This window comes from Streptococcus sp. 517s (assembly GCF_054445985.1).
Window position 1 is genome coordinate 1761649 of record NZ_CM136847.1, and the last position, 115343, is coordinate 1876991.

The 115343-nt window shown below is 39.8% G+C and carries 105 protein-coding genes, 6 tRNA genes, 3 rRNA genes, 1 other RNA gene and 2 pseudogenes (2 of these 117 only partly in view); 51 read left to right on the forward strand and 66 right to left on the reverse strand.

The features are described from left to right. Positions 1-953, reverse strand: the 5' portion of a protein-coding gene (locus ACVX3R_RS08785; protein ID WP_458794910.1) for a glycoside hydrolase family 125 protein. 328 nt of this gene lie to the left of the window's left edge; the window shows 953 of its 1281 coding nt (coding positions 1-953); it begins with the start codon at positions 951-953; its stop codon lies off the left edge, out of view. Positions 954-1123: 170 nt separating this feature from the next. Here ACVX3R_RS08785 and ACVX3R_RS08790 point away from each other — a divergent pair, with 170 nt between their 5' ends. Further along, complete coding sequence (locus tag ACVX3R_RS08790) at positions 1124-3211, forward strand: GH92 family glycosyl hydrolase (protein ID WP_458794911.1); 2088 nt, start codon at positions 1124-1126, stop codon at positions 3209-3211. A 36-nt stretch (positions 3212-3247) separates the two neighbouring features. Here the strand turns inward: ACVX3R_RS08790 and ACVX3R_RS08795 are convergent. The 11 genes and pseudogenes from ACVX3R_RS08795 to ACVX3R_RS08845 all read right to left on the reverse strand — a co-directional run bounded on the left by ACVX3R_RS08795 (position 3248) and on the right by ACVX3R_RS08845 (position 15710). Further along, positions 3248-4922: pseudogene (locus ACVX3R_RS08795) on the reverse strand (alpha-L-fucosidase). Between the two features lie 513 nt (positions 4923-5435). After that, a complete protein-coding gene (adcA, locus tag ACVX3R_RS08800) occupies positions 5436-6938 on the reverse strand; it encodes a zinc ABC transporter substrate-binding lipoprotein AdcA (protein ID WP_458794912.1) in 1503 nt (500 codons plus the stop codon). Between the two features lie 9 nt (positions 6939-6947). After that, entirely contained in the window at positions 6948-7754 is an 807-nt protein-coding gene (locus ACVX3R_RS08805; protein ID WP_000950023.1) for a metal ABC transporter permease, read from the reverse strand. Continuing rightward, positions 7747-8451, reverse strand: a complete 705-nt coding sequence (locus tag ACVX3R_RS08810; RefSeq protein ID WP_001269482.1) for a metal ABC transporter ATP-binding protein — start codon at positions 8449-8451, stop codon at positions 7747-7749. Before ACVX3R_RS08810 ends, ACVX3R_RS08805 begins: the two co-directional genes overlap by 8 nt. Next, positions 8451-8891, reverse strand: coding sequence for a zinc-dependent transcriptional regulator AdcR (gene adcR / locus ACVX3R_RS08815; protein ID WP_001249328.1), 441 nt, complete (start codon positions 8889-8891; stop codon positions 8451-8453). The genes ACVX3R_RS08810 and adcR overlap by 1 nt, the downstream gene beginning before the upstream one ends. A gap of 148 nt (positions 8892-9039) precedes the next feature. After that, positions 9040-11109 carry a cell surface ecto-5'-nucleotidase Nt5e gene (nt5e, locus tag ACVX3R_RS08820; protein ID WP_458794913.1) on the reverse strand — a complete coding sequence of 690 codons (2070 nt, stop codon included), beginning with the start codon at positions 11107-11109 and terminating at the stop codon, positions 9040-9042. Positions 11110-11252: 143 nt separating this feature from the next. After that, a complete protein-coding gene (gene dltD, locus ACVX3R_RS08825) occupies positions 11253-12521 on the reverse strand; it encodes a D-alanyl-lipoteichoic acid biosynthesis protein DltD (protein WP_458794914.1) in 1269 nt (422 codons plus the stop codon). Next, positions 12514-12753: a D-alanine--poly(phosphoribitol) ligase subunit DltC gene (dltC, locus tag ACVX3R_RS08830; protein WP_458794915.1), complete on the reverse strand. Its 240-nt coding sequence runs from the start codon at positions 12751-12753 to the stop codon at positions 12514-12516. The genes dltD and dltC overlap by 8 nt, the downstream gene beginning before the upstream one ends. A 13-nt stretch (positions 12754-12766) precedes the next feature. Beyond that, entirely contained in the window at positions 12767-14011 is a 1245-nt protein-coding gene (dltB, locus tag ACVX3R_RS08835) for a D-alanyl-lipoteichoic acid biosynthesis protein DltB (RefSeq protein WP_458794916.1), read from the reverse strand. Next, positions 14008-15558, reverse strand: coding sequence for a D-alanine--poly(phosphoribitol) ligase subunit DltA (dltA, locus tag ACVX3R_RS08840; RefSeq protein WP_458794917.1), 1551 nt, complete (start codon positions 15556-15558; stop codon positions 14008-14010). The genes dltB and dltA overlap by 4 nt, the downstream gene beginning before the upstream one ends. Positions 15559-15578: 20 nt before the next feature. After that, entirely contained in the window at positions 15579-15710 is a 132-nt protein-coding gene (locus ACVX3R_RS08845) for a teichoic acid D-Ala incorporation-associated protein DltX (protein ID WP_008276434.1), read from the reverse strand. Positions 15711-15996: 286 nt separating this feature from the next. On the opposite strand from ACVX3R_RS08845, the gene hslO reads away from it, so the two are divergent. Next, positions 15997-16869, forward strand: coding sequence for an Hsp33 family molecular chaperone HslO (gene hslO, locus ACVX3R_RS08850; protein WP_458794918.1), 873 nt, complete (start codon positions 15997-15999; stop codon positions 16867-16869). Further along, a complete protein-coding gene (gene dusB, locus ACVX3R_RS08855) occupies positions 16856-17836 on the forward strand; it encodes a tRNA dihydrouridine synthase DusB (RefSeq protein ID WP_162279321.1) in 981 nt (326 codons plus the stop codon). Before hslO ends, dusB begins: the two co-directional genes overlap by 14 nt. Before the next feature lie 55 nt (positions 17837-17891). On the opposite strand, the gene ACVX3R_RS08860 is transcribed toward dusB, so the two are convergent. The 30 genes from ACVX3R_RS08860 to ACVX3R_RS09005 all read right to left on the reverse strand — a co-directional run bounded on the left by ACVX3R_RS08860 (position 17892) and on the right by ACVX3R_RS09005 (position 49378). Further along, positions 17892-18578 (reverse strand): YoaK family protein, encoded by a 687-nt coding sequence (locus tag ACVX3R_RS08860; protein WP_268713748.1) that lies wholly within the window; start codon positions 18576-18578, stop codon positions 17892-17894. 126 nt (positions 18579-18704) lie between these two features. Continuing rightward, positions 18705-19388: a hypothetical protein gene (locus ACVX3R_RS08865; RefSeq protein ID WP_458794919.1), complete on the reverse strand. Its 684-nt coding sequence runs from the start codon at positions 19386-19388 to the stop codon at positions 18705-18707. A 272-nt stretch (positions 19389-19660) separates the two neighbouring features. Beyond that, a complete protein-coding gene (locus ACVX3R_RS08870; protein WP_458794920.1) occupies positions 19661-20434 on the reverse strand; it encodes an NUDIX domain-containing protein in 774 nt (257 codons plus the stop codon). Between the two features lies 1 nt (position 20435). After that, complete coding sequence (pnuC, locus tag ACVX3R_RS08875) at positions 20436-21215, reverse strand: nicotinamide riboside transporter PnuC (RefSeq protein WP_458794921.1); 780 nt, start codon at positions 21213-21215, stop codon at positions 20436-20438. A gap of 9 nt (positions 21216-21224) precedes the next feature. Beyond that, on the reverse strand, positions 21225-22283 hold the full coding sequence (locus ACVX3R_RS08880; protein WP_458794922.1) for an AAA family ATPase: 1059 nt from the start codon (positions 22281-22283) through the stop codon (positions 21225-21227). A gap of 332 nt (positions 22284-22615) precedes the next feature. After that, positions 22616-25780 carry a GAG-binding domain-containing protein gene (locus ACVX3R_RS08885; protein WP_458794923.1) on the reverse strand — a complete coding sequence of 1055 codons (3165 nt, stop codon included), beginning with the start codon at positions 25778-25780 and terminating at the stop codon, positions 22616-22618. An 82-nt stretch (positions 25781-25862) separates the two neighbouring features. Then, on the reverse strand, positions 25863-26390 hold the full coding sequence (locus ACVX3R_RS08890) for an isoprenylcysteine carboxyl methyltransferase family protein (protein WP_458794924.1): 528 nt from the start codon (positions 26388-26390) through the stop codon (positions 25863-25865). A 108-nt stretch (positions 26391-26498) separates the two neighbouring features. Further along, positions 26499-27839 carry a sensor histidine kinase BgrS gene (gene bgrS, locus ACVX3R_RS08895; RefSeq protein ID WP_458794925.1) on the reverse strand — a complete coding sequence of 447 codons (1341 nt, stop codon included), beginning with the start codon at positions 27837-27839 and terminating at the stop codon, positions 26499-26501. Beyond that, positions 27836-28489 (reverse strand): response regulator transcription factor BgrR, encoded by a 654-nt coding sequence (gene bgrR, locus ACVX3R_RS08900; RefSeq protein WP_458794926.1) that lies wholly within the window; start codon positions 28487-28489, stop codon positions 27836-27838. The genes bgrS and bgrR overlap by 4 nt, the downstream gene beginning before the upstream one ends. Positions 28490-28740: 251 nt before the next feature. Beyond that, positions 28741-31173, reverse strand: a complete 2433-nt coding sequence (locus ACVX3R_RS08905; RefSeq protein ID WP_458794927.1) for an ATP-dependent Clp protease ATP-binding subunit — start codon at positions 31171-31173, stop codon at positions 28741-28743. A 1-nt stretch (position 31174) separates the two neighbouring features. Further along, entirely contained in the window at positions 31175-31633 is a 459-nt protein-coding gene (locus ACVX3R_RS08910; protein WP_001211263.1) for a CtsR family transcriptional regulator, read from the reverse strand. 407 nt (positions 31634-32040) lie between these two features. Continuing rightward, on the reverse strand, positions 32041-32631 hold the full coding sequence (locus ACVX3R_RS08915) for a hypothetical protein (protein WP_458794928.1): 591 nt from the start codon (positions 32629-32631) through the stop codon (positions 32041-32043). After that, positions 32600-33088: a Panacea domain-containing protein gene (locus ACVX3R_RS08920; RefSeq protein ID WP_061865414.1), complete on the reverse strand. Its 489-nt coding sequence runs from the start codon at positions 33086-33088 to the stop codon at positions 32600-32602. The genes ACVX3R_RS08915 and ACVX3R_RS08920 overlap by 32 nt, the downstream gene beginning before the upstream one ends. 265 nt (positions 33089-33353) lie before the next feature. Next, a complete protein-coding gene (locus ACVX3R_RS08925; RefSeq protein WP_458794929.1) occupies positions 33354-33704 on the reverse strand; it encodes an ArpU family phage packaging/lysis transcriptional regulator in 351 nt (116 codons plus the stop codon). Positions 33705-33719: 15 nt separating this feature from the next. Next, positions 33720-33938, reverse strand: coding sequence for a DUF7675 family protein (locus ACVX3R_RS08930; protein ID WP_458794930.1), 219 nt, complete (start codon positions 33936-33938; stop codon positions 33720-33722). 49 nt (positions 33939-33987) lie between these two features. Continuing rightward, complete coding sequence (locus ACVX3R_RS08935; RefSeq protein ID WP_458794931.1) at positions 33988-34200, reverse strand: hypothetical protein; 213 nt, start codon at positions 34198-34200, stop codon at positions 33988-33990. A gap of 104 nt (positions 34201-34304) precedes the next feature. Next, entirely contained in the window at positions 34305-35033 is a 729-nt protein-coding gene (locus ACVX3R_RS08940) for an ABC transporter ATP-binding protein (RefSeq protein WP_458794932.1), read from the reverse strand. Continuing rightward, positions 35033-36040: an ABC transporter substrate-binding protein gene (locus tag ACVX3R_RS08945; protein ID WP_000754537.1), complete on the reverse strand. Its 1008-nt coding sequence runs from the start codon at positions 36038-36040 to the stop codon at positions 35033-35035. Before ACVX3R_RS08945 ends, ACVX3R_RS08940 begins: the two co-directional genes overlap by 1 nt. Before the next feature lie 36 nt (positions 36041-36076). After that, positions 36077-36835, reverse strand: a complete 759-nt coding sequence (locus ACVX3R_RS08950) for an ABC transporter permease (RefSeq protein WP_458794933.1) — start codon at positions 36833-36835, stop codon at positions 36077-36079. Beyond that, positions 36798-37088, reverse strand: a complete 291-nt coding sequence (locus ACVX3R_RS08955; RefSeq protein WP_458794934.1) for a thiamine-binding protein — start codon at positions 37086-37088, stop codon at positions 36798-36800. Before ACVX3R_RS08955 ends, ACVX3R_RS08950 begins: the two co-directional genes overlap by 38 nt. A 277-nt stretch (positions 37089-37365) precedes the next feature. Further along, entirely contained in the window at positions 37366-39999 is a 2634-nt protein-coding gene (polA, locus tag ACVX3R_RS08960; protein ID WP_458794935.1) for a DNA polymerase I, read from the reverse strand. Between the two features lie 92 nt (positions 40000-40091). Continuing rightward, complete coding sequence (locus ACVX3R_RS08965; RefSeq protein WP_458794936.1) at positions 40092-41201, reverse strand: SH3 domain-containing protein; 1110 nt, start codon at positions 41199-41201, stop codon at positions 40092-40094. Positions 41202-41300: 99 nt separating this feature from the next. Continuing rightward, positions 41301-41567, reverse strand: a complete 267-nt coding sequence (locus ACVX3R_RS08970) for a Veg family protein (protein ID WP_001278165.1) — start codon at positions 41565-41567, stop codon at positions 41301-41303. Between the two features lies 1 nt (position 41568). Beyond that, positions 41569-42921 (reverse strand): replicative DNA helicase, encoded by a 1353-nt coding sequence (gene dnaB / locus ACVX3R_RS08975; protein ID WP_458794937.1) that lies wholly within the window; start codon positions 42919-42921, stop codon positions 41569-41571. A gap of 43 nt (positions 42922-42964) precedes the next feature. Beyond that, positions 42965-43417, reverse strand: a complete 453-nt coding sequence (gene rplI, locus ACVX3R_RS08980) for a 50S ribosomal protein L9 (RefSeq protein ID WP_084931938.1) — start codon at positions 43415-43417, stop codon at positions 42965-42967. Further along, positions 43414-45387, reverse strand: coding sequence for a GGDEF domain-containing protein (locus tag ACVX3R_RS08985; protein ID WP_458794938.1), 1974 nt, complete (start codon positions 45385-45387; stop codon positions 43414-43416). The genes rplI and ACVX3R_RS08985 overlap by 4 nt, the downstream gene beginning before the upstream one ends. Before the next feature lie 145 nt (positions 45388-45532). Then, positions 45533-46711, reverse strand: a complete 1179-nt coding sequence (locus tag ACVX3R_RS08990; RefSeq protein ID WP_458795689.1) for an acetyl-CoA C-acetyltransferase — start codon at positions 46709-46711, stop codon at positions 45533-45535. Positions 46712-46792: 81 nt separating this feature from the next. Further along, positions 46793-47341, reverse strand: coding sequence for a ribosome hibernation-promoting factor, HPF/YfiA family (gene hpf, locus ACVX3R_RS08995; protein ID WP_000599116.1), 549 nt, complete (start codon positions 47339-47341; stop codon positions 46793-46795). Between the two features lie 79 nt (positions 47342-47420). Beyond that, positions 47421-48083: a ComF family protein gene (locus tag ACVX3R_RS09000; RefSeq protein WP_458794939.1), complete on the reverse strand. Its 663-nt coding sequence runs from the start codon at positions 48081-48083 to the stop codon at positions 47421-47423. After that, the gene (locus tag ACVX3R_RS09005; RefSeq protein ID WP_458794940.1) at positions 48080-49378 is read right to left on the reverse strand and encodes a DEAD/DEAH box helicase; all 1299 of its coding nucleotides are present in this window, start codon (positions 49376-49378) and stop codon (positions 48080-48082) included. Before ACVX3R_RS09005 ends, ACVX3R_RS09000 begins: the two co-directional genes overlap by 4 nt. Before the next feature lie 56 nt (positions 49379-49434). Between ACVX3R_RS09005 and ACVX3R_RS09010 the strand changes: the two genes are divergently transcribed. From ACVX3R_RS09010 to cysK, 3 genes and pseudogenes are all read left to right on the forward strand, one after another. Then, positions 49435-50070: a YigZ family protein gene (locus tag ACVX3R_RS09010; protein WP_458794941.1), complete on the forward strand. Its 636-nt coding sequence runs from the start codon at positions 49435-49437 to the stop codon at positions 50068-50070. Positions 50071-50084: 14 nt separating this feature from the next. Next, positions 50085-50528, forward strand: a pseudogene (locus ACVX3R_RS09015) (PH domain-containing protein). A gap of 96 nt (positions 50529-50624) precedes the next feature. Continuing rightward, positions 50625-51551 carry a cysteine synthase A gene (gene cysK, locus ACVX3R_RS09020; protein WP_458794942.1) on the forward strand — a complete coding sequence of 309 codons (927 nt, stop codon included), beginning with the start codon at positions 50625-50627 and terminating at the stop codon, positions 51549-51551. 279 nt (positions 51552-51830) lie between these two features. Here cysK and tsf read toward each other — a convergent pair whose 3' ends face one another. The 12 genes from tsf to yfmF all read right to left on the reverse strand — a co-directional run bounded on the left by tsf (position 51831) and on the right by yfmF (position 63034). Continuing rightward, positions 51831-52871 carry a translation elongation factor Ts gene (gene tsf / locus ACVX3R_RS09025; RefSeq protein ID WP_458794943.1) on the reverse strand — a complete coding sequence of 347 codons (1041 nt, stop codon included), beginning with the start codon at positions 52869-52871 and terminating at the stop codon, positions 51831-51833. Between the two features lie 78 nt (positions 52872-52949). Beyond that, positions 52950-53729, reverse strand: coding sequence for a 30S ribosomal protein S2 (gene rpsB / locus ACVX3R_RS09030; RefSeq protein WP_458794944.1), 780 nt, complete (start codon positions 53727-53729; stop codon positions 52950-52952). Positions 53730-53953: 224 nt separating this feature from the next. Further along, on the reverse strand, positions 53954-55189 hold the full coding sequence (gene pcsB, locus ACVX3R_RS09035; protein ID WP_000726999.1) for a peptidoglycan hydrolase PcsB: 1236 nt from the start codon (positions 55187-55189) through the stop codon (positions 53954-53956). A 93-nt stretch (positions 55190-55282) separates the two neighbouring features. Then, positions 55283-55777 carry a rod shape-determining protein MreD gene (gene mreD / locus ACVX3R_RS09040; protein WP_001237923.1) on the reverse strand — a complete coding sequence of 165 codons (495 nt, stop codon included), beginning with the start codon at positions 55775-55777 and terminating at the stop codon, positions 55283-55285. 2 nt (positions 55778-55779) lie between these two features. Continuing rightward, the gene (gene mreC, locus ACVX3R_RS09045; protein ID WP_458794945.1) at positions 55780-56595 is read right to left on the reverse strand and encodes a rod shape-determining protein MreC; all 816 of its coding nucleotides are present in this window, start codon (positions 56593-56595) and stop codon (positions 55780-55782) included. A 60-nt stretch (positions 56596-56655) separates the two neighbouring features. After that, on the reverse strand, positions 56656-57450 hold the full coding sequence (locus ACVX3R_RS09050) for an energy-coupling factor transporter transmembrane component T family protein (protein WP_033584631.1): 795 nt from the start codon (positions 57448-57450) through the stop codon (positions 56656-56658). Continuing rightward, complete coding sequence (locus ACVX3R_RS09055; RefSeq protein ID WP_458794946.1) at positions 57443-58282, reverse strand: energy-coupling factor transporter ATPase; 840 nt, start codon at positions 58280-58282, stop codon at positions 57443-57445. The genes ACVX3R_RS09050 and ACVX3R_RS09055 overlap by 8 nt, the downstream gene beginning before the upstream one ends. Further along, positions 58267-59094, reverse strand: coding sequence for an energy-coupling factor ABC transporter ATP-binding protein (locus ACVX3R_RS09060; protein ID WP_458794947.1), 828 nt, complete (start codon positions 59092-59094; stop codon positions 58267-58269). The genes ACVX3R_RS09055 and ACVX3R_RS09060 overlap by 16 nt, the downstream gene beginning before the upstream one ends. Beyond that, entirely contained in the window at positions 59091-59636 is a 546-nt protein-coding gene (gene pgsA / locus ACVX3R_RS09065) for a CDP-diacylglycerol--glycerol-3-phosphate 3-phosphatidyltransferase (protein ID WP_458794948.1), read from the reverse strand. The genes ACVX3R_RS09060 and pgsA overlap by 4 nt, the downstream gene beginning before the upstream one ends. 10 nt (positions 59637-59646) lie before the next feature. Beyond that, positions 59647-60468, reverse strand: a complete 822-nt coding sequence (rodZ, locus tag ACVX3R_RS09070) for a cytoskeleton protein RodZ (protein ID WP_458794949.1) — start codon at positions 60466-60468, stop codon at positions 59647-59649. Between the two features lie 35 nt (positions 60469-60503). Beyond that, a complete protein-coding gene (yfmH, locus tag ACVX3R_RS09075) occupies positions 60504-61787 on the reverse strand; it encodes an EF-P 5-aminopentanol modification-associated protein YfmH (RefSeq protein WP_458794950.1) in 1284 nt (427 codons plus the stop codon). Then, positions 61784-63034: an EF-P 5-aminopentanol modification-associated protein YfmF gene (gene yfmF, locus ACVX3R_RS09080; protein WP_458794951.1), complete on the reverse strand. Its 1251-nt coding sequence runs from the start codon at positions 63032-63034 to the stop codon at positions 61784-61786. Before yfmF ends, yfmH begins: the two co-directional genes overlap by 4 nt. Positions 63035-63194: 160 nt before the next feature. Between yfmF and yaaA the strand changes: the two genes are divergently transcribed. Then, positions 63195-63563, forward strand: coding sequence for a S4 domain-containing protein YaaA (gene yaaA, locus ACVX3R_RS09085; protein WP_458794952.1), 369 nt, complete (start codon positions 63195-63197; stop codon positions 63561-63563). Between the two features lie 2 nt (positions 63564-63565). Beyond that, the gene (recF, locus tag ACVX3R_RS09090; RefSeq protein WP_458794953.1) at positions 63566-64690 is read left to right on the forward strand and encodes a DNA replication/repair protein RecF; all 1125 of its coding nucleotides are present in this window, start codon (positions 63566-63568) and stop codon (positions 64688-64690) included. A gap of 20 nt (positions 64691-64710) precedes the next feature. Here recF and guaB read toward each other — a convergent pair whose 3' ends face one another. Next, on the reverse strand, positions 64711-66189 hold the full coding sequence (gene guaB / locus ACVX3R_RS09095; RefSeq protein ID WP_458794954.1) for an IMP dehydrogenase: 1479 nt from the start codon (positions 66187-66189) through the stop codon (positions 64711-64713). Positions 66190-66350: 161 nt separating this feature from the next. Next, positions 66351-67376: a tryptophan--tRNA ligase gene (gene trpS, locus ACVX3R_RS09100; RefSeq protein WP_458794955.1), complete on the reverse strand. Its 1026-nt coding sequence runs from the start codon at positions 67374-67376 to the stop codon at positions 66351-66353. Between the two features lie 195 nt (positions 67377-67571). Between trpS and ACVX3R_RS09105 the strand changes: the two genes are divergently transcribed. Both ACVX3R_RS09105 and ACVX3R_RS09110 read left to right on the forward strand, forming a co-directional pair. Further along, positions 67572-69194, forward strand: coding sequence for an ATP-binding cassette domain-containing protein (locus ACVX3R_RS09105; RefSeq protein WP_458794956.1), 1623 nt, complete (start codon positions 67572-67574; stop codon positions 69192-69194). A gap of 61 nt (positions 69195-69255) precedes the next feature. Next, positions 69256-71799 (forward strand): YfhO family protein, encoded by a 2544-nt coding sequence (locus ACVX3R_RS09110; protein ID WP_458794957.1) that lies wholly within the window; start codon positions 69256-69258, stop codon positions 71797-71799. A 30-nt stretch (positions 71800-71829) separates the two neighbouring features. Here ACVX3R_RS09110 and ACVX3R_RS09115 read toward each other — a convergent pair whose 3' ends face one another. Then, entirely contained in the window at positions 71830-74484 is a 2655-nt protein-coding gene (locus ACVX3R_RS09115) for a YhgE/Pip family protein (RefSeq protein WP_458794958.1), read from the reverse strand. Between the two features lie 128 nt (positions 74485-74612). Between ACVX3R_RS09115 and ACVX3R_RS09120 the strand changes: the two genes are divergently transcribed. Continuing rightward, the gene (locus tag ACVX3R_RS09120) at positions 74613-75155 is read left to right on the forward strand and encodes a TetR/AcrR family transcriptional regulator (protein WP_458794959.1); all 543 of its coding nucleotides are present in this window, start codon (positions 74613-74615) and stop codon (positions 75153-75155) included. 39 nt (positions 75156-75194) lie between these two features. Here the strand turns inward: ACVX3R_RS09120 and ACVX3R_RS09125 are convergent. The 7 genes from ACVX3R_RS09125 to rlmH form a co-directional block, all read right to left on the reverse strand. Continuing rightward, a tRNA-Asn gene (locus ACVX3R_RS09125) sits at positions 75195-75268 on the reverse strand. A gap of 5 nt (positions 75269-75273) precedes the next feature. Then, positions 75274-75345, reverse strand: a tRNA-Glu gene (locus ACVX3R_RS09130). A 51-nt stretch (positions 75346-75396) separates the two neighbouring features. Continuing rightward, positions 75397-76149 carry a competence system response regulator transcription factor ComE gene (gene comE / locus ACVX3R_RS09135; protein WP_458794960.1) on the reverse strand — a complete coding sequence of 251 codons (753 nt, stop codon included), beginning with the start codon at positions 76147-76149 and terminating at the stop codon, positions 75397-75399. Further along, a complete protein-coding gene (gene comD / locus ACVX3R_RS09140) occupies positions 76146-77465 on the reverse strand; it encodes a competence system sensor histidine kinase ComD (RefSeq protein ID WP_458794961.1) in 1320 nt (439 codons plus the stop codon). Before comD ends, comE begins: the two co-directional genes overlap by 4 nt. Positions 77466-77485: 20 nt before the next feature. Beyond that, positions 77486-77611 carry a competence-stimulating peptide ComC gene (gene comC, locus ACVX3R_RS09145; RefSeq protein WP_000799678.1) on the reverse strand — a complete coding sequence of 42 codons (126 nt, stop codon included), beginning with the start codon at positions 77609-77611 and terminating at the stop codon, positions 77486-77488. A 167-nt stretch (positions 77612-77778) separates the two neighbouring features. Beyond that, positions 77779-77852: transfer RNA gene (locus tag ACVX3R_RS09150), tRNA-Arg, on the reverse strand. Between the two features lie 43 nt (positions 77853-77895). Then, positions 77896-78375, reverse strand: a complete 480-nt coding sequence (rlmH, locus tag ACVX3R_RS09155) for a 23S rRNA (pseudouridine(1915)-N(3))-methyltransferase RlmH (RefSeq protein ID WP_458794962.1) — start codon at positions 78373-78375, stop codon at positions 77896-77898. A gap of 177 nt (positions 78376-78552) precedes the next feature. On the opposite strand from rlmH, the gene ACVX3R_RS09160 reads away from it, so the two are divergent. The 24 genes from ACVX3R_RS09160 (at position 78553) to ACVX3R_RS09275 (ending at position 102929) form a co-directional block, all read left to right on the forward strand. Then, the gene (locus ACVX3R_RS09160; RefSeq protein ID WP_458794963.1) at positions 78553-79743 is read left to right on the forward strand and encodes a S1C family serine protease; all 1191 of its coding nucleotides are present in this window, start codon (positions 78553-78555) and stop codon (positions 79741-79743) included. Between the two features lie 57 nt (positions 79744-79800). Further along, entirely contained in the window at positions 79801-80559 is a 759-nt protein-coding gene (locus ACVX3R_RS09165) for a ParB/RepB/Spo0J family partition protein (RefSeq protein ID WP_458794964.1), read from the forward strand. Between the two features lie 279 nt (positions 80560-80838). After that, positions 80839-82137: a chromosomal replication initiator protein DnaA gene (gene dnaA / locus ACVX3R_RS09170; protein ID WP_458795690.1), complete on the forward strand. Its 1299-nt coding sequence runs from the start codon at positions 80839-80841 to the stop codon at positions 82135-82137. Positions 82138-82295: 158 nt separating this feature from the next. Next, complete coding sequence (dnaN, locus tag ACVX3R_RS09175; protein WP_458794965.1) at positions 82296-83432, forward strand: DNA polymerase III subunit beta; 1137 nt, start codon at positions 82296-82298, stop codon at positions 83430-83432. A 64-nt stretch (positions 83433-83496) separates the two neighbouring features. Further along, entirely contained in the window at positions 83497-83691 is a 195-nt protein-coding gene (locus ACVX3R_RS09180) for a DUF951 domain-containing protein (RefSeq protein ID WP_000285184.1), read from the forward strand. A gap of 84 nt (positions 83692-83775) precedes the next feature. After that, positions 83776-84891, forward strand: coding sequence for a redox-regulated ATPase YchF (gene ychF / locus ACVX3R_RS09185; protein ID WP_001218702.1), 1116 nt, complete (start codon positions 83776-83778; stop codon positions 84889-84891). 73 nt (positions 84892-84964) lie between these two features. Then, complete coding sequence (pth, locus tag ACVX3R_RS09190; RefSeq protein ID WP_458794966.1) at positions 84965-85534, forward strand: aminoacyl-tRNA hydrolase; 570 nt, start codon at positions 84965-84967, stop codon at positions 85532-85534. Beyond that, positions 85535-89038 carry a transcription-repair coupling factor gene (gene mfd, locus ACVX3R_RS09195; RefSeq protein WP_458794967.1) on the forward strand — a complete coding sequence of 1168 codons (3504 nt, stop codon included), beginning with the start codon at positions 85535-85537 and terminating at the stop codon, positions 89036-89038. It abuts the gene before it with no gap. Positions 89039-89095: 57 nt separating this feature from the next. After that, the gene (locus ACVX3R_RS09200) at positions 89096-89362 is read left to right on the forward strand and encodes an RNA-binding S4 domain-containing protein (RefSeq protein WP_001234975.1); all 267 of its coding nucleotides are present in this window, start codon (positions 89096-89098) and stop codon (positions 89360-89362) included. Further along, on the forward strand, positions 89355-89723 hold the full coding sequence (locus tag ACVX3R_RS09205) for a septum formation initiator family protein (protein ID WP_268713780.1): 369 nt from the start codon (positions 89355-89357) through the stop codon (positions 89721-89723). The genes ACVX3R_RS09200 and ACVX3R_RS09205 overlap by 8 nt, the downstream gene beginning before the upstream one ends. 4 nt (positions 89724-89727) lie before the next feature. Continuing rightward, positions 89728-89850, forward strand: a complete 123-nt coding sequence (locus tag ACVX3R_RS09210) for an SP_0009 family protein (RefSeq protein WP_000429343.1) — start codon at positions 89728-89730, stop codon at positions 89848-89850. After that, on the forward strand, positions 89843-91111 hold the full coding sequence (locus ACVX3R_RS09215; RefSeq protein ID WP_033605780.1) for a serine hydrolase: 1269 nt from the start codon (positions 89843-89845) through the stop codon (positions 91109-91111). Before ACVX3R_RS09210 ends, ACVX3R_RS09215 begins: the two co-directional genes overlap by 8 nt. Beyond that, complete coding sequence (gene tilS, locus ACVX3R_RS09220) at positions 91108-92385, forward strand: tRNA lysidine(34) synthetase TilS (RefSeq protein WP_458794968.1); 1278 nt, start codon at positions 91108-91110, stop codon at positions 92383-92385. The genes ACVX3R_RS09215 and tilS overlap by 4 nt, the downstream gene beginning before the upstream one ends. Before the next feature lie 4 nt (positions 92386-92389). After that, positions 92390-92932: a hypoxanthine phosphoribosyltransferase gene (gene hpt, locus ACVX3R_RS09225; protein ID WP_000889402.1), complete on the forward strand. Its 543-nt coding sequence runs from the start codon at positions 92390-92392 to the stop codon at positions 92930-92932. 15 nt (positions 92933-92947) lie between these two features. Continuing rightward, positions 92948-94906, forward strand: a complete 1959-nt coding sequence (gene ftsH, locus ACVX3R_RS09230; RefSeq protein WP_458794969.1) for an ATP-dependent zinc metalloprotease FtsH — start codon at positions 92948-92950, stop codon at positions 94904-94906. A gap of 203 nt (positions 94907-95109) precedes the next feature. Then, positions 95110-95181: transfer RNA gene (locus tag ACVX3R_RS09235), tRNA-Glu, on the forward strand. Between the two features lie 233 nt (positions 95182-95414). After that, a 16S ribosomal RNA gene (locus ACVX3R_RS09240) occupies positions 95415-96962 on the forward strand. A 51-nt stretch (positions 96963-97013) separates the two neighbouring features. After that, a tRNA-Ala gene (locus ACVX3R_RS09245) sits at positions 97014-97086 on the forward strand. 123 nt (positions 97087-97209) lie between these two features. Continuing rightward, positions 97210-100111 (forward strand): 23S ribosomal RNA (locus ACVX3R_RS09250). Positions 100112-100187: 76 nt separating this feature from the next. Beyond that, positions 100188-100303: ribosomal RNA gene (rrf, locus tag ACVX3R_RS09255) — 5S ribosomal RNA — on the forward strand. Together the 16S, 23S and 5S rRNA genes with 3 tRNA genes alongside form the textbook arrangement of a ribosomal RNA operon. Positions 100304-100308: 5 nt before the next feature. Next, positions 100309-100382: transfer RNA gene (locus ACVX3R_RS09260), tRNA-Asn, on the forward strand. Positions 100383-100566: 184 nt separating this feature from the next. Continuing rightward, complete coding sequence (locus ACVX3R_RS09265; RefSeq protein ID WP_458794970.1) at positions 100567-100848, forward strand: transposase; 282 nt, start codon at positions 100567-100569, stop codon at positions 100846-100848. Between the two features lie 315 nt (positions 100849-101163). Then, positions 101164-101400 carry a sigma(X)-activator ComW gene (gene comW / locus ACVX3R_RS09270; protein WP_458794971.1) on the forward strand — a complete coding sequence of 79 codons (237 nt, stop codon included), beginning with the start codon at positions 101164-101166 and terminating at the stop codon, positions 101398-101400. 242 nt (positions 101401-101642) lie between these two features. After that, positions 101643-102929 (forward strand): adenylosuccinate synthase, encoded by a 1287-nt coding sequence (locus ACVX3R_RS09275; protein WP_458794972.1) that lies wholly within the window; start codon positions 101643-101645, stop codon positions 102927-102929. A gap of 480 nt (positions 102930-103409) precedes the next feature. Here the strand turns inward: ACVX3R_RS09275 and ACVX3R_RS09280 are convergent, their stop codons facing one another. Continuing rightward, on the reverse strand, positions 103410-103955 hold the full coding sequence (locus ACVX3R_RS09280) for a hypothetical protein (RefSeq protein WP_458794973.1): 546 nt from the start codon (positions 103953-103955) through the stop codon (positions 103410-103412). A 265-nt stretch (positions 103956-104220) separates the two neighbouring features. Here ACVX3R_RS09280 and tadA point away from each other — a divergent pair, with 265 nt between their 5' ends. The 8 genes from tadA to ACVX3R_RS09320 all read left to right on the forward strand — a co-directional run bounded on the left by tadA (position 104221) and on the right by ACVX3R_RS09320 (position 109517). Then, complete coding sequence (gene tadA, locus ACVX3R_RS09285; RefSeq protein ID WP_458794974.1) at positions 104221-104688, forward strand: tRNA adenosine(34) deaminase TadA; 468 nt, start codon at positions 104221-104223, stop codon at positions 104686-104688. A gap of 32 nt (positions 104689-104720) precedes the next feature. Beyond that, an RNA gene (gene ffs / locus ACVX3R_RS09290) (signal recognition particle sRNA small type) lies at positions 104721-104818 on the forward strand. A 56-nt stretch (positions 104819-104874) separates the two neighbouring features. Next, complete coding sequence (locus ACVX3R_RS09295; protein ID WP_000702002.1) at positions 104875-105318, forward strand: dUTP diphosphatase; 444 nt, start codon at positions 104875-104877, stop codon at positions 105316-105318. Continuing rightward, the gene (locus ACVX3R_RS09300; RefSeq protein ID WP_458794975.1) at positions 105269-105835 is read left to right on the forward strand and encodes a histidine phosphatase family protein; all 567 of its coding nucleotides are present in this window, start codon (positions 105269-105271) and stop codon (positions 105833-105835) included. The genes ACVX3R_RS09295 and ACVX3R_RS09300 overlap by 50 nt, the downstream gene beginning before the upstream one ends. A gap of 13 nt (positions 105836-105848) precedes the next feature. Next, positions 105849-107210, forward strand: a complete 1362-nt coding sequence (gene radA / locus ACVX3R_RS09305) for a DNA repair protein RadA (protein ID WP_458795691.1) — start codon at positions 105849-105851, stop codon at positions 107208-107210. A gap of 72 nt (positions 107211-107282) precedes the next feature. Further along, positions 107283-107777: a beta-class carbonic anhydrase gene (locus ACVX3R_RS09310; RefSeq protein WP_007519434.1), complete on the forward strand. Its 495-nt coding sequence runs from the start codon at positions 107283-107285 to the stop codon at positions 107775-107777. Positions 107778-107991: 214 nt separating this feature from the next. After that, positions 107992-108960 (forward strand): ribose-phosphate diphosphokinase, encoded by a 969-nt coding sequence (locus ACVX3R_RS09315; RefSeq protein ID WP_084933666.1) that lies wholly within the window; start codon positions 107992-107994, stop codon positions 108958-108960. 119 nt (positions 108961-109079) lie between these two features. Then, positions 109080-109517 carry a CoA-binding protein gene (locus ACVX3R_RS09320; protein ID WP_000076476.1) on the forward strand — a complete coding sequence of 146 codons (438 nt, stop codon included), beginning with the start codon at positions 109080-109082 and terminating at the stop codon, positions 109515-109517. 27 nt (positions 109518-109544) lie between these two features. On the opposite strand, the gene ACVX3R_RS09325 is transcribed toward ACVX3R_RS09320, so the two are convergent. Continuing rightward, positions 109545-110555, reverse strand: a complete 1011-nt coding sequence (locus ACVX3R_RS09325) for a YeiH family protein (protein WP_033605809.1) — start codon at positions 110553-110555, stop codon at positions 109545-109547. A gap of 148 nt (positions 110556-110703) precedes the next feature. On the opposite strand from ACVX3R_RS09325, the gene ACVX3R_RS09330 reads away from it, so the two are divergent. The 8 genes from ACVX3R_RS09330 to comA form a co-directional block, all read left to right on the forward strand. Further along, a complete protein-coding gene (locus ACVX3R_RS09330; protein ID WP_458794976.1) occupies positions 110704-111873 on the forward strand; it encodes a pyridoxal phosphate-dependent aminotransferase in 1170 nt (389 codons plus the stop codon). Next, a complete protein-coding gene (gene recO / locus ACVX3R_RS09335; RefSeq protein ID WP_458794977.1) occupies positions 111870-112640 on the forward strand; it encodes a DNA repair protein RecO in 771 nt (256 codons plus the stop codon). Before ACVX3R_RS09330 ends, recO begins: the two co-directional genes overlap by 4 nt. Further along, positions 112637-113629 (forward strand): phosphate acyltransferase PlsX, encoded by a 993-nt coding sequence (gene plsX, locus ACVX3R_RS09340; protein WP_458794978.1) that lies wholly within the window; start codon positions 112637-112639, stop codon positions 113627-113629. Before recO ends, plsX begins: the two co-directional genes overlap by 4 nt. A gap of 4 nt (positions 113630-113633) precedes the next feature. After that, positions 113634-113870: an acyl carrier protein gene (locus tag ACVX3R_RS09345; RefSeq protein WP_458794979.1), complete on the forward strand. Its 237-nt coding sequence runs from the start codon at positions 113634-113636 to the stop codon at positions 113868-113870. A 317-nt stretch (positions 113871-114187) separates the two neighbouring features. Continuing rightward, complete coding sequence (locus tag ACVX3R_RS09350) at positions 114188-114376, forward strand: class IIb bacteriocin, lactobin A/cerein 7B family (RefSeq protein WP_458794980.1); 189 nt, start codon at positions 114188-114190, stop codon at positions 114374-114376. Positions 114377-114393: 17 nt separating this feature from the next. Then, positions 114394-114561 carry a bacteriocin gene (locus tag ACVX3R_RS09355; protein WP_084868626.1) on the forward strand — a complete coding sequence of 56 codons (168 nt, stop codon included), beginning with the start codon at positions 114394-114396 and terminating at the stop codon, positions 114559-114561. 9 nt (positions 114562-114570) lie between these two features. Next, positions 114571-114759: a hypothetical protein gene (locus tag ACVX3R_RS09360; RefSeq protein ID WP_458794981.1), complete on the forward strand. Its 189-nt coding sequence runs from the start codon at positions 114571-114573 to the stop codon at positions 114757-114759. A gap of 418 nt (positions 114760-115177) precedes the next feature. Continuing rightward, on the forward strand, positions 115178-115343 hold the 5' portion of the coding sequence (gene comA / locus ACVX3R_RS09365) for a peptide cleavage/export ABC transporter ComA (protein ID WP_458794982.1). The gene runs 1988 nt beyond the window's last position; only the first 166 of its 2154 coding nucleotides appear in the window; it begins with the start codon at positions 115178-115180; the stop codon falls past the right edge of the window.

Sequence of the window (115343 nt, forward strand, 5' to 3'; positions counted from 1 at the left end):
TTGACATCGCAATAGCCCAGATAAGGCGCCGCCAGCAGACTTGGTACATTTGGGTCATCCATGATACTAGCATTGCCTAAACCATCCACTTCAAAGGCGTAAATCTTTTCGCCCTTACTATTGGTGGTGTAGGCATAATTTTCGATGCCTTCTTGAATCTCTGCTTGGAGACGCTTAGCATCTGCGATAATACTCTCGCTATCATCTAGGGCCAATGCTGCAAAGATTTCTTGCACATACCCCAATACGACTACGGCAAACATATTGGACGGAATCAAATAGCTATACTGGCAGCAGTCATCACTCGGGCGAAAGGCTGACCAGGTCATACCTGTCACTGCACAGTCAGGTCCAAAACCATCATTTACCAGAGTATCTTCCTTGCGGTCTGTATCCCGAATAAAACGATAAGGAGAGTTCTTGTGGTCTTGTTCCACCGTCCAAAGATGGAGGATTTCCTTGGTTGCTGTGACAAAAGTATCATCAAACTGACTGGTCTCGCCAGTCTCTTTCCAAAGGAGATAGGCCAGCTGCAAAGGATAGCAAAGCGAGTCCACCTCATACTTGCGTTCCCAAATCCAACCATTAAGGTCGGTGTGGTCAGTCTCGTGGTGGCCCTTCCAGTTTTCCTCAATGTTGAAGGAATTGGCATAAGGATCTTTGAGCACCAAGGTCATCTGACGCTTGACCAGACCTGCAATGGTCTGACGCAGGAGAGGATCTCTTTTAGCCACATGCAGGTAGGGTCTGAGTTGGGCTGTCGAATCCCGAAGCCACATGGCAGGAATATCCCCAGTCAAGACAAAAGTTGAGCCATCTTCTAAGATTTCAACTGTATTGTCCAAGGTGTCTGTATAGCAACGCTCGAAGACATCCACCCACTCGGGATGGTCCTTGGCACGCTCTGCTACTTCGTCTAGCCATTCTCTAACAATTTCTTTCGAATAAATCATCGTGCAGTTTCCTCTTTCAAACAAGTTTCATGTTCAGTATATAGTTTTTGAGACAGAAAATACATACACAAATGATAGTCATTTTTCTACAAAATTGCTTACTTTCGAACCCCATATCTAAAGGTCTCATTTTTCTGATATAATGTAGAAAAACAGCTAAAGGAAATACCATGAAACCACTACTTGAAACCATCGATACCCGCTTTGGGACTGCTAGCAAACATGCCTTTTCTCGAGGGAATACCCTGCCTTACACGGGCGTCCCTTTCGGGATGAATTATTTTGTGCCTCAGACCAATGACCAGGAGGGAGCTTGGTTTTTCGATCCGCATCTGCCCATTTTTCAGGGGATTCGATTGACCCATCAGCCCAGTCCTTGGATTGGGGACTACTCTTGGTTCCTTCTGACACCTGTCACCGGCCAGCTAGGTGGAGACAGCCTCTTCCATCGTCAGTCTTCCTATGACCTAGATAAGGCCTCTTTCCAACCTCATTATCTGAAGATTTTCTCCCTGCGCTATCAGATTGAAAGCCAGCTTACACCGACTTGCTACGGCGCTTCTTTTCGTCTAGAGCAAAAGCAAGGCAAAGCCCTCTCCCTCTACCTTCACGCAGCAGATGAACTGACAGTAGAACAATTAGATAAGCGGACTCTTGCCCTACGACAAGAAGGCAAAACAGAGACCAATAAAAATCCTCTGATACTGTTCACAGCTCTACAAATGAATACGGATATTCTTGCTGTCAGGCAAGAAGGGGGAGACTGGCGAATTGACTTAGCAAGCAGTCATGCTGAAATCCAGCTAGCAACTTCTTTCATCTCGCCTTCTCAAGCTCTGCTTAATCTACCTCAAAAGGACTTTGATAGCTGTAAAGCAAGTACGAAAGCGGACTGGGAAAATCTCCTCCATCGTTTTGATATTATGGATACAGGAGAGGCTGACCGAACCTTCTTTGATCACTGCCTTTACAGACTCTTCCTCTTCCCACAGACATTTTATGAAGTGAACGAGTCAGGGCAAGCCATTCACATGGACCTGACTACTGGTACTATCAAGCCAGGCGTCCTCTTTAGCAACAATGGTTTCTGGGATACCTTCCGGACTACATTTCCCCTCTTTGCCCTTATCATACCAGAGCACTATCACCACTTTTTAGAAGGTTTCCTCAATAGCTACCGCGATACTGGTTTCCTTCCAAAATGGCTGGCCCCAGACGAGCGTGGTATGATGCCTGGTACCCTTTTAGACGGCATTATCGCAGATAGCGCCTGCAAGGACATGGCTACCGACTTGGAAAAAGAACTCCTCCAGGCCATGCTTGAAACAGCCACTAAGTCCGACCCTCTCGGCATCAATGGTCGCCACGGACTAGACCAATACCAAGAACTTGGCTACCTCTCTACCGACCACCACGAAAGCGTCAGCCACACCCTAGACTACGCCTATAGTGACTTTTGTATCGCCAGCTGTGCCGAAAAACTAGGTCAGAATGACATCGCGGAAACTTATAGAATTTCGTCACAAAATTACCGCCATCTATTTGACACTGCGACGAGCTACATGCGTGCGCGAGACAGTCAAGGAAACTTCCGTCCCGGCTTCTCCCCTTATAGTTGGGGACGAGACTACGCCGAATGCTCTGCCATTCAAGCGACTTTAGGCATCCTCCACGACATCCCAGGCTTAATCCAACTTATGGGCGGAAAAGAAGCCTTCAGCAATTATCTATTGAAAGCCTGTCAGGACGCTCCTCTCTTTGAAACCACCGGCTATGGTTACGAGATTCATGAAATGAGCGAGATGGCAACAGCTCCCTTTGGACAACTCGCCATTTCCAACCAGCCTAGCTTCCACATTCCATATCTCTTTCGCTATAGCAACTATCCAGACTACACTGCCCTGCTCATCAAGACCCTACGTCAGAAGGCCTTTCACCCAAGCTGGCAAGCCTATCCTGGCGATGAGGACAATGGCAGTCTCTCTGCTTGGTACATCTGGTCAGCTCTGGGATTCTACCCGACCTGTCCGGGCAAGCCCAGCTATGATCTCGGAGCCCCTCTCTTTGACCACCTCCGTATCTACCTGGCTAAGGAAAATAAATGGCTGGATATCCATGCCGAGCAAAACCACAGCCATTTCAACTTTGTCAAAGAATGCCGATTGGACAAGACCATAGTATCTAGCATTCAACACCAAGACCTCTTGAAAGCTGAGCAACTGACCTTCACTCTCAGCTGGTTGCCAAATCACTCATAACCAAAAGAACCTTGGCATGATGCAAAGGTTCTTCTTTTATGAAACTTGGACCTGAAGCTGGTCAACCAGCTCCCCATCTAGCGTTAAATTCAGATAAAAATCAAGGATTTTATCTCCTGCAAAATACAAGGTTGGTATCGTCAGCCTTTTTTCAATCTCACCAGCTTGAAACGTAAGGACTTGAATCTTGTCCCGATAGGCGACACCATGCACACCCGTCCCTGGTTGAATCGAAATCTTAGCTTCTAAAGGACTGCTAGATTCTCTTCGCTTAACTGTAAAATGGACATTTTCTCCCTTGGTCACAGCCAGACTTTTTTCTGAAAACTCTAGTTGCTGAACAGCTTCTTTTCTCGACAAGGTAGGTGTTTTATAGAGTGAAATCTTGGTCAACAAAGGCAAAGCCTGTGCCTCTGTAATAGTCACACGTATCTTCTGCGCCTCAACGACCGATCCTCGTAAGAGACGTTTGTGGCCAACAGTATAACCAGATCCAAACTCCTGCCAGACGCCATCCAACTCTACCTGAACATGGAAAGCAGCGATGCGTTGCCCCAGCTTCAAATCTTCCCTCAGCTCGATCACATCGAAAGTCTTGGGAGTTCCTAAATCAATCTCTAATTGGATTGGCAACTCTGCATCACTTGCCCAAGAACTGGTTTTCCGTCCATCTGTCAGGTGATAACAGGCAAAGTCTGGTGATAGAGCAGGGCCAGATACCTTGGCTCCCAGAGCCAAATCTTCTTTATAGAGCGCGTCACGGTAGGCAGCAAATTCATAGAGACGCTGGATATCCTTTTCGCCAAAGAGGCCATCTTGGTTCGGTGGGATATTAAGCAAGAGCGGAGTTCCCCGCCCTACCGAGTGAAAGTAGATTTCGACCAACTCCTTGAGAGACTTGGGATCCTGATCCTCATGGTAAAACCAGCCTGGCCGAAGAGAAACATCTGCCTCCCCGATTGAAAATAGCGTCCCAGAGGGGTCTCCGTGCTGTAGATAATCTAATTCCGCCTCTGTCCCCAACTGGCCTGGTTTGACTTTTTGCCACAAGGGATCCCCTGCATAGCCTCGTTCATTTCCAATCCAGCGAATACTGGTCCCTTCAGTTGAGAAAATCAAACAATCGCCCTGCAAGTCACGAATAGTTTCAAACCAGGTCTCAAACTCATAGTTGATCTTCTGGGCCCCTTCGCCTCGAGCACCATCCATCCACACCTCAGTGAACTTACCGGCATTCCCATAGGCAGGATTTGACAAGATTTCCTTCAATTGAGCCAGATAGTAGGCATTGTAGTCCGCTTCTTGGTCCACGTGATAGAGGGGACTGTGAGCATCCCAAGGAGACAAATACACTCCCATGTCTATGTCAAACTCAGTCGCAGCTTGGGAAACCTCAAGGCTAGCCCTTTCCATCCCTCCAAGGGCTAGCCTTGACCGAATAATCTGTATGAGCTGTCGGGTAGAGGACAAAACCATCGTGGTGCTTCACCACTAAAATCAGTTTTTTAAAACCCGTTTCTTTGAGTACCCGAACCCATTCACGCGCATCCAACTTGGTCGGGTTAAAACGCTTGGGATCCTCTTGCCCACTTCCCCATTCCTGGTCATAAAAGGTATTGGGATCAAAATGGATAAAGGCAGCTAGTTCATCCTCTAAATAATCCAACTGGGCCTGACTTGGTAATGGTCCATGCGGTTTTATTTTCGTCATCATCTCGTATCTCTTTCTCTTGTTCACAAAGTTATCCACAACGTGTGGATAAGAAAACATACCTAAAAACTAGTTTTTTCAGTCTCTAGCTCACCTGTCACCCTAAACAGACCTTTGTCAAATGGCTCTGTACTAGGGTTTCTACTAGGTTTCCAGAAAGTCACTAATATACGGAACTATTATCAGGATACTTCAACACCCTGAGTTGTATGTCATTTTCGCCTAGACTTATCCACAGACTGTGAATAAACTATTGTTCCAGACTGCTCTCTCCTTGACTATAACAAAAAGCGATAGCAGCGTCAATATGACTAAGATTTCTTCCTAAATCCCCTGAAAAGATTCTATAATTTGTACAATCGTAGCTTTTGCATTCGCCAGCTAGTTAGAATCTGCCAGTAGAAAATGACTGCCTTATCACATTGTGAACAGCACAACTGTGGTACTATAATACCTAACAACCTAATCGTTTCCAGCAAAAAATCCCGCAGATTTGCGGGATTCTCTCTTGCATCAATGCGCCAACATTTCTTGGGCGATTTCTTGGCCAGATAGGTTATCTGGGTAGTAGGTTGGCCAGTTATCCATCTCTTCAAAGAGGGCTTCTTGGCTAGTACCTCCAAAGAAGATATGGAAATGTTCTGCCTTAACTGGGGCGATATTGTGGTCACTAAACTGAACATACTTGAACTGTCCAGCGTCTGCATCTGTCGCTTCAAAGAGGAAACGCACGCCACGATTGCCTTTCTTATAAGTCAAGATTTTCTTGCCGACATACTTATAGGTGAATTTCTTGCTTTGGCCACCTTGAACAAATTCCATAGTGTTGTCCGTGATGTTGATTTTGGTCACATCTGTCTGATAACCTTTTCTATAGTAGGCCTTGTACTCATCCTTGGTCATCTTACCATTCAACTTAGCCTTGTAGTCAAAGACTTGATCAAACGTACCATCTTCAAGGAAAGGATAGACCGACTGCCAGTTACCAGTATAGTCACTCAAGGTGCGGTCCTTGACGTCTGCATCCTCAAAGTAACCATTTTGAACTGTCTTGGTGTTTTCTTCCTTCTCTGGCTCGATTTCTGGTCCTTCTTGGTCTGTTGTTTGTTTCAAAGCCTTGAGGTTTTTCTCCATGATAGAGATGTAATTTTCTCCATCCTTGGTATCCTCTTCAGTCAGACTTTCTAAAGGATTGAGGACATCTGTTTTGACACCTGCCTCTTTTGAAAGTGTATTGGCGAGGGCTTGTGAGGCATTTTCTTCAAAGTAGATATAAGAAATCTTGTTTTTCTTGATATACTCGGTCAATTCTGCCAAACGTGCTGCTGATGGTTCTGCATCTGGTGAGAGACCTGAGATGGATACTTGCTTGAGACCGTAGTCCAAGGCAAGGTAGTTAAAGGCAGCGTGCTGGGTCACAAAGCTCTTTTGTTTAGCTTGAGACAAGCCATCTGTGTAGGCCTTGTCCAAGGCTTGCAATTTTTCGATATAGGCAGCCGCATTCTTCTCAAAAGTCTCTTTTTTATCAGGATAATCTGCTGACAAGCTATCACGGATGTGCTCTACTAGTTTAATGGCACGAACTGGTGATAGCCAAACATGGGGATCGTAGTCGTGATGGTGACCTTCACCACCATGATCATGCCCTTCCTCTTCTTCACCACCTGGCAAGAGGAGCATATCACCTGTCGCCTTGATGGTTTTCACCTTTTTCTTATCCAAAGTATCTAGCAATTTAGGAACCCAAGTTTCCATATTTTCATTTTCATAGACAAAGGTATCTGCGTCTTGGATTTTGGCAACTGCCTTAGCAGACGGTTCATACTCATGGGGTTCTGTACCAGCACCGATTAGAAGTTCTACATTAGCAGTATCTCCTGCGACTTGCTTGGTAAATTCATAGACAGGGTAAAAGGTTGTCACGATATTGAGTTTCCCATCTGCCTGCTTTTGATTGGAACAAGCCACTAAAAACAGGGCACATAGACTAGCTAGTAGTAAGCTAATTTTTTTCATTTCATTCTCCTATTTGATAAAACGTTTCAGTAGACTGACTAACAAAAAGACAGCTACAAAGATAATGGTGATACTAGCGCTAGCAGGGGTTTCCGCATAGTAGGAAATATAAAGTCCTGCCACCATTCCCAAAAAGCCAATAGCACTGGCTAGCAACATAACGGATTTAAAGTTTTTCCCCAAACGAAGGGCAATACTAGCTGGCAAGACCATAATAGTCGACACCAAAAGGGCTCCTGCTGCTGGAATCATAAGGGCAATAGCTACCCCTGTCACCATGTTAAAGAGGATAGACATAGTACGAACTGGCAAGCCATCCACAAAGGCCGTGTCCTCATCAAAAGTCAGGATATACATTGGTCGCAAGAATAAGAAAGTCAAGAGTAAAACGACCGCAGCAATGGCAAAGAGGAATATCACCTGCTCCTGGCTAATGGTCACAATCGAACCAAAGAGATATTGGTCCAAACTCATGGAGCTCGAACTTTTTCCCTTACTCATCACGATAAGAGACACTGCAAGTCCTGTTGACATGAGGATAGCTGTCCCGATTTCCATAAAGTTCTTATAGACTGTCCGGAGATACTCTAGAAAGACCGCTGCGATCAAGACAATGGCAATGGTTGAAATAGTTGGAGAAATTCCCAAAACCAGACCAAAGGCTACCCCTGATAGAGAAACGTGACTGAGTGTATCACTCATCAAACTCTGACGACGTAAGATAAGGAAGGTCCCAAGAACCGGAGAAAAGAGACTCATGGCAATGACAGCTAAGAAGGCTCGCTGCATAAAGTCATAGGATAACAAACTAAGCATGGTCCACCTCCTGGTCGCTTTCGTGAACGTTAAAACAACGCCATGGCGAATCTTGGTTACGAACTAGATGAATATTGCGATCCGCATAGTCCTTGACCTCCTCAGGGTCATGGGTAATCATCAAAACAGCCTTGCCATGATGGTGGGCACTGTGGTGCATGAGCTCGTAAAATTCATTTTTGCTTCCAGCATCCATCCCTGTCGTCGGCTCATCCAAGACAAAGATATCTGGGTCAGAAGCAAACATCCGGGCAATCACTGCTCGTTGCTTTTGCCCTCCCGAGAGGGAGCCAATTCGTTTGTCACGGTGTTCCCACATACCAACTGAGTCTAGACTGGCCTTAATATGTTCCTCATCATGGGCGTTCAAGCGACGGAACCAGCCCTTTCGCGGATAGCGACCCGACTTGACAAATTCATAAACTGTACTCGGAAAGCCAGCATTAAAACTGGCTATCTGCTGAGGAAGATAAGCTATCCTAAGCTTTTTCCCATGAGTATTTGTCTTTGAGATGGTTACCTTGCCAAATCTTGGCTGCAAGATGCCTAGGCTCGCCTTGATAAGCGTTGTCTTGGCAGCTCCATTTTCACCAGTCAAGGTGACAAACTCCCCACTATCAACACTATAGTTGATATGCTCGAGGACAGGTTCCTTGTCATAATAGAAAGACAAGTCCTCTACTGTAATATACCGCATTATTTGATTTCTCCTACTAAAGCAGTTAAAAACCGCTGGATAACTTCTTGTTCATTTGGAGTAAACTGACTTGCCACTTGTTCATAGGCTAAGAGCGTATGTTCGTGATGATGGTGGTGTTCCTCTGCCACTGGTCGAGCCAGCTCTGTCAGTTGATAAAAGATCACACGCGCATCCTTAGGATCTCTAGATGTCTCTAACATTCCCTCTTTGACCAAAGACTTGATAGCCTTGGTCACTGCTGCCTGACTGACATTAAGGCGACGGGCCAACTCCGAGTTGGTTAGGGATTCTTCCGATAAGAGCATGAGGATGTGTTCCTGAGTATTGGTCAAGGCTACGTCACTCGTGCAATGCCCGATCAGAATTTCATGCTGGTTCTCAGATCTCAAAATCACCTCGTTTAAAAAGTTATCGATTTCCTGTGCAAGCTGTCTCATGTGTTACTCCTTCCCTATCTATCTTTTTCGTAAAAAACATAGATAGCCACCGATTCTTTACTGGTTAATTATATCATAAACCAAAAAAGAGTCAAGGGAAAAAGGCGTAAAAACGTTTCCCTAGACTCTTCTAGATGTGAAATTTAACCTATTTTTGCTTTGGTTTTCGACTCGATAAGATACCTGCCAAGCCAGCTACCATTCCCATCAAGAGCAAGAAGACGGACTGTTCACTTCCTGTATTGGGGAGGGCTTTTTCTGAGACAACTGCTTTCTTGCTAAATTGACCTGCCACCTCATAAGTCAATGGCACATTTGTAGTCGCATCGTTAGCAGCCGCATTCGTTTGAGGCGTTTCTACCGGCAGACTAAAAGTTGTAGAATCCACAGAAATCGTCCGTGAGTTCGAATTAATCTTTTCATACTGGGTCAAATCAGCGGTTTTCAGATAATCTTCAAAGGCTGCATCCATAGACGGACCTTCTTCACGCGCGCCACCTAACATAGTGTAGCCATCACCACCTGCAGCTAAGAAATCATTGGTTGCAAGATAGTACGTTTTTGCGAGGTCCAGGAGATCATAACGACCAGTTGCACGGTTTTTGACCTGGATGGCCAAGACACGTTTACCTGATGGTAGGTTGGTATCATAGTAAACCTTCACACCTGAAACTTGCAAGAAGCCACCACTTGGTTCTAGCAATGGTTGTCCGTTCTCATCCAAGACCTTCTTGCCATCCTTATCGACCTGCAAGATAGATCCGAGTGATTTTTCAAACATATCTAAGACTTGTTGCCCCGTCACTTGGATTTGTGAAATGGTATTTCCAAATGGAAGAACAGCAATGACATTTCCTTTAGTGATTGGTTTGCCTTTTGCAATGGTTTCACGCAAGCCACCACCATTTGTCACAGCGATGTCTGTCGGATGGCTAAATCCTGTTTGACCATACTGATAGAGAGAGTCTGCCACGACGTTTCCGAGGTTGGTTTCACGGACCCGAACATTTTCACGATCACCGTTTAGTTCTACAGGGCTGTTTGAGACAATCTCAACTGCATTTTCAGCATCGTATTTTTGTTTAATGTCTTTGACTAGTTTTTCAACTTTTGGATTGGCAGTCAGTTTCTTAGCATCAGCAGCTGCAATCAACGTAGGATTGCCCAAAAGCTGACGTGATTTGTAGATAACTTTCCCAACATTATGAAGGTAACTTCCTGTTTGGTTATAGGTAACATTGTCGCCATAAGTTGTGGAAGCTACTGTATGAGAATGCCCATCAATAACTGTCACACGTTTGCCTTTGAGACGAGGATTTTTAGAGAGAGCTTCTGCCAAGGTTGAACCACGCCACTCGACTGGAGTTGTGGTATCTACACCCAAGTGAGCGAGCACAACATAGTGTTTGTAGTCCTTACCTTCTGCACGCGCCTTGGCTTGAACTTCTTCGATGACCTTATTGACTTCAGAGATTGGATCTGTAAAAGTTACCCCTTTAATGTTTTTAGGGTGGGTTTTTGTAGCAGTTTCAGGTGTCATCACACCAATCACAACAAACTCATCACCTTCCACAGTCTTATCCTTATCAACGATTGTGGAAGCTTCAAAAAGACGAGCTCCATTGACATAAGTATTTGAGCTAAGTAATGGGAATTTCAGAATTTCCTTGTATTTTTTAACTTCATCAAGGCCAAAGTCAAACTCATGGTTTCCTACTGCCATGGCATCATACTGCATCTGATTGAGAATTTCAGCACGCGCTTCACCCTTCGTAGAGTTGGAAATCGGTAAACCTTGGAAAGCGTCTCCCGCATCAACAACTAGAGTATTTTGATTTGATTTCGCGCGTTCCTGCTCAATGACAGTCGCTAACTTAGCATCTCCAATTACTCCCTTTTCCTCTACAATACGACCATGGACATCATTGGTGTGTAAGATAACAGTGTCCTTTTCTTCGCTTTTAGTAGATTCAACAGGAGCTGACGGAACTTCTGCAGGTGCAACGGCAACGGTTGCTGGAGTCTCTACTTCATTTGTTGGAGTTGCTGGCGCTGCAGGGTTCAACACAGAAGTAGGAGTCTCCGACGTGGCAGGAGTCGCTACAACAGCTGAACTTTCTGCAGGAGTTGTTGCTTCTTCAGCATGGACTTGTCCAGCTAAAAAGGCTGGGGCTAATAGAGCTGTCGATAAGACAGGTAACAAAGAACGTTTATTCATTTTGAAATCCTTTTCTTTTCTTTTTTCCTTTATATTATACGATATTTCTATAAAAAATAAAACTTTTGACTGGTTTTTATATAAAATATTCGCCATTTAACCAAAAAAACCTGAACAAAAAAGTTCAAGTTTTTTTAATCGATTTATTGGAAATCTTTGATATTTCCATCATAGGTCGCCCAGTCCTTACTAAAGAAACGGTCATTCATCTTGTAGTCTGGAGCTGGTTTCGGATCCGTCAAGAAGGGATTGACAACTTTATCAAAAGCCAACCAGCCCAACCAACCTAAGTGGATGGTATCCTTGATAAAGTAAGGTTCTCCTCCGTTTTTTGAAAAGTCAGCAATGTTGGTAAAGCCTTGACTTTCTAACTGGTAACGAATTTTCTCCACTGCATGTTGATACATTTCTTCACTGAGTTCTGTGTATTCCATCCATTTCTTGTTGACGGGCTGGATAACAAAGAGCACATTGACTTTTGATTTGGCAAATTGATTGAGAACCAGCTGTAAATCATTGTATTCAGACGACTTTAGGAAGTTATAATTTTTTTGATACCCTTCCCATTTTTTTAAGTCTTTTTTGACCTCATACGTGTAGAAATGATTCTCCATCCCCATATCGTTATTGGTCGTATTTGCCTCTGCATCCTTACGGGCAATTTCTTCTAAAGCATCATAGGAAAACTGATCAGGAAGATCTTTTAAATAGTTTTCTACATGTTCTTTGTACTTGAGTTTCCCCCGAATGGAAAATTGACCAAAAAGAGAGGACTGCTTTTCATTGAATCGTGCAAAGAGGTTGATGATAAGTCGATCAACATCTGACAAGTCCTCTCCTTTTGAAAGCTTTTGAAGGATGCCTTTCAGTGCCACACTCGGATTCTGCTTCAACAAACGCGTCGCGGCATGCTTAGCCGAAATGTCCCCAGATTGATTTTCCAAAAAAGCTGTTAACTGGTCGCTATTAAAGAATCTCTGAAACGCTGCTGGCTCATAATCCGTCTCTGTAAACCACTGAGGAGAGATGACAAACACCGCCTGCTTATTCTCTATTTCCGGCAGAATCTGCTGCAAACCAAAATACTGATTGAGAGAGGCTGCTCCTGCCTGGCCTAGAAAATAAGGACGATAGGGACGATTGTATTTTTCTGCTAAAACAGCTGGATGGACACTATCAAATCGAATCCATTCACTTGACCCTAGAAAAGGGACAAAACGCATATTGGGATCCGTTAGCGCCCTCACTTTTTGGCTTCTCTCTTTAAAACTTTCTCTACTGATGGAAGCAGCAGAGTACTTCTCCTCCATCAGATTGTGGCTTTGTTTACTAGGAAAGAAATAGATGAGCAGCAGAACCAAGAAAGTCGCGGCAAAGACGGGCCCGAAGATCAGCCACAAGCGTTTAAGCATTCTTCAACTCCATGATACCTGCTACGATTTTATTAGCCGTATTCCAGTCATCACGACCGAACTCCGTCACTGGAACACGAATGTCAAAACGGTTTTCAATCTCAACAATCAATTCAACCGTTCCCATGCTATCCAAGACACCAGCATCAAAAAGATCTTCATCCATCATGTCAGAAACATCTTCCATAAACAACTCATCAATAATTTCAATAACTTCTGATTTGATATCCATTTTTTATATCCTTTTATTTTTTAAACCATAAATCATTCAAAAATCCAGAAAAGATTAAGAATGAAACCATCACGACATGGAAGGTGACAACCATGCCAAGCAACTGAATCCAGCGATTCTCAGGTAAGGAACCCTTCCCAGCTTTTTTCCGTTCTTTATTGAGCGCTTTTTTCTTACGAACCCAAGCATCATTGATGACCAGCCCAATCCCATGAAAAAGTCCATAAGCGATATAGTACCAGGTCACACCATGCCAAAAGCCCATAATCAGCATATTGAGGATATAGGCTACACTTGAGGTCACATTGCGATTTTTAAAGGCCTTCTTTCTGGTCATGACCATAACCATCCGCATAAAGACAAAGTCACGGAACCAGAAAGACAGACTCATGTGCCAGCGATTCCAAAACTCTTTTAAATCCCTAGACAGAAAGGGCTTGTTAAAGTTGATAGGACTATGAATACCCATCAAATTTGAAATGGCTAAAGCAAACATAGAATAGCCTGCAAAGTCAAAGAACAATTCTAGACCAAAGGTATACATCACCGCAAGAGCATAATGGTTAAAGAAACCACCTGTCTGCAAGGCCAAATTTTTCAGCGGAGGCAATAATGTCTCTCCTAAAATGTGAGCCAAGATAAACTTGTAAAGGAAGCCAAGCATGATATATTTGACAGCCTCTTCTAACATATCCATCAGCTCATCCCGCTCAGGAATGGTCTCGTAATTTTCATTGAAGCGTTTAAAACGATCAATGGGACCACTTGAGAAAGTCGGCATAAAGAGAAGAAAACGTAAGAATTGCCAAATCGTTAAATCCTTAATGACACCGTCTCTTAACTCAACGATAACCCCAACAGCACGAAAGGTTAAGTAAGAAATCCCTAAAAATCCAAACAAAGATTGAGGTCCATGAATAGCAGGAGATACTTTCACAAAGACGATTGGCAATAGAGATAAAAAGCTAACTAGGTAAAATATCCATTTACTATCCCGTTGTTTCCTGTACCTTTTGTAGAAAGATACAAGTAGTACTTGCCAGATAACATAAAGGATAAGAGCGCTTATTTGATTCGTCTTTCCACCGACCAACATGGTGACGATAAAGAAGAGACTAACAAGCACCTCGTACAAGGCAAAACGTTTCTTGAAAAAAAGACCGATGAAGATAGGTAAAGTCGCAACAATTACGTATAAAAAGTACTGAAGATCACCATAAGGTTCCAAATGAGGTAGCTGTTTATAAAGCTCCATCATCTACTGTTTACCTCGTTAATCAAGCCCTTGATATCAATTTTACCATTAGGCGTTAGTGGCAAACTGTCTCGATAGAGAAACTTAGATGGCATCATATAGGACATCATGATATCTGCTAAATCTTCCTTAATAGCCTTGGTAATATCGATATCACGTTCAAACTGTTCACGAACACCATCTTTTAGGATGATATAGGCCAGTAGATTTTGTACCTTATGGTCCTTGTTATAACGTGGAACAGCAACAGCCGACTCAATAAAGCGAGACTTGTTGAGGTTTTGAGAGACATCCTCAAGCTCAATGCGATAGCCATTAAACTTAATCTGGAAGTCCATACGTCCACCATAGAGAAGCAAGCCCTCATCTGTCATAGTTCCTACATCCCCTGTATGGTAGGCTGGAAGGCCTTCAAACTCAAAGAAGGCTTCCGCCGTTTTTTCAGGATTGTTCATATAGCCTTTTGAAACAGCTGGTCCAGAAACAATGATTTCTCCCTGTTCACCATTTGGCAGTTTCTTACCTCCCTCATCAATGACAAAGGTTGGAGAATCAGCCTTGGTATAGCCAATTGGTAGGCGTTTGAGAGTCGCTAACATCTCGTCTGTTACGGCAACAGCTGATAGGGCTACTGTCGCTTCCGTTGGACCGTAAGCATTGATGATGCGGGCATTTGGGAATCGCTCACGTAGTTTTTGAGCTGTTTTGACAGTCAATTCTTCACCATCAAAGTAGAAATGCGTGATTCCTGGCATTTTCTCGCTATTGAAGTCTTCTGACAACATGGCCATATCTGCAAAGGAAGGCGTTGATGTCCAGATAGCGATTGGCAATGAAAAGATCGTCGCAAAGAGTTTTTTGAAGTCCTGAGTAATGGCCGAAGGAAGAGCGAAAAGCGTACCACCCAGTGCTAAGGTTGGCGCCCAGTACATGACAGATAGATCAAAAGAGTAGGGTGGCTGAGCCAGCATTTGCGGACGACTTGGCGTCGCAAATTCCTTGTCTGTAATCATCCAGTTGGTAAAGCTGAGGAGATTGTCATGGGAAATCTGCACTCCCTTAGGCTTACCGGTCGTACCAGAAGTAAAGATGATGTAGTAATTATCATCTCCCTTGACTGGATGCGTAATCTCGTAGCTATCCCCTTGAGCAAAGGCTTCTTGAACCTGAACTAAAGTCATCATTGGCGTAGAGACTTGCTCCAATGGAAAATCTGAGATAGCAATAATCAAACTTGGCTCTGCAACTTCTACGATAGCAGAAACTCGTTCCAAGGCCGAATGGCTGTCAATTGGAATGTAGGCATGCCCCGACTTAGTCAGTGCTACAAAGGTAGCCAACATCTCATATTCCTGACCACCAAAAACGACGACTGGTGATTTCTCAGGCAAGCCAAGTCGATCGATAGCTGCAGCTAAACTATCTGAATCAGCCTTCAGATCACCATAAGTATGCTCTTGACCTAAAACATTATAGACAGGATATGTTGTCTGTATTTGAGCAAAGTGCTCAATCGTTTCAATCATATCTTTTATCGGTTTATTAGACACAGTTCATTTCTCCTTTAAAACTAGAACTCATTATAAATAAAGGTTCCTTGGCTCTGACCAAGGTAACTAAAAAAATAAAGCAGGCCAAGCAAGATTACAAAATATAGGGCCGTTCGGCCTAAGAATACATGCAGATTTCGTTGTTTTTTCATAAGCTATCCATTAATATATCATTTCTATCGGCTACAAATACGCACTATTAGTAACTTATCTTCCTAACATTTTACCACTTTATCAACCTTTTTTTCAACTGTTTACCATAACTTAAAGGTTCATTTTAGGTTATTTTAAGATAAATTAAAATGTTAACAATAAATGTGAACAAAAATTTCCATTTCTATAAATCTCCTATACCAGTCATCAGAAATTAAACAGTTTAAAGAATGACAGCAAACACACGGCTCCCCCTTTGGGCATTTTTATGCTAAAATAGAAGGTATGGATAAGATTATTAAAACTATATCAGAAAGCGGAGCCTTTCGTGCTTTTGTCCTTGATAGCACAGAAACAGTCCGCACTGCTCAAGAAAAACATCAAACTCAAGCCAGTTCAACTGTTGCACTTGGTCGTACCCTTATCGCTAGCCAGATTCTCGCAGCCAATGAAAAAGGAGATACCAAGATTACTGTAAAAGTTCTTGGAACGAGCTCTCTCGGTGCCATCATCACTGTCTCAGATACCAAGGGAAATGTCAAAGGCTACGTTCAAAATCCTGGTGTTGACATCAAAAAGACTGCAACGAGTGAAGTTCTAGTTGGACCTTTTGTTGGAAACGGTCAATTTCTCGTTATCACAGACTACGGTACTGGAAATCCTTACAACTCCATGACTCCTCTCATCTCTGGGGAAATCGGTGAAGACTTGGCCTACTACCTGACCGAAAGTCAACAAACTCCTTCAGCCGTCGGCCTCAATGTTCTTTTGGATAAAGACGACAAGGTCAAAGTCGCTGGTGGCTTCTTACTACAAGTATTGCCAAATGCCAAAGAGGAAGAGATTGCCCGCTTTGAAAAACGCATCCAAGAAATGCCAGCCATTTCAACTCTTCTAGAAAGCGACGACCATATCGAAGCCCTTCTCAAGGCTATCTATGGTGACGAATCTTACAAACGTCTATCTGAAGAAGAAATTCGTTTCCAATGCGACTGCAGCAAAGACCGTTTTATGAACGCTCTTGCCAGCCTTCCAAGCTCAGACTTAGAGGAAATGAAAGAGGAAGACCACGGGGCAGAAATCACTTGCCAATTCTGCCAAACAACTTACAACTTTGATGAAAACGACCTGGAGGAACTCATTCGTGACAAATCTTAATACACCCTTTATGATTGGCAATGTTGAGATTCCCAATCGTACCGTTTTAGCGCCTATGGCTGGCGTGACCAACTCAGCCTTTCGTACCATCGCAAAAGAGCTCGGAGCTGGACTCGTTGTCATGGAAATGGTCTCTGACAAGGGAATCCAATACAACAACGAAAAAACCCTGCATATGCTTCACATCGATGAAGGAGAGAACCCTGTTTCTATCCAACTTTTTGGTAGTGATGAAGACAGTCTAGCACGCGCAGCAGAATTCATCCAAGAAAACACCAAGACCGATATCGTCGATATCAACATGGGCTGCCCAGTTAACAAAATCGTGAAGAACGAAGCTGGCGCTATGTGGCTCAAGGACCCAGACAAGATCTACTCTATTATCAACAAGGTCCAATCTGTCCTTGATATCCCCCTAACTGTCAAAATGCGCACCGGCTGGTCTGATCCATCCCTAGCCGTGGAGAATGCCCTCGCAGCTGAGGCTGCTGGTGTCTCTGCTCTCGCCATGCATGGCCGTACCCGCGAACAAATGTACACAGGCCACGCAGACCTCGAGACCTTGCACGATGTAGCCCAAGCACTGACTAAGATCCCATTTATCGCCAACGGTGACATCCGTACAGTTCAAGATGCTAAACAACGCATCGAAGAAGTTGGTGCTGACGCAGTTATGATTGGCCGAGCAGCCATGGGAAATCCCTACCTCTTCAATCAAATCAACCACTACTTTGAAACAGGAGAAATCCTTCCTGATTTGACCTTTGAAGATAAGATGAAAATCGCCTACGAACACTTAAAACGCTTAATTAACCTCAAAGGAGAAAAAATTGCAGTCCGTGAATTCCGTGGCCTCGCTCCTCACTACCTTCGTGGTACATCTGGTGCAGCCAAGCTTCGTGGAGCTATTTCACAAGCTAGCACTCTTGCAGAGATTGAGGCCCTCTTGCAACTAGACAAAGCATAGTCTCACATCTACAACTCACAAAAACGGCAAAGCTCAAAAATGAGTCTTGCCGTTTTTATATATTTTCATCTTGTAAATCTAATTGCTTCACTCTAGCTATATAATAGGACATAATCAAAAACAAATTGAGGCTGACAATCCATATAGACCATTCATGAAGAAAATGCATCAATACAGCCAAGCTGATTGCGCCCACTATGAAACTTCCCACAACAATCCCATAATTTAAGGCCTGACGACGGTATTCTTGGATATTTCCTTCTCTTCTAGCAATGCGATACAAAGCGGTCAGCATCTTTCGGTAATTTCCAGACGTCATAAAAATGACATAGGGATGATCTTCAATCAAACTGCCCGTAAATGTTAGCATCATCATTCCTGTTCCAAAAGCGATGAAAGGAACTTCTAATAGAGGAAATCGTGAAAAGAAAGGTAGAATAAGAGTTCCAATAAATAAAGGGAGCAGCATCTTAACCCGCCAGTAGGCCGTTTTACGGTATTCTTTCATGTGCAATGCAAACAGAAACCCTAGAGAAAAGAAAATAATGGAGCAGAATCGTAGCATCGTATTGATAACATTTGGGTCGTGCCAATCAGATATCAATAGGAGAATATTCCCTGTCTGTGTCGCTACCAAACTATGGTATTGAATATGGCAAAACACATCCAAAGAACCACCTACAAATCCAAGAAATACTCCCATCAATCGTGTGTTTTGAGGTAAGATTAATTTATCCGCCATGTATTATCACTCGTTTTCCTTTGATTTTTTTATTATACCACTTTCTCTTGGAGAAACTAAGTGAAAAACAGTTGACTCACTCTTTTACAGAACGATTTCTAGTAAGAGTTAAAACACAAAATTTTATTATTGAATCAAGGCAACGCTTGAAACTTTACCATCCGCACCTGTTGTAATTTGGATGATTTTTCCGCCACCGATTTTAGCATTATACTTGCCATCATCAAGAGTGTAAGAGTAGCCTCTAATAGAGTAGTTTTCTTTCTTTCCATCTGCAGTTTCTACTGTAAATTGGCCCCCTGATGAAACCGTAATAGTTTCGCCATTTGCTCCCTTCCAGTTGCCTGCAGCTGCTGAGAAATCACCATCGACCATGGTTAAAACACCCTTGTAGCGTTTGTTGTGTTCTGCTTGCTTGTCTTGAAGTTTGCGGTCAGTTGTTGGATCATAGCCTGACTGGTTAGACTGGGCTTGAGGGCCTTGCTGAGTTGAAGGTGCCTGAGATGGAGCTTGCTGACTAGGGGCTGCTTGTTCTTGTCTTGATTCAGGCGCTGGTTTCGCTTGTGACTGATCCGCCGCTGTAGAAGACTGACCAGAAGATGCCTGGGCCTTTTCAGATGAAGCTGAGCTTGAAGATTTTTGAGTCTTGCTTTCTTTGCTAGAAGAAGCTGCTTTAGAGCTTGATGATTGACTTGTCTTTGCAGAGCTACTAGTTTGAGTGATTTCGTTTTTATTTCCACAAGCTCCTAGTAGCAAGGTAGAAGCCAACACAGTCGCTGCCATCAATTTGATATAGGTTTTCTTTTTCATTTTTTACTCCTTTGTAATATTTTTGAAATATTAAGAAATCTTTTTGTAACATAATTGTAACATTAGGTTTTGAATCTGTCAATTATTTAGATAAACTATTTTAAAAATTGTTCCCTCCACTATTTCAATTCGTAATCGAAACAAAAAAATAGAAATTTTTTTAGATTAGAGTCATATTTTTTGCATCGCTCTTGTGTAATTCTAAGAAAGATAGCCATTCATAAAAATGATGATAAATAAAGAGGTCGGAAACTTTGTCCCGGCCTCACTTTTTATTTCAATCGATAGGTTTTTCTTGGTTTCTTTTTAGGCACTCGTTTGAGTCCAACTTCTTCTACATATTCGCCGTATTTTACGAGAAAGTTATTGCTGACGATTGGGCGACCGGGGTTGATGAGATTGACCAGTTCGGTTCCTTCATAGACAGTAAACTCCTCCTCCAACAGATAAAGGAAGGTCGGATTCCAGTCGAGACGGCCTTGGATTCGTTTGATGGATTCTTGAATAATGGCATAATGGTCAAAGGCGAAGGCTTGCTCCTCCAGCTCACCCCCCTCTAGGAAGCATTTGCCTGTCTGAAAATCGACATCTACGAAAACGACATCCTTGGCATCGTCACCTGCCTGAACGAGGTCTAAGGCACGACTAGGCAGGTACACCAAGTAGGCAATAGTCACTGTCCAGCCCCGCGGATCACGCCCAGGGGTCGATACCGTCATCAATTGCTCGATTTTTTCCAAAGGTAGATCGAGATTGACTTCTTCTCTCACTTCGCGCTGACAGGCATGTGCAGCATCTTCTCCCTTATCCATAAAGCCTCCGACCAAGGCCAAACAGTTTTGATAAGGGTGAGCCTTGCGACGAATCAGCAAGAGCTTGATCTTTCCTTCGACAAAGCAGTAGGCTACCATATCTACTGTCACACTTGGTTTTTCATATTGAGGGAGTTCCTGCTTGTAGTACCAATCCAAAAACTCCTCCTGACTGGCATGGATTTCATAATATTCTTTTTCCGTCATCCCTTCTGGAATCTTTATGTCTGCCATCTTATGCCTCCTTTCGAACTGCCTTGGTCCATTGGTACCAACCCACTAGACTGTTGAGTGTGTAAACCCAGTACATCCCTTGGATGTGAATATTTTCACCCCACCAGAGATAGATACTAAAGAGATTGGTTGCAATCCAGAAAATCCATTGCTCGCGGTAGAGACGTGTCATCAAGAGCTGACCAACACCATTGGTCGCATCAGTAACACTATCACGGAAAGGACGAGCGCTATTGATACTTTGGTAAGCCAAGCCCATACCAATCCAAATGATAGCAGTCAGGGCTAAGTACTTGAGCCAGTCAAGCACAGATAATTTCTTAGCTTCAAAGTGTGATTCTTCCGGTTTTCCCTGTTCATTGATACGATTGGACAGCCAAGCATAGAGACCAATCGGCTGCATGACAAAGAAGTAAACAGTCGTCAAAACTTCTCCATAAAAAGTCGCATTCATGGCCAAAATCAAATAGATAGCTGAGTTAATGGCTCCAAAGAGATAATTGCTTGCACGCCCTTCTGCTACCAAGATAACACAGACAATCCCAGTCCAAGATGCAAACAAGCTCAGCCAGTCATGACTTTCTGTATTTTGCGTGAACTCTAGGATTAAGGGAACACTTGACAAGGCAATGAGATATAACCACTGGAAAAGGCTACGGCCGACAAAGAGATCTTTCCATAGCAAGCGCATGATCCCTGCAAAACCAATCTTGCGGGCTTCTACATGGACATTTTTAAAATTTTCGATAAATTGTGTGATTTTTCCAGTTAGTTTTTTCATATTTTTCTCCTAATCTGCTTGGTAAATGGCATCAATAGCCACTTTTGCTACTTCATAATTGCCTAGATAATCCTCTGCTAGATAAACTAAAGGAATATTGGTTAAATATCGCTCTCTCATCTGATCCAAATGCTGGGAAAAACTGTAGCGAATATGGTCTTCTGCCATGGTCATATCTCTAAATCCGTCATTGACATAGGAGCCAACAGGTTGCACAAAGAGAATCAAGTCCCATTTTTCCTTGGCCAAGATAGAGGCAAAGAGATTGTCAAAGGTTTCCCCTGATAAGTCCCCTTGATCCTCAGTCTCCATGTAATAGTCATAGTAGCCCTTGGTTACCAAGGAGTTGGTATCAGCTATCACTAGGCCTCGATTGGCATTGCTATCGATTAGCTTTGAGGTCTGGTCATACTGTCCCAACAGGAGATAATAATAATCCTTTGGAGTCAATTCATCGTCGCGGACATTGTTTTTGATCTGGTACTCACGCGCGTATTCCAGACTAACGGGCGCATCGTAATACCTTGCCAAATCCTTGGCCAGAGTGGTCTTCCCATTGCTGGCACTTCCCATGATCAAGACTTTCTTGGTAAACTGACGACGGAAGGGTTGAGCGATGTATTTCCAATATTTGCTTGGATTTTCTCGAATCATAGTCGATGAGATACCAAACTTTCTTTCTTGCAAGACGGTGCCAAATCCACGTTTAGCTAGTTCCTGCTGGTATTCTTCTTCTCCCACAAAGAAAGTCAGTTCTTGCTGGGTTTCATCATAGGAAATCTCCGCTAACATCTGGTCCAACCACTCCTGCCAGCCCATAGGGTAACGAGGAAGGTTGCTCTCATCCAGCTTGCAGACAGAGGTCAACTCGTCATCACGAAAAGCCTCTCGGATATAGCGAAATCGTTTTTGAAGACTTAAACCTACCTGCTCGCCTCGGTCTCCCTCGTAGCCTGAAACGACTACCCAGACCTGATCACACTGGCGCTTCGCTCGCTGGATAAGATCGATATGCCCTTGATGGAGAGGGGCAAAGGTCCCAAATACCACTGCTGTTTTCTTTTTCATAAACGTTTTACCTTTTTATAGTTTTTGATATTTTTATTTTCTATGTTTTTATTATATACTATATTTTTGTTTTGTCAATATCTTTTTATCATTTTTTATAAAAAGGTGTCAAAAAAGAGAAGGCCATCTTTATAATGCCCCTCAAAAGCTAGACAGAAAAAATCTAACTTTTGCGGTTCACTAGCCTTCTCTTTTTATATCTTAGATTCATCTCTATATGAAATGACTTATCATTATTAGATACCAATTATAAGTAAAATCTTTAGGATCTTCAATGGTTAACCAATCAAATGCTAAATATCGAAAGTGGATAGTTTTAAAAAACTGAATCATTATTTCCTTCTTTTCATCGCGATGAATGAAGTTCCAATCAAACCAAGGAGACCAATGATCTCAAGAACTAGATTAGACGCCACTCCTGTAGATGGTAATTTCTTCTCAGTTGCTGATGTAGGATTTCCTTTTGCCACCGTTTCATTTCCAGTAGCCAGTGGTTTATGATTAACTTCTTTATTCTGGAATTTTCCAGTTTGGCTCTCTCCTATCTGTGTTTGACTATCTTGGATAGACGGCTTAGTCTGCTTAGGTGTAGTGACATTTTGATTCTTAGAAAGTGTCTTAATCGCAAATAAACTGAAGTGGTTCGTTTTAAAGACAACTTGCCCATTTTCAACTTTAGAAGGAATACGCTCAAGGTCGCCATTTTCCTTTACGTGATAGACGTGAACATCTGAGCCAGTCTGCCCAAGCGCGAGCCGAACAGTTCGTTCTCCATTGACATGAGTTTCCTTGCCTCCTTTAGAAAGAGATAAGTCAAACACACGAACTGTTCCTCCTCCTGTTTTACGAGCAATTTTATCAGCCAACTCTTTCGTCGTTACTTCCTTGAGATGTAACTTATCAGCATCTGTAGGTTTATCAAATATTACTGAGACCTTCGTCTTGCCATCTGCTGCTGTAAAGATTTTATGTGTCTTTGGTTGTGCCGGTGTATGTGGTTTCTTGCCTTCTGGTTGAGGACTTGGTTGCATATCTGGTTTTGGAGCAGATGGCTTCTTATCCTCAGTACCGGGGTGTGCCGGCGTGTGTGGTTTCTTGCCTTCTGGTTGAGGACTTGGTTGCATATCTGGTTTTGGAGCAGATGGCTTTTTATCCTCAGTACCGGGGTGTGCCGGTGTTTGCGGTTTTTTGCCTTCTGGTTGAGGACTTGGTTGCATATCTGGTTTTGGAATTTCTTTCTTATCTTCTTTCTTTGGCACTAAGTTGGCCTTCGCTACCTTCAATTCAGATAAGCTCTTCTGAAGCTCTCCTATCTGAGTATCTAGCTGCTTTTCTGTAATATTTACTTGTTCTAGAAGCTCTTTCCCTTGTTTAATGATTTCGCTTGCGCGATTTCTGACCTTTTCATAAGCAGAACCAGCTTCTCCTGTTAACTTAGCTCCATCTGGAACCGTCTTCATTTCTTCTTCAAGCTGACTGATAGCCTTCTGAAGTTCCACAATCTGCTGAATCTTATTAAAGGATGGAAGAAATTCATCCTTAAAGTAATCCGCTAGATATTTCCCTTCTAAGGTAGCATAATTCTTATTCCATGTTTGCTTGATACCTGATTCAAATTCTTTTTCTAAACTAGGAATTTTCGCGTATTTTTCTCGATACAAAGCGACTTGTCTTGTCATCTTTTCGATTTGTGCATGGATTTGATAATAGATAAAGTCATCTATAAACGTTTGGAGAGTTTTGGCAGTGTATGAACCTTTTTCTAACTGTTCTCTAAATGCTTTTATTTTATCAGGAGCAATCTTTTTAGAATCCTCCCAAATATCTTTTTTCTGCACCTTATAATCACTGTTATTTTCTGGTAACTCTGGATAGTTATTCACTTCAGCCAAAGCTTGCTCTAGTTTTTTTAGCTCTTCCTTAGCCTTATTCTTCAAAGATTCTATCTCTTTCGTTTCTTCAGTCGGTGTCTGAGATTTCCCATCTTTAGTTGGAGGAATATGGCCTTCCATATCATGCTTTCTTTGAGGCTCAGTTGGTTTCGTTAAACCTTTTTTGAATTCCTCCACAGCAGCATCTAGCTCTGACTTCGCTGTTCCTAGAATCCGATCTAGTTCCTCTTTTGTTTGAACTTTAGAAAGCTCTGATCTATATTTATTTACAATTCCTAAGGCATTTTTAATTAATTCATCAAATTTAGACTCATCCTCAGATTTCAAATCTTTTTTAGTTCTATCCAACAGCTCACTCATGCGATTAGAAAGCGATAGATTAGCTTCTGAAATTTGTTTAGCTAAATCTTGCTGATCAGTCTCCTTAGCACTTCGTTTGTCTCTCGGTTTCGTTGTCTCTTTATTGCCATTAGATGTTTTGAGTTTTGCAATCTCATCAAGAAGACTGTGTTTAGCCTTCAGCACCTCTTCGTTTTTCGCGGCCTGATCGAGTTGCTGAAGCGCCTTTTTTTCCAACTCGCGTAACTGTTTGATTGTGGCATCCTCGTTTGCTTCTTCTTTGTTTAGTTTTTTCTCCTTTATGTTTTCGTCCACTTGTTGATTGACGTAGTTTTGAATTTCTTTTTCAACGTAAGCTTTGTAAGATTTGAATAACTTACCTAGATCAGCAATAACTTCTTGTTTAATCGTTTGGAGCGGTTTATCCGACTCGTTCTTAAAATCATTTACAACTCGCTCTTTGATTTTATTGATTTCGCCTACTAAAGAACTTTTATCCTCTTCAGTGATACCTTTTGTAGTTGCCATATCGCTAATCAATTTCTTTTGATGGTCGAGTTCTTCATTGATTTTTTTGAAAGTATCTTCCAGCTCTCTATAACTATTCTCCAAAGTTTCTAGGTTATCACGGTCATCTTCTCCCTCAATCTCTTTTATCAAGGAATCTTTCCGCTCAGTTGGTAGAGTACCTTTTCTAATTTCTTCTTTTAAACGTTTTTGAATTTCAGCGACCGCACCTGTGTTCTCTTTTGTAGAAGTATCTTGAGACTGTTCCGAGCTCTCCTTAGTCGGAGGAACTACCTTGTTTTCATCTTTCGATTGATTTTCTTTTTCCTTCCTTTCTTGTTCCATATGCTGCTTTTCATGGTGTTCTAGTAAGTCTAGATGAAAATCATTATCTATCGAAAGCAAGCTTCCTGTATCATTCGCCTGTTCGATTTTCTGCTTATATGCTGCTTTTTTATCTGCAGGAAGGTCACTTTCCGCTAGCTCTTTTATTAATTTTTCTTTTGCATCTTTCAAAGTTTCTCTAGCTGGCTCTGTTTTTTTATTATTTTCAGAAGAAGTTTCTTTGTTTTCTCCTGCCTTATCCTTAGATGAAGTTTGTTCAGTGACCTTAGCACTATTTGTGGGTGCACTCGAGCTCATCTCACCAGCATGAGCAACACTCCCCATAAAGAAGCTAGCTACTAGTACACTAGCTACTCCTACACTAAATTTACGAATGGAATAACGCATTCTTCGTTCATGATTTGATTTAAACATATCTATATCCTCCACGATTTTAATTAACTACAGTATATCCTGCCAATATGAATTGTATATGAAATTTGCTATATTATTTTCGCTATCCTTTCATTCTTCCATTAGGAATGATAACTTCTTGCAGTAATTTCTCTTCTTCTGCTATTCTTTGATAAAGAATAACCGCATAGACAGGAAAAATAAAGATAAAAGTTACGTAAGAATGACTCACCAAAGCTAAACCAACTAGCTCAGGGAGAACATTTAAAAAGTAATTGGGATGTTTCACAATTCGAAAGAGAGGATGATCTACATATTTGTGATTATTGACAAGCATAAGCTTTACTGTCCAAATATCTCCCAACAAGTGAATGACCAGCAATAACATCAACATGGAAAAAATAAGCAAAACTAAACCAACCATGCTCATGCCATCAAACCTTGTCTTGTGCACCATTGCTTCAACGAAGCAAGAGAGATAGAAGACAATATGAGCCATCGTTAATCGTTTTGTATTCTCAACTCCAAATTCTTTCCCGCCATTGCTAAGGATTCGTTTTTCATTCTCCATCGAACGTTTTAAAAAAATCAATCGAACGAGGAAGGTTAACAAAATAATCGCTAATACCATACCAGTATCCTTTCTTTTTTCTATATTTAAAATAATATTCTCATGTTAAACCTATGTGAACTTTAGCAAAAAAGAACGGAGAGATTTCCGTTCTTTTGCTTTATACAATTAATCTGCTTGCAAGCAAATTTTAAATTCCATTCCCTGTTCATAAGGGAGAAAACTATAGGACATTTGATAACTTTCTAGGATGTTATTCACGATATAGAGTCCCAAACCAGACCCTTCAGACTTGTCTGTAACAACTTGAGAGTGGTAAAAAATATCAAACAAATGATTCAACTCTTCTTGATTAAGAGGTTGGCAGGTATTTTTGATAGAAAGATAGCCATCTTGCTCGGATAGGATTACGCGCCCATTTTTATCTGAATATTTAATTGCATTACTAATCAGGTTTGTCAAAACCTTATCCAATGCCTTGAGACTCATGATGACCCTAGTAGCATCTGTCAATTGATTTTCAATTTCTATTCCTCTTGAGCGTGCTAATTCCTGATAGCGAGATAAAACATCCGTCAAAACAGTCTGGACTATCAAGGTCTCGCTACACTCTGTCCACTCTTGGAACTTAGAGGACTCCAAAACTTCTTCGAGCAAGTGACTCATTTGATCAATTTGATCGATACTCTTTGCTATATACTTAGGGTGGTCTTTATAATCTCCAACATTGTACTGCATATTCTCTAGAATAATTCGAAGACTGGCTAAAGGGGTTTTCAACTCATGTGACGCTCCACGAACAAAAGAAACTTTCTGCTTTTGCAACCTGATGATCCGTTCATTTCTCCTCTCAGATTCATCAATGACTGTCAGCAAGTTTTCATACACATCATTGATTTGCTTTCCAACTTCCCCAACTTCATCCTTTCGCGTTTCATCAAAGCGAATATCATGATCCAACTCCTGCATCTTACCTGTAACCTTTGAGATATAAAAGAGAGGCTCCAATAAACGTTTCGTATAGAAGTAGGAAAAGAGAAAAGCAAATACAAGCGTTGCTAGAAAGGTATAAGGGAGATAGAGAAGCATAATCCGTGTTGCCTCTTTATAAATATCCACACCTTGAATAAATTGAATGGTTACCTTTTTACCATCAACTGTCGTAATCTGACGGTCAATCGTTACGATATAGTTAGTGGGACTGCCTTCCTTTATTTCCAAGTCATGCACAAGGGAAATTCTCTTGTCCAGTACATCATCTTTCAAATGGGCAGAGATGCGAAGAGACTTCGAATAGGACTCCAGCAAGCTAGGCAGTTCATGAAAATTTTTGCCTTCTAAGTACCTGCTCATAATAGTCGCACTCTCATTAAACTTCTCACCCTCTTGCTGAATGTAATAAAAAGGAAAGGTCAGATAGATCGCAATGTGGATGACCAAAGCAATTGCACCTAAAAGCGAAAAACTTCTTAAAAATGATTTGGTTAATAATTTAGGGTTTTTTATCATAAGCTAATTTTATATCCGGCATTTTTCACTGTTACAATACAATCCAGATCCAACTTCTTACGAAGATTTCGAATGTAAACATCAACTACTCTATCAAGAGGCAAATCTGCAAAATCATTTGAGATAGACTCGAGTATCTGCTCTCTACTCAAGACCTGGTTCTTATGTTGGATCAAACATTTTAAAACCAACAATTCTTTTGGCTTAATTGCAACCTCCTCGTTCTTGACTCGAGCTTGGTAAGATGTGAAATCCACTGTCACATCTTGATAATGCCAAATATCCCCCACAACATAGTAACGCCTAAGCAGGGCTTGAATACGCTTGACTAGGAGCACTAGTGAAAATGGTTTTGTCACATGATCATCAGCATAAAGGTCAAATACCTGCATCTGAGTTTCCTCATCTCCGAGCGCACTTAAGACGATTACAGGAATATCATGATTTCCATTAATTTCTTTTAACACCTCAAATCCACTCCGCTTTGGTAACATCAGATCCAAGACCATCAGATGAATAGGGAACTCATGAAATTTATCCAAAGCCTCCTGCCCATCCTTTGCTAGAATAACATGATAGCCTTCTTCTCTCAAAAAAGCAGCTACCCCCTCTCTAATCATATCCTCATCATCTACAACTAAAATGTTCATCTATTCCCCTTCTTAACCTATCTAAAATTCACTCTTTTGCTAGGTTTACATTATTTTCATTTCATACGCAAAAAAAGAAACAGGGCTCTATTGAAATGGTGGAAATTTCAGGAAACTCTGCTCTTTTTCATTCTATACAAATCTTAATATCTATTCTTATTATAACCAATATTTACATATTGTCAACTTGTTTCCTTTGGTTTCATAAAAATAAATACAAAAAAATCAGGATTGCTCCTGATTCTCCATTTTTAAGCAATATCAAATTTTAGTTGGCCAGCTTTGACACCGATTTTGAGAGTTTTGCCTGCTACCAGTTCTCCCTTGAGAAGGAGTTCTGCCAACTTGTCTTCCACTTCTGTTTGCAGGGTTCTGCGAAGTGGGCGAGCTCCCATTTCTGGATCATAACCTTGGCTTGCTAGTAACTTCAACGCTGAAGCTTGCAGTTTCAAGTCGATGCCTTTCTCTGCTAGGCTAGCAATCAATGGTTTAACCATAATCTTAACGATTTCCTGCATGTGTTCGCTATCCAAGCTGTGGAAGACCACCTTTTCATCAATACGGTTGATAAACTCTGGTCGATAAGTTTTTTTCAACTCTTCAAAGATGCGTTTTTCCATATTTTCCTGGTCAAAACGAATATCTTTGGCTCCAAAGCCGACCGTCTTGTCATCACGAAGGGCTGTCGCACCAAGGTTTGACGTCATGATGATAATGGTGTTTGAGAAGTCAACCTTGCGTCCCTTGCTATCTGTCAAGACACCGTCGTCCAAAACCTGCAAGAGAACATTAAAGATATCTGGGTGGGCCTTCTCTACCTCATCAAAGAGGAGAACGGAGTAAGGTTTGTTGCGAACCTTCTCAGTCAACTCCCCACCTTCTTCGTAGCCCACATAGCCCGGAGGAGCTCCATTGAGACGGCTAGCTGCGAATTTCTCCATATACTCACTCATATCAAAGCGGATAAGGGCTGATTCGTCATCAAAGAGGACTTCTGCCAGAGCCTTTGCCAATTCGGTCTTACCGACTCCTGTCGGCCCTAGGAACATAAAGGAACCAATCGGACGCTTGTGACTACGAATTCCTGACTGGTTGCGGCGAATCGCACGACTAATACTTGAAACAGCTTGATCTTGACCGATGACACGTTTGTGTAGTTCAGCTTCAAGATTTAGATACTTCTTAGCATCAGTCTGAGTCAGTTTTTGAACTGGAATCCCTGATAAACGACTCAAAGTCGTCAAAATTTCAGATTCTGTTACCAAGTCTTTATAGACAGGGACTTCCTGCTCTTTTGCTATTAACTGGGCAGCTTGTTTCCACTTGCCATCCATCAAGGCCTTGTCAGCTGGACTCAAGCCGGATTCGTCTGCTTTCACATGCTTGGATTTGTTTTGCACTGTTGCTGCCGCTTCATCTAAAAGGTCGATAGCAGAGTCTGGTAAGTGACGACTGGTCAAGTAACGATGCGCCATCTTGACAGCTGTTTCAACAGCTTCATCTGTGATTTGCACACGATGGTGTTTCTCATAGGTAGCCTTCAAACCTTGCAAAATAGTCATACTGTCAGCTAGACTTGGCTCTTCAATCGTCACTTTTGCAAAACGACGAGAAAGAGCTGCGTCTTTTTCAATGTGTTTTTGGTATTCTTCCTGAGTGGTTGCACCAACTGTTCTCAAAGTTCCACGAGCCAAGGCTGGCTTCAAGATATTGGCCGCATCCAGAGTCGAGTCAATACCGCTACCAGAACCCATGATGGTGTGAAGTTCATCGATAAAGAGGATCACTTTGCCGTCTTCCTCGATATCCTTGATGATGTTGTTCATGCGCTCTTCAAAGTCACCACGGAAACGTGTTCCTGCAACGACATTCATCAAATCAAGCTCTAGAACGCGCATCTTTGCCATTTCAGCTGGTACATTCCCACTAGCAATACGCTGGGCAAGCCCAAGTGCCAGAGCTGTTTTCCCGACACCCGCATCTCCAACCAAGACAGGATTGTTCTTGGTCTTCCGACTCAAAATCTGAATCATACGCGAAATTTCCTTGTCACGACCGATAACTGGCTCTAACTTGCCAGAGCGCGCTTGCTCCGTCAGGTCATGCGTGTAATCCTCTAGACCACCACTTTGAGCTTGAGGCATGCCCATCATATTGGCCATGGAATTTTGCTTGTCAGTTACTGTGCGATGACGTTGACGCAAAGCCTTGAGATCTTCTCTTGTCCATCCTGCACGTTCTTCTAGATTGCGACGAAGAGCAGCAATTCTGATCTGATCTCTCTGGTCTTCATAAGAAAAGCCTGCTCTCTCCAAGATGCGAGTTGCCAAGGCATTGCCGTCATGCAAGATCGCATAGAGGACATGTTCTGTCCCTAGCACCTTTGCGTGGACCACTGAGGCTACATACTCTGCTTCTGCAAAGAGGACCTCCAAACGATGGGAAAAGGGCAATTCCGTAAAGGTTTCGTCTTGGCTATAGTCCGTTTCAGTCAGTTCCAACGCAACCTCTTCTAAACGGTCCATTTCATAAGGATAATCATTTAGAGTCGCACCTGCCACACTGTAACTGTGATTGGACATGGCAATCAATAAATGCCAAGACTCTAGATAACGAGCTCCAAAATGGCTCGCAACCATGTAGGCACTCTCGATACATTCATTCAATGCTTTTGAATAGTTCATATTACTTCTCTTTTCTATCTACCTCTTGTAATAGCTGTCGGAGCATATTGGCACGGACAACTGAGGATTCTTCTCCTAGGACACGATCTGTTGCTACTGAAGTCAGCAAGGTCATTTCCTGCTTGGTCATCAAGTCCTGCTCCACCAAAAGCTGGAGAATATCCTCATAAATCTCCTGACTAACTCGCTCACCAATCGAGTAAAGCAAATCGCGGAGCATCTCATGATGACTGGAAAATTCAATCCGCCCTATTCGAATGTAGCCTCCGCCACCACGCTTGCTCTCAACCAAGTAACCTCTGCTTTCCGTAAAGCGGGTCTTGATGACATAGTTGATCTGGCTCGGTACAACCTGAAAGGTATCTGCTAACTGGCTCCGTTGCAATTCCACGATACCAGATTGGTCTAAAATAGCCTTGATATAGGCTTCGATATGATCTGATGTATTTTTAAATCTCATAGTAAATCAAACTCCTTCTTTGAACCTTGACTATCTTTGACTATACTATCATTTAACACTCTATAAGTCAAATTTTTAAAGCTCAGCCCTTGAAAATACTGACTTTCTTTAAAAACATTTAGGCATTAAATCGCCTTAGTTTTTCTTGAAAGTCCCTAAAAAAGTCCACAAAAAGAGCCCTGAAAAGGGCGTAATATTGACGAGTTCAGCAGGCAAGAAACTAGCACGGTCAGACGTGCTTTTTATCTACAAAAAATGGTAGGCATCCTCGTACTAATGGGTACTCAAAAACCTACCACTTACTTAAGTTATAGTATATTTTGACTATTATTCAATTTTCCTAAACACAAAAATTAATGAGTTTAAGAGAAAGATGACTTGATACCAGTTATAGTATAGGATCTTTTTTACTTTAGATACTTACTCATACATGTTCCATTACCTTTATTGGCTTTAAAAACATCATTTTCTCTAGTTCTTCTATCAGTAACAACAAGGTGAAGTGGATCTAATAAAAAAACTAGATATTTTTCTCCTTCCAAAATTACAAATACCCTAAATGATGTTGACTTATCTAACTCGTTAGTCCTAAGTTTAATCTTATTTATGTTTGTTATTGAAAATTCTCTAGTTAAATATAGTTTGAAAATTCTCTCTAGACGCAACTGAGCTGTTTCAGTTAGAGAAAAATAGTCAGTCTCATCCATGTCATGTTCATTTAATTTTTTTAAATCTGGCCAAAATAAATTTATATTATTTACAAAATTTTGAACAACATCTTCTTTTAGAAAATTAGTAAATTGATCTTCTGGATATAGTTTATATTTTGAATGTTTCGACTTTATTACGTCACTTGAATACAGTTCAAATTCTCTAGGTTTTTCAGGCTTTAAAGGATCGCTTTCAATGCTATTTTCTGGCTCTATATTTGTTTTCTTACTACTCTTACTTTGAATTGGATTACTATCAAGCAGATTGGATAATTTCTTTGTACTCATTTGCAATATCTTCCATAGAAATAGGAGTAGAATTTCCTTTTTCTATTGCTTCCTTCCAGCTTCTATCTTCGTGGCTTCTATCAACAAGTGCAAAGTCAGATTTTTTCACTATCATGCTTCCAACATCATTTATAAAATTATTAATTTCTATGTCAATAGGTCCATCTCCAAAATCATATTCCTTAGCGTGATACTCACCGTTTTTATTTTTTTGATAAACATCTCTAATAACGGGCCCATATGTCCATGCTTCAAAATTCCCTTTAAATAAGTATTTAGGGAAGTCGTGATTTTCCTCTTTTACTCCAATTTCATCTCTACCTGAATATGTACCAGCGTAAAAAGCAAATAGAAAATATAAACTTTTCTGTAATTTCAATGGAGATAATTCAGAAAACTTATATAAAAGATGTTTTATTAAAACATCAACACTATCAAAATAGTATTCCTTATTCATATTTAACTCCTTATAGGTAAACAAAAAAAACACAAGTACCACATCTGTCACCTGCGTTTGTTTTTTGTTATTAAATTGATTAAATCATATAACCATTCTCAATATAACTTTTTTTCAGCTTTTTGTCAATGATTTTAATCTTTTTTTGTGAACAAAATATGTTTATTTAGCTTTATTTTATTTAATTTAAACCTGAAATTCTTTTTTTTTAATTTGAACACCTTAAAAGCCCCTAGTTTCTTTTCTAAGGGCCTTTATTTCGTCATTAGTTTTTATCTTTATATATCAATAATGCTCCTTCTCGATAACTACGAGCAAAATCTAGTAAGATTTCACTTTTGAGACGGTCATACTCTGTTTTATCAATATCCAGTAAGCTATATAGTTCTTTTAAAGTATGCTTTTGTTTTTGGGAAACAATAAATAAATTATAAAATATACCACGTTTCTTTTCGTCTAGGCCACTACTATAAGAGTCTATCATTTTGACCATCTCGATAGCTTTGGTTTCAAATGCGCCTGGAGTATCTCTAAGATTGGCTAACTTCTTCAGCGACTTGTAACTTTTCAAAAAATGATATGCTCTTTTTGCTGTTTCTGTGTTGTCTACGTCCATTTCATACTACCCAACTCATTGAAAAAATTCTCTCCAGAAAGGATTTTCACTATCAAAACTGAACAACAGCTCTCCTCTAACATCTATCTTATCAATCCACCAAATTTTTGATTCTTCATTATTTTTGTAAAAATCACTGTATCCTTCAATATTAGACTCTGAAATAAGAACTTTATCCATTCCATCGGATGAACTTGGTTTATCGCATTTCATTAAGTCGTTATTTAACATCATTCAGGCTCTTTCTATCATCTTAGTCAAATAATGTGACCATATTTTTATTTTAAGATACTTGTGGAAAAACTTCATCCCATATATCCACTAAACTTTTACCATTAAAAACTTTAGCTTCCATAGCTTCATCAATCGTATTAAACTGCTGACCTTCATAATCATAACCAACTACACAAATGCTGGATAAGAAACAAGCACCTCGGCCATTAACATTAAATTCAAGATCTGTGTCTAAATATTTTTTAATTTCTTCTTTTTTCATCACATCACCATACGTCAATTATATCACTTTTTATCTATAAGAATTTCCATTTATAGACAAAAAGGGCGCTGGTAAAGGATAATCTTCACCAACTCCCTATTTTTCTACCTATCTAAGCCTAATTCTGCTAATATTTGCCGTTTGTAGGCAATCTTTTGAACTTCCTTGTCTTCGTCTTCAGACCAATCTAGTTTAATTTCTGAAACAATTTGCCCAGGGCGATTTTTCAAGATATAAATGCGGTCGCTAAGATTGAGGGCCTCTTCGATACTATGCGTGATGATGAGGGTCGTCAGCTGCAACTGCTTATGAATCTCCAGATACCAAGCATGGAGCTCCATCTTAGTCATTTCATCCAAGGCACTAAAGGCCTCATCCAAGAGAAAGAGCTTGTGCCCGAAAAGGTAGGTCCGAAGCAAGGCCACACGCTGACGCATCCCACCACTGAGCTCATGAGGATACTTATCCCGTACGGCTGTCAGCTGGAAGGTCGCAAGGATTTCGTCCGCTCGGGCAATAGCTTCTGTCTTATCAACCTTTTGAATCAAGAGGGGCAGGATAATATTGCCAAGGACTGTCTTATGCTCCAAGAGGAGATCCTTTTGCAACATATAACTCACGCGCCCCTTGGGATTCTCCTCGCCATCAAGGACAATTCGCCCTGACTGAACTTCTAAAATCCCAGCGATTAGGTTAAAGAGAGTGGTCTTTCCAACACCACTAGGTCCCAGGATAGAAACTACTTCACCTGACGTCACCTGCAGGTTGATGTCCTCTAAAATCTTTTCATCGCCATAGGCATAACTTACATGTTCAAGTCTAATTTCTGTCATTATTTTACAAATTCGTTAGTGAAGCCTTTGTCTGTCAAATCTTCTTTAAGGATACCATTTTCTTTATCCCATTTGTAGAAGGCATTCCAGCGAGCAGCATCAAATTGTCCCCATTTTTCCTTGTCGCTTGCGTATTCTTTTGATAAGTATTTTTGAGATTCGATAACAAAGTCACGTTTTTCCTTGAGTTCAGGTGCATTCTTGATGAGGATATCTGCAGCTTCTTCTGGGTGTTCCATAGCATATTGGTAGCCTTTTTTGATGGCTTGGATGACTTTACGAGCTTCTTCCTTGTTGTCTTTTAGATAGTCGTTGTTTGCGATGATAACGGGTGAGTAGTAGTCAAACTCCTTGACATAGTCTTTTAAGTACATAAAGTTAGCATCTACGCCTTGAGATTTGGCAAGGATACCATCCCAACCGTAGTAGATCCAAGCAGTGTCAAAGACCCCATTAGCAATCGGTGTGATCGAGTTTGAGTCGTTGTTTGGTACTTTTTCGACCTTCTCAAAGTCTCCACCTTGAGATTCTACCAAGGTTTTCAACATAGCAAGCTCCGTTGGGTCATTCCAGGTTCCGTATTTCTTCCCAACTAAGTCCTTTGGACTGCTGACATTGTCAGATTTACGTGAGATGATTCCAGATGTATTATGTTCAACGATAGCAGCAACGGCAGTAATCCCTGCTCCTTTTTCCAATTTTTTAGCCATGTAGTCTTGGAAATAGATAGCAAATGGTGCCTTGCCATTGATCACCAAGTCAGACGAGCTTTCTTCAGGTGGCAATTTCAAGTCAACATCCACTCCAGCTTCTTTGAAATAACCTTTTTCCTTGGCAACATAAAGCCCTGTGTGGTTAGTATTTGGTGTCCAGTCTAGGATAAAGTCAATCTTTTTGAGTTCTGCTTCTTTGTTGTCCTTAGAAGCAGTTCCTTGGCCACAAGCCACTAGCACGACAGCTACAAGAGCCGTTACAAGCGTTAAAAACACCTTCCATGTTTTTTTCATTTTAATTTCCTCTTTTCTTTTTCTAAAACGCTCTATTTAAGTACGTTTCCATTTAATCACGTATTTTTCACTAATATCGACCAACTTCATACCGATAAGGCTGATAATCGACACCAGAATAATAATGGCAAACATGGTATCATACTGAAACAGTTTCTTGGACTGAATCATATAAACACCAAGACCTTCAAAACCTCCTAGCCACTCGGACACCACGGTTGTGATAAAGGCGTAGGAGACACTGACCCTCAGACCTGCATAAAAGTAGGGTAGGCTGACAGGGATTTTAAAATGCCACAGGATTTGCCAAGGTTTAGCTCGCATCAGACTAAACAAGGTCAGCATATCCTTGTCACAATGCCTAAATCCATCCAAAATACTGACGATGATAGGGAAGGTTGTCGTCAGGATTATCAAGACAATCTTAGGCAAAATTCCATAGCCTAGCCACAAGACCAGGATAGGAGCTATAGCAATGGTCGGAATGGTCTGGACAACCACCATCATAGGGTAAATCAAGTCATTGAGCCAAGTCAGACTGTCCATAAGCACCGCCATGAGACAGGCAATCAAGACTCCTAAGACTAGTCCGAGTAAAGCCACTCTCAAGGTCGCCCAGCTATGGTGCCAGAGAAATTCTCTGTCACGAACAAAGGCCTGGAGAATTTCAAAAGGGGTTGGCAGGATAAACTTGGGTAAAAGTTTGAATATTCCCGCTAACTGCCAGATTGACAAGACTCCTAGAAAACCCAATAGACTAATGTGTCGTCTCAGTATACTTTTCAAGTTTCTCATCGATGCTCAAAATCTCTCCTATATTTATTTTGACATTGGCAAAAACATTATCTGCCTCCTGCCCGGCCACTTCAAGCGCTTCTTTGAGAATACGCATGAGCTCATCAAACTCCCCTTCCAAGACCGTTTCAAATGGTGTCACCACCATGGTCACGGACTGAGCTTGCAGATAAGCAATCACTTGATCGATAATAGCAATTCGATCAATCCCCTGTGATAGGGGCAAAACTTGCAAGGCAATGCTTGCTTTCATAAAAACCTCCTTTTCTCGGTTTTCCTTTTTGACAAAAAGAAAACCCCTTCCATATATGGAAAAGGTGCAGAATTCGGCTAAGTATCGTTCCCTACGCTGGCATTACCCAGATCAGGTGCGGTCGAAGTTTAACACTTCCTCTCAGACTGTACACAGACTCCCATATCTTATATGGACATATAGTAACGCAAATACAAGGAAAAGTCAAGGAAACTGCTTACAGAAAATCTTGAAAAAGAGTTTGAAGACAACTGCTTCAAACTCTATCATAGTTTTCTTATTTAGCCTCGTACCAGGTTGCCCCTTCATTTTCATCTGCAATAAGGGGAACACTGAGTTGGATGGCTTCTTCCATGGTTTGTTTCACCAGTACTTTGACGGCTGCTAGTTCTGATTTCGGAACCTCAAGGACGATTTCATCATGCACTTGCAACAGCATCTTGGTCTGATAACCACCTTCAACTAGAGCCTTATCCAGCTGAATCATAGCAATCTTAAGAATATCTGCTGCTGAGCCCTGGATAGGAGAGTTAATGGCTGTACGCTCTGCAAAACCACGAATGTTGAAGTTGCGCGAATTGATATCCGGCAACTCACGACGACGCTTGAAGAGGGTCTCTACATAGCCCTTATCACGCGCCTCACGCACCACCTCATCCATGTAGTTTTTAATACCTGGGAAGCGTTCAAAGTAAGTGTCAATGTAGGCTTTTGCTTCCTTACGGCTAATGCCCAGATTATTAGACAAGCCAAAGTCTGAAATCCCGTAAACCACTCCAAAGTTTACCGCCTTGGCATTACGACGGTCGTTTGGAGTCACATCCTCAGGGCGTTCAATTCCAAAGACCCGCATGGCCGTCGAGGTATGGATATCGGCTCCCTCTTGGAAGGCCTTAATTAAGTGCTCATCCTTAGAAATATGGGCCAAGACGCGCAATTCAATCTGTGAATAGTCCGAGCTGAGTAGCACGCTATCCTCCCACTCAGGTACAAAGGCCTTACGAATGAGACGGCCTTGTTCCAAACGAACAGGGATATTTTGGAGGTTCGGATCCACACTAGACAGACGCCCCGTCTGAGTCAAATCTTGCACGTATCGCGTGTGAATCTTGCCATCATCCAAAATCCAATCCTGCAAACCAATCACATAGGTAGACTGGACCTTAGCAATCTGACGGTAGTCTAGAATTTTTTTAACAATCGGTGCAATAGGAGCCAATCGCTCTAGCACATCCACCGCTGTCGAGTAACCAGTCTTGGTTTTCTTAGTGTATTCTAGAGGAAGTCCCAGTTTTTCAAAGAGAAGTACGCCCAACTGTTTAGGGGAGTTGATATTAAATTCCTCACCAGCCAGTTCGTAAATCTCTTGGGTGAGTTGCTCAATGACGACCTCATTTTCAGCCTGCATCTCAAGCAGGGTTTCTTTTTTGACCTTGATACCAGCAATTTCCATCTTAGCAAGGACAAAAGCCAGAGGTTGCTCCATGTCATAGAGGAGATCTAACTGCCCATGTTCACTGAGTTTTTCAAGTAAAACCGGCTCTGTTTCAACCAATACTGCAACCTTACGAGCCAAATGATCCAAGAATTTCTCTCTCTCAGGGATAGCTTTCTTGACACCCTTACCATAGAAAGTATCATCATCAGCCAAATAAGTCTGGCCATAGAGATTCGCAATAGTTGAGATTTCATTGTTCTCGACTGTTGAGAGTAAGTATTTGGCCAAGCGACTGTCAAAAGCAGGGGCCTGCAGGTTCAAGCCCAAGCGATTTAAAAGAACCTTCGCTTTCTTAAAGTCATACACTTTCAGAGGTGTTTTTTCTAAAAATTCCTTGAGAATCGGCTCCTGCAAGAGCTCAAGTTTGTCTGTAGCGTAAAGTTTATCCCCGCAGGACCAGGCAAAACCAACCAAGTCATCTGTATGGTAGTTCTCACCAAAGAGTTCAAAGTGGAAGATAGAGTCTGCGCTCAGCATGTCTTGACTGACTTGGTCAACGATAGTGAAGTCCAAGCTCTCAGGCGCATCCTTCGACGAAATATTTAAAGCTTGTTTGAGCTGTTTGAAGCCCATCTGATCGTAGAATTTTCCGAGATTTTCCACATCTGGACCATTATAAACCAGATCATCTAGTCCAATCTCAATCGGTGCCTGAGTCTCAATGGTCGCCAAGGTTTTAGACAGGAAGGCTTGTTCCTTATCGTTGATGAGATTTTCCTTCATCTTAGAGGACTTCATCCCATCAATATTTTCATAAATACCCTCTAGCGAGCCGTGTTCTAGCAAGAGCTTGATACCCGTCTTTTCACCAATCTTAGTGACGCCTGGGATATTATCTGATTTGTCTCCCATCAGGGCCTTGAGATCAATAAACTGAGCTGGTGTGAGGCCCATTTTTTCCATGAGGTAATCTGGCGTAAAGGCCTCAAACTCAGCCACACCTTTCTTGGAAATCTCGACCACCGTATGCTCGTCCGTCAACTGGATCAAATCCTTATCTCCGCTAACGATTGTCACATCAAAAGAATCCTTCTCAGCCAAACGACCTAGGGTCCCGATGATATCATCCGCTTCATACTGGGCCAACTCATAGTGGCGAATCCCAAGATGGTCTAACAACTCACGAATGAAGGGAAATTGCTCACGAAACTCATCTGGAGTTTTAGCACGTCCACCCTTGTAGTCTGCATACATCTCTGTTCGGAAAGTCGTCTTACCTGCATCAAAAGCTACCAAAACATGACTGGGCTCAACCCGCTCTAAGACATGATTCAACATGAGTTGAAAGCCATAGATTGCATTGGTATGAAGACCATTAGCATTTTTAAACCGATCCAACTGCCGACAAAGTGCAAAAAAGGCCCGAAAAGCAACAGAAGATCCATCAATTAATAATAATTTTTTCTTGTCCATACACCCATTATAAAGGAAAGCAGGGAAAAATACCATTGAGAAGAATAGGAAAATGGTGGAGAAACTCTCTCTTTTTGTCTACTTTCTGTACCCTAGATTCTAGCTCCATTACTATCCACCCGATAGCCATCCACAGTAGTATTCACTGCTAAAGCCCCTGAAGCATTGACGTAGTAAGATTTTCCGCCTACCTGGAACCACTGACTAGACTTCATAGCCCCTGAACTTTCCAAATAATACCATGTTCCATTTTCCTTGAGCCATCCTGTCTGCATCTCCCCGGATGCCTTTAGATAGTACCAATGCGAGCCATCCTTTACCCAACCTGTTGACATAGTCCCGTTTTCTTTGAAGTAATACCAACTGCCATTTATTTTCTTCCAACCAGTTGCGAGTTTCCCATTCTCACGGTAATTCCAAATACCGTTTTGCTTCTTCCAACCATTCTCCACCGGTTCTGTTTCCATATACTGGACGTATCTCCTCATTCCACTATAGGACAGGTAACTAAGCCACTTATAACCGTCCTTTTCTACGATTTGATCGTAGCTAACATTTTCACCAGGATAGTAGTAGTCGATAACTTGCGCTGTACTTGACGGCTGGTTTCGAATGGCAGACTTTTGAGTAAACGTATGAATCCCACTAGACGCCAACCCTGACCTGATAGGATTTCCAGTTCTACCACCATTCCCTACCAAATCCTTAAAATGGATAAAGCCTGTCATAGAGCTAGCTTTTACGCTGCGACGATTGTATTTCTCCCTAACTCCATAGTTATACTCTTCGATCTCAATCGTATCTCCTGATACATTTGATACCCAGGCCACGTGCCCATAATAACCTTCTGTCGACCAAGCAATTGAACCAATTTCAGGTTTGCTATCCACACGGTAGCCTTCTCGCCTTGCACGATGTCCCCATTCATTTGCATTTCCATAGGCAGGAGGAATCTCAAAGCCATTTACACTACTCAAACGAAAGGCCGCAAAAGACGTACACTGGCGAGAATACATCCGCCACTGATCGATTTCAACACTACCATTTTTGTAGTGAAGCGGGTAGTCATCACCACGCGCTACACTGTCAGCCTGAACCGATTCTCCACCAAATAAAAAGGTACTTGTAACGAACAAAGTAGCCAGTCCTAAACCTAACTGAGTATATCTACTCTTCTTAACTCCTGATTTTAAAAACATCATTCATTCTCCTTAATAATATAAATTTCCGAGGTTACCCTCGTTTATACTATTCGGGAGAAAAAGAAAAAAGTGAGCAAAGCTCACTTCATTTTAGGATTCTTAGTCTAGATAGCGAATCAAGTTCTTTTCTGTCAAGATATCTGAGTAGGTGAAGGATTCAACGTAAACATTGGCTTGTTTGTCTCCTTCAACATCCCCAAATTCAACGATAAATAGAGATGGATAAACCTCAATTAGCTTACCCAATCTATTTTTTTGGCGCTTACGGCCATTTTCCAAAGTCATTTCAACGACTTGTCCCTCATGTGCCTTGATCTCTTCTTTGATTTTTTTCATCTTGGCTACATCTGTAAATGCATCTGACATCTTATGCCTCCCTCTTTGAGATACTTGAAAATTTATTGTATTCTTTTTGGAAAATCAATTCCACCGTTCCACGAGCTCCACTACGGTTTTTCTCGATGATAACCTCAACCTTGTTATTTGGAATTCCTTCCTCTTCTTCACCCGCACGATCGTAGTAGTCGTCACGGTATAGAAAAGCTACGATATCCGCATCCTGCTCGATAGAACCCGATTCACGAATATCAGACAAGACTGGTCTCTTATCCTGACGCTGTTCCACTCCACGAGATAACTGACTAAGAGCAATGACTGGAACCTTTAGCTCTTTAGCTAGAATTTTCAACTGACGAGAAATTTCAGAAACTTCTTGTTGACGATTCTCACGACCAGTCCCTGTGATAAGTTGTAGGTAGTCTATCAAAATCAATCCTAGATTGCCCGTTTCTTGAGCTAGTTTGCGTGAGCGCGAACGAATTTCCGTGATTCGAATCCCTGGCGTATCATCGATATAGATACTCGCGTTGGCTAGGTTCCCTTGAGCAATGGTATACTTTTGCCACTCCTCATCAGTCAATTGACCTGTACGGATAGAATGAGACTCCACCAAGCCTTCGGCCGCCAACATACGGTCTACTAGACTTTCCGCACCCATTTCCAGTGAAAAGATAGCTACCGTCTTATCCAACTTAGTCCCAATGTTCTGAGCAATATTCAAGGCAAAGGCCGTCTTACCAACCGCTGGTCGCGCCGCTAGAATAATTAACTCCTCCTCATGCAGACCTGTCGTCATATGGTCCAAATCTCGATAGCCCGTTGCAATACCAGTTATATCCGTTGTTTGTTGTGACCGAACTTCTAAGTTTCCAAAGTTGATATTTAAAATATCGCGAATGTTCTTGAACCCACTACGATTGGCGTTTTCGCTAACATCAATAAGTCCCTTTTCAGCTTGAGCGATGATTTCATCTGCAGGCTTAGAAGCTTCATAGGCTTGGTTGACAGACTCTGTCAACTTGGAAATCAAGCGACGTAGCATAGCCTTTTCGGCTACGATTTTAGCATAATATTCCGCATTAGCTGAAGTTGGTACAGAGTTGACAATTTCGACAAGATAGGACAGGCCGCCAATATTTTTGAGATCCCCTTGACTATCCAAAATCGTCCGAACCGTCGTCGCATCAATCGCTTCCCCACGATCCGACAAATCTACCATCGCTTGGAAAATCAACCGATGAGCATACTTAAAGAAGTCACGAGAATCAATGTATTCTCGGACAAAAACGAGCTTACTCTCATCTACAAAAATAGCCCCCAGAACAGATTGTTCTGCCAAAATATCCTGAGGTTGAACTCGCAGTTCCTCTACTTCTGCCATCCGACTTTCCTTCCTTTTACAATCTTGTCAAGAAGTTGTAAACTTAACCTTCTTTTACACGAAGATTGATGACACTTGTAACATCTTGATAGATCTTCACTGGTACATCAATCAAACCTACTGCTCGAATTGGTGCTTGCACTTGAATATTGCGTTTGTCAATCTTGATACCAAATTGCTTTTGCAATTCTTCTGCAATCTTCTTGTTAGTGATTGAGCCAAATGTACGGCCATCTGGTCCAACCTTTTCAACAAACTCTACAACCGTTTCTTCTGCTTCAAGCTTAGCTTTGATAGCTTTTGCTTCGGCAATCATTTCAGCATGAGCCTTTTCTTCTGATTTTTGTTTTCCACGCAACTCACCCACTGCTTGAGCAGTCGCTTCCTTGGCCAAATTCTTTTTAATCAGGAAGTTTTGAGCATAGCCAGTTGGCACTTCCTTGATTTCGCCTTTTTTTCCTTTTCCTTTAACATCTACTAAAAAGATTACTTTCATTCTTCTTTCTCCTTTTCCTTTAGTTCGTCCAAGATTAGTTGAGTCAATTTTTCTCCTGCTTCCGACAAACTCATATCCTCGATTTGCGCAGCTGCTAGATTAAAGTGACCTCCACCACCCAGCTCTTCCATAATGCGTTGCACATTGATTTTACTACGACTTCGAGCCGAGATTGAGATAAATCCTTGTGTATTTTTTGCCAGAACGAAGCTGGCTTCAATGCCAGACATAGACAGCATAGCATCGGCAGCCTTACTGATAACAACTGTGTCATAAGTCGTTGAGTCCTTAGCTTGGGCAATCAAGATATCTGAACCTAACTTACGACCTTGTAAAATGAGTTCATTTACCTCACGATACTCTTCAAAATCTGTCGCAGCAATCTCCTGAATAGCAATACTATCACTTCCCCGTGTTCTCAGGTAGCTAGCCACATCAAAGGTCCGACTCGTTACGCGAGATGTAAAGTTCTTGGTATCCAGCATCATTCCAGCCATCAGTACGCTAGCCTGCATACGACTCAAACGATTTTTCTTAGAATTTTGGAACTGAATCAATTCTGTGACCAACTCACTGGCACTACTTGCCCCACTTTCAATATATGTGATGACTGCATTCTCAGGGAAATCCTGATCACGTCTATGATGGTCAATAACAATGGTTTGAGTAAACAAATCATAAAAATCTTTCGATAAGGTCAAAGCCGTCTTGGAGTGATCAACTAAAATCAATAACGAACGGCTTGTAACTAGCTTCATCGCATCTGTAAGAGATAAGAGTTTCGTAGTATCTTCCTTCTTTAAGAACTGGATAGCACGCTCGATATCTGCTGACATTTTATCTGCATCATAGACAGCATAACTGCTCTCAATAATATTACTTGCAAACAACTGCATACCGACAGCAGAGCCCAAGGCATCCATATCTAGATTTTTATGACCGACTACAAAAACCTGGTCAACACTTCGAATCTTATCAGAAATGGCTGTCATCATGGCTCTCGTACGTGTACGAGTACGTTTGATAGACGCAGCAGTTCCTCCACCGAAGTAGACTGGATTCTTGGTCTCATCATTTTCCTTAACCACCACCTGGTCACCACCGCGAACTTCTGCTAAGTTCAAGTTGAGCAAGGCAATTTTCCCTATCTCTTCATGATTTCCATCACCATAAGAAAATCCCATACTTAAAGTTAGGGGTAGCTGCCTCTGTTTTGATTCTTCTCGGAAAGCATCAATAACAGAGAATTTGTCATTCATCAATTCCTCGAGTACTGTGTAATCTGTGAATAAATAAAAACGATCCATCCCCACACGGCGAGAAAACATAGCATACTTACTAGCAAATTCTGAAACAAAATTAGCTACAAAGCTATTGATATGGCTGATATCAGAGTCAGACGTTGCATCCTCCAAATCATCGTAATTATCCACTGAGATGACCCCAATGACTGGACGACTAGTTACCAATTCGACAGTCGCTTCGTACTCCCCAGAAACATCAAAGAAATACAAAACACCCGAAGCCTTGTCCATATGAACAGCATATCGTGTTTCGCCCAAGGTAGCATACGAACCAGGATTCCCAACAGAAGCCTTGATGATGGTTTGAATTAATTCAACATCAATTTCCCCTTCTTCATTCGTCAAAATCAGCTCAGCATAGGGATTAAACCATTCCACTTCGCCACTAGATAAGTCTAATTTCAGAACTCCCACCGGCATTTGATCAAGCAATGTGCTCAAGCTATTTTCGGCTTGGTGATTTACATATTGGATTTGTTCAATTTCGCTCTTTTCATACTGTTTTTTTTGCCATACAAATAAAAGCAAATAAAGCAGTACAAATAAAAACAAAGCAGTGATTGTTACAGCAATATTATGTGAAAAAATAATCAGCAAAGTTAAGATTCCGAAAGTTGCAAGTCCTAGTAAGACCGCAGAAAACGGGATTAAATTATTTTTTTTCATTCTAAACCTCTTGCGCATTATTATATCACAAAAACCCTTAAAAAGCGACCTTTTAAAAGATGCAAGCCCTTCATTTCTCTAACTTCAGACACAAAAAGAGGAGGGAATCATCACCCTCCTACCCACGTGTTCAGAACACTAACACCTAACGTTCTACGATAAGGGCAGTCCCCATCCCTCCTCCGATACATAGAGTTGCTAACCCAGTTTTAGCATCACGTTTCATCATCTCATGTACCAGCGTTACTAGGATACGGCAACCAGAAGCCCCAATTGGGTGACCAAGAGCAATGGCGCCACCATTGACGTTGACAATATCTGTGTTGAAACCAAGTGTTTTACCAACTGCACAAGCCTGGGCAGCAAAGGCTTCATTTGACTCAATCAAGTCAAGATCATCAACTGTCAAATTGCCTTTTTCAAGCGCCTTGCGAGTCGCATAAATCGGTCCACATCCCATCATCTTAGGGTCCAAACCTGCACTTGCATACGAACGAATATGGGCAATCACTGAAAGTCCTAATTCTTCAGCCTTTTCAGCACTCATGACCAAGATAGCTGCTGCCCCATCATTGATGCCTGAGGCATTTCCCGCTGTAACAGAACCGTCTTTTTTGAAAACAGGACGTAGCTTAGACAGACTCTCCAAGCTAGCATCCTTTCTAGGAAATTCATCTGTATCAAAGATGATAGGATCGCCTTTGCGTTGAGGAATAACCACCGGAACAATCTCTTCCTTAAAGCGTCCAGATTCTATAGCCGCTACTGCTCGTTTTTGTGATTCCAAAGCAAGAGCATCTTGATCATCCCGGCTAATACCATATTCTTCGGCCACATTTTCAGCTGTAATTCCCATATGGTATTCGTTAAAGGCATCAGACAAACCGTCCTTAATCATGGTATCTACCACTTTTGAATCTCCCATACGGCCACCCCAACGGAAACTTGGCAAAACGTATGGAGCCTGACTCATGTTTTCTGCACCACCAGCTACGATAATATCTGCATCGCCACATCGAATCGCTTGAGCAGCCAACTGCACTGCCTTCAAACCGGAACCACAAACCTTATTGATGGTAAAGGCTGGTGTAGATTCCGGAAGTCCCGCATGAATGCTCATTTGGCGAGCCACATTTTGCCCTAAACCAGCGCCTAGGACATTCCCCATAATCACTTCGTCTACTAGCTCTGGTTTGACATTGGCTTTTTCTAAAGCACTCTTAATAACCAAAGCTCCCAAATCAACAGCTGAAACATTCTTCAAACTTCCTCCAAAGGAGCCTATTGGAGTTCGCACTGCCGAAACAATCACCACGTCTTTCATAACTGCCCCCATCTATACCTCTTATAATGATGCAATACAAAAGTGGTTTACACTGGTGTAAACCACTTTAAAAATTCTATTTTATGATTCTTTCACTTCTAACAAACCAACTTCACCATCTTCACGGCGATACAAAACATTAGTTGTTTGATCTTCTACATCTACATAGATAAAGAAATCATGTCCCAATAAATCCATTTGAAGAAGCGCTTCTTCTAAATCCATTGGCTTCAAATCAATTTGTTTTGAACGAACGACTTTGGGTTGCACAACATCTGCATCTTCAACTAGAGCATCTGTAAAGAGTTGACTTGTCGCAACTTTATTTTTATTCTTACGTTCGATTTTAGTCTTATTTTTACGAATCTGACGTTCAATTTTATCTGTTACAAGATCGATAGAACCATACATATCTTGAGAAACATCTTCTGCACGAAGAGTAATAGATCCAAGTGGAATTGTTACTTCAACCTTTGCTGTTTTCTCACGGTAAACTTTCAAATTCACACGTGCATCCAACTCTTGCTCTGGTTGGAAATACTTTTCGATCTTTTCGAGTTTAGAAACTACATAATCACGAATTGCTTCTGTTACTTCTAGGTTTTCACCACGGATACTATATTTAATCATATAAGTACCTTCTTTCTAAACATTTTTGTTTTTCTAAGTATATTATAACGCTTTCATTTTCATTTTGCAAATTTTTTCCTCATCTTACAAGGGAAAAAGTTTTAACTTCCAAAGCACCTGCTTCTTCCAAAAGTCGTTTTACACGATTCACAGTTGCACCTGTTGTATAGATGTCATCAATCAGCAAAATCTTCTCAGGAAGTGAGTTCCCATCTTTAATAAAAAATGGAATTTCAGTAGCTAACCTTTCCAAACGGCTTTTAGAAGAACTAGCCCTCTCTTCTCTTTTTCCTAATATATCTTTAAAAGAAAAGCCTGCTGCCTCAACCAAACCCTCAACTTGATTAAATCCCCTCTCAAGTAATCTTTTAGAACTTAGGGGAATTACAACAAATTGATAACCTCTATACTTTTTCAGCTCCTCAGCAAGAACGGAAGCAAAAACTTTTCTAAGCAAAAAATCTCCATCAAACTTATATCGACTGAAAAAGTCTTTCATAGCTTGATTATAGGTGAAAATAGCCTTATGATCAACGTGAACTACTTCTTTACACCAAAATTTACAATCTTGACACTGAGTTGACAATCCTATTTTCATACAGCTTGGACAATATTTCTCACCAATCTTCTCAAAACTCGAAGCACAAGCTGAGCATAGATAACTGCAGTCGTGCTTCAAAAGGAAGAGGCTACTAAAAGTTAACTCCCCCTTTATAGTCTGGCCACATAGTAAACAGTTCATAACCCCGCCTCCTTGTTCATTTGTTTGATTTCCTTGATTGCCTTCTTGATGGAAGCATTTAATCCATCATGAAAGAAGAGCAACTCACCAGTTGGTCTGTCCATACTACGCCCAACTCGACCACCAATCTGAATCAAACTAGACTTGGTAAAGAGACGATGATTAGCTTCTACTACGAAAACATCCACACAAGGGAAGGTAACCCCGCGTTCCAAGATTGTCGTACTAATCAGTATTGTTAGTTCTCCATCTCGAAAAGCTTGCACCTGCTCTAATCGGTCTTCTGTGACAGAAGACACAAATCCGATATTCTCATTCGGGTACTGCTCCTTCAAGATTTCTTTTAGTTTTTCGCCTTTCTTAATCTCTGATGCAAAAATCAGCAAGGGATAACCTGTTCTTCTCTGTTTCTCAATAGAGGTCTTTAACTTAGCTGACAATTGATTTTTCTCTAAACAGCGATTAAAATCTGATAGCCAGACTGGCTTAGGAATAATCAAAGGATTTCCATGAAACCGTCTCGGCAAGCTCAACCTTTTTAATTCTCCTGTGCGAACCTTCCTATCTAACTCATCTGTAGAAGTTGCTGTAAGGAATATCCTTACTCCATCCTCCTTTACACTATTCTTTACAGCATAGTAAAGCATAGAGTTGTCAACATAAGGAAAGGCATCTACCTCATCCACTATTAGCAAATCAAAAGCATGATAAAATTTTAATAACTGATGAGTCGTTGCAACTACTAGGGAAGTTCGAAAATAGGGCTCTGATTCGCCATGAAGCAGTGCTATCTCACAAGCAAAGTCATTCTGCAGTCGCTTATACAGTTCCAAACAAACATCAATTCGAGGATTGGCCAAACAAACTGCTCCACCATCATCAATCACTTTGGCTACAACTTGATAAATCATCTCTGTCTTTCCAGCACCTGTCACAGCATGAACTAAAGTCGGTTCTTTCTTTTCGACTGCTCGAATCAACCCCTCTGATACCTTTTCCTGAAAAGGGGTTAACTGACCACGCCATTTGAGAACATCTTGCTTAGGAAAATTTTCCTGCAGAAAATAGTATAAATCTTGATCACTCCTAACTCGCTTCATCAGCAAACACTCCCTGCAATAGTAGGCGCCAATAGGCAAATACCATTCTTCTAGAATCGAACTATTACAACGTTGACAAAACAGTTTCCCCTTCTCTTTTCTCATTGCTGGCAGTTTCACTGCTACCTGTCGTTCTTCTTCAGTTAATTCTTTCTCAGTAAACAAGCGACCGAGGTACTTTGGATTTACTTTCATACTTTAATATTCGTAAAAATCTAGCGATTTAGGTATTTTTTTAGTACAATTAAATCATGGAATTTAGAACAATTAAAGAGGATGGGCAGGTCCAAGAAGAAATTAAAAAATCCCGTTTTATCTGCCATGTCAAGCGTATTTATAGCGAAGAAGAAGCCCGTGACTTCATCACTACCATCAAAAAAGAACACTACAAAGCCACCCATAATTGCTCTGCTTTTATTGTAGGGGAACACAGTGAAATCAAGCGTACGAGTGATGATGGGGAGCCTAGTGGAACTGCTGGAGTCCCTATGCTCGGTGTCTTAGAAAATCATAATCTTACTAATCTCTGCGTAGTAGTGACCCGCTACTTTGGGGGAATTAAGCTAGGAGCTGGTGGTTTAATCCGTGCTTATGCAGGTAGTGTGGCCTTGGCTGTCAAAGAAATTGGCATTATTGAAATCAAAGAGCAAGCTGGTATAGCCATTCAAATGTCTTATGCTCAGTATCAAGAATATGGCAATTTTCTTAGAGACCATCATCTCGTGGAGCTCGAGACAAGCTTTACAGATCAAATCAATACAATGATTTATGTTGACAAAGAAGAGAAAGAAAATATCAAAGCTGCTCTTGTGGAGTTTTTTAATGGAAAAATCACTTTAACTGATCAAGGTTTACGAGAAATTGAAGTTACTGTAAACTTAGTGTAAACGAAGAAGAAATTATGGCTTTTGGGAAATTTATTCAAGGACTTGCTGGAAACTTTAGCGAGGAAAACAAATAGACTCTTATCAAATAATATGGTCAATATCTACTAGAGAATGAAGAAATTCAAAGTGGGTATAAACTTATTCGGGATTCAATCATCTTTACAAATATTCGTATCATCTTTACAGATAAGCAAGGTGCCACTGGTCGCAAGGTATCTGTTAAGTCACTCTTTTTGATGAACATTGTAAACGTTGAAATGGAAACTGCTGGAGCAGGTATAGATGATAGTGAGATTACGATCACTTATTTAGAAAATGTCTTTCTAAAAGCACATAATGAGCATATGAGTTTCCATAAATTTGAATTCCCTAAAAAGACAGACATCCTCCCTCTTTACACCTATTTATTAGAATTGGCTTATCACAATCGATTAAAAATTAATGGCTTAGACCTTTGATATAAAAAAATCCTATCACTTTGATAGGATTTCTATATTTTACAAATAGCCGTGAGCGCGTTATACTAGTATCATCTTATACAAAGAGGTATATCTATGACTATTTATAATAATATCACTGAACTAATTGGACAAACACCGATTGTTAAACTCAACAACATTGTCCCAGAGGGTGCTGCAGACGTCTATGTTAAACTAGAAGCCTTTAACCCAGGATCTTCAGTCAAAGACCGTATTGCCCTTAGCATGATTGAAAAAGCAGAACAAGATGGTATTCTAAAACCGGGTGCTACTATTGTTGAAGCAACGAGTGGAAACACTGGTATCGGTCTTTCATGGGTTGGTGCTGCTAAAGGATATAAAGTTGTTATCGTCATGCCTGAAACGATGAGTGTGGAACGACGTAAGATTATCCAAGCCTATGGTGCTGAACTCGTCCTCACTCCTGGTAGCGAAGGAATGAAAGGAGCTATTGCTAAAGCTCAGGAAATCGCTGCTGAACGTGACGGCTTCCTTCCACTCCAATTTAATAACCCAGCTAACCCAGAAGTACACGAAAGAACAACAGGAGCTGAAATACTGGCTGCTTTCGGTTCTGATGGTCTAGATGCTTTTGTGGGTGGTGTTGGTACTGGTGGAACGATCTCAGGTGTTTCTCACGCTCTTAAAGCAGCAAATCCAAACATTCAAGTTTATGCAGTAGAAGCAAATGAATCTGCGATCTTATCTGGTGAAAAACCAGGACCTCACAAAATTCAAGGCATCTCAGCTGGATTTATTCCTGATACACTTGATACAAAGGCCTATGATGGTATCGTCCGCGTAACATCAGATGATGCTCTAGCACTTGGACGTGAAATTGGTGGAAAAGAAGGCTTCCTTGTTGGGATTTCTTCAGCTGCAGCAATCTATGGAGCAATTGAAGTTGCCAAGAAATTAGGTACAGGGAAGAAAGTCCTTGCTTTAGCACCAGATAACGGCGAACGTTATTTGTCTACATCACTCTATGAATTTGAAGTGTAGTCTCCTAAATGCACTTAGCCCTTATTAAAGGGCTTTTTATATACTCATATAGAGCCTATTCTCTAAAACAAAGTTTTGGGGCAGATAAAGGCTTGTTGGGGTTACACGAGATGTAATCTGAGAGGTAAGCGCCAAGTGAGAATTAACATGGGATTCGTACTCATTGCCAATAACCTCTTAAAATACAATAAGAGAAGGAGTCAAAATTAAAAAGCTAGAGTTCCTCAATTGGAAATCTCTAGCTTTTTTATGGCTGAGAACTATTTTGTCTCAGATTCTTTAGTTATTCAAGGCTGCTGCCATTGTAGCTGCAACTTCTGCTTCAAAGTCGTTTGCAGCTTTCTCGATACCTTCACCAACTTCAAAGCGAGCGAACTCAACTACTGAAGCATTTACTGATTCAAGATAAGCTTCAACTGTCTTGCTGTCATCCATGATGTATACTTGTGCAAGAAGTGTGTATGCTTGGTCAACTTTAGTGTTGTCAAGCATGAAGCGGTCCATTTTACCTGGAATGATTTTGTCCCAGATTTTTTCTGGTTTGCCTTCTGCAGCCAACTCAGCTTTGATGTCTTCTTCAGCTTGAGCAATCACTTCATCAGTCAATTGAGCTTTTGATCCATATTTCAAGTGTGGAAGAGCTGGTTTACCAACCATTGCACGACTATCATTATCTTGGTCAATCACGTGGTTCAATTGTGCCAACTCATCTTTAACGAACTGCTCATCCAATTCCTTGTAAGAAAGAACTGTTGGTTTCATCGCAGCGATATGCATTGAGATTTGCTTAGCAAGTGCTTCATCTCCACCTTCAATGACAGAGATAACACCGATACGTCCACCATTGTGTTGGTATGCTCCAAAGTGTTGTGCATCTGTTTTTTCAAGCAAAGCAAAACGACGGAATGAGATTTTTTCACCGATTGTAGCTGTTGCAGATACATAGGCTGCTTCAAGAGTTTCACCTGAAGGCATTGTCAAAGCAAGTGCTTCTTTGTTATTAGCTGGTTTACCTTCAGCAATTACTTTAGCTGTTGCATTTACCAACTCAACAAATTGAGCGTTTTTCGCAACGAAGTCAGTTTCAGCATTTACTTCAACTACTGCTGCAACGTTACCGTTAACAAATACACCAGTCAAACCTTCAGCTGCAACACGGTCAGCTTTCTTAGCTGCCTTAGCCATACCTTTTTCGCGAAGCAATTCGATTGCTTTTTCGATATCACCTTCAACTTCAACCAATGCTTTCTTAGCGTCCATAACACCAGCACCAGATTTTTCACGCAACTCTTTAACAAGTTTAGCTGTAATTTCTGCCATTTTGATTCTCCTATATTTTTTAAAAATAGGAGAGCCGGGCTAAGCCCCGCCCTCCTAGGTAATGATTACTTATTTGAATTAAGCGTTGTCGCCTTCTACAACTTCAACGATTTCTTCGATTGAGTCAACTTGAGCTTCTGAAGCTGCAAATTCTGCTTCAACTGCTGCTGCATCTTCACCTTGACGTCCTTCGATGATAGCGTCAGCCAATTTAGCTGTGATCAATTTAACCGCGCGGATAGCGTCATCGTTAGCTGGGATGATTACATCAATATCGTCTGGATCAGTGTTTGTGTCAACCATCGCTACAACTGGGATTCCCAATTTTTTAGCTTCTTTAACAGCGATTTGTTCTTTATGTGGGTCAACCACATACATTACATCTGGGATACGAGGCATGTCTTCGATACCACCCAAGAATTTTTCAAGACGTGCACGTTGTTTGTTAAGAAGTGCAACTTCTTTCTTAGGAAGAACGCCGAAGATTCCTTCTTCTTCCATACGTTTGATTTCTTTCAAACGAGCAATACGTTTTTGGATAGTTCCCCAGTTAGTAAGAGTTCCACCCAACCAACGGTGGTTGATGTAGTATTGACCTGAACGTTCTGCTTCTTCTTTAACAGCGTCAGCAGCTTGTTTCTTAGTACCAACAAACAATACAACTGCATCGTTAGCTGCAGCATCACGCATGAAGTCGTATGCTTGGTCAGCGTATTTTACAGTTTGTTGCAAGTCGATAACGTGGATTCCGTTACGTTCAGTGAAGATGTACTTAGCCATCTTAGGGTTCCAGCGACGAGTTTGGTGACCAAAGTGTACACCAGCCTCAAGAAGTTGTTTCATTGAAATTACTGCCATGAGTATTTCTCCTTTTTGTTTTTTTCCTCTTCTTGATTTCAACTTGCAAAACGACCCGAGGGCAACAGTTTCACAATTCATCAAGAATGAGTATTATCGTTTACACGACAAATTTCATTCTACCACATTTTAGCGATATTTTCAAGTGATTTTGATAGATTTCGGTCTTGCTCTCGATTAAAAATAATAAAAGAGACTCAAATCGAGCCTCTTCGTTTCATTCATTAGTTTGGATAAATGTAAGTAACATAACCTTCAGATGTTGTAGTTGGGTTGAACCATCCACGTTTGTTACCGATTGTACGATCTCCACCATAGTTTGATTCTGATACTTGAATACGAGTAGTTGAATCAACTGCTGTAACAACCGCTACGTGTCCATAGCCACCATCATTCCAACATGCAATCGCACCAACTTGTGGTTGAGAACCAGTACGGAAACCTGCAGCTGCTGCACTTGTAGCCCACTGTGCTCCGTTACCCCAGTAATCTCCAGCCCAAGGTGCTAATGTTTTAGCTCCCCAAGTACATTCACCAGTTGGATAACTTGAAGCATTTGTACTGTATGTTGGACGTTGTCTAGTAGGAGTCGGAGTAGGTGTAGGTGCTGGAGTGTAGCTTGAGTCCTCGTCGTCAGATGCTGATGCTGACGTTGATGTAGATGTAGATGTTGCTTGCACTTGAGCTGAGAAACTTGTGTTTCCAGAAGCAACAACTGATTGTTGTTGACTTGTTTGACGTGCTTTATAAGCTGCCTCTGCTTCAGCTGCTGCTTTCGCTTCTGCCTCTGCTGCTGCTTTTTGTTCCAACAAGGTAGCTTTCTCGCCTTCTGCAGTAGCTTTCTCTGCAGCAAGGTTCAACTCAGCAACTTTTAACTCCGCTTGTTTTGTTGTCAATGTCTGTGCATCGTCAGCAAGCGTTTGTTGGTTCGCAATGACAGTATTGATTGCTTCATTATTTGCGACTTGTTTTTCTGAAATTGATTTTTTATCAGCTTTTTGTTGCTCTAACATTTTGTTGTTAGCCGATACAATCTCGCTCATAGCCGCAACACGGGAAATAGCTTCTGTAATTGATTTTGAATTTACAATTGTGTTGATATAGCTAGTTGCAGCACCGTTTGTTTGTGCGCTACGTGCTTGTTTTTCCAAAGATTCATTACGAGCAACAATATTCTTAGAGAGCTCTGTAATTTCTCCTTCAAGTTTTTTAGATTCCGCTTGTAGTGTTTCATTTTCAGCTTGCAAGTTTGCTTGCTGTGTTTGAATGGCTGTAACTTGCGTTTGGATTTCATCTACCTGTTTTTGAGCTTCTTTTTGTTGAGCTGTCAAGTCACTAATTTTACTATCTTGAGCAGCAATTTTTTCATCAGTTGTTTCAGCATGAACAGTTGTTAACACTGCCACTTGAGACACCAATACTGTACTTAATAAAAGTGACGCTAAGATTTTTTTCTTCATATTGTGTAGATACTCCTTCTATTTAAGACATTACTAGTATACCAAAAAAAGACATAATAAATATTACGCCTTTGTTACATTTTTATTTCTTTCTTATAGATAATATTTTTCAAAAATATACTGGAAAATCACCATCCACAAAAAGTTTAAAATCATTGATGGGACAAGGCTGTAAACAATGAAAACTGGCATTGATTCTACTGTCAGTCCCATAGCAAGGGCCAGGAGATAACTACCCATATCAAATAGGAAGCTCATCACAACTATTGTTAACATTCTCGTCCAACGGTTCAACAAAGTCACACTATTAAACTTGTGAAGTGAGGCACCTATTAAGATAAATAAAAGTGTCGCAATTCCTATCAAGTGGAAAAAATAGATATCGTACACCAAACCTGCTATACAGCAATAAGCTAGATAGAAGTATTCTGATACCTCAATTGTCTCAAACAAGAGAAATAAAAACAGGAAATGACTGGCTAAGTGAAAATGGGGATAAAAGGATTCTACTAATTGACCAATATGTGCATCAATTAGTACAAGGAAAGGAAGTAAAAAGAAAATACCAACTTGTTTTAACAGTCTCATTGCTAATTCCCCACTAACTCTACCACATGAAGATCTTTAGTATCAGCACTTAACTTTACTGTTACCTCTCGTGTTAGATAATCACTGCTATGAGTTGTAGCAACAACCTCTCCAACAGGAATATCCTTAACATTAAAGTTTCCAAGCCCCCCTGTAGTCACCCTATCTCCGGCACTAATGTCGCTGTTACTGTTTAATTGGCTAATTTTAAGCAGTTCTGACTCCTTATCATAACCAACGATAATCCCGTAAATTTCAGTAGAACCATGCAGGATTTTAACAGAAATTTTATCTGAATTTTCGGTGTTTGTCAATAGGTTGATCGTTGTTGAATGATCCTCCACTTTTGAAACACTACCAATCAAGCCCCCATTTGCAATGGCCAACATATTTTCAGAAACACCCTTTGAACTTCCTGCATCTATCGTTAACTCTTGCTTCCAAAATACCGGTGAGCGCGTAATTACATCTGCTGCTAAGTTTTTTGCGGCCTGCAATTTTGACTTCATATCCAGCAACTGACGTAGTTGTTCATTTTCATTTTTTAAACTTTCTAATTGATTAGATTCTACCTCTAGTTGATAGAGCTGTTTTTTTAGACTTTCGTTTTCATTGTAAGTCTGCGTCAAATGGTCCAAATCCGATTTGAAATCGTCAAACCACTGAAAAGGTTTTTGGACAATTCTATCCACTAAAGAAATCCCATCTCCTAGTTTCGTCACAATAGCGCTTGAATAGGTTGTCACTAATAGAACAGAAACTGCCAAAACTGTGACAAAAACGATGATTAGATATTTTGATTTTTTAAAACGGTTCATATTCCTACCTTTATACTAAAAACCTGCTACTGTGAGCTTCTTATCAATCCTACAAACCTGCTAAGATTTTAAGAAAAATAAGAAACATCCCAGTACCAAAATCACAAGAATTGCCAGTGTATCCTTTTGACTCCATCTCAATTGTCTATACTGACTTCTACCCTTTCCTCCCTGATAACCACGCGCTTCCATGGCTATTGCCAATGAATCTGCACGCTTTAAGCTCGTCGCAAAAAGAGGAATTAAAATTGGAATCATAGCCTTTACTTTTTGAACGATGCTTCCCTCACCAAAATCAACTCCACGAGCTTTTTGAGCATTCATAATTCTCGTCGTGTCATCCATCAAAGTTGGAACAAAACGCAAACTCATTGATAACATCAGACCAATTTCATGAACGGGAACTTTCACGCGTTTCAGCGGTGCTAAAAGAGCTTCAACTGCAGCTGCCAGACTCAAAGGCATGGTCGTTAAGGTTAGCAAGGTTGAAAAGAAAATAATTAACACAAAACGACAGAAAATGATTCCCGCTTGTTGCAAAGCATAATCCGTTATTCTTATAAAAGAAAACTCAAATAGGACATTTCCACTTGAAATGAAAAAGAGTTGAAAAAGAGTTGTAAAAGCAATCAGGAAGAACATGGATTTTAATCCCTGAATGAAAAATGAGAGGGAAACGCCTGACAAAGCGATAAATATACCTGTCGCTATAAACAAAATGAGATTGGTGAGAGGATTATTGGCCCAAAATACAATCAAAATCAGCAGGATCATAGCAAGCAATTTACTACGTGGATCCAAGCGATGAATGATGGAATCCCCCGGTATATAACGCCCTAAAATCATACTATCCATTTAGCGACTCCTTAAACTCCTCTATCTTGATTGGCAGTTTTTTAAAAGCTACACCTCTATCTGCCAAACGTTTACAAAAGGCTGTGATTTTAGGCACACCTAACTGCACTTTTTCCATAGAGGCTACATCTTGGAAAACTTCGCTCGGTTTGCCACTTTTGACTAAACGCCCCTTTTCCATAACATAGACCTGATCAGCATACTCAGCTACATCATCCATCAAATGCGTTACCAGAACGATTGTCATTCCAGAAAGGTGAAGTTTTTTAAACAGGGTCATCAATTCTTTTCTGCCCAGAGGATCTAGCCCTGCTGTTGGCTCATCCAAAACCAAGACAGTTGGCTCCATGGCTAGCATACCTGCTATAGCCACACGTCTCATCTGACCACCTGAAAGTTCAAAAGGACTGCGCTCAAAGAGTGACTCATTGATGCCTACCAAGGCTAACTTTTCACGCGCAATTTTCTTGGCCTCTTCCTCAGAAACTCCAAAATTTTGCGGTCCAAATGCAACATCTTTCAAAACAGTCTCTTCAAAAATCTGATTTTCAGCAAATTGAAACACTAGACCAACCTGCTTTCGAATCTGACGAATTTCTTTATTGGTTGATGTAGGGGTAATGACGGTATCGAAAACTCGAACAGAACCCTTACTTGGTACCAATAGGCCATTTAAAAGCTGTAAAATCGTTGATTTCCCACTACCTGTGTGTCCTACTAAAGCTGTATAAGAGCCATCCTCAATCGTCAAAGAAACATCAGTCAGGGCTGATGAAGATAGGGGAGTCCCCTCTTGATAGGTAAAGCTCACATTTTCTAGAGTAATTCCCATAGCTTGTCCTCTAGCTCTCCTTCTGTCAAATAGCCAGCCGGCAACTGATAGCCAGCCTCTCTCAAAGATTCTCTCAATTGATTAGTAAAAGGCTCATCTAACCCTATCTGGTCAAGGTCATCCCGAGAAAAAAGTTCTCTTGGGCTGCTGGTTGACTCCACTTGACCTTTTTTCATGACCAAGACACGGTCACTCATCGCAACTTCTTCTAAGTCATGTGTAATGGAGACGACTGTCATCTGGTGGTCTTTTCGAATCTCTTGAACTGTCTGAATCAGTTCTCGTCGTCCCTCGGGATCCAACATACTTGTAGCCTCATCCAGAATTAAAATAGCTGGCCTCAGGGCAACAACTCCCGCAATAGCCACACGTTGTTTTTGGCCACCAGATAAACGAGCTGGTTCTCTCTTCTTAAAGTCCAGCATCCCTACCAACTCCAAAGATTCAGACACTCTCTTCTTCATTTCTTCACGAGGAAGTCCCTGATTTTCTAAACCAAAGGCGACATCATCTTCAACAGTTGCCCCCACAAATTGGTTATCTGGATTTTGAAAAACCATACCAATTTGACGGCGTAAGTCCCAAACATTCTCAGAGGACAACAATTGCCCATCTATCCAGATTTCCCCAGACTCTGCTTCAAGCAAGCCATCAATCAAACGGATAGTTGTCGATTTCCCACTCCCATTATGACCTACAATCGAAAGCCATTCTCCACGTTTCACGTGAAACGAGACATTATTAACGTCATAATGTTCCTGGTCTTCCTTGTAACGAAAAGACAGATTTTTTACTTCAATAATCGATTTCATTTCGAACCAAATGTCCCTTTGAATACATGAGCGCTACCCTTGAAATAATCATAGCCAGAGTAGATAGTGAAAAACAAAGCGATATAAAGCAACAGCTGACCAATTAAATTCCAATGTAAGAGCAAAAAGATAATAGCAAACATCTGACTAAAGGTCTTGATTTTCCCTGGCATCGCTGCTGCTAGAACTGTCCCTCCCGTCTCAACAAGTAACAAACGCAAGCCTGTCACCGCAAGTTCACGACAGATGATAATAGCAACAACCCAAGCTGGAGCCATACCTAACTCAATCAACATGATCAAAGCTGACATAACCAACAGCTTATCGGCCATCGGATCTGCAAACTTTCCAAAGTTGCTGACTACATTCCATTTACGAGCAAGGTAACCATCAAGATAATCCGTTATACTAGCAACTGCAAAGATGATCGCTGCCAGCAAATGACTTCCCTGTGAATGGCCCAAAGTCAAAATAAGAATAAAGAGAGGTATAAAGAGAATTCTACCAATAGTTAATACATTAGGAATTTGTTCTTTTTTCATTGATTTTTCCTTAATCTGTAGTAAATGTAAGTGTTACAGTTCCAGTCTGAGTTGTCAGCTTCGAAGTATCAATCGTTTGATTGTCCACAGTCACAGTAACTCCCTTTACCACACCCAAAGTAATAGTTACAGAATCTTTCGTTGAAACTGTTGTTTTTGCATTCTTATTGTCTGCGGATAGTGTCACACCACCCTCCAGCTCACTTCCTGAAACACTTACCCAACTAGTTGCATCTGATACTGCCAGTTGAACAGTAGCGGTTTCCTTACTCGTTTTATACCGAGCTTCAATGCGGTTTCCTTCGCCTGACACTGTAATAGTTGATTCCGTAGTAGAAGACGAGCTAGACGTCTGACTGCTAGAAGATGAGCTAGATGAGGTTGTTGAACTAGTCGAGTTCACAACGCTATAATTAGCTGAAGAAGGACTTGGCTGAGTTTGGATGTAGTTCCAAACATAGTAAGTGACAAAAATTAAAATTGACAAAGCAAATAGAACGAAATAAAACAAGGGGAGATAAGACGTTTTTTTCTTATTTGATCGTCTGCGACCAGACAAGTCTTCTTCATCGACATCTACCTCTTCATAAGTTATCATACTACCTGAATCATAGGCGTCCAAAACAATTCTCTCATCCAATTCTACTGCCCATGCATATTTTCTTAAAAAAGAACGAGCGTAGAAGGTACTAGGAAGTTGATCAAAATCATCTGCCTCCATAGCTTCTAGAAAATGCAACTGAATTTCAGTTTTTTCTTGCAATTCTTCTAAACTCAATCCCTGATTAATTCTAGCTAAACGTAGAACCTCGCCAATTGTTTTTTTTCTCATACGTACCATTCCTTCTTTCTAGTATTAGTCATCTTTTAAGCTGGAAAGATTGTAAAATCAACTAGATCACCATTATCAATCAAACGATGTCCAGCTTCTAGAACATCCTCCAAAGTAATTTCCTGTAAAATTTTCGGAAAATCAAAAATTGTTTCTCCGCGATCCATCGGATCGTATTGAGTTGCAATAAATTCCAAGGAGTTCATGCTACTGAAAAACTCCCCAAACATCTCACTCTTAACAAGATCTAAGTGTTCCTCTGTAATATCCGCATCACTACTAAACTGACGAATCGCTTTACGAAATTGATGCGACAGAGAAACAGGCTCTTTGGTGTCCATTGTCAATATCACAAAATGAAAGCGACTGTTGACTTCAACCTCAAGTGACAATGACGCATCTAACTTCCCAGACTCATATAACCTTTGAAAACGATTAGAAGTCCAACCAAACATCATTGTAAATAGTAATTTCAATAAAATATTGTAACGATAAGACTCAGTTTCTGTTATTTGCCCATTACCTCTAATCGCAACAGCAAGTTTGGGTGAAGAAACTTCCATCCGAAGGCTATCTGTTTGCTTCACAGGCTGCAAGGATAGTTTCTCTTTTGTAACTGTAAACTGTTCTAGAGTCTTCTTTTCCTTTTTCGAAAAGTATTCCTCTACAACTTTTACATCAATATTTCCAACTAAAAACAATGACATGTTGACAGGTTTGTAAAACTCTGTAAAGTTCTCTTTTAAATTTGAAACCTGAATCTCAGAAATTGATTTTTCACTTCCAACAATATCTGTTGCTAAAGGAGTATCAGGATAAAGGTTGGCTAATGTTGCAAAAAATAAACGTGAGTCTGGATCATCTTGGTACATTTCTCGTTCTTGCTGGATAATATCCTGTTCCCTCAAAACAGACTCTTCTGTAAAATGAACATCTCCGACTAACTCATTTAGCATATCTAAATTCTCTAATAGACGGTCAATTGTTGAAAAAAGATAGCTGGTCTTAGTAAAGCTTGTAAAAGCATTACTGTCCGCACCTAATCGAGTAAAAGCTGCCATCATATCCTCAGAATTTTCTCTTTCAAACAATTTATGTTCAAGAAAATGTGCAATTCCTGCTGGATGATGACGTAAACCTTTTTCCAAGCTTGTATAAGTTGCATCTACAGAACCAAATTGAACCGTTACAATCCCATAAACCTCATTGAAATCTTGCTTAGGGAGTAAAGAAACTGTCAATCCATTTGACAATTGTGTTTTGTAGACTGTTTCCTTTACAGCAGGATAGTATTTTTCTTCAAAAGTAACCTTTGTCATTCTACTCCTTCCATAAAGTAAATCGCTTGTAACTTCAAACTGTTGGCAGCTTTACATACAGCTTCTTTATCAACACTCTCTAATTTTGCCACCAATCGATCAATATCAAAGCTTGATTTCCCCAATAGAGCATTCAAATAGGCTCTTTCAACCAGGGTCTGTTGATTATCTTGAGCCATCAACAAAGATCGTCGAATCATCTCCTTGGTTTGTTCAAGTTCAAAATCTGTAAAGTTACCCTTTTTCAGATCTAGCAATTGATGATTCATCATTTTTCTAGCCTGATTTCGATTTTCTCTATCAATACCCGCATACATCCTTAACAGACCACTAAACAAATCCAATTGACTAGATACTGTATAGGCAATTCCAGTATTTTCACGAACGTTTGTAAAAAGTTTCGAATGTGCAAATTCACCCAACAAACCATTCATAACAAGCATGGGCAAATGCTCATCATCGCCATATTTCACAGGAGAATGATAGCCCATTTCCAAAATAGATTGCCCAACATTTCTCTGAACCATTCCTTCTTGTAGAACATTCGAATAAGACTGATGGTACTGGATAGTAACATCGCCCTTTCTAGCTGTGAAGGGCAATGATTTCAGCGATTCTGTAATTTCTACTTCATTAAAATCACCTAAGAAAAAGAAATCAATTCGATCATTTTTCAGAGCATCTTGAAAGCAAGTGTAACTACTTTTTGGAGACTCATTTGAAATACAGTTTCGTAAATCACTGTATCTCAATTGAAGACGCTCATCATGGAAGAACAAGCTATCCAACTCCTTATGAGCAAAATAAAATGAATCATCCATATCAGTAGCTAAACCAGCCAATAACTGTTTTCTTTCAATTTCAAATAAGGCTGGCTCAAAAGCACCATCTTGAACTAAGGGAGCAAATAAAGTCTGTTTCACCAATTCCAAAATTTGAGAAGTCAAGACATTCTTTTTACTTAAAAAATCATCCCTTACATAGGTAAATGTTAGATCAAGAATATGTGCCTGTCCCCTACGATAAGCACCTGTAGAAATATCTGTTCCATATAAACTTGCCAAGTATCTGCGAAATGCTTGTGATGTTGGGTAAGCTTGATTTGCCGTCTCCAACATACTTGCACTTAACATGCGTCCTGCTATTGTCTCAAGGGATAAGGGAGCAGTAAAACGAATAGTGATCTTATTTGTTTTAAACTTTTTGGATTGAACAAAATGTGCTGAAATTCCAGGCACTAATTCCATACCTTACCTCCTTACATATAGAGTTCTATTATACCACGAAAATCAAAATTTTTCTTGTTCTCTTTATAGCTTTAAAGAGTAAAACCGTTTTCATTTCAACTGACTTTCCTTCAGCTATTTCGATGAAAATATGGTATAATACCAAAGATTGAGGTGAATTATGGAATACAAATTATTTGAAGAATTTATCACGCTCCAAGCCCTCCTAAAAGAGCTTGGAATTATACAAAGTGGTGGTGCTATCAAATCCTTTTTAATAGATCATCAAGTTTACTTTAATGGTGAGTTAGAAAGTAGACGTGGGAAAAAAATCCGTATTGGAGATACGATTGACATTCCTGATTTAAAGATTGACATCACCTTGACACAACCAAGTTTAAAAGAGCAAGAAGAATATCAAGCAGATAAGATTGAGAAAGAGCGAATTGCTAAACTTGTCAAAGAGATGAATAAAGGTGTCAAGAAAGAAAAACAAAAAACTTCTTCATCGCCTAAAACCAAACAAGCTCCACGTTTTCCAGGAAGATAACCATGTGGCTCCAACATTTAACAATTAAAACCTTTCGAAACTACCAAGAGGCAAAAATTGATTTCAATCCAAAATTAAACGTCTTTCTAGGTCAAAATGCACAAGGAAAAACCAATATTCTAGAAGCAATCTATTTCTTGGCCTTGACACGTAGTCATCGAACTCGTACAGATAAAAATCTCATTCATTTTGATGAAGAACAACTCCATCTTTCTGGCTTGCTACAGAAAAAAACAGGTTCTATCCCTCTAGAAATTGATTTAACACCAAAAGGGCGTGTGACTAAAGTCAATCACTTAAAGCAAGCTCGCCTCTCAGACTACATCGGACATATGAATGTTGTCCTCTTTGCACCTGAAGATCTCCAGCTAATTAAGGGAGCGCCTTCTGTCCGTCGAAAGTTTATAGACATCGAACTGGGACAAATTAAACCAATCTACTTGTCAGACTTGTCAAACTACAACCATATACTCAAGCAGAGAAATACTTACCTAAAATCCAGCCAGAAGATTGATGAAACATTTCTGTCAGTCTTAGATGATCAGTTAGTAGAGTATGGTTGTCGCGTTATAAAGCATCGGATAAAATTCATTAAAGACTTAGAGAAATTTGGTCAAACAAAACACTTAGAAATATCAAATAAATTAGAAGAGTTGTCAATATCTTATCAATCATCTGTCAACTTCACTGATGAAGAACAGCTAACAAGTTCCTTTAAAATTGCTTTGGAGAAAAGCAGATCAAGAGATTTGTTCAAAAAGAATACTGGTGTCGGCCCTCATCGAGATGACATTGTTTTCTATATCAATGGTATGGATGCTAGTTTTGGAAGCCAAGGTCAACATCGCAGTCTTGTACTTTCTGTTAAACTAGCAGAGATTGAGCTAATGGAAAGTATTACCAACGAGACTCCGATACTACTGCTTGATGATGTTATGAGCGAACTTGATAACACACGACAACTAAAATTACTAGAAACTATTTCTCAATCTATCCAAACCTTTATCACCACAACAAGTTTAGATCACTTGCAAAATTTACCAGATAATCTTACTATCTTCAATATCCAAAGCGGTCAGATATCTGTAAAAAAAGTTGACACCGTTGTAAACAAAAAGAACTCCTAATTTTCAGGAGTTCTTTTTGTTTACATAGAATAGTTTGGTGCTTCATTAGTGATTTGTACATCATGAGGATGGCTTTCTTTTAGACCAGCCCCAGACATTTCAATAAATTGGGCATTATCGTGTAGTTCTTTAAGGTTAGCTGCACCACAGTAACCCATACCAGAGCGAATACCACCAATCATTTGGAAAACGATATCAGCTACAGCACCTTTATAAGCAACACGACCTTCAATTCCTTCTGGAACGAGTTTGTTTGCTTCATTGACAGAACCTTGGAAATAGCGGTCACTTGAACCTTTCTTCATCGCAGCGATTGATCCCATACCACGGTAAGTCTTAAACTTACGTCCTTGGAAGATTTCTGTTTCACCTGGCGCTTCATCTGTTCCAGCAAACATTGATCCAAGCATAACTGCATTTCCACCTGCAGCAAGGGCTTTTACAATATCTCCAGAGTACTTGATTCCACCATCTGCAATGATTGTTTTTCCATATTCACGCGCAACTGCTGCTGCATCATAGATTGCTGTAACTTGTGGTACACCAACACCTGCAATCACACGAGTGGTACAGATAGAACCTGGTCCAATTCCAACTTTGACAACATCTACACCTGCTTCGTAAAGAGCACGCGCTCCTTCTGCAGTTGCAATATTACCTGCAATCAAAGTACGATCTGGGAAATGAGCACGAATTTCAGCAATTTTACGCAGAACTCCAGCAGAGTGACCATGTGCAGTATCAATAACAATTGCGTCAGCACCTGCTTCAAAAAGGGCTTCGGCACGTTCAAATGTATCTGAAGTGACACCCACCGCACCAGCAACTAGAAGACGACCAAATTCATCTTTTGCTGCATTTGGAAATTCAATCACTTTTTCAATATCTTTAATAGTAATCAAGCCAGAAAGACGACCTTCTTCATCAACCAAAGGAAGTTTTTCAATACGGTGTTCTTGAAGAATGCTTTCAGCTGTTGCAAGATCTGTACCAACAGGAGCGGTAACAAGATTTTCACTGGTCATGTGGTTTGAGATTGGCTGATTGTAATCTGAAATAAAGCGAAGATCTCGATTTGTTAGAATACCAACCAATTTACGATTTTCAAGTGTTTCAACTACTGGGACACCACTGATACGGTAACGTCCCATCAGTTCATCTGCTTCAGCAATAGTGTGTTCTGGAGTCAAAAAGAATGGATCAATAATGACACCATTTTCAGAACGTTTTACCTTGCGAACTTCATCTGCCTGTTGCGCAATAGACATATTTTTATGGATTACTCCAAGACCACCTGCACGAGCAATGGCAATAGCCATTTGACTCTCTGTGACTGTATCCATGGCGGCTGTTATAATTGGGATATTTAAAGTCAGATTATCTGCCAATTTTGTTGTTAAAACTGCATTATTAGGCAACACATGACTTTCTGCTGGAATGAGCAATACATCATCAAAGGTAAAACCTTTTTTCAAAAATTTAGTGTCCCAATTAGACATTGAAGTTTCCTCTTTTCTTTCTTTTTGAGCTTGACTCTTTTTGTATTGTATCTATCATACCATTCTATGGAAATTTGTCAATTATATTTATGGCAGAAAACATAAAAAACTATCCCTGTGATCCTATGGAAGAGATAGTTTTACGATTCATATTTTATCTATTATTTAAAATAATTTAGTCCCATTGCTCCCTTAACTTCAGATAGAGTTTGCCCTGCAACCTCACGAGCTTTTTCACTCCCTTTTTGAAGCATATTGTAAACTTCTCCCATATCCTTAGCAAATTCGATACGGCGCTCACGAATAGGACCAAGTTCGCGTTCGAGTATTTCAAGTAGATAACGTTTCGTCTTTACATCACCAAGACCACCACGTTGATAATGTTCTTTCATATCCGCAATTTCTTGAGCATCTTCTGGACGACTAAACACATCTAGATAATGGAAAACCATATTCCCTTCAATCTTACCTGGATCCTCAACCCGAATATGGTCTGGATCAGTATACATGCTCATGACTTTTTTACGCAACGTATCCGCATCATCTGCTAGATAAATACCATTATTAAGGGATTTAGACATTTTAGCATTTCCATCTAACCCAGGCAAACGTCCTGCTCTCTCATTTTCTGGATAAATACCTTCTGGCTCCACCAATACGTCACAATTATAAGCATGATTAAAGGAACGAACAATTTCACGAGTCTGTTCAATCATTGGTTTTTGGTCTGTTCCTACAGGAACATAATTAGCCTTAAAGGCTGTGATATCCGCTGCCTGAGCGATTGGATATACCAAAAATCCTGTCGGAATACTTTCTCCAAACCCTTTTTGAGCAATCTCTGTTTTTACTGTCGGATTCCGTTCCAAACGAGCTAGTGACACCAAATTCATATAGTACATGGACAGTTCAGCCAACTCTGGGATTTGGCTTTGAATAAAGATAGTTGATTTACTTGGATCTAATCCAACTGCTAGGTAATCTAAGGCAACATTCCCAATCGATTCTACAATCGTTTGAGGGTCTTTGGCGTGATCTGTCAATGCTTGTTGGTCCGCCAAAAAAACAAACATCTCATACTTGTCTTCTTCCTGCAGTAATACTCTATTTTTTAGACTCCCAACATAATGTCCAATATGCAGTTTTCCTGTTGGGCGATCTCCTGTTAAAATAATGGGTTTCGTCATTTTTTTCTCCTTCGAAATGGTCACTTCAATTATAGCATTTTTTTGTTAAAATAACAGAAAATTATTCAAATCAAACAACTAACTCTTTGTAAATAAACCTGTAAACTTAATTGACATAAAATTGACAAACAAAAATTTGAATATTTCTCTCTTTTCTAGTAGAATAAATGTATTACACATTATAGGAGAAAAACATTGCTTACAGTATCTGATGTTTCACTACGTTTTAGTGATCGCAAACTTTTTGATGATGTCAATATCAAATTTACAGAAGGAAATACATACGGATTAATTGGTGCTAATGGTGCTGGGAAGTCTACATTCTTAAAAATCTTAGCTGGTGATATCGAGCCAACAACTGGTCACATCTCTCTTGGTCCAGATGAACGTCTCTCTGTTCTCCGTCAAAATCATTTTGACTATGAAGATGAGCGAGTTATTGATGTCGTCATTATGGGAAATGAAAAACTTTACAACATCATGAAAGAAAAAGATGCCATTTACATGAAGGAAGATTTTTCCGATGAAGATGGTGTTCGTGCAGCCGAACTCGAAGGTGAATTTGCCGAACTTGGAGGTTGGGAGGCAGAAAGTGAAGCGTCTCAATTACTTCAAAACCTAAACATTCCAGAAGAATTGCACTATCAAAACATGAGCGAATTGGCCAATGGTGAAAAAGTGAAGGTTCTCCTTGCTAAAGCACTTTTTGGCAAACCAGACGTTCTTCTCTTGGACGAGCCAACCAATGGGTTGGATATCCAATCAATTGCTTGGCTAGAAGACTTCTTGATTGACTTTGATAACACCGTTATCGTTGTATCCCATGACCGCCACTTCTTAAACAAAGTGTGTACACACATGGCCGACCTTGACTTTGGAAAAATCAAACTCTATGTCGGAAACTACGACTTCTGGAAGGAATCTTCTGAGCTTGCTGCTAAATTGCTAGCAGACCGTAATGCCAAGGCAGAAGAAAAAATTAAGCAATTGCAAGAATTCATTGCTCGATTCTCTGCTAATGCTTCTAAATCAAGACAAGCAACGTCTCGTAAAAAAATGCTTGACAAGATTGAATTAGAAGAGATTGTGCCATCTAGTCGTAAATACCCATTTATCAACTTTAAAGCAGAACGTGAGATTGGTAATGATCTCTTGACAGTAGAAAATCTAACTGTAAAAATTGATGGTGAAACTATCCTAGACAATATTAGTTTCATCTTGCGTCCAGGTGATAAGACAGCTCTTATTGGACAAAATGACATCCAAACGACTGCATTAATTCGTGCAATTATGGGTGACATCGACTATGAAGGAACTGTCAAGTGGGGAGTTACTACTAGCCGTTCTTACTTGCCAAAAGACAACTCGGCTGATTTTGCAGGAGGAGAGTCAATCCTTGACTGGTTGCGTCAATTTGCAAGTAAAGAAGAAGATGACAATACCTTCCTACGTGGTTTCCTTGGTCGTATGCTCTTTTCTGGTGATGAGGTTAACAAACCTGTAAACGTCTTGTCAGGGGGAGAAAAAGTACGTGTCATGCTTTCAAAACTCATGCTCCTGAAATCAAATGTACTTGTACTTGATGATCCAACTAATCACTTAGATTTGGAATCCATTTCAAGCTTGAACGATGGTTTGAAAAACTTTAAAGAATCAATCATCTTTGCCAGTCATGACCACGAATTTATCCAAACTTTGGCAAACCACATCATTGTTTTGTCTAAGAATGGCGTCATCGATCGTATTGATGAAACCTATGATGAATTCTTAGAAAATGCAGAAGTACAAGCAAAAGTTAAAGAACTTTGGAAAGACTAAATAAGACTTCAAAACTCAGTTGGATTAACCAACTGAGTTTTCTATCATTCTACGAGGTAACATGAAATCATTTTTTAAAACATATTGGACCTATTTTGTCTCTTTCATTATTCCTTTAGTAATTATGTTAGGAGTATATCTATCTCAGGGTATCTACTGGAATAGCGATACATCTCCACTATTAGGAGACGGTTTCCATCAATACGTTATTTTTGATGTAGCTTTACGAAATATTTTACATGGAAATGGCAGTTTGTTTTACACCTTTACAAGTGGCCTCGGACTGAATTTCTATGCTCTATCTAGTTATTACTTGGGTAGCTTTCTTTCACCTCTGGTTTACTTTTTTAATCTGTCGAATATGCCAGATGCTGTTTATCTAACGACTCTATTAAAATTTGGATTGATTGGTCTGTCAACCTTCTTTAGTTTGAATAGATTATTTAAAGATATCCCAAAATTTTTAAAACTGGCTTTATCTACTTCCTATGCTTTAATGAGCTTCACTGTCAGTCAGTTAGAGATAAAAACCTGGCTAGATGTTTTTATCTTGATTCCTTTAATTATAACTGGTTTACACCTACTTATAACACAAAAGAAGCGCCTACTATACTTTACAAGTTTGTCAATCTTATTTATTCAAAATTACTATTTTGGGTATATGACAGCATTGTTTCTTATTTTCTGGTATCTCTGCCAAATTTCTTGGGACTTTAAAACTCGAAAATCATCTTTTCTTGATTTTGTTGTTACCTCCTTTTTAGCAGGAATGGCTAGTTTGATTATGACTCTTCCTACACTGTTTGATTTACAAACTCATGGTGAGAAGTTGACTGCCATCACAAAATTAAAGACAGATAGTAGCTGGTATCTGGATATTTTCGGAAAACAATTCATTGGATCTTTTGATACAACTAAGTATGGATCTATACCAATGATTTTTGTTGGATTGCTTCCTTTTATTTTGACCATTCTATTTTTCACAATAAAATCCATAAGGTTTCACGTGAAACTTACCTATGCAATTTTCTTTACTTTTTTAATAACAAGCTTTTACATAGAAGCACTTGATTTATTTTGGCAAGGGATGCATACCCCAAATATGTTTTTGCATCGCTATGCTTGGATTTTTTCTACTCTGTTAATTTATACTGCAGCAGAAGTCTTAAATCGTCTGAAAGAACTGAAGCTATGTAATCTATTTGTCTCACTTTTTCTTGTACTAACAGGATTTTTGGCCACAGTCTATTTTAAATCACACTATTCTTTTTTAACTGATTTGAATATCCTACTCACTCTTGAATTTCTACTGGTTTATGCTCTTTTACTTCTTGCAGTCATTAGAAAATTTATCTCTGTAAATCTATTTGCAATTCTTTTGTCTTTATTTATAACAGCTGAGATAAGCTTAAATGCATCATCTCAAATGGAAGGAATAGCTAAAGAATGGGCCTTTGCTTCTCGTATCGCCTATAATAGAGATATCACCGCTATGGAATCCATTCTAAACCAAATTGACAATCCATTTACACGTACTGAGAAACTGCAAATTCAGACTGGAAATGACAGTATGAAATTTAACTACAATGGAATCTCTCAATTTTCGTCTGTACGAAATCGTTCAGCTAGCACTAGTTTGGACAAACTTGGATTCAAATCCTCTGGAACCAACCTCAATCTCCGTTATGCTAATAACAGTCTTTTAGCAGATAGTTTATTTGGAATCCAGTACAATATTTCTGAAACTTCACTTGATAAGTATGGCTTTCAAGAGATTTATCAAAAGGATCATTTAACCTTATATAAAAATCAACTCTCTTTACCCATTGCCTTTGCCACTCAATCTATTTACACAGATGTAAACTTTAACAATCATACTCTGGACAATCAGGCTTTATTTATAAACCAGCTTGCTAATCTCAACTTGGATTACTTCTCCCAAATAGCATATGATAAAACAGATAATTCTGAAGGTTTAACAAGTATCACAGGTTCTGCGAATGAAGATGCAAAGATTGATTATCAAATTGAGGTTCCTCAAAATAGTCAAGTATATCTCTCTTTTTCAAATCTTCATTTTACAAACGATAAACAAAAGAAAGTTGACATCCTTGTCAATGGAGAAAAGAAGACTTTTACAACTGACAATACCTTTAACTTCTTTAATTTGGGTTATACTGAAGAACAAAAAACTTTCAATATCAGTGTTAGCTTCCCTGGAAATTCTCAGGTATCATTTGAATCTCCAGCCTTCTATCGTTTAGATACTCAGGCTCTTACTGAGGCAATCCAAAAAATTAAAGAACAACCTGTGGAAGTATCCACCTCTAAAAATAAAGTCTTTGCTACATATGAAGTAAAACAAGATACCTCTATTTTCTTCACTATTCCTTATGACAAAGGTTGGTCTGCATACCAGAATGGGAAAAAACTTGAAATCAAGCAGGCTCAAACTGGTTTTATGAAAGTTGATGTTCCAAAAGGAAAAGGCACCATTACACTTTCCTTTATTCCCAATGGTTTTGTTATTGGAGCAGTCTGCTCAGTAACTGCACTTCTTCTTTTTGGAATCTATAATCACAGACAAAATTTATCTAAGACATAAAAAGATTGACCAATTCCTTGGTCAATCTTTTTAATCTTCTTCCATTTTCTTAGGTTGATAAGCTAGCATACCTAAAGTAGTAAAGAAAGCTAGTGTTATAATAAGGAAAATCACTTGGTGATGAATATTTCCTGTCATAGAGATTGTTTGTCGTAAACCTGATACAGAGTAACTCATTGGTAACCAAGGATTGACACCCTTAAAGAAGTCATTTGTCAAAGCAAGGGGATAGGTCCCTGCACTTGATGCTAACTGTAATAAAAGTAAAATAAGAGAGAAGAAAGCTCCTATACGGCTATTCCAAGTTGTTAAAGCTGTCACCATAGACATGAAAGCTAAACTTGTGATTATAATTAGAATCAAGGTCCTCATCTCATGGTTTGCAGTCAATCCAATAAGATGGACACCTCCATAAACTAAAACACCTGCTAAGACAGCTATAATCCCATTTATTTCAGAGCGAGACTTCAACCAAGCCCAACGACTCTCTGGATGACGTCCAGAAGGCAACTTAGCAAAAATCATATTGGTAGATATAGCAGCAACAAAAAGAGCAACTGATATCATATAAGGAGCCATGGCAATCCCATTTACAGGAACTTGGTCATTGTCTGTTTTTGAGAGAACTAGAGGATCAGATAATGTTTCTGCATTTTCAGATTCTGTTGATGCTGATTTAAGTTGATTGTTAGCATTGCCTAATCCTTGTCCTAATGAATCAACTCCTGTCTGTAAATCTTCAAGACTAGAGGTTAAGGTTGTTCCACCATCTGCTAGTTTTCCAGCACCATCTGCAATCTTCATAGCGCCACTTCCTAGTTGAGATGCTGCAGAAAGTAACTGTGTTGATTTATCTGTTAATTGACCAGAGCCAAATTGTAATTTAGTAAGACCTGCTATTAGCTCTGGACTCTTATTATTCAATTGAGCAGAACCAGATGACAAACTTTCTATACCTGATACTAATTCTGGAGTTTTTCCAGCTAGCGCATCTACTCCAGCTGTCAAGGTTGATGTGTTTTCTGTCAACTTACTTGATCCAGAAACTAATTGATCCAGACTAGTTGTTAAACTTACATTCTTTTCACTTAGTTGATTAGCACCTATAGAAATAGTATCCAATCCTTTGGTATAGTTTACAACTCCTTTTTCAATTGACTGACTTCCAGGAACTAACTGATTGTCTACAGTAGTTTGTAATTTTGTAAATCCATTTGACAATGTTGTCAAGGAGCTAGATGCTACAGGTAAGAGTTGATTTGCTTTCGTCTGTACATCAGATAGATTAGTTACTTGTTGTTCTGAATTCTCTATACTTTCTTTTAATCCTCCTACTGTCGTTAAAATTGTTTTTGCTGACTCAATAGTAGAATTAGAATTTTTAGAAACAGCTTCTGTCAGTTCTTTCTTTTGTTCCTCTGTGAGAGATTGATAAGTAGCTGTTGATTGAAGGTTAGCAATAGTTTTCTCTTGTTCTGTCTGACTTTTGGTCACAATATCCTGAGCAAGAGTCGTTAGATTTGGCAAAGCTTCTGACAATGTACCTTTCAGTTGAGTATTATCTGATATTGTAAGAGCTTGTAGTGTTTTATTTAGTTCTCCTAGACTAGTTGCCAATTGAGCTATTTGTTCATTCTGTTGAGATGAGGAATTCAGTTGATTTGAAATTTCTTTAATACCAGTATTTAATCGCTCCATTCCATCTCTTAGTGCATCTGATTGATTTGATAATTGACTTGTTCCATTAGAAAGTTTTTCTACACTACTTGTATAAGCATTTACACCAACTGAAAATTGATTGAGACCTGTATTCAATTGTGAAACCCCACCTGTATAGGACTTTATACCTGTATTCAGCTGATTTACACCTGCCACCAATTCAGGAGTTTTTGAGGCCAATTGACCAAGTCCAGTGTCAACCTGTGAAACTGCATTTGTGTAACTTTGTAAACCACTATTAAAAGTTCCTAAACCAAGATGTAATTGCTCTATGGCAGATACATAGGCAGACAATCCCTTTGTAAATTGATTAGCTCCATTTGAAAAAGTTACACTTGAGTTAGCTAGAGTATTGAGATTTGTCGTCAATGTTTGACCTCCTTTTGCTAACTGATCGGCTCCATTAGCCAATTGTTCACTTCCATCAGCTGCTTTATTTATCCCAGACTTCAAGTCACTCATTTTTTGAAATAGTGCCTTGGTATATGTTTCAGTTACATTCGTAGAGACGGTTTGTTTTAATTGTGTCATTGCAGAATCACTCATCTTACTCGCAATAAAGCTACGGCCACTTGAAGTTTGATAATCAATTTGCATCTGTTCAGGGTGATTTGTTAGGATTGAAGTAGCTTTTTCAGATAGATCACTTGGTAAAGTCACTACCATATAGTATTCGCCATCATCTAGCCCCTTTTTACCCTCTTCTTCATTGACAAAATGAAAATCTAAAGTCTTATTTTCTTTTAAATTAGACACCATGTCTTTTCCTATAGCCATCGTATTTCCATTATAAGAAGCTTCCTTGTCATTATTAACAACTGCTACAGGTAACTCCGATACTTGACCATATGGATCCCACATTGACGATAAAAATATGATATTGTATAAAGCTGGAATAAGAGAAATTCCTATCATTACAATAATGAATGTCGGTTTTTTAAAAATTGCTTTCCATTCTTTAAACATATTTCCTCCTTTTTTTAAACATATTGTCTAAATTTTTGATATAATAGATTATACATTAAAAAATCTAAATTACAAGATAAAAAATATTTTTTTAGACATATAGCCTAAATTGTTCAAAAGGAGAAACTATGAAAGAAAGTAACAAACGATTAAAAACAAAGAGAAATATTGAAAATGCCATGGTTCAATTATTGATGGATCACCCCTTCGATCAAATTACTACAATTAAATTAGCAGAAAAAGCTGGAATTAGTCGTTCTAGCTTCTATACCCATTACAAGGATAAGTATGATATGATTGAACACTATCAAAGTAAGTTATTTCATACATTTGAGTATATCTTCCAAAAACATGCTCATCATAAAAAAGATGCCATTTTAGAAGTATTTGACTATTTAGAATCTGAACCATTATTAGCTGCTCTTTTATCTGAAAATGGTACCAAAGAAATCCAAAATTTCTTAAGAAATAAGCTTCATATCATGCTGAGCACAGATCTTCAGAAGCGCTTTATGCAACTACAACTAAATTCAATTGAATTAGAATATAGCAGCATTTATCTGACAAATGCCCTATTTGGAGTTTGTCAAACTTGGATTGCTCGTGGAAAAAAAGAAAGTCCGCAAGAAATGACAAACTTCCTTATGAAAATGCTAGGTGATGCCAACTAAGAACAAAAAAGAACACCATCTGGTGTTCTTTTTATCTAACTCCGCCAGTAGGACTCGAACCTACGACATCATGATTAACAGTCATGCGCTACTACCAACTGAGCTATGGCGGATAAAATAGTCCGTACGGGATTCGAACCCGTGTTACCGCCGTGAAAAGGCGGTGTCTTAACCCCTTGACCAACGGACCATCTATCTGTAGCAGATATAACCATTATATCAATTTCTTACTGATTGTCAATCACTTTTTAGATTTTTTCTCTAGAATATCTTTTAGTTTACGAACTTTCAAACGGGTAATGGGACAACGATGATCTTCATAAAAGACAACTTCTAAATTCTTTCGATCAATTTCTCTCACATTTCCCACATTGACAAGGAAAGATTTATGGGAGCAATAAAATCGCTGAGTATGTTTGTCCTTTTCCTGAATATCTGTCATAGTTCCATAAAACTCTTTGGCAAAATTCTTACCAATAATTCGCAATTTATGAGAAACACCTGTTGTTTCGATATACAGAATATCATGGTAAGGAATTTTCAAATCATTTCCCTTATAGTTGTAATCAAAATAGTCTACAACATCTTCGTTTTCAAGCAGCATGCTTTTGGTATAGAAGATACTCTGCTCGATGCATTTTTTGAACAATTCATCATTGATGTCCTTATCTACAAAATCTAAAGCTGATACCTGATACTTATAAGTTAAAGTAGCAAATTCAGATCGACTAGTAATAAAGACAATAATAGCATAAGGATTGTGATGACGAATAAACTGAGCCACTTCAAAGCCTTTTTTCTCGATTCCATGAATATCGATATCTAGGAAATAAAGCTGGTTCACTTCATCATTTTCGATATATTCCTTAAACTCACGAACTTTTCCTGTTGTCTTATATGAAATAGGAATATTCGATTCTTCCGAAATTTCATTTAATATTCTCTCTAGTCTCACTTGATGTTCAATAACATCTTCTAAAATTAATACTTTCATTCAAATTCCCTCTTAAATCTAATAATTTGTCTAAATGTGTTATCTTCCATCTCAGTTTCTAAAATGATATTGTCATACTTATCTAAAATCTCTTTGACATTATTAAGTCCTAGACCTCTATTTCTTCCCTTGGTAGAGAAACCTAAGGCAAATAGGTCCTCTGAAGGCGTCATAGTTATTTTGCATGAATTCTGGATAACTATAACTGTTTCAAAATCCATTTTAATGACTGCAACTTCCATTTGTTTCAAGTAACTATCTGCAGCACCTTCAACAGCATTATTTAATAGAATGCTCATAATGCGAACAAGATCAAGTAAATCCATTGACAATCTAGTAATAACATCTTTTACTTCCAATGTAAACTCTACATCATTATTTCGTGCATATACAATCGATTGAGCAATTAAACTTCGTAAAGCCGAATCTTCTATGTTGTTTAAATCAAAGTAAGTATATTTGTCTGACCTCAATTTCTGATTTGCTTTTACTAAGACCTCGTTGTAAATCCTGTCAATTTCGTGTAAATCTCCACTGTCAATCGCCATTTGCATGCTGACAAGCATCCCTGCATAGTCATGACGAAAACCTCGAATCTCATTATACAAACCCACAATCTCATCTGTATAAGTCTGTAAATACTTTTGTTCAAATTTCTTCTGCTTTAGGGCAATCTCTTTTTCAATTTGAACCTTATAAGAATTCATTGCAAAGAAAACTAACAGCAGACAGATAAAAACAATGGTTGATAAAATACTTCCAAAACTATTTAAGTGATGAATCGTACTTACTATATCTGAAACAAACAATAAGATATGCAATCCCAAAAAAGCAACTATCACTTTTTTTAAAAAAGGGTACAGATAATCTTTATCAAAATATTTTATTTCCAAATGAAAATAACGAATTATTATTAGAATAGAAAAATAAGTCATCAACAATACTACTAAAAGGAATGTACTTTTATAGTGTAATACTACTTCATCTCCTGTTATAGAAGATAAGGTTACGGATATAAAAGTATGAGAACTGTGATATAATAAAGACAATAGTAAACTGATAAAAATAGTTTTGTATTTTTCAGACTTCTTTAACTTTCTTAAATAAAGGTACACAACCAAGGGAAATAAAAATTTAGACAAAGCAAAACTATTAGAAAATACTAGTGTAATAATTTCTTCAAGTATAAAAACTGAGATACATGTGTAACAGAAAAAAACAATTTGTTCTTTTCTATTTATTTTACAAATCCATTCATAACTTTTGCTAATGATGAAAAAATAAAAAATAGCTATCCCTAATCCAAATAAATCCATTACTCTCTACCTTTATTTTATTACTTTCTTCTTGGAAAAATAAGATTACGAATTGTTTCTGAAATTCTCCAATCTCCACCTCGAATCTCCTGCAATTCTGCCTCTGTTACCTCTTTAAATTGTTCCAACTTTACTGTATTTTTCATAATTAAATCTCCTGTATTATTTTTTCTTCTTGTAAGTTAACTTACACATCTATTATACAAAATGAAGACCATGTAAGAAAAAATTCTTCCCAACTGTACATTTTTGAACCTGAAACGCACTTTTTTAAGAAAAAAGCTGGGATTTACCCCAGCTTCGTATCTAAAATTGATCCCAGCAGGATTCGAACCTGCGACCGTTCGCTTAGAAGGCGAATGCTCTATCCAGCTGAGCTATGAGACCTAACATGACCATTCTATCAAAAAACAAGAGCTAAGTCAATCTTCTATTTGTGGTAGGGAGAACCCTGCTGAATTGTAAAAGCACGGTAAATTTGTTCAACTAAAACCAATCTCATTAACTGATGTGGTAATGTCAGACGTCCAAAACTGACAGAAAGATTGGCCCTATTTTTTACAACAGGAGCTAGACCTAAACTTCCTCCAATGATAAAAGTAAGAGTTGAGTAGCCTTTGATAGAAGCCTGCTCTAGTTGCTTACTAAAATCTTCTGAAGAGAATGTTTTTCCTTCAATGGCTAGTACAACGACAAAGTCTCTTTCTCCAACTTTAGAAAGAATTCTTTCACCTTCTGTTCCCAAGATTTTTTGATTTTCTAATTCACTGGCTTTGTCAGGTGTCTTCTCGTCAGCGAGCTCAATCATTTCTAATTTAGCGAAACGTGAAATTCGTTTGGTATATTCAGCAATACCATCTTTTAAGTATTTCTCTTTCAGTTTTCCTACTGTTACAACTTTTATTTTCATTCTTCTATTCTATCATATCCACACTTCATTTCACATCTTATACACATGAAAATCATCCAAAAATACTATTAAATTCACAGAATAAGGTGAGTTATCCACAACTTGTGTAAAACTTTTAAGCTTAGATTAAGTTAATAGGTTTATAATCTTGACAAACAATAGCAAACGGAGGCGTTTATGAAACACTTACAAAAATTTTACAAAAAAGGAGTTACTTTTCTTGTAATTATTCTAATAGGATTTTTGAGTGGTGCACTAGGAAGTTTTGTAACATTGCAACTTTATCAAAAACAAGGAAATCAAGCTACAAATAATAATTCTGGCACTGTAACTCAAACATCATACAAGAATGAAAACTCAACTACTCAAGCAGTGAATAAAATTAAGGATGCTGTTGTATCAGTCATTACTTACTCTGCTAATAAACAAAGTAGTGTATTTGGAACGGAAGAATCAAATTCTGATACGGATAATCAACAGATTGCAAGTGAAGGATCAGGTGTCATCTATAAAAAGAACGAAAATGATGCTTATATTGTAACAAATACTCACGTTATTAACGGAGCCTCAAAAGTCGATATCCGTTTAGCTGATGGCACAAAAGTCCCTGGTGAAATTATTGGATCGGATACCTTCTCTGATATTGCTGTCGTAAAAATTTCTTCAGAAAAAGTTACAACAGTGGCAGAATTTGGTGATTCAAGCCAACTTAACGTTGGAGAAACAGCGATTGCTATCGGTAGTCCTTTAGGTTCAGAATATGCTAATACAGTTACACAGGGAATCATCTCAAGTCTTAATCGAAATGTTTCTCTAAAATCTGAAGATGGTCAAGCTATTTCAACAAAAGCCATTCAAACAGATACGGCCATTAACCCTGGTAACTCTGGTGGTCCTCTTGTAAATATCCAAGGACAAGTAATTGGTATTACATCAAGTAAGATTGCAAGCAATGGTGGAACATCTGTAGAAGGTCTTGGTTTTGCAATTCCTTCAAACGATGTACAAAATATCATTAAACAGCTTGAAAGTGATGGTAAAGTGACTCGTCCTGCTCTTGGAATCCAAATGGTCAATCTGTCCAACATTGGAGCTAATGATCTTAGAAAACTAAACATTCCAAGTGGGCTCACTTCAGGTGTAGTTGTTCGATCTGTTCAAAGTAATATGCCTGCAAATGGACATCTTCAAAAATACGATGTCATTACTAAAGTTGACGACAAAGAGATTACTTCATCAACAGACTTACAACATGCTCTTTACAACCATGCTATTGGAGACACTATAAAAATAACCTACTACCGTAATGGTAAGGAGGAAACAACCTCTATAAAACTAGATAAGAATTCTGGTGATTTGGAACGTTAATTGACATCAGTGTAAAGAAAACTTTACAGAAAGTAAAAGATATGTTAGTGTAGAATCATGGAAAAATTTGAAATGATTTCTATCTCTGAAATACAAAAAAATCCTTACCAACCTCGGAAAGAATTTGATATAGAAAAATTAAAGGAATTGGCTCAGTCAATCAAAGAAAATGGGCTCATCCAACCAATCATCGTTCGTCAATCTCCTGTAATTGGTTATGAAATCCTTGCAGGAGAGAGACGATATCGAGCTTCTCTCTTGGCTGGTCTGACCTCTATCCCAGCCGTTGTAAAGCACCTCTCAGATCAGGAAATGATGGTTCAATCAATCATTGAGAATTTGCAGAGAGAAAATTTAAATCCTGTTGAAGAAGCACGCGCCTACGAATCTTTAGTAGAAAAAGGATTTACTCACACTGAGATAGCGGATAAAATGGGGAAATCTCGTCCTTATATCACTAATTTTATTCGTTTACTTTCCCTACCAGAATATATCTTAACTGAAGTAGAAAATGGAAAAATTTCTCAAGCGCATGCACGTTCCCTAGTTGGTTTGGACAAAGAGCAGCAAGACTATTTCTTCCAACTAATCAAAAATGAAGACATCTCTGTGAGAAAGTTGGAAGCACTTCTTACAGAAAAAAAACACAAGAAGCAGAAAAAAAGTGATTCTTTCATCAAAGATGAAGAAGATAAATTAAAAAAACTACTAGGTTTAAGTGTAGAAATTAAACTTTCAAAAAAAGATACTGGAAAGATTGTCATCTCCTTTTCAAGTCAAGAAGAATACGATAGAATTATTAACAGCCTGAAATAAGGCTGTTCTTTTATTTTCTTAACCCACAAATTTATCCACTAATTTTTTTATCAAAAAGCCTAATGAATCAAGGAAATATCTATTTATCCCCAACCTGTGGATAAATACTGCTAACATTGTGGATTCTTTTCCACAATCTGTGGAAAAATCCTACTATCTATGGTAAAATAAGTCTAGCACTAAACTACTAAAATCATAGTAAAGGAGGAAAAATAGTTGAAAGAAAAGCAATTTTGGAATCGTATTTTAGAATTTGCTCAAGAAAGATTGACTCGATCTATGTATGATTTCTATGCTACACCTGCTGAACTCATCAAAGTAGAAGAAAATACAGCTACTATATTTCTACCGAGATCAGAGATGGAAATGGTGTGGGAAAAGCAATTAAAAGATATTATCATTGCTGCTGGTTTTGAAATTTATGATTCTGAAATCAAACCTCACTATATTTTCACTAAACCTCAGAGTACAGAGTCTCCTCAAGTAAATGATACGAATAGTGTCTCTACTTACAATTACACACCTGCACTACCAACGATTCCTTATTCTGAAACAGGATTAAAAGAAAAATATACCTTTGATAACTTTATTCAAGGTGATGGGAATGTTTGGGCGGTATCTGCTGCACTAGCTGTATCTGAAGATTTAGCTCTGACCTATAATCCTCTTTTCATCTATGGAGGACCTGGTCTTGGAAAGACTCACTTGCTCAATGCGATTGGAAATGAGATTTTGAAAAATATTCCTGATGCGCGTGTCAAGTACATTCCTGCCGAAAGCTTTATCAATGACTTTCTTGAGCACTTAAGACTTGGGGAAATGGAAAAGTTCAAAAAAACTTACCGTAGTCTTGATCTCTTGTTGATTGATGATATCCAATCTCTCAGCGGTAAAAAAGTCGCAACCCAGGAAGAATTTTTCAATACCTTCAATGCTCTTCATGATAAGCAGAAACAGATTGTCCTAACCAGTGATCGAAGTCCTAAACACCTAGAAGGCCTTGAGGAAAGACTTGTCACGCGCTTTAGCTGGGGATTGACGCAAAATATCACTCCTCCTGACTTTGAGACACGTATCGCCATTCTTCAAAGTAAAACAGAGCATTTGGATTACCATTTCCAAAGTGATACTCTGGAATACTTGGCTGGCCAATTTGATTCAAATGTTCGAGAATTAGAAGGAGCAATCAACGATATCACTTTAATTGCCAGAGTAAAGAAAATTAAGGATATCACTATTGATATTGCTGCGGAAGCTATTAGAGCACGTAAACAAGACGCCCGCCAGATACTTGTTATTCCAATTGAGAAAATCCAAACTGAAGTTGGTAATTTTTATGGAGTGAGTGTTAAAGAAATGAAGGGGACGAGACGAGTTCAAAACATCGTTTTAGCGCGTCAAGTTGCCATGTACCTAGCTAGAGAACTGACAGATAACAGTCTTCCAAAAATAGGAAAAGAATTTGGCGGAAAGGATCACACCACCGTTATTCATGCCCATGCCAAAATTAAATCACTGATTGACGAAGACGATAATTTACGTTTAGAAGTAGAAGCAATCAAAAAGAAAATCAAGTAGCTTGTGGATAACTTTTCCTTTCTTATCTTTTTTATCCACATTTTTTAAACAAGCTCCAAAGCTTGAATTTACTAAACAACACCCAGTTTTCCACAGAATTCACACACTCTATTATTACTATTAACTTTCTAATACTAAAAATAAATAAAGGAGAATCCATGATTCATTTTTCAATCAATAAAAATTTATTTCTACAAGCCTTAAATACTACAAAACGAGCAATTAGCTCAAAAAATGCTATTCCAATTTTATCAACAATTAAAATTGATATTACAAATGAAGGAATTACTTTAATTGGCTCAAACGGGCAAATTTCTATTGAGAATTTCATTTCTCAAAAGAATGAAGATGCTGGTCTCTTGATTACTTCTTTGGGTTCGATTCTTCTTGAAGCTTCTTTCTTTATCAATGTGGTATCTAGTCTTCCAGATGTAACGCTAGATTTCAAAGAGATTGAACAAAAACAAATTGTCTTAACCAGTGGCAAATCAGAAATTACCCTAAAAGGAAAAGATAGCGAACAATATCCACGAATCCAAGAAATTTCAGCAAGTACTCCTTTGGTTCTTGAAACCAAACTACTCAAGAAAATTATCAATGAAACAGCTTTTGCTGCAAGTACACAAGAAAGTCGTCCAATCTTAACAGGTGTCCACTTCGTATTGAGCCAACACAAAGAACTAAAAACAGTTGCGACAGACTCACACCGCCTTAGCCAAAAGAAATTGATTCTTGAAAAAAATGGTGATGATTTCGATGTAGTAATTCCTAGTCGTTCTCTACGCGAATTTTCAGCGGTATTTACAGATGATATTGAAACTGTAGAGATTTTCTTTGCAAATAATCAAATCCTCTTTAGAAGCGAAAATATTAGCTTCTACACTCGTCTCCTAGAAGGAAACTATCCTGATACAGATCGTTTGATTCCAACAGACTTTAATACTACAATTACTTTTGATGTGGTTAATTTGCGTCAATCTATGGAGCGTGCACGTCTCTTATCAAGTGCGACTCAAAATGGTACTGTGAAGTTTGAAATTAAAGGTGGGGTTGTTAGTGCCCATGTTCACTCTCCAGAAGTTGGTAAAGTAAACGAAGAAATCGATACGGAGCAGGTGACTGGTGATGATTTGACTATTAGTTTTAACCCAACTTACTTGATTGATTCTCTCAAGGCTTTAAATAGCGAAAAGGTAACTATTAGCTTTATTTCAGCTGTTCGCCCATTTACTCTTGTGCCAGCAGATACTGACGAAGACTTTATGCAGCTCATTACACCAGTTCGTACAAATTAAGTGAAAGAGGTTGAGCCTGGCTCGCCTCTTTTATGATATAATCGAAAAAGAAAAGGAGAGTAGTATGTATCAAGTTGGAAATTTTGTTGAGATGAAAAAACCTCATGCTTGTACAATAAAGTCGACTGGTAAAAAAGCCAATCGTTGGGAAATCACACGTGTAGGGGCAGATATCAAAATCAAATGTAGCAATTGTGACCACCTTGTCATGATGAGTCGCTATGATTTTGAACGAAAAATGAATAAGATTATTGACTAAGAACCCTTAGTTAGAGGGTTAGCAAGTTTTCCCTTTTTGTGTTATAATGTTAGGGATTGAAATGAGAACGGAGAATGAGAAACTATGGCTTTAACAGCAGGTATCGTTGGTTTGCCAAACGTTGGTAAATCAACCCTTTTTAATGCAATTACAAAAGCAGGAGCAGAGGCGGCAAACTACCCATTCGCGACTATTGATCCAAATGTTGGGATGGTAGAAGTTCCAGATGAACGCCTACAAAAACTAACGGAAATGATTACTCCTAAAAAGACAGTTCCAACAACCTTTGAATTTACAGATATTGCAGGGATTGTAAAAGGAGCATCAAAAGGAGAAGGTCTAGGGAATAAATTCTTGGCCAATATCCGTGAAGTAGATGCGATTGTTCACGTAGTTCGTGCTTTTGATGATGAAAATGTTATGCGCGAGCAAGGACGTGAAGACGCCTTTGTGGATCCACTTGCAGATATTGATACCATTAACCTAGAGTTGATTCTTGCTGACTTAGAATCAGTTAATAAACGCTATGCGCGTGTAGAAAAGATGGCACGTACACAAAAAGATAAAGAATCAGTAGCAGAGTTTAACGTTCTTCAAAAAATTAAACCAGTCCTTGAAGATGGAAAATCAGCTCGTACCATTGAATTCACAGATGAGGAACAAAAGGTCGTTAAAGGTCTCTTCCTTTTGACTACTAAACCAGTTCTTTATGTTGCTAATGTGGATGAAGATGTAGTTTCAGATCCAGATTCTATCGAATATGTGAAGCAAATTCGTGAATTCGCAGCGACAGAGAATGCTGAGGTGGTAGTTATTTCTGCGCGTGCTGAAGAAGAAATTTCTGAGTTAGACGATGAAGATAAGCAAGAATTTCTTGAAGCACTTGGCTTGACAGAATCAGGAGTTGATAAATTGACTCGAGCCGCTTACCACTTGCTTGGGCTTGGAACTTACTTCACAGCTGGTGAAAAAGAAGTTCGCGCTTGGACCTTTAAGCGAGGGATGAAAGCTCCTCAAGCAGCTGGTATTATCCATTCAGACTTTGAAAAAGGTTTTATTCGTGCAGTAACCATGTCATATGAGGATCTAGTGAAATATGGATCTGAAAAGGCTGTAAAAGAAGCTGGGCGCTTGCGTGAAGAAGGAAAAGAATATATCGTTCAAGATGGCGATATCATGGAATTCCGCTTTAACGTTTAATAACATTTAATAAATAGTGTCAATTAGGTTGGAAAAAAAATTCCAACCCTTTTGGCTTTTGAAAGGAAAATAAATGACCAAATTACTTGTAGGATTAGGAAACCCAGGGGATAAATATTTTGAAACCAAGCATAATGTTGGCTTTATGTTGATTGACCAACTAGCTAAAAAACAAAACGTCACCTTTACACACGACAAGATATTTCAAGCTGACCTAGCCTCTTTTTTCTTCAATGGAGAAAAAATTTATCTCGTCAAACCAACAACATTTATGAATGAAAGTGGAAAAGCAGTTCATGCTTTATTGACTTACTATGGTTTGGATATTGAAGATTTACTCGTCATTTACGATGATCTTGACATGGAAGTTGGGAAAATTCGACTCCGAGCTAAAGGATCAACTGGTGGTCATAATGGCATTAAGTCTATTATTCAACATATAGGTACTCAAGTCTTTAACCGTGTTAAAATAGGAATCGGAAGACCTAAAAATGGAATGTCAGTTGTTCACCATGTTTTAAGTAAATTTGATCAGGAAGACTATGTAGGTATTTTACAGTCAATTGACAAGGTTGACGATGCTGTAAATTATTATTTACAAGAAAAAAACTTTGAGAAAACAATGCAGAGGTATAATGGCTAAATGGTGACTTTATTAGATTTATTCTCAGAAAATGATCAGATTAAAAAATGGCATCAAAATCTGATAGATAAGAAAAGACAACTAATACTTGGTTTATCAACATCTACCAAGGCTCTTGCAATTGCAAGTAGTCTAGAAAAAGAAAATAAGATTGTGTTACTGACTTCAACTTATGGAGAAGCAGAACGAATTATCAGTGATCTTCTTTCTCTCTTAGGAGAGGAACTTGTCTATCCTTTTTTGGTCGATGACTCTCCTATGGTAGAGTTTTTGATGTCTTCGCAAGAAAAAATCATCTCACGGATTGAAGCTTTGCGTTTTTTGAGTGATCCGTCTAAGAAAGGGATTTTAGTTTGTAATATCGCAGCGAGTCGGTTGATTTTACCCTCTCAGACTAGATTTAAAGAAAGTACTATAAAAATTGCAGTTGGTGAAGAATATGATCAACATGACCTTCTTCACAAATTAAAGGAAATAGGCTATCGCAAAGTTACACAAGTACAGACCCAAGGTGAGTTTAGTATTCGAGGAGATATTTTAGATATTTTTGAGATGTCTCAGTTAGAACCTTTCCGAATCGAGTTTTTTGGTGATGAAGTAGATGGAATTCGGACTTTTGAAGTCGAAACACAATTATCAAAAGAAAATCGGACAGAACTTACTATCTTTCCAGCTAGTGATATGCTTTTGAGAGAAAAGGATTATCAACGAGGTCAGTCAGCTTTAGAAAAGCAAATTTCGAAGACTCTATCGCCGATTTTGAAATCCTATCTAGAAGAAATTTTGTCAAGTTTTCATCAAAAACAAGTACATTCAGATAGTCGAAAGTTTTTATCTTTATGTTATGATAAAACATGGACTGTATTTGATTATATTGAAAAAGATACGCCTGTATTCTTTGACGACTATCAAAAATTGATGAATCAGTATGAAGCCTTTGAAAGAGAATTAGCGCAATACTTTACAGAAGATTTACAGAATGGTAAATCATTTTCTGAGATGCAGTATTTTGCAGATACAGAGCAAACCTATAAAAAACAAAGTCCAGTTACCTTTTTCTCTAATCTGCAAAAGGGCTTAGGAAATCTCAAGTTTGATCACATTTATCAATTTAATCAATACCCTATGCAAGAATTCTTCAATCAGTTTTCTTTTCTTAAAGAAGAAATTGAGCGATATAAAAAAATGGACTACACTATTATCTTGCAGTCTAGCAATTCAATGGGCAGTAAAACATTGGAGGATGTTTTAGAGGAATATCAGATTAAATTGGATTCCAGAGATAAGTCAAGTATCTGTAAAGAATCTGTAAACTTGATTGAGGGTAATCTAAGACATGGTTTTCATTTTGTAGATGAAAAAATTCTCTTGATTACTGAACATGAGATTTTTCAAAAGAAATTAAAACGTCGTTTTAGAAGACAACATGCTTCAAATGCAGAGCGATTAAAAGATTATAATGAACTTGAAAAAGGGGACTATGTTGTTCACCATATCCATGGAATTGGTCAATATCTAGGAATCGAAACAATTGAAATCCAAGGCATTCACCGTGATTATGTCAGTGTACAGTATCAAAATGGTGACCAAATCTCCATCCCAGTAGAGCAGATTCAGTTACTGTCTAAATATGTTTCAAGTGATGGGAAACCTCCAAAACTCAATAAATTAAATGATGGTCATTTCAAAAAGGCCAAGCAAAAAGTTAAGAACCAGGTAGAGGATATAGCTGATGATTTAATCAAACTTTATTCTGAGCGTAGTCAGTTGAAGGGGGTTGCTTTCTCGGCTGATGATGATGAGCAACATTCTTTTGACGATGCTTTTCCTTATGTTGAAACGGATGATCAACTTCGTAGTATTGAGGAAATTAAGAGAGATATGCAAGATTCTCATCCCATGGATCGACTTCTGGTTGGGGATGTTGGTTTTGGAAAGACTGAAGTTGCAATGCGTGCTGCTTTTAAGGCAGTCAATGATCACAAACAGGTGGTCGTTCTAGTTCCAACGACGGTTTTAGCACAACAACACTATACGAATTTTAAGGAACGATTCCAAAATTTTGCTGTTAATATTGATGTGTTGAGTCGCTTTAGAAGTAAAAAAGAGCAGGCAGAGACACTCGAAAAATTAAAGAATGGTCAAGTTGATATTTTGATTGGAACGCATCGTGTTTTGTCAAAAGATGTTGTGTTTTCTGATTTGGGCTTGATGATTATTGATGAGGAACAGCGATTTGGTGTCAAGCATAAAGAAACCTTGAAAGAACTGAAAAAACAAGTAGATGTTCTAACCTTGACAGCAACGCCAATTCCTCGTACCCTTCATATGTCTATGCTAGGAATTCGAGATTTGTCTGTTATTGAAACTCCTCCAACCAATCGCTATCCTGTTCAAACCTATGTATTAGAGAAGAATGATAGTGTCATTCGTGATGCTGTCTTGCGTGAAATGGAGCGTGGAGGTCAAATTTACTATCTTTACAATAAGGTTGACACGATTGACCAGAAGGTTTCAGAATTACAGGAGTTGATTCCAGAGGCTTCAATTGGGTATGTTCATGGACAAATGAGTGAAATTCAGTTAGAAAATACTCTACTGGACTTTATTGAAGGTCAGTATGATATTTTGGTGACAACTACTATTATTGAGACAGGGGTAGATATTCCAAATGCCAATACCTTATTTATTGAAAATGCAGACCATATGGGCTTGTCAACCTTGTATCAATTAAGGGGAAGAGTTGGTCGGAGCAATCGCATTGCCTATGCCTATCTTATGTATCGTCCAGAAAAATCAATCAGTGAAGTCTCTGAAAAGAGATTAGAAGCAATCAAGGGATTTACAGAATTAGGGTCAGGATTTAAGATTGCGATGCGAGATCTTTCGATTCGTGGAGCAGGAAATCTCCTAGGAAAATCCCAATCAGGTTTCATTGATTCTGTTGGTTTTGAATTGTATTCACAGTTATTAGAAGAAGCTATTGCTAAACGTAACGGTAATGGGAACACAAGAACCAAAGGAAATGCTGAGTTGATTTTACAAATTGATGCTTATCTTCCTGATACTTATATTTCTGACCAACGACATAAGATTGAAATTTACAAGAAAATTCGTCAAATTGACAACCGTGTCAACTATGAAGAGTTACAAGAAGAATTGATGGATCGTTTTGGAGAATATCCAGATGTAGTAGCATATCTTTTAGAGATTGGTTTGGTCAAGTCATATTTTGACAAGGTCTTTGTAGAACGTGTGGAAAGAAAAGAAAATAAGATTACAGTTCAATTTGAAAAAGTCACTCAACGACTATTATTGGCTCAAGATTATTTTAAAGCTTTATCCGCAACGAACTTAAAAGCAGCCATAGCTGAGAATAAGGGATTAATGGAAGTTGTATTCGATGTCCGAAACAAGAAGGATTATGAAATTTTAGAAGGTTTGCTGATTTTTGGAGAAAGTTTATTAGAGATAAAAGAATCAAAGGAAGCAAATCCCATTTAACATTTTTCTTCTATAAAAAGGATAAAAATGGTACAATAATAATTTGAGGTAATAAAAATGAGATTAGACAAGTATTTAAAAGTATCACGAATTATTAAGCGCCGCACAGTCGCAAAAGAAGTAGCAGATAAAGGTAGAATCAAGGTGAATGGAATCTTGGCCAAAAGTTCAACGGATTTGAAAGTTGATGACCAAGTTGAAATTCGATTTGGAAATAAGTTGTTGCTTGTTAAAGTACTAGAGATGAAAGATAGTACAAAAAAAGAAGATGCAGCAGGCATGTATGAAATTCTCAGTGAAACACGGGTAGAAGAAAATGTCTAAAAATATTGTACAGATGAATAATTCTTTTATTCAAAATGAACATCAACGTCGTCGTCACCTGATGAAGGAGAGACAAAAACGAAATCGTTTTATGGGTTGGGTCCTTATTTTGATGATTTTGTTGTTTATTTTACCAACTTATAACTTGGCCCAAAGCTATGATCAGTTACTGCAACGCCGTCAGCAATTGACAGAGTTGAAAGAACAATACCAAACTCTTAGTGATGAAAAAGATAAGGAATCCGCTTTTGCTACAAAGTTGAAAGATGAAGACTATGTAGCAAAATATGCACGCGCAAAGTACTATTACTCAAAGAAACGAGAAGCAATTTACACAATTCCTGATTTGCTTCCGAGGTAATGTCATGGAAAATTTATTAGAGGTTGTTGAGCAATTTTTAAGTTTATCAGATGAAAAATTAGAGGAATTGGCAGCTAAAAACCATTTATTACGATTACAAGAAGAAAGGGAAGAGAAGAATGCGTAAGTTCTTAGTAGTTTTATTGCTACCTGCTTTTATTATAACTTCAAGAGCAGTTAGCACAGAAAAACAGCTTCCTTACTCTTCACAAGAAATTTATTATCTAACCGAGTCTGATTATGGATTCTACTATAAGGAAACTCTTGAATCTCCAATGGTTTATGGAGAAACAGCCGTTTATGCTAATGAGGATCTTGTTAAGGAGTCTGGTAAATTGACTCCTGAAAACGCCTTTAAAATAATAGAATGGCGTTTAAATAGACAAGGTATTCCTGTTTTTAAATTAGACAATCATCAGTTTATTATTGCAGATAAGCGTTTGGTCTATGATCAAAGTCAAGTTGAAATTCAAACTAGACAGGTATGGTTGGAGCCGGGGGTTGTTATTTATAATAGTCCTTATGATGCTAAAGAAATTTCTTCATCCCTCTCTCCCTATCAACGCGTAACAGTGGACAGAACCCTCTTTGCTGAGGGACAAGAATTTCTTCATATTGATCAAGTTGGGTGGGTATCAAAAGAGTTCGTCTCAGAAGAAGACAATCGCATCCAAAAGGTTCAAGAAATCTTATCAAACAACTATCAGAATGAAAATTATTCTATTTATGTTAAACAACTGAGTACGGGTAAAGAGGCTGGTGTGAATGAAGACAGCAAACTTTATGCAGCTAGCATCTTGAAACTAGCCTACCTTTATTATGCTCAAGATAAGATAAATCAAGGAAAGTATACGCTAGATAGTAGCTTTAAGTATGTCCCAGAAGTAAATAGTTTCCCTGGGTCCTATAAACCAGAGGGTAGTGGTAGCTTGCCTAAAAAAGAAGATAACAAAGAATACAGTCTTCAACAGTTAATTACCAAGGTAACAAAAGAGTCTGATAATGTTGCTCATAATATTTTAGGTTATTACGTGACCAATCAATCTGACGGGGCTTTCAAAGAAAAAATGTCCACCATTATGGGTGAAGATTGGGATGTGAATGATAAATTGACTTCTTCAAAAATGGCTGGAAAGGTCATGGAAGCTATTTATAATCAGAATGGTTTTGTTCTAGAGTCTCTAGGTAAGACCGATTTTGACAACCAACGAATCGCAAAAGGTGTTTCGGTTAAGGTAGCTCATAAAATTGGAGATGCCGACGAGTATAAACATGACACTGCCATTGTTTATACGGATTCTCCTTTCGTTCTTTCTATTTTCACTAAAAATTCTGATTATGACACTATTGCTAAGATAGCTAAGGATGTCTATGAGGTTTTAAAATGAGGGAACGGGATTTTTTAAATCATTTTCTCCGAAAAGAGTATTTCAAAAAACATTCGAAAGTCGTGTTAGCTTTGTCTGGCGGACTGGATTCAATGTTTTTATTCCATCTATTGTCTACTTATCAAAATGAGTTAGAAATTGAGCTGATTGTAGCACATGTCAATCACAAGCAGAGAAGGGAGTCTGACTGGGAGGAAAATGAACTAAGGAAGTTAGCTGATGAAGCTGGACTTCCTATTTATATCACAAGCTTTTCAGGAGACTTTTCAGAAGCGCGTGCTCGAGAGTTTCGTTATGATTTTTTTAGGAAAATCATGAAAGAGGTTGGAGCGACCGCCTTGGTTACTGCCCACCATGCAGATGATCAAGTTGAAACGATTTTGATGCGCTTGATTCGAGGAAGTCGGCTACGTCATTTAACAGGAATAAAAGAAGGTCAAGTAGTTGATGATATTGAAATCATCCGTCCCTTGTTACCTTTTCATAAAAAGGATTTTCCACCAATTTTTCATTTTGAAGATCAAACAAATCAGGAAAATACCTATTTTCGCAATCGCATTCGGAATAGGTATTTACCAGAACTTGAAAAAGAAAATCCTCGTCTTAAATCCGCCCTTTTAGATTTAGGAAGGGAAATTTCAGATTACCAAGCAACAATAACAGAACTTTCGAAACAAATTGATGTGGAAGATTTGAATGAGTTATTCTCATACTCTCAACAAACTCAAGGAATCTTGCTCCAGAACTATCTTAATCAATTTCCAGACTTAAATCTGACAAAGGCTCAATTTGCCGAAGTTCGACAGATTTTAGCAACTAAAAGCCAGTATCGTCACTCTCTTAAAAATGGCTATGAATTGATAAAAGAGTATCAACGGTTTCAGATTTGTAAAATCAGTCCTCAGGCCGATGAAAAGGAAGATGAACTTGTGTTACACTATCAAAATCAAGTTCGATATATGGGCTATTTATTTTCCTTTGGCATTCCTATTGAAGGGGATTTTGTTCAAAAAGTAACGGTTTCACGGGAAACATCTGTACATATTAGATGTCGAAAACCTGGCGATGTTCTGATCCTGAATGGGCATCGAAAGAAACTGAGACGTTTATTTATAGATTTGAAAATCCCCATTGAAAAACGAAAAACAACCCCTATTATTGAGCAATTTGGAGAAATTGTCTCAATTTTAGGAATTGCGACCAGTGATTTGAGTAAAAACACGAAAAATGATATAATGAACACTGTAATTTATATAGAAAAAATAGATAGGTAAAAAGATGTTAGAACACGATATTAAAAAAATCCTCGTTTCACATGATGAAATTACAGAAGCAGCTAAAAAGCTAGGTGCGCAACTAACAAAAGAGTATGAGGGGAAAAATCCAATTCTTATTGGAATTCTGAAAGGATCGATTCCTTTTATGGCTGAATTGGTCAAACATATTGATACGCATATTGAGATGGACTTCATGATGGTATCTAGTTACCATGGTGGAACAGCAAGTAGTGGTGTCATCAATATCAAGCAAGACGTTACGCAAGATATCAAAGGGAGACATGTTTTATTTGTAGAGGATATCATTGATACAGGTCAAACTTTGAAAAATTTGCGAGATATGTTTATTGCAAGAGAAGCAGCTTCTGTTAAAATCGCGACTTTGTTGGACAAACCAGAGGGACGTGTTGTTGAAATTGAAGCGGATTATACTTGTTTTACTATTCCAAATGAGTTTGTAGTAGGTTATGGTCTGGATTATAAGGAAAATTATCGTAACCTTCCTTATGTCGGAGTATTGAAAGAAGAAGTTTATTCAAATTAGAAAGATCTATCTTTAATGAAAAAACAAAATAACGGTTTAGTTAGAAATCCATTTCTCTACTTGTTAATTATCTTCTTCCTTGTGACAGGATTCCAGTATTTTTACTCTGGAAATACTGCTGGACGAAGCGAAAAAATTAACTATACAGAATTGGTAAAAGAAATTACAGCAGACAATGTAAAAGAATTAACCTATCAGCCAAATGGTAGCATCATTGAAGTGTCTGGTGTTTATAAAAATCCTAAGACTAGTAAAGAAGAAACAGGAATTCAATTTTTTACTCCTACAGCTACAACAGTAGAAAGATTCTCAAGTACTATTCTTCCGTCTGATTCAACAGTTTCAGAATTGCAAAAACTTGCTTCTGAACATCAGGCTGAGGTTACAGTCAAACATGAGAGTTCAAGTGGTATGTGGATCAATATCCTTGTTTCTGTTGTACCATTTGCTATTCTCTTCTTTTTCCTATTCTCTATGATGGGAAATATGGGAGGAAATAATAGTAGAAATCCAATGAGTTTTGGACGTAGCAAGGCTAAAGCTGCTAACAAAGAAGATATCAAGGTACGATTCTCAGATGTTGCAGGTGCTGAGGAAGAAAAACAAGAATTAGTAGAAGTTGTTGAATTCCTAAAAGATCCAAAACGATTTACAAAACTTGGTGCGCGCATTCCCGCGGGTGTTCTTTTGGAGGGACCTCCGGGAACAGGTAAGACCTTACTAGCTAAGGCAGTTGCCGGAGAAGCAGGGGTTCCGTTCTTTAGTATCTCAGGATCTGACTTTGTAGAAATGTTTGTCGGAGTTGGTGCAAGCCGCGTTCGTTCTCTTTTTGAGGATGCAAAAAAAGCAGCGCCAGCCATCATCTTTATCGATGAAATTGATGCTGTTGGTCGCCAACGTGGTGTTGGTCTTGGTGGAGGAAATGATGAACGTGAACAAACCTTGAACCAACTCTTGATTGAGATGGATGGTTTTGAGGGAAATGAAGGAATCATCGTTATCGCTGCAACTAACCGTTCAGATGTTCTTGATCCAGCTCTTCTCCGCCCAGGACGTTTCGATAGAAAAGTCTTAGTTGGCCGTCCTGATGTTAAAGGTCGTGAAGCAATCTTGAAAGTTCACGCTAAAAATAAACCTCTGGCAGACGATGTTGATTTGAAACTGGTTGCCCAACAAACCCCAGGCTTTGTGGGAGCTGACTTAGAAAATGTTCTAAACGAGGCAGCCTTGGTTGCAGCCCGTCGAAACAAATCAATCATTGATGCTTCAGATATTGATGAGGCAGAGGACAGAGTGATTGCTGGACCATCTAAGAAGGATAAAACAGTATCACAAAGAGAACGTGAGTTGGTTGCCTACCACGAGGCTGGACATACCATTGTTGGTTTAGTCTTGTCAAATGCCCGTGTTGTTCATAAAGTTACCATTGTACCACGTGGACGTGCAGGTGGCTACATGATTGCACTTCCGAAAGAGGATCAAATGCTTCTGTCTAAAGAAGATATGAAAGAGCAATTGGCAGGTTTGATGGGTGGTCGTGTAGCTGAAGAGATTATCTTTAATGTCCAAACTACAGGAGCTTCAAATGACTTTGAACAAGCTACTCAGATGGCCCGTGCAATGGTCACTGAATACGGTATGAGTGAAAAACTAGGACCAGTTCAATACGAAGGTAATCATGCTATGTTTGGTGCACAAAGTTCTCAAAAATCAATTTCAGAACAAACAGCCTATGAGATTGATGAAGAAGTACGTTTATTATTAAATGAGGCACGAAATAAAGCAGCTGAAATTATTCAATCAAATCGTGAAACCCACAAGTTGATTGCAGAAGCATTGTTGAAATACGAGACATTAGATAGTACACAGATTAAGTCTCTTTACGAAACAGGAAAAATGCCTGAGACAGTAGAAGAAGAATCTCATGCACTATCTTATGATGAAGTAAAATCAAAAATGAGTGAAGAAAAATAAATTTAGAGAGGTTCGACCTCTCTTTTTATGTTCTAATGTGATGGCTACCGAGCAGATGCCTTGATAGTCGCCCCTCGTACAGGCTTAGATGATAAGCTATTGGATACTATTCCATTAACTTTTCCAGAATTTCGATAAAGAGGAAAAAAAGATCTTGACAAAGTAGGAAAAGTAGGTATAATAGAAAGAGTTGAAAAGCTCAAGGTCCGTTGGTCAAGGGGTTAAGACACCGCCTTTTCACGGCGGTAACACGGGTTCGAATCCCGTACGGACTATGAGTGTATCACAGGTGAGAAAAAAAGTAAAAAAAGTTTCAAAAAAGTGTTGACATAGGTCAGCAGCTGTGATATACTAATATAGTTGTCGCTTGAGAGAGATTGAGTGACAAAGACCTTTGAAAACTGAACAAGACGAACCAATGTGCAGGGCACTATAACTAAGGTTATAGTACTGAACAATGAAAAAACAATAAATCTGTCAGTGACAGAAATGAGTGAGAACTCAAACTTTTAACGAGAGTTTGATCCTGGCTCAGGACGAACGCTGGCGGCGTGCCTAATACATGCAAGTAGAACGCTGAAGAGAGGAGCTTGCTCTTCTTGGATGAGTTGCGAACGGGTGAGTAACGCGTAGGTAACCTGCCTGGTAGCGGGGGATAACTATTGGAAACGATAGCTAATACCGCATAAAATGGATTATCGCATGATAATCCATTGAAAGGTGCAAATGCATCACTACCAGATGGACCTGCGTTGTATTAGCTAGTTGGTGGGGTAACGGCTCACCAAGGCGACGATACATAGCCGACCTGAGAGGGTGATCGGCCACACTGGGACTGAGACACGGCCCAGACTCCTACGGGAGGCAGCAGTAGGGAATCTTCGGCAATGGACGGAAGTCTGACCGAGCAACGCCGCGTGAGTGAAGAAGGTTTTCGGATCGTAAAGCTCTGTTGTAAGAGAAGAACGAGTGTGAGAGTGGAAAGTTCACACTGTGACGGTATCTTACCAGAAAGGGACGGCTAACTACGTGCCAGCAGCCGCGGTAATACGTAGGTCCCGAGCGTTGTCCGGATTTATTGGGCGTAAAGCGAGCGCAGGCGGTTAGATAAGTCTGAAGTTAAAGGCTGTGGCTTAACCATAGTACGCTTTGGAAACTGTTTAACTTGAGTGCAAGAGGGGAGAGTGGAATTCCATGTGTAGCGGTGAAATGCGTAGATATATGGAGGAACACCGGTGGCGAAAGCGGCTCTCTGGCTTGTAACTGACGCTGAGGCTCGAAAGCGTGGGGAGCAAACAGGATTAGATACCCTGGTAGTCCACGCCGTAAACGATGAGTGCTAGGTGTTAGACCCTTTCCGGGGTTTAGTGCCGCAGCTAACGCATTAAGCACTCCGCCTGGGGAGTACGACCGCAAGGTTGAAACTCAAAGGAATTGACGGGGGCCCGCACAAGCGGTGGAGCATGTGGTTTAATTCGAAGCAACGCGAAGAACCTTACCAGGTCTTGACATCCCTCTGACCGCTCTAGAGATAGAGTTTTCCTTCGGGACAGAGGTGACAGGTGGTGCATGGTTGTCGTCAGCTCGTGTCGTGAGATGTTGGGTTAAGTCCCGCAACGAGCGCAACCCCTATTGTTAGTTGCCATCATTTAGTTGGGCACTCTAGCGAGACTGCCGGTAATAAACCGGAGGAAGGTGGGGATGACGTCAAATCATCATGCCCCTTATGACCTGGGCTACACACGTGCTACAATGGCTGGTACAACGAGTCGCAAGCCGGTGACGGCAAGCTAATCTCTTAAAGCCAGTCTCAGTTCGGATTGTAGGCTGCAACTCGCCTACATGAAGTCGGAATCGCTAGTAATCGCGGATCAGCACGCCGCGGTGAATACGTTCCCGGGCCTTGTACACACCGCCCGTCACACCACGAGAGTTTGTAACACCCGAAGTCGGTGAGGTAACCATTTGGAGCCAGCCGCCTAAGGTGGGATAGATGATTGGGGTGAAGTCGTAACAAGGTAGCCGTATCGGAAGGTGCGGCTGGATCACCTCCTTTCTAAGGATAAGGAACTGCGCATTGGTCTTGTTTAGTCTTGAGAGGTCTTGTGGGGCCTTAGCTCAGCTGGGAGAGCGCCTGCTTTGCACGCAGGAGGTCAGCGGTTCGATCCCGCTAGGCTCCATTGGTGAGAGATCACCAAGTAATGCACATTGAAAATTGAATATCTATATCAAATAGTAACAAGAAAATAAACCGAAACGCTGTAGTATTAATAAGAGTTACTGACTGAAAGGTCAGAAAATAAGGTTAAGTTAATAAGGGCGCACGGTGGATGCCTTGGCACTAGGAGCCGAAGAAGGACGTGACAAACGACGATATGCCTTGGGTAGCTGTAAGTAAGCGATGATCCAGGGATTTCCGAATGGGGGAACCCAACAGGTACTACCTGTTACCCACATCTGTTAAGGATGTGAGGAGGAAGACGCAGTGAACTGAAACATCTAAGTAGCTGCAGGAAGAGAAAGCAAAAGCGATTGCCTTAGTAGCGGCGAGCGAAACGGCAGGAGGGCAAACCGAAGAGTTTACTCTTCGGGGTTGTAGGACTGCAATGTGGACTCAAAGATTATAGAAGAATGATTTGGGAAGATCAGCCAAAGAGAGTAATAGCCTCGTATTTAAAATAGTCTTTGTACCTAGCAGTATCCTGAGTACGGCGGGACACGAGAAATCCCGTCGGAATCTGGGAGGACCATCTCCCAACCCTAAATACTCCCTAGTGACCGATAGTGAACCAGTACCGTGAGGGAAAGGTGAAAAGCACCCCGGGAGGGGAGTGAAATAGAACCTGAAACCGTGTGCCTACAACAAGTTCGAGCCCGTTAATGGGTGAGAGCGTGCCTTTTGTAGAATGAACCGGCGAGTTACGATATGATGCGAGGTTAAGTTGAAGAGACGGAGCCGTAGGGAAACCGAGTCTGAATAGGGCGCATTAGTATCATGTCGTAGACCCGAAACCATGTGACCTACCCATGAGCAGGTTGAAGGTGCGGTAAGACGCACTGGAGGACCGAACCAGGGCACGTTGAAAAGTGCTTGGATGACTTGTGGGTAGCGGAGAAATTCCAAACGAACTTGGAGATAGCTGGTTCTCTCCGAAATAGCTTTAGGGCTAGCGTCGACATCAAGATTCTTGGAGGTAGAGCACTGTTTGGGTGAGGGGTCCATCCCGGATTACCAATCTCAGATAAACTCCGAATGCCAAAGAATTATGGTCGGCAGTCAGACTGCGAGTGCTAAGATCCGTAGTCGAAAGGGAAACAGCCCAGACCACCAGCTAAGGTCCCAAAATAATTGTTAAGTGGAAAAGGATGTGGGGTTGCACAGACAACTAGGATGTTAGCTTAGAAGCAGCTATTCATTCAAAGAGTGCGTAATAGCTCACTAGTCGAGTGACCCTGCGCCGAAAATGTACCGGGGCTAAAACAATTTACCGAAGCTGTGGATACCTTTATAGGTATGGTAGGAGAGCGTTCTATGTGTGGAGAAGGTGTACCGTGAGGAGCGCTGGAACGCATAGAAGTGAGAATGCCGGTATGAGTAGCGAAAGACAGGTGAGAATCCTGTCCACCGTAAGACTAAGGTTTCCAGGGGAAGGCTCGTCCGCCCTGGGTTAGTCGGGACCTAAGGAGAGACCGAAAGGTGTATCCGATGGACAACAGGTTGATATTCCTGTACTAGAGTATGTAGTGATGGAGGGACGCAGTAGGCTAACTAAAGCAGACGAATGGAAGAGTCTGTCTAAGCAGTGAGGTGTGAATTGAGTCAAATGCTTAATTCTATAACATTGAGCTGTGATGGGGAGCGAAGTTTAGTAGCGAAGTTAGTGACGTCACACTGCCAAGAAAAGCTTCTAGCGTTAAACATACTCTACCCGTACCGCAAACCGACACAGGTAGTCGAGGCGAGTAGCCTCAGGTGAGCGAGAGAACTCTCGTTAAGGAACTCGGCAAAATGACCCCGTAACTTCGGGAGAAGGGGTGCTGACTTTAGGTCAGCCGCAGTGAATAGGCCCAAGCAACTGTTTATCAAAAACACAGCTCTCTGCTAAATCGTAAGATGATGTATAGGGGGTGACGCCTGCCCGGTGCTGGAAGGTTAAGAGGAGTGCTTAGAGGTAACTCGAAGGTATGAATTGAAGCCCCAGTAAACGGCGGCCGTAACTATAACGGTCCTAAGGTAGCGAAATTCCTTGTCGGGTAAGTTCCGACCCGCACGAAAGGCGTAATGATTTGGGCACTGTCTCAACGAGAGACTCGGTGAAATTTTAGTACCTGTGAAGATGCAGGTTACCCGCGACAGGACGGAAAGACCCCATGGAGCTTTACTGCAGTTTGATATTGAGTGTCTGTACCACATGTACAGGATAGGTAGGAGTCTAAGAGATCGGGACGCCAGTTTCGAAGGAGACGTTGTTGGGATACTACCCTTGTGTTATGGCCACTCTAACCCGGATAGGTGATCCCTATCGGAGACAGTGTCTGACGGGCAGTTTGACTGGGGCGGTCGCCTCCTAAAAGGTAACGGAGGCGCCCAAAGGTTCCCTCAGAATGGTTGGAAATCATTCGCAGAGTGTAAAGGTATAAGGGAGCTTGACTGCGAGAGCAACAACTCGAGCAGGGACGAAAGTCGGGCTTAGTGATCCGGTGGTTCCGTATGGAAGGGCCATCGCTCAACGGATAAAAGCTACCCTGGGGATAACAGGCTTATCTCCCCCAAGAGTTCACATCGACGGGGAGGTTTGGCACCTCGATGTCGGCTCGTCGCATCCTGGGGCTGTAGTCGGTCCCAAGGGTTGGGCTGTTCGCCCATTAAAGCGGCACGCGAGCTGGGTTCAGAACGTCGTGAGACAGTTCGGTCCCTATCCGTCGCGGGCGTAGGAAATTTGAGAGGATCTGCTCCTAGTACGAGAGGACCAGAGTGGACTTACCGCTGGTGTACCAGTTGTCTTGCCAAAGGCATCGCTGGGTAGCTATGTAGGGAAGGGATAAACGCTGAAAGCATCTAAGTGTGAAACCCACCTCAAGATGAGATTTCCCATGATTATATATCAGTAAGAGCCCTGAGAGATGATCAGGTAGATAGGTTAGAAGTGGAAGTGTGGCGACACATGTAGCGGACTAATACTAATAGCTCGAGGACTTATCCAAAGTAACTGAGGATACGAAGTGTGAGGTTTACTTGATATTTGATAGATATTCAATTTTGAGTAGGTATTACTCAGAGTTAAGTGACGATAGCCTAGGAGATACACCTGTACCCATGCCGAACACAGTAGTTAAGCCCTAGAACGCCGGAAGTAGTTGGGGGTTGCCCCCTGTGAGATATGGAAGTCGCTTAGCTTTTATCCGCCATAGCTCAGTTGGTAGTAGCGCATGACTGTTAATCATGATGTCGTAGGTTCGAGTCCTACTGGCGGAGTACTGAAAAAACGTTCATTGAACGTTTTTTTTTATTTATGTGACTTTCAGTCCGTCTCGCACCTAGCGGAGCGAGACAAATAAACCACCCGCTATGCGGGTGCGCATCGAAGGTTATACCAAAAAACTCCAAACGCGATACAATGAAGGTGTTCAGTCCAATTGTAAAGCGAAAGGAGAAAAATATGGCACAAAAGGCACATAGTTTATCACACACGAAGTGGATGTGTAAATATCACATTGTGTTCACCCCTAAGTATAGACGAAAAATCATTTATAATCAATATCGAAGTAGTTTGGGAGAAATATTCCACCGATTATGTAGTTATAGAAGTGCACTTATGATGTTTGACAAACACGCCAACCTCAAGTACAAGTTTGGGAACCGACATTTTTGGCATGATATAGCATTAGATAAATTGAGTGTAAAAGAATATGAGGATCTCTTTAGGGATAGTGGTAAGTAGTAGCAAGGCCTCTTTAAGAGGCAAGTGACGAGTCAAGAACAATGAGGCTTGAACAACGTGAAAGCCAGCGTCTTTAGGCGCTGGCTGGTAATTTGGGCTTATAGCCCTGGTGCAAACCACCCGTTAGACGGGTGGTTATGATTTATAAGTGGAGTAGATAGTTGAAAATCTAAATCTTAGTTTTTGTACCTATAATTACATCTTTATTTTACTTTTAGTTTGTTTAGCTTTAAATTCTTCATTTATAGGATTTGAAGTTTTTTTAGTTTATATTTTTGTTAGACTAGTGTTACTAATAAGAAAGGGAATTTTTATATGCTTCAAAAATTTTATGAACGAGCATTTGTCTTTTTGAAACTAGTTGAACAAGAATATGCCTCTTTAGGTCAGAGTTGTGCAGAGTGGGAATCACTTCATCTTCGGTTTTTACTATATTACTTAATCCGATTTAAAATAAAAAGTGATAGGGACTTTTCACTATATCACTTTAAAACAGCTTATCGTCTATATCTGGATAAATTCCTGCAAGGTGGTACAACTCTTATCCGATAAGAAACTCATAAATCATATATCACGAACAATAATCTGTATTGATTTTATATTTTGTAGGATTTTATTTAATTTTTAAGGTTTTGAATTTTGTTATTTACAGAAATTCCAAATCTTTTCTACTGTTTCTTCTTGATAAAATAGTGTTTTTTTCTTATAATAAATTGTAAGATATAATTGCGGGTGAAATTCCTGCCATGTATATGAGAAAGGACGAGCTTCTAGTAGCTCAGACGAATTTTATTATGACTTCAGTTGTTGTTGTAGGTACCCAATGGGGTGATGAAGGTAAAGGGAAAATTACAGATTTTCTTTCAGCTAATGCAGAGGTAATTGCTCGTTATCAGGGTGGTGATAATGCTGGTCACACGATTGTGATTGATGGTAAAAAATTTAAGTTGCACTTGATTCCATCTGGAATTTTCTTTCCTGAAAAAATCTCTGTTATTGGCAATGGGATGGTCGTGAACCCAAAATCTCTTGTGAAAGAGTTGAGCTATCTTCATGATGAAGGTGTGACAACTGATAACTTGCGTATTTCTGATCGTGCGCATGTTATTTTGCCTTACCACATTGAGTTGGATCGCTTGCAAGAAGAAGCTAAGGGTGATAATAAGATTGGTACTACAATAAAGGGAATTGGTCCAGCATATATGGACAAAGCTGCTCGTGTTGGAATTCGTATTGCGGATCTCTTGGATAAAGAGATTTTTCGTGAGCGTTTAGAACGCAATCTTGCGGAAAAGAATCGTTTGTTTGAAAAATTATATGATAGCACCCCTATTTCAGTTGATGATATTTTTGAAGAATACTATGAGTATGGTCAACAAATCAAGCAATATGTGACAGATACATCCGTTATCTTGAACGATGCACTTGATAACGGCAAACGTGTGCTGTTTGAAGGTGCACAAGGTGTCATGTTGGACATTGACCAAGGGACTTATCCATTTGTTACTTCTTCAAACCCTGTCGCTGGTGGTGTGACAATTGGGTCTGGTGTTGGTCCAAGTAAGATTGACAAGGTTGTAGGTGTTTGTAAAGCCTATACGAGTCGTGTAGGGGACGGACCTTTCCCAACTGAATTGTTTGATGAAGTGGGAGATCGCATCCGTGAAGTAGGTCATGAATACGGTACAACAACTGGCCGTCCACGTCGTGTAGGTTGGTTTGACTCAGTTGTGATGCGTCACAGCCGTCGTGTATCTGGGATTACCAATCTTTCATTGAACTCTATTGATGTTTTGAGCGGTTTGGATACTGTGAAAATCTGTGTGGCCTATGATCTTGATGGTCAACGTATTGATTACTATCCTGCTAGTCTTGAGCAGTTGAAACGCTGCAAGCCAATCTACGAGGAATTGCCAGGTTGGTCAGAAGATATCACTGGAGTCCGTAATTTAGAAGACCTTCCTGAGAATGCACGTAACTATGTTCGTCGTGTAAGCGAGTTGGTTGGGGTTCGTATTTCTACTTTCTCAGTAGGTCCTGATCGTGAACAAACTAATATTTTAGAAAGTGTTTGGTCATAGGAGATTTTTAAGATTAGTTTAAGATAGGTCGGGTATACTATAGACAGTTACAAGAAGACCTCCTAACTTGTTGTAACAAATATCCTAAACTTTTCTTTTTCATAATAATCTCCCTATTAAGTCACCGCATTCGGTGGCTTTTTTAGTTCATAAGTCCTATATAGGCTTCTACATGACTTTTTAAGATAAAGAAAAAAACAGTGGGACAGAAATCTGTAGACCAAGTCTTAATTTGATAGACCTAGAACTTCATGGTTTCAACAATTCGGTAGATTGGTTAAGGTTGTGGATAGAGAAAGGAAGTTTTATTCAAAGGAGCTTTTGAATTTTAAAATACCAACAAACAGTTTAATCTACTAATAAATTATAGGTGTACAACTAAGCAAAAATGAGGTTGGGATTTTTGATCCCAGCCTCTTCAGTGAACTATTTTCTTTAGAATTTATAAGTTAGATAAAATTAAATTTTTTGTAAATTAGCTTATTTGATAACTTGGTTTCCTGATTTGTCATTTTGAATTTGGTTCATTTCGTGCATAAAAACATCTGCTTTCAGTTTATCTGTGATGATACTGACACTTATTAGCTTATTTAGATTTTTCTCATATCCTTCTAAAAAAATAGGATTTCTAATTTTCATGGTTAACTTTGCACAATTAAAGGGACGCTTTTTAATGGTTATTTGTTCGATATCTTGAAGTTTAAATTGATAATGTAATACGCTGAGGCCTCTGCTACTATAGGTATAATACTGAACAGTATTGTTTTTATGAACTTCTAATTTTACTCCATTTATGAAGAGATAATACCCCATAAACCATAGAAGAAGTGGAGTATAAATCAGTACGATTGCTATAATAATCTTGTCTGTAAAATCGGTATTATAAGCTATCAGATGCTTTAGAATCCAGAGAATCATAACAGATAAAGATATCATGAATGGTCCCCCTGCTCTATTAAATTGATTTTTATATGGAAACATTAAGGTAAATTTTGGTTTATCCAGTAATAACTCTAATTTCATCATTTACCCTTTCATATTGTTTATTGTATAAATTTCAGTATATTCATTTTTTGAACTTTCTATGTCAGTTATCTCCATTATTTTAAGTTCATGATTTCTGATTTTCTATCAATTTTGTTAATATTATACTCTTTTTAAAACATTATTTCTATAATCCAGCGATTTGATAATATCTAAAGTTAGTCAGTGTAAATATTATAGAGCTCTTTTTTTGTCTAGGAAAACATGCTATAATGATAGAATTGATAAGCAGGAAAAGAGAGAAACTATGGATTATACAGTTGAAGAAAAAGAATGCTTCATGAAAGAGGCTTTGAGAGAGGCAGAAATTGCTCTGGAACACGATGAAATTCCAATTGGTTGTGTGATTGTCAAGGATGGAGAAATCATTGGTAGGGGGCATAATGCGCGCGAGGAGTTGCAACGGGCGGTTATGCATGCGGAAATTATGGCTATAGAGAATGCGAACCTGAGTGAGGAGAGTTGGCGCTTGCTGGATTGCACGCTTTTTGTGACCATTGAGCCGTGTGTCATGTGTAGTGGGGCGATTGGGCTTGCCCGTATTCCAAATGTGGTCTATGGGGCTAAAAACCAGAAATTTGGCGCTGCTGGGAGTTTGTACGATATCTTGACAGATGAGCGTCTCAACCATCGTGTAGAGGTTGAAACGGGAATTTTGGAAGATGAATGCGCAGCTATTATGCAGGACTTTTTTAGAAATAGACGGAAAAAATAATTTTTCTTTTAAAATGAATAGGAATGTGATATAATAAATAGTGGAGCAACAGTTCTGCGTGAAGCGGGTCAGGGGAGGAATCCAGCAGCCCTAAGCGATTTGAATTGTGTGCTCTTTTTTTCGTGCTTTTTCCGAATAAATAAGATAGAATAATCTAGAATAAATGATAATAGAAAAGAGAAGAATATGAAAATTCGTGGTTTTGAATTGGTTTCTACTTTTACAGATGAAAATTTGTTGCCCAAGCGTGAGACAGCGCATGCGGCTGGTTACGACTTAAAGGTTGCTGTGCGTACGGTTATTGCGCCAGGAGAGATTGTCTTGGTTCCGACAGGGGTTAAGGCTTATATGCAGCCGACTGAGGTTCTCTATCTCTATGATCGCTCTTCAAATCCTCGTAAGAAGGGTCTGGTTTTGATTAACTCTGTGGGGGTCATTGATGGGGATTATTATGGAAATCCTGGGAATGAAGGGCATATTTTTGCTCAGATGAAGAATATCACAGACCAAGAGGTTGTTCTTGAAGTTGGAGAACGTGTGGTCCAGGCTGTCTTTGCTCCTTTCTTAATTGCAGATGGAGATGCGGCAGACGGTGTTCGGACTGGTGGATTTGGATCGACTGGTCACTAGGATGAAGATTATCTTTATACGTCACGGGGAGCCAGATTATTGTGAGTTAGAGGAGCGTTCTTATACGGGATTTGGGATAGATTTGGCGCCCTTGTCTGAGAAGGGACGGCAACAAGCCCAGAAATTGTGCACCAATCCTTTACTCTCTTCAGCAGAAATAATCATATCTTCTGCAGTCACAAGAGCTTTAGAAACGGCTTCTTATGTGGTTTATGCTACGGGACTTCCTTTAAGAGTGGAGCCATTATTGCATGAATGGCAGGTCTATGAAAGTGGCACAGATAATTTTGAAAAAGCTCGTACTATGTTTCTAGAAAATAAGGGGGAGTTTCTTCCTAATAGTTCTATTCAATATGAGACAGCTGCGGAGATGAAGTCTCGTTTTCTAGAATGTATGACTAAGTATCGAGATTACCAGACCGTGATAGTGGTAACTCACAACATGCTCATGCGCCAGTTTGTGCCAAATGAGAAAATTGATTTTTGCCAAGTGATTGAGTGTGAGTTAGAGATATAGAAAGAGGTTTATCATCGCAAAGAAAAAAGCGACATTTGTATGTCAAAATTGTGGGTATAATTCCCCTAAATATCTGGGACGATGCCCCAACTGTGGGTCTTGGTCTTCTTTTGTAGAAGAGGTTGAGGTTGCCGAGGTCAAGAATGCGCGTGTGTCCTTGACAGGTGAGAAAACCAAGCCTATGAAACTGGCTGAGGTGACTTCTATCAATGTCAATCGAACCAAGACGGAGATGGAGGAATTCAACCGTGTGCTTGGAGGCGGAGTGGTACCAGGCAGTCTTGTCCTCATCGGTGGGGATCCTGGGATTGGGAAATCAACGCTTCTCCTACAAGTCTCAACCCAGTTGTCTCAAGTGGGAACGGTTCTCTATGTCAGTGGGGAGGAGTCTGCCCAGCAAATCAAGCTACGAGCAGAGCGCTTGGGAGATATCGATAGCGAGTTTTATCTCTATGCAGAGACCAATATGCAGAGCGTTCGATCTGAGGTGGAGCGCATCCAACCAGATTTTCTCATCATCGACTCTATCCAGACGATTATGTCTCCTGAGATTTCAGGGGTACAAGGATCTGTGTCTCAAGTCCGTGAGGTGACTGCTGAGCTCATGCAGCTGGCCAAAACTAATAACATTGCCATCTTTATCGTAGGTCATGTGACCAAGGAAGGAACCTTGGCTGGTCCACGTATGTTGGAACATATGGTGGATACGGTGCTTTACTTTGAAGGGGAGCGCCACCATACTTTTCGTATTTTGAGAGCGGTCAAAAACCGTTTTGGCTCCACTAATGAGATTGGGATTTTTGAGATGCAGTCGGGTGGATTGGTTGAGGTACTCAATCCGAGTCAAGTTTTCCTAGAGGAGCGTTTGGACGGGGCTACTGGCTCGTCAATCGTTGTGACCATGGAAGGGACCCGTCCGATTTTGGCGGAGGTCCAGGCTTTGGTAACACCAACCATGTTTGGAAATGCTAAGCGCACAACGACAGGACTTGATTTCAATCGTGCTAGTCTGATTATGGCTGTTTTAGAAAAACGGGCAGGGCTTCTCTTGCAAAATCAGGATGCCTATCTCAAATCTGCTGGTGGTGTGAAATTGGATGAGCCTGCCATTGACTTAGCCGTTGCAGTGGCTATTGCCTCTAGTTACAAGGACAAGCCTACCAACCCTCAGGAATGTTTTGTGGGTGAACTGGGCTTGACCGGAGAAATTCGACGCGTGAATCGTATCGAACAACGCATCAATGAAGCTGCAAAACTGGGTTTTACCAAGATTTATGTACCCAAGAATTCCTTGACAGGAATCACTCCGCCCAAGAAAATTCAGGTGATTGGTGTGACTACCATTCAGGAGGTTTTGAAAAAGGTCTTTGCATAATCCGTGACAAATCTTCTTAAAAATGATAAGATAGGAGAAATATTTGGCTATCAAATTTTCAAGGAGGGAATCGTGTCGTATTTTGAACAGTTTATGCAAGCCAATCAGGCTTATGTTGCCCTACACGGACAGTTAAATCTGCCAATCAAACCCAAAACCAGAGTGGCTATTGTGACCTGCATGGACTCACGTCTGCACGTTGCGCAAGCTCTAGGTTTGGCACTTGGAGATGCACATATCTTGCGGAATGCGGGTGGTCGAGTAACTGAAGACATGATTCGTTCACTGGTGATTTCCCAGCAACAAATGGGGACTAGAGAGATTGTAGTGCTTCACCATACAGACTGTGGAGCTCAAACCTTTCAAAATGAAAGTTTTCATGAACAGTTGAAACATGAGCTCGGAGTTGATGTGTCTGACCAAGATTTTCTACCATTCCAGGATGTTGAAGAGAGTGTGAGAGAGGATATGCAATTGCTTCGAGAATCTCCACTGATTCCTGATGATGTGGTTATTTCAGGTGCTGTCTATGATGTGGATACAGGAAGTATGAGAGAAGTATACTAACTTTGTCTCGAAAAAATTTCATCCTAGCATAAAATCGATTGTTAAAATGTAGGATTTTTAGTTTTAATATAGCTAATATAAAATAGTATAAAACAAGGGTATAAATGTTTACTCTTGTTTTATTTTTGATTGAAAAATAAAGGGAAAAGCGTTACAATGGTAGATGGAAAATGTTGTGTAAAAAACAAGTGATACATAAATACCGGAGGAAATCATGTCTTTTTCTGATTTAAAGCTGTTTGCCCTTTCTTCTAATAGAGAATTGGCAGAGCGTGTGGCGCAAGAAATTGGGATAGAGTTGGGGAAATCGACTGTTCGCCAATTTTCAGATGGAGAGATTCAGGTCAACATCGAAGAATCAATCCGTGGAAAACACGTCTTTATCCTACAATCAACTAGTTCACCTGTAAATGATAATTTACTTGAAATTTTGATTATGGTGGATGCCTTGAAGCGTGCTAGTGCAGAATCTGTCAACGTTGTTATGCCTTACTATGGCTATGCACGTCAGGATAGAAAAGCGCGCGCGCGTGAGCCAATCACTTCAAAACTTGTCGCAAATATGCTTGAAGTAGCTGGAGTGGATCGTTTGTTAACGATTGATTTGCACGCTGCGCAGATTCAGGGATTCTTTGATATTCCTGTAGATCACTTGATGGGTGCTCCATTGATTGCGGACTATTTTGAACGTCGTGGCATGGTTGGATCTGACTACGTGGTTGTCAGCCCAGACCATGGTGGGGTGACTCGTGCTCGTAAATTGGCAGAGTTTTTGAAAACTCCAATTGCGATTATTGACAAACGCCGTAGTGTAGACAAGATGAATACCAGTGAAGTGATGAATATTATCGGTAAAGTAGAAGGTAAGACTTGTATCTTGATTGACGATATGATCGATACAGCTGGAACTATTTGTCATGCGGCGGATGCTCTTGCTGAAGCAGGTGCTGTTGAAGTATATGCAAGCTGTACGCACCCAGTACTTTCTGGTCCTGCTATGGATAATATCCAAAAATCAGCTATTAAAAAATTGGTTGTTTTGGATACCATCTACCTGCCAGAAGAGCGTTTGATTGATAAGATTGAACAGATCTCTATTGCCCACCTCTTAGGAGATGCCATCGTTCGTATCCACGAAAAACGTCCTCTTTCTCCATTATTTAGTATCGAGAAAAAAATCTAAACTTTCACTTGAAATAGATAGTTCTCCTAGCAAGTTTCTTTTCTTGCTAGGAGATTTTTATAGTCAAAATATGCAAGCCTTTTCAAAATGTGCTATACTGATGAAAAAGGAGGATTTCTATGAGTCAAGAATTTATCAATCCAAGTGATGGTGTGATTCGTCAGTATCTGGCAACCAGTAAAACATTAGCAGTAGTGGGTTTGTCCGATCGTGAAGAAACAACTAGCAATCGAGTGACCAAGGAAATGCAGGCTCGGGGCTATAAAATCATTCCAGTTAATCCCAAGGCTGCAGGTGGGGAAATCTTGGGAGAAAAGGCTTATGCGAGTCTAGCTGAGATTCCTTTTCCAGTGGATATTGTCAATGTATATCGACGGAGCGAGTTTTTACCAGATGTGGCGCGTGATTTTCTCAAGGCTGATGCCAAGATTTTTTGGGCGCAATTAGGACTTGAAAATCTAGAAGCGGAAGAAATCTTGCGTGCTGGAGGATGCGATGACATCGTGATGAATCGCTGTATCAAGAGAGAACATACTCGCTTAATTCTTGAGAAATAAAAAGGTAGCCATGGGCTACCTTTTGTGTTATAAAGTACCAATCAATGCTTGCATACCAAGACTGGTGAGGATGATAGCAATCCAGCAAAGAGCTCCGAGGACAATAGATTTGCCACTGGATCTAACCATGGCAATCAGATTGGTTTTGAGACCGATAGCACTCATGGCCATGATGATAAAGAATTTAGAGAGTTGTTTGAGAGGGGTAAAGAAGCTACTAGACACACCGAGAGAGGTGAGAAGAGTCGTTAAGAGAGAGGCCAGGATAAAATAAAGGATAAAAAGTGGGAAAACTTTTTTTAGTTGTACGCCTTGCTTATTCTCTTGCTGGCGACTTTGCCAGTAGGAGAGGAAGAGAGTGATGGGAATGATCGCTAAGGTGCGCGTGAGTTTAACAATGGTTGCAGACTCGAGGGTATTGGTCTGGTAAAGACTGTCCCAAGCACTAGCTGTGGCCGTTACAGAAGAAGTATCATTGACCGCAGTTCCTGCAAAGAGAGCAAAGCCGTCATTGGATAGATGAAGCCAGGTTCCTAGAGTTGGAAAGATGAGCGCAGCCAAGATATTGAAGAAAAAGATAACGGAAATGGCTTGGGCAACTTCTTTTTCCTTGGCATGGATAACGGGCGCTGTCGCAGCAATGGCAGAGCCACCACAGATAGAAGACCCCACTCCAATCAAGGTAGCCAGTTTTGTGTCTAGTGCAAAGAAACGCTGGAAGAGGTAGGCGACAATCAAGGAAATTGAAATCGTTGATAGGATGACAGGGAGTGAAGTTTGTCCGACTGCAAAGACTTGCGAGATATTGAGACCAAAACCAAGCAAGATAACAGCATACTGGAGTAATTTTTTGGAACTAAAGGTCAAACCTGCATCTAGTTGTTTGTAGGGCGAGAGCCAGGGGTGTAGGAGCATTCCTATAAAGATTGCAAAAACGGGTGCACCCACGACGGGGAAAAGTCCTCCTAGAAACCAAGAAATGATAGAAATGAGAAGGCAGGCCAAGATGCCTGCTCCATTTTTTGATAGAAATGACATAAAAACCTCCAATCATAATCTGTTACCATTATAGACCTGTAAACAGGAAAAGTAAAATAGAAAGTGGAAAGATATTATATAATGTATTTTTGCGGTCGGGGGGCTTTTGTAGTATAATAGAGATACGTTTTGAGAGTAGGAGGTATCTATGGACTTAACTAAGCGCTTTAATAAACAATTAGATAAGATTCAAGTTTCGTTGATTCGCCAGTTTGACCAGGCTATTTCGGAGATTCCTGGGGTCCTGCGTTTGACCTTGGGGGAACCTGATTTTACAACGCCAGATCATGTTAAGGAAGCGGCTAAGCGGGCCATCGACCAGAACCAATCCTACTATACAGGGATGAGTGGTCTGTTAACATTACGTCAGGCAGCCAGTGATTTTGTAAAAGAAAAATACCAGCTAGATTACAATCCTGAAAATGAGATCTTGGTTACAATTGGGGCGACAGAGGCTTTATCGGCTACTTTGACAGCTATTTTGGAAGAGGGAGATAAGGTGCTCTTGCCAGCTCCTGCCTATCCAGGCTATGAACCAATTGTCAATCTAGTTGGGGCAGAGGTTGTCGAGATTGACACGACTGAAAATGGTTTTGTCTTGACTCCTGAAATGTTGGAAAAGGCCATTTTGGAGCAAGGCGACAAGCTCAAGGCGGTCATTCTCAACTATCCAGCCAATCCGACAGGAATTACCTATAGTCGGGAGCAGTTGGAAGCCTTGGCGGACGTTTTACGCAAGTATGAGATTTTCGTTGTCTGTGATGAGGTTTACTCAGAATTAACCTATACAGGCGAAGCCCATGTATCTTTGGGAACTATGCTGAGAGATCAGGCTATTATTATCAATGGTTTATCTAAGTCTCATGCTATGACAGGTTGGCGTTTAGGCTTTATCTTTGCTCCTGTGGCCTTTACAGCTCAGTTAATCAAGAGTCACCAGTACTTGGTAACTGCCGCAAACACTATGGCTCAACATGCTGCGGTGGAGGCTTTGACGGCGGGTAAAAACGACGCGGAGCCTATGAAGAAGGAGTACATCCAGCGTCGTGATTATATTATCGAGAAAATGACTGCTCTTGGTTTTGAGATTATTAAACCAGACGGTGCCTTCTATATCTTTGCTAAGATTCCTGCTGGCTACAATCAAGATTCCTTTGCTTTTCTGAAGGATTTTGCTCAGAAGAAGGCTGTTGCCTTTATCCCTGGTGACGCCTTTGGACGCTACGGAGAAGGCTATGTTCGCCTATCTTATGCAGCTAGCATGGAGACTATCAAAGAAGCCATGAAACGACTTGAGGAGTACATGAGAGAAGCATGATTCAGTCTATCACGAGTCAAGGCTTGGTGCTCTACAATCGTAATTTTCGTGAGGATGACAAGTTAGTCAAGATTTTTACCGAGCAGGCTGGCAAGCGCATGTTTTTCGTCAAACACGCTGGTCAGTCCAAACTAGCTCCGGTTATTCAGCCCTTGGTGTTGGCGCGATTTCTCTTACGAATCAATGATGATGGGCTCAGCTATATCGAGGACTACCATGAGGTGATGACCTTTCCTAAGATTAATAGTGATCTTTTTGTCATGGCCTATGCAACCTATGTGGCTGCTCTTGCAGATGCTAGTTTGCAGGATAATCAGCAGGATGCTCCCTTGTTTGCTTTTTTACAAAAGACTTTGGAGTTGATGGAAGCAGGATTGGATTATCAGGTTTTGACCAATATTTTTGAAATTCAAATCTTGACCCGATTTGGGATTAGCCTTAATTTTAATGAGTGTGTCTTTTGCCATCGGATCGGTCAGGCTTTTGACTTTTCTTTCAAATATGGAGCCTGCCTCTGCCCAGAGCATTATCATGAAGATGAGAGACGTTGCCATCTGAATCCCAATATCCCTTATCTTCTCAATCAATTTCAAGCCATTGATTTTGAGACTTTGGAGACCATTTCGCTCAAGCCTGAAATCAAGCAAGACTTGCGCAAGTTTATAGACCAAATCTACGAAGAGTATGTTGGAATTCACCTAAAATCAAAGAAATTTATTGATTCCCTAGCAGACTGGGGGCAATTACTAAAAGAGGAAGACAAATGAAAAAAATTGCAGTAGATGCTATGGGGGGCGATTATGCACCTCAAGCTATCGTTGAGGGTGTCAATCAAGCCCTGGCTGACTTTTCAGATATTGAGGTTCAACTCTATGGAGACGAAAGCAAAATCAAGCAATATCTAACAGCGACAGAACGTGTCAGCATTATCCATACGGATGAGAAGATTGATTTTGATGATGAACCTACAAAAGCTATTCGTAAGAAGAAAAATGCCAGTATGGTATTAGCGGCTAAGGCAGTCAAAGAAGGAGAGGCAGACGCTGTCCTCTCGGCTGGGAATACAGGTGCCTTATTGGCTGCAGGATTCTTCATTGTAGGTCGTATCAAGAATATCGACCGTCCTGGACTCATGTCGACCTTACCGACCATTGATGGCAAAGGCTTTGACATGCTAGACCTTGGAGCCAATGCTGAAAATACGGCCCATCATCTGCACCAATACGCTGTTTTGGGTTCCTTTTATGCGAAAAATGTTCGTGGGATTTTGAGACCACGTGTTGGTTTGCTCAATAATGGAACAGAGAGTAGCAAGGGTGATCCCCTTCGTAAGGAAACCTACGCCTTGCTGGCAGCTGATGAAAGCTTGAATTTTGTCGGAAACGTGGAAGCGCGTGATTTGATGAATGGCGTTGCGGATGTTGTTGTGGCAGATGGTTTCACGGGAAACGCTGTGCTCAAATCTATTGAGGGGACAGCCATGGGTATCATGGGCTTGCTTAAGACAGCTATCACAGGTGGTGGTCTTCGAGCGAAACTAGGTGCTCTTCTTCTCAAGGATAGCCTTAAAGGTTTGAAAAAGCAACTCAACTATTCAGATGTTGGTGGAGCAGTCTTGTTTGGTGTTAAGGCACCGGTTGTCAAGACTCATGGCTCAAGTGACGCAAAGGCTGTGTATAGTACGATTCGCCAGATTCGTACCATGCTAGAAACAGACGTAGTTGCCCAGACTGCGCGTGAATTTTCAGGAGAATAAAAAGATGACAGAAAAAGAAATTTTTGACCGTATTGTAACCATTATCCAAGAGCGACAGGGAGAGGACTTTGTCGTAACAGAGGCCTTGAGTTTGAAAGATGAACTAGATGCGGACTCAGTGGACTTGATGGAGTTCGTCTTGACACTAGAAGATGAATTCGGAATTGAAATCAGTGATGAGGAAATTGACCAACTGCAAAGTGTAGGAGATGTTGTAGCAGTTGTCAAAAGTAAAGAATAGCAAAAAGCAACATGATTTGCATGTTGCTTTTTTGTTTGTAGAAAAAAGAAAAATTTTTAGTAGAAATTGCGAATAAAGAGATGAGAAAGATAAAAGGAGGAGTGTTTATGTATGTGACTGGTCTTTATCCGTGGTTTATTAAGTGGTTTTTAAAATAAAAATGAATGAGTTGTTCATTTTCGAATTGTTTTTCGAATAGATAGGTAAGGAAAAAGGGAAGGAGAGAAGAAAATGATTTCAGTAATTTACCCAATCTGGCTATTTAAGTGGCTTAGAGGTTAAAGATTAAATATACAGAAAAAATAAGGAGAAAACAAATGACAAATTTTGACAACATGGAACAGAACTTTGTAGCTCTTACAGAAGAAGAGTTGACGGATGTGAATGGAGGAGCATGGCCGATTGTAGCCTGGGTGCTTGCTAATCCTGTGACAGCAGCTAAAATTGCTGGTGGAATTACTGCAGCAGGAATTGCAGGTTATAATTATGTGACGAGTAGATGGTAATAGAAGGAGGAGATGATATGGAAAAATCTATTTTAAAATTTGAAACAATGACTGATACGGACTTGCAGGAAATTCAAGGGGGAGCCTTTCCCCTTCTTATCCCTGTGGCAGTCGGTTTTGTAAAAGGTTTTGTATATACAGGTGGAGCTATTTTAACAACTCGAGCACTCTTGTCAGGTAAATAGGAGTCTACCATGAAAAAATTCTTATTAGGATTTGCTGAGGGATATTTTATTGTATCACTCATTATCTACATCGCAACGTATTTGATTTTGAAAAAACCGCTCAATACCTTGTTTTATCCAGAAACTTATCCGATTCTACTTGGTTTGTTTTATCTAGGATACAAGTACAAAACAACAGAAAGTAAGATAGGAAATTGATTGACCATCAGATTGGAGTTTGAGATGAAAGTCGTTCAGTTACTACAAAAAGCTTGGCCAGAGTTTATTGTATTGTTTAGCTCAATGGCTTATCTAATGATTAGAATCGTAGCTGATGTAAACAGAATAAATCTACCTACATGGTTTGAATATTTTGACATACCTACGACTTCATTATTCTTGATGACCTTTATCTCGCTTCATAGAAATATCATTTCAGAATAGTTTATTTGTGGGTATTCATTTTTTAACGGTTACTTTAAGCAGGCAGGACTCTTGTTCTGCCTATTTTCTTTGGCAAAAGTGTTGTTCAGGTGTGGATATTGTTTTTTCAGAAATAATTCTCTTATTTCTTCCTTATTTGGTTAAAATAATCTTACAAATTTTTAAAGAGATTGTTAGAAAAAAGGAGATGGATATGAAATTTGGGAAAAGGCACTATCGTCCACAGGTGGATCAGATGGATTGTGGCGTGGCTTCCTTGGCTATGGTCTTTGGCTACTACGGTAGTTATTACTCCTTGGCTCATCTACGAGAGTTAGCCAAGACGACCATGGATGGGACGACCGCTTTGGGACTTGTAA

What these genes read in the sequence shown, in the direction of transcription:
- ACVX3R_RS08790 (WP_458794911.1), top strand. Translation starts at nt 1,124, where the DNA reads ATGAAACCACTACTTGAAACCATCGATACCCGCTTTGGGACTGCTAGC.
- adcA (WP_458794912.1), bottom strand. Translation starts at nt 6,938, where the DNA reads ATGAAAAAAATTAGCTTACTACTAGCTAGTCTATGTGCCCTGTTTTTA.
- ACVX3R_RS08805 (WP_000950023.1), bottom strand. Translation starts at nt 7,754, where the DNA reads ATGCTTAGTTTGTTATCCTATGACTTTATGCAGCGAGCCTTCTTAGCT.
- ACVX3R_RS08810 (WP_001269482.1), bottom strand. Translation starts at nt 8,451, where the DNA reads ATGCGGTATATTACAGTAGAGGACTTGTCTTTCTATTATGACAAGGAA.
- adcR (WP_001249328.1), bottom strand. Translation starts at nt 8,891, where the DNA reads ATGAGACAGCTTGCACAGGAAATCGATAACTTTTTAAACGAGGTGATT.
- nt5e (WP_458794913.1), bottom strand. Translation starts at nt 11,109, where the DNA reads ATGAATAAACGTTCTTTGTTACCTGTCTTATCGACAGCTCTATTAGCC.
- dltD (WP_458794914.1), bottom strand. Translation starts at nt 12,521, where the DNA reads ATGCTTAAACGCTTGTGGCTGATCTTCGGGCCCGTCTTTGCCGCGACT.
- dltC (WP_458794915.1), bottom strand. Translation starts at nt 12,753, where the DNA reads ATGGATATCAAATCAGAAGTTATTGAAATTATTGATGAGTTGTTTATG.
- dltB (WP_458794916.1), bottom strand. Translation starts at nt 14,011, where the DNA reads ATGATGGAGCTTTATAAACAGCTACCTCATTTGGAACCTTATGGTGAT.
- ACVX3R_RS08845 (WP_008276434.1), bottom strand. Translation starts at nt 15,710, where the DNA reads ATGAAAAAACAACGAAATCTGCATGTATTCTTAGGCCGAACGGCCCTA.
- hslO (WP_458794918.1), top strand. Translation starts at nt 15,997, where the DNA reads ATGGATAAGATTATTAAAACTATATCAGAAAGCGGAGCCTTTCGTGCT.
- ACVX3R_RS08860 (WP_268713748.1), bottom strand. Translation starts at nt 18,578, where the DNA reads ATGGCGGATAAATTAATCTTACCTCAAAACACACGATTGATGGGAGTA.
- ACVX3R_RS08865 (WP_458794919.1), bottom strand. Translation starts at nt 19,388, where the DNA reads ATGAAAAAGAAAACCTATATCAAATTGATGGCAGCGACTGTGTTGGCT.
- ACVX3R_RS08870 (WP_458794920.1), bottom strand. Translation starts at nt 20,434, where the DNA reads ATGGCAGACATAAAGATTCCAGAAGGGATGACGGAAAAAGAATATTAT.
- pnuC (WP_458794921.1), bottom strand. Translation starts at nt 21,215, where the DNA reads ATGAAAAAACTAACTGGAAAAATCACACAATTTATCGAAAATTTTAAA.
- ACVX3R_RS08880 (WP_458794922.1), bottom strand. Translation starts at nt 22,283, where the DNA reads ATGAAAAAGAAAACAGCAGTGGTATTTGGGACCTTTGCCCCTCTCCAT.
- ACVX3R_RS08885 (WP_458794923.1), bottom strand. Translation starts at nt 25,780, where the DNA reads ATGTTTAAATCAAATCATGAACGAAGAATGCGTTATTCCATTCGTAAA.
- ACVX3R_RS08890 (WP_458794924.1), bottom strand. Translation starts at nt 26,390, where the DNA reads ATGGTATTAGCGATTATTTTGTTAACCTTCCTCGTTCGATTGATTTTT.
- bgrS (WP_458794925.1), bottom strand. Translation starts at nt 27,839, where the DNA reads ATGATAAAAAACCCTAAATTATTAACCAAATCATTTTTAAGAAGTTTT.
- bgrR (WP_458794926.1), bottom strand. Translation starts at nt 28,489, where the DNA reads ATGAACATTTTAGTTGTAGATGATGAGGATATGATTAGAGAGGGGGTA.
- ACVX3R_RS08905 (WP_458794927.1), bottom strand. Translation starts at nt 31,173, where the DNA reads ATGAACTATTCAAAAGCATTGAATGAATGTATCGAGAGTGCCTACATG.
- ACVX3R_RS08910 (WP_001211263.1), bottom strand. Translation starts at nt 31,633, where the DNA reads ATGAGATTTAAAAATACATCAGATCATATCGAAGCCTATATCAAGGCT.
- ACVX3R_RS08915 (WP_458794928.1), bottom strand. Translation starts at nt 32,631, where the DNA reads ATGAGTACAAAGAAATTATCCAATCTGCTTGATAGTAATCCAATTCAA.
- ACVX3R_RS08920 (WP_061865414.1), bottom strand. Translation starts at nt 33,088, where the DNA reads ATGAATAAGGAATACTATTTTGATAGTGTTGATGTTTTAATAAAACAT.
- ACVX3R_RS08925 (WP_458794929.1), bottom strand. Translation starts at nt 33,704, where the DNA reads ATGGACGTAGACAACACAGAAACAGCAAAAAGAGCATATCATTTTTTG.
- ACVX3R_RS08930 (WP_458794930.1), bottom strand. Translation starts at nt 33,938, where the DNA reads ATGATGTTAAATAACGACTTAATGAAATGCGATAAACCAAGTTCATCC.
- ACVX3R_RS08935 (WP_458794931.1), bottom strand. Translation starts at nt 34,200, where the DNA reads ATGAAAAAAGAAGAAATTAAAAAATATTTAGACACAGATCTTGAATTT.
- ACVX3R_RS08940 (WP_458794932.1), bottom strand. Translation starts at nt 35,033, where the DNA reads ATGACAGAAATTAGACTTGAACATGTAAGTTATGCCTATGGCGATGAA.
- ACVX3R_RS08945 (WP_000754537.1), bottom strand. Translation starts at nt 36,040, where the DNA reads ATGAAAAAAACATGGAAGGTGTTTTTAACGCTTGTAACGGCTCTTGTA.
- ACVX3R_RS08950 (WP_458794933.1), bottom strand. Translation starts at nt 36,835, where the DNA reads ATGAGAAACTTGAAAAGTATACTGAGACGACACATTAGTCTATTGGGT.
- ACVX3R_RS08955 (WP_458794934.1), bottom strand. Translation starts at nt 37,088, where the DNA reads ATGAAAGCAAGCATTGCCTTGCAAGTTTTGCCCCTATCACAGGGGATT.
- polA (WP_458794935.1), bottom strand. Translation starts at nt 39,999, where the DNA reads ATGGACAAGAAAAAATTATTATTAATTGATGGATCTTCTGTTGCTTTT.
- ACVX3R_RS08965 (WP_458794936.1), bottom strand. Translation starts at nt 41,201, where the DNA reads ATGATGTTTTTAAAATCAGGAGTTAAGAAGAGTAGATATACTCAGTTA.
- ACVX3R_RS08970 (WP_001278165.1), bottom strand. Translation starts at nt 41,567, where the DNA reads ATGTCAGATGCATTTACAGATGTAGCCAAGATGAAAAAAATCAAAGAA.
- dnaB (WP_458794937.1), bottom strand. Translation starts at nt 42,921, where the DNA reads ATGGCAGAAGTAGAGGAACTGCGAGTTCAACCTCAGGATATTTTGGCA.
- rplI (WP_084931938.1), bottom strand. Translation starts at nt 43,417, where the DNA reads ATGAAAGTAATCTTTTTAGTAGATGTTAAAGGAAAAGGAAAAAAAGGC.
- ACVX3R_RS08985 (WP_458794938.1), bottom strand. Translation starts at nt 45,387, where the DNA reads ATGAAAAAAAATAATTTAATCCCGTTTTCTGCGGTCTTACTAGGACTT.
- ACVX3R_RS08990 (WP_458795689.1), bottom strand. Translation starts at nt 46,711, where the DNA reads ATGAAAGACGTGGTGATTGTTTCGGCAGTGCGAACTCCAATAGGCTCC.
- hpf (WP_000599116.1), bottom strand. Translation starts at nt 47,341, where the DNA reads ATGATTAAATATAGTATCCGTGGTGAAAACCTAGAAGTAACAGAAGCA.
- ACVX3R_RS09000 (WP_458794939.1), bottom strand. Translation starts at nt 48,083, where the DNA reads ATGAACTGTTTACTATGTGGCCAGACTATAAAGGGGGAGTTAACTTTT.
- ACVX3R_RS09005 (WP_458794940.1), bottom strand. Translation starts at nt 49,378, where the DNA reads ATGAAAGTAAATCCAAAGTACCTCGGTCGCTTGTTTACTGAGAAAGAA.
- ACVX3R_RS09010 (WP_458794941.1), top strand. Translation starts at nt 49,435, where the DNA reads ATGGAATTTAGAACAATTAAAGAGGATGGGCAGGTCCAAGAAGAAATT.
- cysK (WP_458794942.1), top strand. Translation starts at nt 50,625, where the DNA reads ATGACTATTTATAATAATATCACTGAACTAATTGGACAAACACCGATT.
- tsf (WP_458794943.1), bottom strand. Translation starts at nt 52,871, where the DNA reads ATGGCAGAAATTACAGCTAAACTTGTTAAAGAGTTGCGTGAAAAATCT.
- rpsB (WP_458794944.1), bottom strand. Translation starts at nt 53,729, where the DNA reads ATGGCAGTAATTTCAATGAAACAACTTCTTGAGGCTGGTGTACACTTT.
- pcsB (WP_000726999.1), bottom strand. Translation starts at nt 55,189, where the DNA reads ATGAAGAAAAAAATCTTAGCGTCACTTTTATTAAGTACAGTATTGGTG.
- mreD (WP_001237923.1), bottom strand. Translation starts at nt 55,777, where the DNA reads ATGAGACTGTTAAAACAAGTTGGTATTTTCTTTTTACTTCCTTTCCTT.
- mreC (WP_458794945.1), bottom strand. Translation starts at nt 56,595, where the DNA reads ATGAACCGTTTTAAAAAATCAAAATATCTAATCATCGTTTTTGTCACA.
- ACVX3R_RS09050 (WP_033584631.1), bottom strand. Translation starts at nt 57,450, where the DNA reads ATGGATAGTATGATTTTAGGGCGTTATATACCGGGGGATTCCATCATT.
- ACVX3R_RS09055 (WP_458794946.1), bottom strand. Translation starts at nt 58,282, where the DNA reads ATGGGAATTACTCTAGAAAATGTGAGCTTTACCTATCAAGAGGGGACT.
- ACVX3R_RS09060 (WP_458794947.1), bottom strand. Translation starts at nt 59,094, where the DNA reads ATGAAATCGATTATTGAAGTAAAAAATCTGTCTTTTCGTTACAAGGAA.
- pgsA (WP_458794948.1), bottom strand. Translation starts at nt 59,636, where the DNA reads ATGAAAAAAGAACAAATTCCTAATGTATTAACTATTGGTAGAATTCTC.
- rodZ (WP_458794949.1), bottom strand. Translation starts at nt 60,468, where the DNA reads ATGAGAAAAAAAACAATTGGCGAGGTTCTACGTTTAGCTAGAATTAAT.
- yfmH (WP_458794950.1), bottom strand. Translation starts at nt 61,787, where the DNA reads ATGACAAAGGTTACTTTTGAAGAAAAATACTATCCTGCTGTAAAGGAA.
- yfmF (WP_458794951.1), bottom strand. Translation starts at nt 63,034, where the DNA reads ATGGAATTAGTGCCTGGAATTTCAGCACATTTTGTTCAATCCAAAAAG.
- yaaA (WP_458794952.1), top strand. Translation starts at nt 63,195, where the DNA reads ATGGAATACAAATTATTTGAAGAATTTATCACGCTCCAAGCCCTCCTA.
- recF (WP_458794953.1), top strand. Translation starts at nt 63,566, where the DNA reads ATGTGGCTCCAACATTTAACAATTAAAACCTTTCGAAACTACCAAGAG.
- guaB (WP_458794954.1), bottom strand. Translation starts at nt 66,189, where the DNA reads ATGTCTAATTGGGACACTAAATTTTTGAAAAAAGGTTTTACCTTTGAT.
- trpS (WP_458794955.1), bottom strand. Translation starts at nt 67,376, where the DNA reads ATGACGAAACCCATTATTTTAACAGGAGATCGCCCAACAGGAAAACTG.
- ACVX3R_RS09110 (WP_458794957.1), top strand. Translation starts at nt 69,256, where the DNA reads ATGAAATCATTTTTTAAAACATATTGGACCTATTTTGTCTCTTTCATT.
- ACVX3R_RS09115 (WP_458794958.1), bottom strand. Translation starts at nt 74,484, where the DNA reads ATGTTTAAAGAATGGAAAGCAATTTTTAAAAAACCGACATTCATTATT.
- ACVX3R_RS09120 (WP_458794959.1), top strand. Translation starts at nt 74,613, where the DNA reads ATGAAAGAAAGTAACAAACGATTAAAAACAAAGAGAAATATTGAAAAT.
- comE (WP_458794960.1), bottom strand. Translation starts at nt 76,149, where the DNA reads ATGAAAGTATTAATTTTAGAAGATGTTATTGAACATCAAGTGAGACTA.
- comD (WP_458794961.1), bottom strand. Translation starts at nt 77,465, where the DNA reads ATGGATTTATTTGGATTAGGGATAGCTATTTTTTATTTTTTCATCATT.
- comC (WP_000799678.1), bottom strand. Translation starts at nt 77,611, where the DNA reads ATGAAAAATACAGTAAAGTTGGAACAATTTAAAGAGGTAACAGAGGCA.
- rlmH (WP_458794962.1), bottom strand. Translation starts at nt 78,375, where the DNA reads ATGAAAATAAAAGTTGTAACAGTAGGAAAACTGAAAGAGAAATACTTA.
- ACVX3R_RS09160 (WP_458794963.1), top strand. Translation starts at nt 78,553, where the DNA reads ATGAAACACTTACAAAAATTTTACAAAAAAGGAGTTACTTTTCTTGTA.
- ACVX3R_RS09165 (WP_458794964.1), top strand. Translation starts at nt 79,801, where the DNA reads ATGGAAAAATTTGAAATGATTTCTATCTCTGAAATACAAAAAAATCCT.
- dnaA (WP_458795690.1), top strand. Translation starts at nt 80,839, where the DNA reads ATGTATGATTTCTATGCTACACCTGCTGAACTCATCAAAGTAGAAGAA.
- dnaN (WP_458794965.1), top strand. Translation starts at nt 82,296, where the DNA reads ATGATTCATTTTTCAATCAATAAAAATTTATTTCTACAAGCCTTAAAT.
- ACVX3R_RS09180 (WP_000285184.1), top strand. Translation starts at nt 83,497, where the DNA reads ATGTATCAAGTTGGAAATTTTGTTGAGATGAAAAAACCTCATGCTTGT.
- ychF (WP_001218702.1), top strand. Translation starts at nt 83,776, where the DNA reads ATGGCTTTAACAGCAGGTATCGTTGGTTTGCCAAACGTTGGTAAATCA.
- pth (WP_458794966.1), top strand. Translation starts at nt 84,965, where the DNA reads ATGACCAAATTACTTGTAGGATTAGGAAACCCAGGGGATAAATATTTT.
- mfd (WP_458794967.1), top strand. Translation starts at nt 85,535, where the DNA reads ATGGTGACTTTATTAGATTTATTCTCAGAAAATGATCAGATTAAAAAA.
- ACVX3R_RS09200 (WP_001234975.1), top strand. Translation starts at nt 89,096, where the DNA reads ATGAGATTAGACAAGTATTTAAAAGTATCACGAATTATTAAGCGCCGC.
- ACVX3R_RS09205 (WP_268713780.1), top strand. Translation starts at nt 89,355, where the DNA reads ATGTCTAAAAATATTGTACAGATGAATAATTCTTTTATTCAAAATGAA.
- ACVX3R_RS09210 (WP_000429343.1), top strand. Translation starts at nt 89,728, where the DNA reads ATGGAAAATTTATTAGAGGTTGTTGAGCAATTTTTAAGTTTATCAGAT.
- ACVX3R_RS09215 (WP_033605780.1), top strand. Translation starts at nt 89,843, where the DNA reads ATGCGTAAGTTCTTAGTAGTTTTATTGCTACCTGCTTTTATTATAACT.
- tilS (WP_458794968.1), top strand. Translation starts at nt 91,108, where the DNA reads ATGAGGGAACGGGATTTTTTAAATCATTTTCTCCGAAAAGAGTATTTC.
- hpt (WP_000889402.1), top strand. Translation starts at nt 92,390, where the DNA reads ATGTTAGAACACGATATTAAAAAAATCCTCGTTTCACATGATGAAATT.
- ftsH (WP_458794969.1), top strand. Translation starts at nt 92,948, where the DNA reads ATGAAAAAACAAAATAACGGTTTAGTTAGAAATCCATTTCTCTACTTG.
- ACVX3R_RS09265 (WP_458794970.1), top strand. Translation starts at nt 100,567, where the DNA reads ATGGCACAAAAGGCACATAGTTTATCACACACGAAGTGGATGTGTAAA.
- comW (WP_458794971.1), top strand. Translation starts at nt 101,164, where the DNA reads ATGCTTCAAAAATTTTATGAACGAGCATTTGTCTTTTTGAAACTAGTT.
- ACVX3R_RS09275 (WP_458794972.1), top strand. Translation starts at nt 101,643, where the DNA reads ATGACTTCAGTTGTTGTTGTAGGTACCCAATGGGGTGATGAAGGTAAA.
- ACVX3R_RS09280 (WP_458794973.1), bottom strand. Translation starts at nt 103,955, where the DNA reads ATGATGAAATTAGAGTTATTACTGGATAAACCAAAATTTACCTTAATG.
- tadA (WP_458794974.1), top strand. Translation starts at nt 104,221, where the DNA reads ATGGATTATACAGTTGAAGAAAAAGAATGCTTCATGAAAGAGGCTTTG.
- ACVX3R_RS09295 (WP_000702002.1), top strand. Translation starts at nt 104,875, where the DNA reads ATGAAAATTCGTGGTTTTGAATTGGTTTCTACTTTTACAGATGAAAAT.
- ACVX3R_RS09300 (WP_458794975.1), top strand. Translation starts at nt 105,269, where the DNA reads ATGCGGCAGACGGTGTTCGGACTGGTGGATTTGGATCGACTGGTCACT.
- ACVX3R_RS09315 (WP_084933666.1), top strand. Translation starts at nt 107,992, where the DNA reads ATGTCTTTTTCTGATTTAAAGCTGTTTGCCCTTTCTTCTAATAGAGAA.
- ACVX3R_RS09320 (WP_000076476.1), top strand. Translation starts at nt 109,080, where the DNA reads ATGAGTCAAGAATTTATCAATCCAAGTGATGGTGTGATTCGTCAGTAT.
- ACVX3R_RS09325 (WP_033605809.1), bottom strand. Translation starts at nt 110,555, where the DNA reads ATGTCATTTCTATCAAAAAATGGAGCAGGCATCTTGGCCTGCCTTCTC.
- ACVX3R_RS09330 (WP_458794976.1), top strand. Translation starts at nt 110,704, where the DNA reads ATGGACTTAACTAAGCGCTTTAATAAACAATTAGATAAGATTCAAGTT.
- recO (WP_458794977.1), top strand. Translation starts at nt 111,870, where the DNA reads ATGATTCAGTCTATCACGAGTCAAGGCTTGGTGCTCTACAATCGTAAT.
- plsX (WP_458794978.1), top strand. Translation starts at nt 112,637, where the DNA reads ATGAAAAAAATTGCAGTAGATGCTATGGGGGGCGATTATGCACCTCAA.
- ACVX3R_RS09345 (WP_458794979.1), top strand. Translation starts at nt 113,634, where the DNA reads ATGACAGAAAAAGAAATTTTTGACCGTATTGTAACCATTATCCAAGAG.
- ACVX3R_RS09350 (WP_458794980.1), top strand. Translation starts at nt 114,188, where the DNA reads ATGACAAATTTTGACAACATGGAACAGAACTTTGTAGCTCTTACAGAA.
- ACVX3R_RS09355 (WP_084868626.1), top strand. Translation starts at nt 114,394, where the DNA reads ATGGAAAAATCTATTTTAAAATTTGAAACAATGACTGATACGGACTTG.
- ACVX3R_RS09360 (WP_458794981.1), top strand. Translation starts at nt 114,571, where the DNA reads ATGAAAAAATTCTTATTAGGATTTGCTGAGGGATATTTTATTGTATCA.